Genomic DNA, 115,343 nt, shown 5'->3' with positions numbered 1-115,343 from the left:
GGGCATTTAGCGGTCAGTGCGGTCAGTTGGGCGCGGCGATCACCTACCGCCCCGCTCGACCGCCCCGTTCGCACCCCGTTCACTACGGCAGATCGCGGCTGTGCACCCGCATCTCGTCACCCTACCGCCCACCGACGGGGGCCGGCGCAAGTAGGATCCCTCACCGCGGGTGGAAGCCGTCGCCACGGGGGCGCCGAAAGGAACTTATCCGCCCGGCGAGGGAATTGGTGAGCTTGTGAGTCAGATCGTCGTCAAGCGCCCACCACGGGCCCTGCCTTCGGAGGTGCCCAGCGAGCACCTGCAGTTGCAACCCCCTCCGGAACTGCCCCGCGGGCAGCAGGAGGGCGCGCTCATGCAGCTGCTGCCGATGCTGGGCATGGGCGGATCGGTCGTGTTCTTCTTCATGACCCCGAATCCGATCATGCGGATCATGGGCATGGTGATGATCGCGTCGACGATCGCCATGGCGATAGCGATGCTGGTCCGTTACCGGCGCGGCACCCAGGGCGAACTCGCCGACCTGCGGCGCGACTATCTGAAGTACCTCAACCAGACCCGGCGTCAGGTGCAGCGCACGGCCCGGCTCCAGCGGGACGCCCAGTACTACCTCCACCCGTCCCCCGAGCAGCTGTGGGCGCTGGTCGCCGAGGGCAGCCGGGTGTGGGAGCGGCGCATCGGCGACGCCGACTTCGGCCAGGTGCGCATCGGGCTGGGCGTACAGCAGCTCGCCACCCCGATCGTGGCGCCGGAGACCGCGCCGGTGGACGAGTTGGAGCCGCTGACGGCGAGCGCGATGCGGCAGTTCCTGACCGCGCACAGCACCCTGGACGGGCTGCCGATGGCGGTGTCCCTACGGGCCTTCTATCACGTGACGGTCAGCGGGCGGCCGGACTCCGTGCGCTCCACGGCGCGCTCCCTGGTGGCGTCGCTGACCTCGCTGCACTCCCCCGACGACCTGGTCGTCGTGATCGCCACCGGGCGGGACTGCGCCGAGCACTGGGAGTGGGCGAAGTGGCTGCCGCACGTCCAGGCGCCGGGCGCGGGCGACGGCGCGGGCTCCCGCCGGCTGATCACCGCCGATGCACGCGAACTCGACGACCTGCTGCTCGGCCGGCTCGACGGCCGGCCCCGTTTCCAAAGCGGCGGCCAGCCGCTGCTCGACCAGCCGCACGTGGTCGTCGTCCTCGACGGCCAGTCGGTGTCGCCGACCTCGCCGCTGGCGTCCCCCGAGGGCCTTCAGGGCGTCACGGTCATCGAGGTCGTCCCCGGCGAGGTAACCGGCCAGCGCGGCGGCCTCTCGGTGGTCGTGCAGCCGGACGCGCTGCGGCTGGAGTCCGGACACGGCCTGGTGTACGACGGGGTGCCGGACCGGTTGAGCGAGGAGGCCGCGGAGGCGCTGGCGCGCCAACTCGCGCCGCTGCGCGTGGGCACCGGCGGTGACGACGACGAACCGCTGCTCGCCAACCTCGACTTCACCGATCTGCTGAACCTGGGCGACGCGGCCTCCGTCGACGTCGCCCGGACGTGGCGGCCCCGCTCCCAGTCGGAGCGGCTGCGGGTCCCCATCGGCGTCGGCGAGGACGGCGTGCCCGTGATGCTGGACCTGAAGGAGGCGGCGCAGGAGGGCATGGGCCCGCACGGCCTGTGCGTCGGAGCGACCGGTTCCGGAAAGTCTGAGCTGCTGCGCACGCTGGTGCTGGGCCTGGCGGTCACGCACTCGTCGGAGACGTTGAACTTCGTCCTCGCGGACTTCAAGGGCGGCGCGACGTTCGCCGGCATGTCGCAGATGCCGCACGTCGCCGCCGTGATCACCAACCTCGCGGACGACCTGACGCTGGTGGACCGGATGGGCGACTCCATCCGCGGCGAGCTGAACCGCCGGCAGGAGATGCTGCGCGACGCCGGCAACTACGCCAACATCCACGACTACGAGAAGGCGCGCGCCGCGGGCGCCGCGCTCCAGCCGATCCCCTCGCTGGTCCTGGTCATCGACGAGTTCAGCGAGCTGCTGACCGCGATGCCGGACTTCATCGAGATGTTCGTGCAGATCGGCCGGATCGGCCGGTCCCTCGGCGTCCACCTGCTGCTGGCGTCGCAGCGCCTGGAGGAGGGGCGGCTGCGCGGACTTGAGACGTACCTCTCGTACCGCATCGGTCTGCGGACCTTCTCCGCGGCGGAGTCGCGGGCCGCGCTCGGCGTGCCCGACGCGTACACGCTGCCGAACGTCCCCGGCTCCGGCTATCTGAAGTTCGGCACGGACGAGATGGTGCGGTTCAAGGCGGCGTACGTCTCCGGGGTGTACCGGGAGGCGGGCAGCCAGACCGTCACCGCGGGCGGGCCGCTGCCGGTGGACCGGCGCCCGGTGGCGTTCACGGCCGCGCCGGTGCCGGTGCGCTACGTCCAGCCGACCGCGCGTCCCGTCGTACCGGACGCCCGGACGCCGGAGGACGACGCGCTCGCGGACTCGGTGCTCGACGTGATCGTGCGCCGGCTTGAGGGGCGCGGCGTGGAGGCGCACCAGGTGTGGCTGCCGCCGCTGGACAACCCGCCGCCGCTGGACGAGGTCGTCCCCGGCCTCGCGAACGTCGAGGGACGCGGACTCACCCAGCCCGGGTACGAGGGGGCGGGGCGGCTCGTCGTCCCGCTGGGCGTCGTCGACAAGCCGTTCGAGCAGCGCCGCGACACGCTGTACCGGGACTTCTCCGGCGCCGCGGGGCACATGCAGATCATCGGTGCCCCGCAGTCCGGCAAGTCGACCCTGCTGCGCACGCTGATCTCGGCGTTCGCCCTCACCCACACCCCGCACGAGGTCCAGATCTACGGGCTGGACTTCGGTGGCGGCGGCATGTCGGCGGTCGCCGGGCTGCCGCACGTCGGCGGCATCGCGTCCCGACTGGACCCGGAGCGGGTGCGCCGCACGGTCGCCGAGGTGTACGGCATCCTCGGCCGCCGCGAGGAGTACTTCCGCAGCGCCGGCATCGACTCGATCGCCTCGTTCCGCTCCATGCGTGCGCGCGGTGACATCTCGGTGGCGGACCAGCCGTGGGGCGACGTCTTCCTGGTGATCGACGGTTGGGGCAACTTCCGCAGCGACTACGAGAGCCTGGAGCCGGCGGTCCTCGACATCGCGGCGCGCGGGCTGGGCTACGGCATCCACCTCGTCATCGCCGCCGGCCGCTCGATGGAGGTCCGGGCCAATCTGAAGGACCTCCTGATGAACCGGCTGGAGCTGCGCCTGGGCGACACCATGGACTCCGAGCTGGACCGCAAGGTCGCGGCGAACGTGCCGACCGGGGTCCCCGGGCGCGGTCTGACCCCGGAGAAGCTGCACTTCATGGCGGCGGTGCCGCGCATCGACGGCATCAGCTCCGACACCGACCTGTCGGAGGCGACGGCGGCGATGGCCCAGGAGGTCACCCGCCACTGGACGGCGCCCGGCGCGCCCGCCGTACGGCTGCTGCCGCGCGAACTGCCGGCGGAGAACCTGCCGAACGGGTACGCGAACCCGCAGCGCGGAGTCGCCTTCGCCATCGACGAGAACAACCTGGAGCCGGTCTTCGTCAACTTCGAGCGCGACCCGTTCTTCCTGGTGTTCGGGGACAGCGAGTCGGGCAAGTCGAACCTGTTGCGGCTGCTGATCAAGCAGTTGACCGAGCGGTACGACGGGGACTCGGCGAAGTTCTTCGTCATCGACAACCGCCGTGCGCTGCTGGACGTCACCCCCGCCACGCACCTGGCGGAGTACGTCCCCATGTCCAACAACATGGAGCACCACGTCGACGCGCTGTCGGACCTGATGCAGCGGCGGACCCCGTCCGCGGACGTCACGGCGCAGCAGCTGCGGGACCGCAGCTGGTGGCGGGGCCCGTCGGTGTACGTCGTGGTCGACGACTACGACCTGGTGTCCACCTCCAGCGGCAACCCGCTCGGCAGGCTCGCGGAGCAGCTGCCGTTCGCGCGCGACGTCGGAGTGCGGTTCATCATCGCCCGCAGCGCCGCGGGCGCGAGCCGCGCCTCGTACGAGCCGTTCATGCAGCGGATGATGGAGCTGGGCGCGCAGGGCGTCCTGCTGTCCGGCGACCCGACTGAGGGCGACATCCTCGGCGGGGTGCGGATGCGGCCGATGCCGCCGGGGCGCGGCATCTTCGTCTCGCGTCAGCGGGGGAACCCGCTGGTCCAGACCGGTCTCATGCCGGAGCAACTGGGCTGAGCGTACGAAGACACACGTTGGGGCGGTGCTCAGGCACCGCCCCAACGTCATGAGGAGCACGGCTCCACGCTCTTCAAGGCCGGGCACGACGGTAGCTGCGCGAGGCGGTTCAGGAGCGGTCAGGAGCCCCGACGCCCGCACGGGCGCAACGCAACAGGGTGGGCACCTCCCGCGCATGCCCACCCTGTTGCTGTTCTGTTGTGCTGCGTGCGCAGTTCGCTGCGCGCGGTGGCGACTAGAAGTTGCCGGCGGCCTTCTTGTCGCCCGCCTGGTACGCCGGGCCCGCCTCGCGGACGGCGCGGGAGATGCTCTTCAGCGCGGTGTGGATCTGACGCGTCTCCGCGTCCCACTTCTTGTGCGCGGCGTCGGCGGCGGTCTTCGCCTCGCCCTCGAAGGTGCTGGAGACGCTGCGGATCTTGTTCTGCAGCGCTTCGAGGGTCTCGTCGAGGCGCGAGGCCTGCTTGTCGATGGTGGTCGCCGCCTCCTCAAGCGAGGCGTACGTGACGAGCATCATGCCGGGGTCGGACATGGGGTCCTCCAACTAGCTGTGGAAATGTGGGGTCTGCGGGGTGATCTGCCGTACGCGTACGCGTACGGCGCAGCACGGCTCAGCCTCAGTACGCGGCGAGCTTCGACGCGGGAGCTCCCCCGCCGCCGCCCGAGCCGCCCATGCCGGCCGAGGCGTCGACGCCCTGCATCGAGGCGCGCACGTCGTCGTCGGTGTTGGCCGCGGTGGTACGCGTGACCCCGATGGCTTCCTGGAAGTCCGCCAGCAGCTTGGCGATGCGCACCATGCCCTGGTTGATCTCCGCCTGCTTCACGTCGAAGGCACCGGCTCCGATGCCCTTCCAGCGGCCTTCCAGGCTGTCGATGACGCCCTGGAGCTGCTGCACCTGGCCCTTGATGTCATCGAATTGCCGGGAGATTTCGTCCTGGAAACTCTTGAGACTCTGGTCTCCGACCTTCTGGACTCCTGCCATGTCCCCGTATTCCTTTCCTTTTGTTGAACGAGGGTTGTGCGTGATGGTGCGTGTTGGTGCGTGGGCGGTGGAGCGCGGTCAGGCGGCGCGACGGCGCAGGAGGAAGAAGGCCCCTCCCGCGACGACGACCACGGCCGCGATTCCGCCGATGATGAGGCCGGTCGAACTGTCGCCGTCCTCACTCTTCTTCTTGCTGGAGCCTGCCACGACGGCCTCGTCCTGAGAATCGCCCTTCGGCGGTTGTGACGAGGCTGGTGCAGACGGTGCGGTGGACGCGGGAGCGCCGCCCGTCTTCTGGTTCGTCAAGGGGCTGACGTCCGGAGCACCGGGGTCGCCCTTCCCGTCGACGAGGATCTGCCGCGGGCGGATCAGCCCGTGCCCGAGGTAGGTGCTGCGGGTGCCCTTGTCCCAGTCGCGCCCGGCGGTGTCGATGAGGGCGCGCAGGACTTGGTTGGCGGTCCAGTCGGGGTGGGCCGACCAGACGAGAGCGGCGGATGCGGAGGCGATGGCCGTGGCGGAACTGGTTCCTCCGTCGCCGCCACAGTAGGACTTGAAGGACGTGTTGCACCAGCGCGGCATGTCGCGTCCGGGCGCGGTGATGTCCACGTTGTCACCGTGCTGGGAGTACTCGGCAACGGTGCCCTTGCTGTCGGCCGATGCGACCCCTACGACGTCCGGATAGGCAGCCGGGAACTGCGGTTTGTTGCCTTCCTTGGCATTGTTGCCGGCTGCTGCGAAGAACAACTTGCCCTTGCTCGCCGCATATTCCACTGCGGCACGCTCCTCCCGGGAGGAGTAGTCACTGCTGAACGACATGCTAATGATCTTCACGTCACTGTCCGCAGCCGCCCTGATCGCGTCGATGCTGTCCCGAGCGTTCGTTTTTTCCCTGTTCTGCAGCTCCGTGTTGGCAACCCGCATGGGGACGATCTGGACGCCCGGGGCAAGGCCGCGAATGCCGCCTCCCTTGCCTGTGCCGGCGATCAGTTCGGCCATCGTGGTGCCGTGGCCGTCGTAATCGTCGGTCTCCTCACCCTTCGCACCCGAGGCATCGAGTCCCTTAAGGACCTGGCCCTGCAGGGTAGGAGTCGACGAATTTACTCCGGTGTCAATGACGGCAACTTTGACGCCCTTTCCAGTGGAGACCTTCCAGATGTCGTCGGCCCCCATCGCGTCCAGGTGCCACTGCTTGGGCTGTCCAGGTGCGGCCGTGGCGGCCGTGGCCATCGTGGGAACCGTGCCGGCCCACATGCAGACTGCGGCCAACGAGCACAGCAAACCTCGCCGCAGGGCGCGGGGCACGCCCGCCTGTCGCGCCTGGAACATTCCTGCCGTCATCCCGACTTCCGAACCTTCCGTGTGCCTAGTCGATGACCGGCGGCGTGGTGTCCCGCCGCCCGGCCGTCCACGTCTCTTCGTCTTCCGTCAGGTAGTCAGGGCGCGTGGACTCGTTCTCTTCCTCGTCCTTGTCGGAACGCTTCCGACCCGGACGTCCACCGACGAGCCCGGACCCACCGGTCGTGAAGCCGCTCTTCCCGGGCCGGGCGTTGGAACTGCTCCCCTGGCGCGGGGCACCCACGACGCCGTTCACACTGGGCGTTCCACGTCCCGTGGGCCGGGCGGCGTTCCCCGAGTTGGCGCCGACCACACCGGACTGCCCCGTCCGTCCCTGCGTGGGCCGAGTCGTGCCGGGCCCTTCTGCACCGATGACCGTGCCCCTAGGCACACGGGACCCGGCAGGGCCGCCCGTGGGGCGTTGGGCTGTGCCACCGATGATTCCCTGCCCGTGGCGCGTCCCTGCGGGGCCACTGTTGGCCCGACCAGTCGTCGGCTGACCCGATACGGGTCCACCGGTCGTGTTCGGACGGCCCAACATCTGCTGCTGATTGTTGGTGTACGGGCCTGCCGCGCCGGGGCCGCCAGTGCGTCCAACGGGGCCCTGGTTCGAGGGTCCACCGGTCATCGGGCCGCTGGGGCGCCCGACCGGGCTGTTGGTCGACGGCGTTGCAGTGGGAGTCCCGGTGATGCTCGGACGTCCCGGCACTCCAGGCTGTCCCGTGGCCGTGAAGGGAGGGGTGCCACTTGTCTTCCCGGGACCTCCCATGGCCTTGGAGACCGGGGACGTGGGCACCGGTCCCACAGTCTTGCCAGTCACCGGTCCGGTCACGGGGCCTACGGGTGAAATCGGAGCGACGGGCGGCGTGCCCGTTGGCCCGGTGGGTGGTGCCACCGGGCCGACCGGTGCCACGGGCGGTGCACTGTTGGGGTTTGTCGGAGGGGATGCCACCGGGGGCGCAACGCCGTCGATCACTGTCGACGGGTCGCGCTCCACGTTGGCCGGCGGAGGCGTGCCGGGGATCTCCGTCGGGCGCTCCCCCTGCGAACGCCTCTCCTCGCCACGCCTGCCCACCGGCTGGATGCTGGCCGTGCGTGAATCGGAGACGGCTGACCTCCTCCTGCTGGGTGGCGGATCGAACCGCTCCCCCTTGGGCCGAGGAACATCAGACTTAAGAATCCCCTCGAACCTCGGCGGCTCCTGGTTTGCCAGCGCCTGCTCCGACACCGCGTAGTACGACGCCAGTCGGTTCATCTGGTTGATGGCCTCTTGACGGTCTTGTTCGACCTTCTTCGCGGCCACGTAGTCAGGGTTGGTGTCGACCTGCTCCGGCGTCGGCATCTTCCGCACGTCGTGCTTCACCACGCGCGTGTCCCTAGGCGGCATCGAGCCGCGCACCGAGGCCAGCCCCATGCCCGCAGCGGTGATCTGAGTCGCAGCGATCCCGGCGAAGGTGCTCACCACGACGGCGTGGGCGGCGAGTGCGTTGCCGAACTCTCGGAAAGCCTCGGCCCCCTGGCCCTCCCAGCGAACGCCCGCGACCTCGGTCTTGAGTTGCTCGCCGGCCGACTTGAGGCCGTCACGTGCCTTACGAAGGCTGTCGCCCGCGCTTTCGAGGTCGACCGGCTTGGAGTTCTCGACCAAGTCGATCATGACGTTGAGGTCGTGTCCCTCGAAGTCGGTGCGGGCGAGGACCCCGTTGCCACCGAAGATCGAGGTGACCACGCGCGTGATGTCGGCGACCTTGTTCTGTGTCTGCGCCCGCGCGAGGTCCTGCTTCTCCTGCTGCTCGGGCGTCAGTTCCTGCTCGCCCTTGTCCTGTTCGGTCATGTCAAGACCACCCGGATCCAGAGGACTTGTCCTGAACGGTCTTCTTCCCGTCGGGTACGCCGGAGTCCTTGTCGTACGACTTCGGCCTGTCGAGCAGGGCCTCGATCTCCGCGAACCGACGACGCCGTTCTTCGTCCACGTTGTTCGTCCCGACGTCCGACGCATGCACCGCGATGTTCAGCGCCTCGATCTGCAACCCGAGATCACGGGAGAGGTCGGTGAGCGCCTGTTGGACACGGCTGTACTGCGTGAAGAGACCGTCGGCCTCGGCGAACGGCGCGTTGCCCCCGCTGAGCGCTCCGCGCGGGATCCGCTGCTCGGAGATCGCCGTCTTGCCCCCCGCGCCCTTGTTCAGGTCCGCGAGGATGCCGTTCACCTTGCTCTGGAAGCTGCTGAGTGCCGCGATCCCCTTGGCGAAGTCACTCATGGCTCTGCCCTCGGACCGCGCCGTCGGTTGGATAACCCACGATGCCCACGATGCCCGTTCCTCCCCGTTGATCCAGCTACACCACGTTGCAAGCGTGGCGAATCGGCCATGTTCCAGGCCACATACCACTTTAGCTACTAGCTATGACAGCCCCAAGTGACATACACGTCATCTGACTTCCGGATGACCCTCGGATGACTCCGGATCCGGTGCAGGAAGGCCCGGGCCCGTCTGTCGGTCCGTCCACCTGCCGGTGGAGGGGGACATCGCCACGTCCGCACGCAGTTGCGTCCACCATCTCACCATGTCCGGTTCACCGGCGTCCCCATGAGGCGGCCGTCTCCTCGGTTTCTCCCCAAAGCGTTCCCCCGGGCCCGACCGAGGACAGGCCCGACCGAGGTCCGGGTCGGCCGAGGACCGGACCGGTCGTCAGCCGCCGGCGACGCGGCTCGCCCGGCGTCGGGCGTCGCGCACCGCGACCGCGCCGCCCGCGACCGCCGCGACGAGTACGCCGCCGCCGATCACCACGTACGTGGCGAGGCGGGCGTTGCGCTCCGCCGCGGTCTCGCCGAAGTCGTACTTGGCCGGGGTCGGGCCCTCGGCCTGGGTGAGGCCACCGCCCTCGGTGGGCTTGTCGATGGGCTCGTCGTCCTCGGTGAGGGCGCGCAGCGGGTCGACCACGCCCCAGCCGACGAGCCGGTCCTGGCCCGGTGTGGAGCGCTCAGCGGTCTGCTGCATCTGCGCGACGATCTGCGGCGCGGTCCACTTCGGGTGCTTCGCCTTGATGAGGGCGGCGACGCCGGCGACGTACGGCGCCGAGAAGCTGGTGCCGTTGTCCGCGCAGTGGCCCCCGCCGGGGACCGTGCTGACCATGTCGACCCCGGGCGCCGCGACGCCGACGAAGCCGCCGGACTGCGAGAAGGGGGCGCGCTCGTTGTTGCGGTCGGAGGCGCCGACCGCGAGGACGCCTTCGAACGATGCGGGGTACGTCTTCTTGACGTTGCCGCCGCCTCCGTCGTTGCCCGCGGAGGCGACCACCACGACGTCCGCGGCCAGGGCACGGTTGACGGCCTCCTGCAGCTTGGCGTCCGGCTTCGCCGCGTTGGCGGTGTCCTGGGAGATGTTGATGACGTGAGCGTCCTTGGCCACGGCGTGATCGACGGCGTCGGCGAGGGTGCTCGCGCTGCCGTTGCCGTCGGCGTCGTTCTGCTTGATGGGGATGATCTTCGCGTCGGGCGCGAGGCCGACGAAGCCGGATCCCTCCATCTTGCGGGCGGCGATGATGCCGGCGACCTTGGTGCCGTGTCCGATGGCGTCGTCCGTGCCGTTGGCCTTGCCGATGTTGAGCTCTTCGCCCTTCTTGTTCTTCTTCGGCAGCAGGTTGGTGCCGCTCTTGGCATCGACGGCGCCCTTGAGCTGCGGATGCGTGATGTCGACGCCGGTGTCGATGACGGCGACCCGCACTCCCTCCCCGGTGGACTGCTTCCACAGTTCGTCCAGCATGACGCGCTGGAGGGACCAGGGGACGCCCTTGTACGTCTGGGTGGGCTCGCACTGGGTGGTGTCGGCGGCGGCAGGGGCGATCGGCAGACCGATCACGGCGAGCGCCGTGGCCGCGGTCACCACGGCGACACGACGGCCACGGCCCGGGGCAAGCGCCGCATTGTGGGTGTTGTGGGTGTGGGTCATCTGGCCGCCCGCCTCAGGATCCTTGGGGCTGGTTCGCGTCGCCGATCGACAGCCGCGGTCCCCTCGGCAGGAACTCGGTCCACGCCGCGGGCACCGGTACCGGATCCACGGTCTTGTACCCGAGTTGCCGCTGGGAGAGTTGGTTCTGGGACTCCAACTCCTTCTTCTTCTCCTCGTCGGAGCCGGCGCCGGAGTCACCGCCGGCACCCGCGCTGTCGCTGTTGGACTGCATCGCGTAGCGCAGCCCGGTGTCGGTGACGAGGAAGAGGAGTCCGACGTCCGTGGCCTCGCCCTTGAACTGGCGGAACAGCAGCCCCGATCCGGGGGTGACGTACGCGCTGCTCGACCCGACCGGCAGGTCGGCCGGGAAGGCCGTGCCCGCCCAGGTGCTCAGGGTGGTGGTGCCCTTGTCCTTGTCGACGTCGCGCAGCACGCTGCACACGGCGTTGCGCTTGCCTTCGCCCGCACTTGCGTCGTTCACGGCGACGGGAGCGGCCAGGGGCCAGTTCCTGTCGTCGCCGAACGGTTCGCCGGCCCGGAACTCGGAGGCGCTGACCTTCAGGGCCCTCCCGTCCTTCACGACGTCCTTGAGCGGCTCGCTGTCGATGAGCAGCTTGGCCATGAAGTCGGAGATCGGGGCCACCCGGCCCTCCAGGACGACGTACTGCCGGTCCTTGGCGCCGTCCGTCGCCTGGAGGATCATCCCGACCTTGTCCAGTTCGTCCTTCAGACCTGGGACGCCTGCGTCAGCTCCGGGAGTGCCGGGGAGCTCGGGAATGCTGATCTCGTGGCCCAGGTGCAGGGTGTCCAGCCACTCCTTGGAGACCTTCTGGGCCTGGTGGCCCTGTCCGACGACGAGCTGGCGCACCAGGTCGTCCTTCGGCTTGAGGACGTACTTGGTGCCGCTCGCGTCCACGACGTACTCGACGCCCTCGGCCTCGACGTGCAGGAGTTCGCCTCCGGTGAGGCGTTCCTCGCCGTCCACCTTGTCCTTCTCCCGGTCGGCGAGCACGAAGGCCGCCTTCTGCGTCGTCGCCTGACGGCCCTCGCCGGGGCGTTCGCACACGGCCCACCGCTTGGCGGTGCCGGCGTCCTTCGCCTTCGGGAGCCGGTCGGGGGCGTAGGGAATTCCCACGGTGACGCCGTGCGGGATTTTCCCGCTGTCCAGGACGGACTCGGAGACGTTGATCACCTTCCCCCTGTCGAGATTCAGGAGAAGTTTTGCGGAGGCCATGTTGAGAACGGGATGGAGTTGCTTCTTTCCGTCCGTCTCCAGCACCACATAACGGGTGGTGGACTTGCTGGCGACGATCACGTTCTCACCCGGCTTGTCCCAGCCCTTGGGCGCCACCGGCTTGAACATTCCCCAGGCCCCGAACCCCGCGAGGATCACCACGCCGATGATGGCTCCGGGCACCACCGCGCGCAGCGGGCGCGGTGCGCCCTCCTCCGAGCCGGTGGCGTTGGGCTGGAGGAACTGCGCCACCAACCGCCGTTTGGCGAAGGTGTAGGCGTTGAGTTCGTCCCGACGTGATGCCATCTGTCCGCTGTCCCTCTCCCCGCGTCGCGGCCAGGCTCCCCTGTTCATCGAATCGGCCTGCCGCCGTATCGCCCCTACTATGCCTGCTGAAGCCGGTCACGCACCGCTCAGGTAGGGTGATCGGCCTGTCAACACCCAGTGGAAATTAGGAATTCTGGGAAATCTGGGAAATACGGACACGAGGGGGCATCGCGGCGATGGCAACGGGGACGCGCGCGCGAAATGGGCGAACGCCCGAACGACGCGCGCAGGGCGCGCGCGGCGATCGGAGGCCCGGCTCCTCCCGGAGGTCCCGCGGCGCCGGTGCGCCACGGGGCGGACGGGGCGACGGCGGACCGGTCGGGCCGACGCCCGCCCCCGCGAAGACGACACTGCGCCCGCTGTCCCGTACGAGCCGTGTCGGCCCGCTCCAGTTGCGTCAACTCGCGCTGGTCGAGATCGCCCTCGGGCTCGCCGCCGTCGGCGCGGTGCTCGGCGGACTGTGGCTGATCCCCGCGGTCGTCGTGGCCTGCGTGCTGGTGCTGTTGGCCTTCATCCGCCGCCGCGGCCAGGCCGCGCAGGACTGGATGACCACGGCGCTGGCGCTGCGTGCGCGCAAGCGGAACGCCGGCCCGGCGCCGACGGACACCGACCCGTCGCTGGCGCCGGTGGTGGAGGGCGTCCCGGAGCTGCGCCCGTATCCGTACGTCGACAAGAACCGGCGCACCGTCGGCATGCTGGGCGACGGCACGTTCCTCACCGCGGTGGTACGGGTCGAGGCGAGCGGTGCCGCGCTGCGGCCCGCGTTCGGCGCCCGATCGCTGCCGCTGACCCTCCTCGGCGGTGCGCTGGAGGTCGACGACATCGTGCTGGAGTCGGTGCAGTTGGTGCAGCAGGTGCGGTCCGCGCCGGCTCCGCACCTGCCGCAGCAGTCGGTCGCCCGGCTGTCGTACGCCCCGCTCCAGGAGCGCACCGGCGCTCCGGCGCTGCGGATGACGTGGGTCGCCGTGAAGCTGAATCCGGAGCTGTGCCGGGAGGCGGTGGAGGCTCGCGGCGGTGGCGTCACGGGCGCCCAGCGCTGTCTCGTGCGGGTCGCCGACCACATCGCGAGCCGGGTCACCGGCGCCGGCTTCCAGGCCGTGGTGCTGGACCAGCAGGAGCTGAACTCGACGCTGGCGACGGCGGCCTGTGCGAGTCCGCGGCTGGCCGTGCGGGCGAGCCGGCCGGACGCGACGCCGTTGCAGCGGACGGCGGAGACGGCGCGGGTGTGGCGCTGCGACGACCGCTGGCACACCACGTACGCGGTCGGCCGCTGGCCGGAGTTGGGGCGCGGTGCGGCGCCGCTGCCGAAGGTGGTGTCGCTGCTCACGGCCGCGCCCGCGTACGCGACGACGTTCAGCGTCACCGTGCGGCGGGGCGTGCGGCAGGGAGCGTTGTCCGTGGCCGGCCACGTACGGGTGACGGGCGGTTCGGACACGGAGTTGATCGGGGTGCGCAGGACGTTGGAGCAGCACGCGCGGACCGCGAAGGTCGGTCTCGTCCGGTTGGACCGGGAGCAGTTGCCGGGGGCCTTCGCCACGCTGCCGCTGGGAGGTGCCCAGTGAGCGGGGTGATGGGGGCGGTGCGACGGCTGGTCGGGCCGCGACACCCGGGGCACACGGTGGCCGCCGACCACCTCGGCGCGCTGTCGCTGCCCGTCGGCGACGACGGCGTGGTGATCGGCGAGGACACCGAGAGCCGTCCGCTGATGGTGGGCTTCCACCGCTCGACGCCGTACGACGTCGTGCTCATCGGCGGGCTGTGGACTGCGCAGGTGATGGCGCTGCGGGCGGCGGGCACAGGTGCCCGGGTGGCGGTGGAGACCGGGCGCGCCCAGGCGTGGACCGGGCTCGCGCAGGCCGCGGGCGCCGGCCTGGACTGCATCACGCTGTACGAGGTGGGCCGGGTGCCGCCGATGGGTGCGACCGTCGGCAGCCCGGTCGTGGTGATCCGGGACTGCGGCATGCGTCCGCCGCGCGGGCGGGTCGTTTCGGCGCCCTGGCAGTCGGTGTTGACGCTGCTGCCGTATCTGAGCCCGGTGGCACCGCGGCTGCTGCGGGCCGCCACGCTCGTCGGCGTCCAGCGGGTCTCGCCCCAGGAGGCCGAGCAGATCGGCCAGATCCTCGGTCTTTCGGAGGCGGAGAGCGGCGCGCTGCCGACGTTGGCGGACGGGGTGACGCTGTGGTGCGCCGGCCAGGAGCGGCACTGGGTGATGACCAGCGGAACGGACGCGGAAGCGGGTCTGCTGGGCGTCGCCCGGCGCATGGACTGAGGCGGACGCTCCCGAACGGAGCTGGACGGGACGGGCGCGGGAGCCGATGCCCGGTGCGTACGGGATTTCGACGGCGGGGTCCGTTCGGTCGCACATCTGTTCCGTCGGCGTGAAGCCGGCGCGGAGTACGGCGGGAGTTCACGGGGATCTTCCGTGGTCCCGCCCCTGCCGGTGGGGCCGGTCGCTCTAAAATCCCCTCAACGGTGCGGTCCGGGACGGCCCGTCGCCCCGGACCGCTGCCGTACCGCCGCATTCCGTGTGGCGTGCGCATGCGGCGTAGAACGTTTGGCACAACACGTATGACGTTGCCGTCCGACGTGCGACGTACGCGACTGCGACTGCGACAGCTGCGACGACAAGACAATGCAGACGACGAAGAGGAGCGTGGCCGGTGGGGAGCGAGAAGGAGAAGGACGAGCTGTACGCCCTCGACATCTCCGGCGTCGAGTGGGTGAGCGCACCCGGTACGAGTGAGGACGAGGAGCGCGTCGAGATCGCCCATCTGCCGGGCGGCGCGGTGGCGATGCGGTCCTCGCTGGACCCGGACACGGTGCTGCGGTACACGGAGGCCGAGTGGCGGGCGTTCGTCCTCGGGGCCCGGGACGGTGAGTTCGACCTGCGCTGACGCGCGGACGGACCGGCGACCCACGACGGACGGCCCGCGACGGACGACCGGCGACGGAGCGAACGCGCGGGCTGTGCGCGGCGGTCGTGCGCCCGGCGCGCGCCGCTGCCGGACGGCCGAGTGCTCACGACACCGAGACCGGATCGTTGGGCGGTGTTCGCCGGGCGTTCACAGCCCCGCATCGAGCCAGCGTTTGCCGGGGAGTTGTACCGGTTTGCCCGGTCGCCTTCCGTGTGCCCCGCCACCTGCCGCCCGTGTGGGGACCCCGAGTGGCCTGCGGTGTCGCGGCCGGAGGGCCCTCGGGCCTGCCGGCCCGTCGTCATTGGCGTTTAGGGTGGTAAGAAGCGGCGGATCGAACCCGCGAGCACCCCGCCGCGTCACGACGGGGCGGGTCGGCCGGGACACAGCGGTCGCCCCCCACCCCGCAACGGCACCCAGGGTGCTCGACCACACCAGGAGGCACAGTGAACAGCGATCGGGACGGGATCCGCGGGGGATGGGACCTTCCCGCCGACGAGTCCGACGCGGATCCCGCCGAGATGACGGGTGAGTTCACCATCGACTACACCCCGCCGGCCTGGTACACGCAGAACGCTTCGGGGGACGGTGGCCACACCCCGCCGCCGCCCCCGCCGAACGGCCCGCCGGTCGCCGTGCCGGGGCTCCCTTCGGACGGCGGCTTCCAGCCGCAGTGGACGCCGAACACCCCGGCGCCGCCCGCCCCGTCCCAGGAGCAGTCGCAGTCGCAGTCGCAGTCGCAGTCGGCGCACGCTGCCGAGCCGCCGGCCGTCGCCCCGTCCGCACCGACCGCCCCTCCGGTGACTCCGCCCGCGCCCCAGGCCCCCGAGCCGCCGGCCGCTGCCGCCGAGCCCGAGCCGGCCGCGGCGCCGTTCGGCGGCGGTGACGTGGAGAGCGGTGCCACCATGCGCTTCTCCCCCGCCGCGCTGAAGCGGGAGATCGCGGAGCGCGACGCCGCTGCGCGTCGGGCCGAGGAAGAGGCCGAAGCCGCCACGTCCGACGCCCCGTCAGATGACGACGCGGACGGTGCGCAGGACGACGCCCCCGCCGCGGCGAGCCTCACGGGCCTCGACACCTACACCGCCACCGACACCAGCGCCGACACCGACGCCGACGCCGAGTCCGGTCACGGCGCTGCCGTTGCGTCGGACCCGTCCGTCGCGCCTCCGCCCCCGGCCGCTCCGCCCGCCGTCCCTCCGGCACCCGCCCCGACGGATGCCGCGTCTGACGGCGCATCGGGCGCCGCGCCGCACTGGTCGCCGGCGCAGGGCTCGCCGCTGCCGCTGCCGCCCGCGTTCCAGCCCGCCGCCCCCGCGTCCGCGCCGCAGTGGCCGGTGTCGCCGCAGACGTCCGACCAGTCCTCGCCTCCCCCGCTGCCCGCCGCGCCGCACGCCGGCCCCCCGCAAGCGCCGACCGACCCGCAGCCGGGGTACGGATTCCCGCACCCCGCGCAGCCGCCGGCCGTGCACCAGCCCGACCAGCAGCAGGGCGGCTACGGCTTCCCGCACCAGGCGCCGCCGGTCGCGCCGCCCCCGGCTGCCCCCGTGGCACATCCGCACCAGCAGCAACAGCCGCAGCAGCCGCCCGCGGTGCCGGGCCCGCCGCCGCAGCAGCACGCCCAGCCCGTACCGGACGCCCAGACGCACCAGCCCGGTTACGCGTACCCCCCGGTGCAGCCGCCGCAGCCGCAGCCCGACGCGCAGCAGCCGTCGGCCCCGCTGCCGCCGGCGCTCCCCCAGCCGACCGCGCCCCCGGTGCCGCAGCCCGGTGGTTACGGATTCCCGCAGCCTGCGCAGCCGCCCCAGCAGCCGCCGGCCGCGCCGCAGGGGCAGCAGCCGCCCGTCGACCCGCGGTCCGGCACGGCCTGGCCCACGCCGGTCACCCACGACCAGCGCGAGCGTTCCGTCCCCGGCGCGCCCCTCGGCTACACCGCCGCCGTCGAGCTCTCCTCCGACCGTCTGCTGCGCAACACCCGGCAGAAGGCGAAGTCGAGCCGCAACCCCTCCCCCTCGTCCCGGTTCAAGCTGGGCGGCAAGAAGGAGGAGGCCGAGCGGCAGCGCAAGCTGGAGCTGATCCGTACGCCGGTGCTGTCCTGCTACCGGATCGCGGTCATCAGCCTCAAGGGCGGCGTGGGCAAGACGACCACGACGACCGCGCTGGGGTCCACGCTGGCGACCGAGCGGCAGGACAAGATCCTGGCGATCGACGCCAACCCGGACGCCGGCACGCTCGGCCGCCGGGTGCGGCGCGAGACCGGGGCGACCATCCGCGACCTGGTCCAGGCGATCCCGTATCTGCACTCGTACATGGACATCCGCCGCTTCACCTCGCAGGCGTCCTCCGGTCTGGAGATCATCGCCAACGACGTGGACCCGGCCGTCTCCACCACCTTCAACGACGAGGACTACCGCCGGGCCATCGAGGTGCTGGGCCGGCAGTACCCGATCATCCTCACCGACTCCGGGACCGGGCTCCTCTACAGCGCGATGCGCGGGGTGCTGGACCTGGCGGACCAGCTCATCATCATCTCGACCCCGTCCGTCGACGGTGCGAGCAGCGCGTCCACCACCTTGGACTGGCTCTCCGCGCACGGGTACGCAGAGCTGGTGCAGCGCTCCGTGACGGTGATCTCCGGGGTGCGCGAGACCGGGAAGATGATCAAGGTCGAGGACATCGTGGCGCACTTCCAGACGCGCTGCCGCGGCGTGGTCGTGGTGCCCTTCGACGAGCACCTCGCCGCCGGCGCCGAGGTCGACCTGGACATGATGCGGCCGAAGACGCGCGAGGCGTACTTCAACCTCTCCGCGCTGATCGCCGAGGACTTCGCCCGGGCCCAGCAGTTGCAGGGGCTGTGGACGGCGGACGGGAACCCGCCGCCGACGATGGCGCCGCCGATGCCGGGGTACCCCCAGGCGCCGCAGCAGCCCCAGCAGCCGGCCCCGGGCGGCTACCCCGGTCAGCCGTACGGCGGTCAGCAACCGTATCCGCAGGGCGGTCAGCCCCAGCCGTACGGTGGCCAGCAGCCCCAGCAGCCCTATCCGCCACAGGCACCGCAGGCGCAGCAGACACCACAAGCACCGCATCAGCCACACCAGGCTCCGCCGGCCCCACCGCAAGGCTGGCCCCAGCAGCCTCCGGCCGCACCCCAGGCCCAACCGGGACAGCCGGGCCAACCTCAACCGGGCCAGCAAGCCCAGCCGGGACAGCCGGGCCAGCCTCCGGTGCCCGGTCTGCCGATGCCGCCCGGTGATTCGGCACAGTCCGACGCACCGGGCCAGGCGCCGCCCCCCGGCTGGCCGCAACTGCCCCCGCAGGCACCGCCAGCCCCTCAGCAGTAAGGCGACACAGGACTGGACCAATGAGGGCCCGCACCGTCACGACGGTGCGGGCCCTCGGCGCGTTGTCGCAGCCCAGACGGGGTGTCAATCTGGCGTTGACGGGACTGGACCACCGCTGGTACAACCACGCTCCACCCGTTGGCCACCGCTCCCATCAGCCCGCCCGCTCCCCGTGAGCGCTGACGCGAGGTCATGCCCATGGTCATCAAGGTCCCGTCGCCCCCGGCGACACCACCCGCCCCACGGCTCTCGACCCGCACCGGCACCCGCTCCCTGCTGGCCTTGTGCGCCGTCGGCGCACTGCTGGCCGCGCTGCCCCCGGCCGCCCACGCCCGGTCCGCGGACCGCGCCCCGAAGGTGCTCACCATCGCGGTCTCGCAGAGCGTGGACTCCCTCAGCCCCTTCCTGGCCCAGCGCCTGGTCTCCACCAGCGTTCACCGACTGGCGTACGAGTACCTGACGAATTACGACGTGAAGGACGCAAGGGCCGTCCCCGGCTTCGCCACCTCCTGGCGCTCCTCCCCCTCCAAGCTCACCTGGACCTTCACCATCCGCGGTGACTCCCGCTGGTCCGACGGCCGGCCCGCGACCGCCGAGGACGCCGCCTGGACCTTCAACACGATGATGTCGGACAGCAAGGCGGCGACCGCGAACGGCGCCTTCACCGCCAACTTCCGCAAGGTGACCGCGCCCGACCCGGCCACCTTGGTCATCGAGCTGAAGAAGCCGCAGGCCACGATGACCGCCCTGGACGTCCCCATCCTGCCCAAGCACGTCTGGGAGGGCGTCGACGACTTCTCGGCCTTCAACAACGACGAGCGGTTCCCGGTCGTCGGCAACGGCCCCTTCGTCATCACGGACTACGAGGTCGACCGGTACATTCGGCTGAAGGCCAACAAGGACTTCTGGCGCGGTGCGCCGAAGGTCGACGAGCTGCTGCTCAAGTACTACAAGGACGGTGACGCTGCCGTCGCAGCCCTGCGCAAGGGCGAGGTGTCCTTCGTCCAGAACCTCACCCCCGCCCAGGCCGCCTCCCTCAAGAGCGCGAAGGACGTCGCGGTGAACGACGCCCCCGGCCGCCGGTTCTTCGCCCTCGCCACCAACCCCGGCGCCCGCTCCCGGGACGGCAGGACCTTCGGCGACGGCCACCCGGCGCTCCTCGACCCGGCCGTGCGCAAGGCCCTGTTCCACGCCACCGACCGAAAGACGATCGTCGAACGGGTCTTCCGCGGCCACGCCGTCGAAGGCCAGGGCTATCTGCCGCCGCGCTTCGGCCCGTACTTCTGGCAGCCGTCGAAGGAGCAGCGGATCGACTACGACCCCGCGAAGGCAGCCGCCCTGCTCGACGGCGCGGGCTACCGCAAGGGCAGCGGCGGCAAGCGGCTCGGCAAGGACGGCCGCCCGCTCTCCTTCCGGATCCTGTGCCACGCCACCGACCCCAAGGACAAGGCGGTGGGCAAGTACCTCCAGGAGTGGTGGGGCGAGCTCGGCATCGGACTGCGGATCGACTGCCTGGACAACGTCTCCGACCCCTGGCTCAAGGGCGACTACGACCTCGCCTTCGACGGCTGGTCCGTGAGCCCCGACCCCGACCTCGTGCTCTCCATCCACACCTGCGCAGCGCTGCCCGCCACCCCCGCGGACACCGGGTCGACGGACAACTTCATCTGCGACCGCCGGTTCGACGAGCTGTACGCCCGTCAGAGCGTGGAGTACGACCCGGCGAAGCGGGCCGATCTGGTGAAGCAGCTCCAGTCCCGGCTGTACGACACGGGCTACATGAACGTCCTCGCGTATCCGAACGCGGTCGAGGCGTACCGTACCGACCAGATCTCGTCCATCACGACGATGCCCGAGGCCGCGGGGAACATCTGGGGCCAGGACGGCTACTGGAGCTGGTGGTCGGCGGTGCCCGCCGACGGATCCGGCGACGGCGGCTCGGACGACGGCTCCCGGACGGCTCTGGCGATCGGGGCCGGTGCCCTCGCGGTGCTGGTCGCCGCGGTCGCCGGGCTGGTCGCGGTGCGACGCCGCGCCACCGTGGAAGACCGTGAATAGCCATGACCTCCACCTCGCCATCGACGTCGTCGCCCCCGCCGCCGGCCGAAGCCGCCGCGCGGGAGCCGGTCGCCGCACCCGAGCGGCGCGGCGCGGGCCCGGCGGTCCGCGCGTACCTGCCCTACTTGGCGCAGAAGGCGGGCGGGGCGCTGGTCTCCCTGCTCGCGGTCCTGGTGACCAGCTTCTTCCTCTTCCGGATCGTGCCGGGCGACCCGGTGAAGACCATGACGCACGGCACGCCGACGTCGGCCGAGCAGTTGGCGGAGCTGCGCCGGCAGTTCGGGCTCGACCGACCGCTGTGGCAGCAGTTCACGGACTACTGCACGGCGGCGCTCACCGGTGACTTCGGCACGTCGTACCAGTTCCGGGCGCCCGTCGGGGAGCTGATCGCCGAGAAGGTGCCGGCGACGCTGCTGCTGACCGGGGTGGCCGTGGTGCTCTACTCGGCGATCGGGCTCTGGCTGGGCACCCGCTCCGCGTGGCGGCACGGCGGGCTCGGCGACCGGTTGAACACGGGGCTGGCGCTCACCCTGTGGTCGGTGCCGTCGTTCTGGCTGGGCCTGCTGCTGATCATCACCTTCGCCGTGGGGATCGGACCGGTCCCCGGGCTGTTCCCGACCGGCGGCATGGAGTCCGGTGACGAGACGGGGCTGGCGTACGTGTTGGACGTGGCCCACCACATGGTGCTGCCGGTGCTGACGCTGGTCGCGGTCGGATACGCGCAGACGCTGCTGGTGATGCGGTCCTCGCTGCTCGACGAGATGGGCGGGGACTACCTCACGACGGCGCGGGCGAAGGGGCTGCGGGACGCCGCGGTGCGCCGTCGGCACGCGGTGCCGAACGCCCTGCTGCCCACCGTGACCATGGTCTTCATCAATCTGGGCCATGTGGCGGCCGGATCGATCCTGGTGGAGACCGTGTTCTCCTGGCCCGGGCTCGGCGGCCTGTTCTACCAGGCGCTCAGCGTTCCGGACCTACCGCTGGTGCAAGGGCTGTTCGTCGTCTTCGCGGGAGCGATGATCGTGATGAACCTACTGGCTGACCTGGTGTACCCGTTGCTCGACCCCCGGGTGACCCGATGAGCACGGCATCCCTGACCTGGGCCCGTCGGCGGGCGTCGGCGGGCCGCCTCTGGCGCTCGTACCGCACCCATCGGGCCGGGCTGTTGGGCCTCGGCGTGCTGGGGCTGATCGCCCTGCTCGCGCTCGCCGCCCCGCTGCTGGTCGACGGCGACGTACGGAGCGTGACCCGGGCGCCGGGCGCGCCGCTGGAGTCGCCGAGCGCGCAGTTCCCGCTGGGTACGGACCAGTTCGGCCGCTCCCTGCTGGGGCTGCTGGTGTGGGGGGCGCGGATCTCGCTGACCGTGGGGCTGCTGGCGGCTGCGCTGTCGGTGGCGATCGGCACCCTGGTCGGCATCGTCGCGGGCCACTACGGCGGCTGGTTCTCCACGGTGCTGATGAGGATCACGGACTGGTTCCTCGTCATGCCCGCGCTGGTGCTGGCGATCGTGCTGGCGACGGTGATGTCCCGCAGCGTGTGGACCGTGGTCCTCGCGATCGGGGTGACCAGTTGGCCCACCACGGCCCGGCTGGTGCGGGCGCAGACCATCGCGGTCGAGTCCCGCCCCTACATCGAGCGCGCGCAGGCGCTCGGCGGTGGACACGGCCACGTCATGGGCCGGCACGTGATGCCCAACGTGATGCCGCTGGTGCTGGCGCAGACCACCCTCGGGATCTCCACCGCCATCCTCACCGAGGCCACCCTCGCCTTCCTCGGGCTCGGCGACCCCTCGGTCGTCTCCTGGGGCGGCATGCTCCAGGACGCCCGGGAGGCGGGCGCGGTCTCCTCCGGCCACTGGTGGTACCTGGCTCCGCCCGGGCTGGCGATCGCCCTGGTGGCGCTGGCGTTCACGCTCTGCGGCCGGGCCGTCGAACGGGTCCTCAACCCGAAGCTGGGGGTGCGGTGATGGGCGGGCCGCTGCTCCAGGTGCGCGATCTGCACGTGACGTACGGCTCGGGGCCCGACGCGGTGCCGGCCGTCCGCGGCGTCGACCTCGACCTGGCCCGGGGGCAGAAGCTGGGCGTCGCCGGGGAGTCGGGGTGCGGCAAGTCGACCCTCGCGCTGGCGCTGCTGCGGCTGCTGCCGCCGTCGGCCCGGATCACCGGGCGCGTCCTCCTCGACGGCGAGGACGTGCTCACCATGCGCTGGGGCCGGCTGCGCGCGGTGCGCTGGGCGGGGGCGTCCCTGGTCTTCCAGGGCGCGATGCACTCCCTGAACGCCGTGCACCGCGTCGGCGACCAGATCGCGGAACCGATCCTGCTGCACCACAGGGTCACCCCGGCGAAGGCCCGGGCGCGCGTCGCGGAGCTGCTGCACCAGGTGGGGCTGCCCGCCGACCGCGCCCATTCGTATCCGCACGAGCTCTCCGGCGGCCAGCGCCAACGCGTGATGATCGCCATGGCGCTGGCCTGCGACCCGCGGCTGATCGTCGCCGACGAGCCGACCACCGCGCTGGACGTGATGATCCAGGCGCAGATCCTGCGCCTGGTCGAACAGCTCGTCGCCGACCAGGACATCGGCCTGCTGATGATCAGCCACGACCTGGCCGTGCTCGCCGAGACCTGTGACCGGCTCGCGGTGATGTACGCGGGCCGCGTCGTGGAGGAGGGCCCGGCGGGCGCGGTCCACGGCGCGGCCCGCCACCCCTACGGACAGGCGCTGGCCGCCGCGTTCCCCCGCGTCGGGGACCCCGCTTCGCGCCGGGCGCCGCGCGGTCTGCCCGGGGATCCCCCCGACCCGGCCGCCCTGCCACCCGGCTGTGCCTTCCACCCGCGCTGTCCCGTGTCGCTGCCCGTCTGCACGGCCGACGATCCGCTGCTCGCCGGCGCCGTCGACCACCGGGCGGCCTGTGTCCATGCGAAAGGCGGCCCCGAGTGACCACGTCCGCTCCCCTGCTGCACGCCGACGGGCTCCACGTCACCTTCCCGCCGCGGCGCGGCCGACCGGCCGCCCGCGCCGTGGACGGGGTCGACCTCGCCGTCGGAGCGGGCGAGATCGTCGCCCTCGTCGGCGAGTCCGGCTGCGGCAAGACGACCCTCGCCAGGTCGCTGCTGGGGCTGGTGCCGCCGACGTCCGGCCGGGTCAGCTTCGCCGGCCGGCCCCTGGAGTACTCCGCCGGCGCCCTGCGCGCGTACCGCCGCCGCGTGCAACTCGTCCTCCAGGACCCCAGCGGCTCCCTCAATCCGCGGCACACCGTGTACGACGCGGTCGCCGAGGGCCTGCGCATCCACGGCCACCGGGGCGACGAGCGCGCGGCGGTCGAGCGTGCGCTGGCCCGCGCCGGACTGCGTCCACCGGAACGGTTCTTCCTGCGCTATCCCCATGAGCTCTCCGGCGGTCAGCGCCAACGCGTCGTCATCGCCGGTGCGCTGGTGCTCGACCCGGAGCTGATCGTCGCGGACGAGCCCGTCGCCTCCCTCGACGCGTCCGTGCGCGGGGAGATCCTGGCGCTGCTGCTGCGGCTGCGGGACGAACTCGGGCTCTCCGCGCTCGTGGTCACCCACGACCTCGGGCTGGCCTGGAACATCGCGGACCGGGTCGCGGTGATGTACCTGGGCCGCATCGTGGAGGAGGGCCCGGTCGACACGGTCCTCACCGCGCCCCGGCACCCGTACACCCGGGCCCTGATGTCGGTTCTCCCGGACTCCTCGACGCCGCCGACGGTCCTGACGGGAGAGCCGCCGGACCCCACCCGCATCCCGCCGGGCTGCCGCTTCCATCTACGCTGCCCGGCGCTGGCGTCGGGCGAGGCGGAACGGGCGGGCGTCGCGTCCGCCTGCCGCACCCGGGACCCCCTGCTGCGCCCCGACACCGCGGTGGCCTGCCACCTATAGCCTCGGCAGACGCGGCCCCGCCGTGCGGCGAGCCGTGTTGCGGCGTCTGCGACCCGTATGTGGCTGCTCGCGCAGTTCCGCGCCCCTACGCCCCGAGGGCGTGGGGGGCGGAACTGCGCGACAAGCCCACCACCGGGCCGCGGAGACCAACGCACTCGCAGGGAGACGGCGGACCCGTCCACCCGCACACAACCTACGGCGCCGCCGTCAGCTCGCGGCACTTCTTGACGTCCTGCGCCATCGCGTCCAGCAGGTCCTCCACCGAGGCGAACTTCAACATGGGGCGGACGTACGCCAGGAACTCCACGGCCACGTGCAGCCCGTACAGGTCCAGGTCGACCCGGTCGATCGCGTACGCCTCCACGCTGCGCGCGGTCCCGTCGAACTGCGGGTTCGTCCCCACCGAGATCGCCGCCGGCATGCGCTCGCCGGCCGCGGTCAGCCAGCCCGCGTACACCCCGTCCGCGGGGACCGCGGTGTGCGGCAACGTCTCCACGTTCGCCGTCGGATAGCCCAGCTCGCGCCCGCGCTGCGCACCGCGCACCACGACGCCCTCCACCCTGTGGGGGCGGCCCAGGATCTCCCCGGCGCCCTCGACGTCGCCCGCCGCGACCAGCCGGCGCGCCAGCGTGGAGGAGAAGGGCTCCCCGCCGCCGGCCGCACCGCTGACGTGGAGGTCGATCACCTCCACGTCGTAGTCGTACGTGGCCCCCAGCTCCGCCAGGTACGCCACGTCGCCCGCGGCCTTGTGGCCGAAGCGGAAGTTCGGGCCCTCCACGACCGTACGGGCGTGCAACTTGTCGACGAGGACCTTCACGATGAAGTCCGCCGGCGAGAGCTTCGAGAACTCGGCGGTGAAGGGCAGGATGAGCACCGCGTCGACGCCCAGTTCGGCCATCAGCTCCGCGCGCCGGTGGTGCGGCGCGAGCAGCGGCGGATGGCTGCCGGGGCGCACCACTTCGCTGGGGTGGGGGTCGAAGGTGACCACGACGGACGGCACGGACAGCTCGCGCGCCCGCTCCACCGCCCGCCCGATGATCAGCTGGTGACCCCGGTGCACCCCGTCGTAGGAGCCGATGGTGACGACGCTGCGCCCCCAGTCCTGGGGGATGTCCTCCAAGCCGCGCCAGCGCTGCACTGTGACCGCTCCTCGCCGAACTTCATGTGTTCCCGACCAGTATTCGCAGCTCTAAGACTGCCATGCCCACGCCCGCCGATCCGCATCGGCCCGGGACCGGCGGGCGTGGGCGGCGTGCGTCAGCCGAAGACGGCGAGGCTCTTGGCCTTGCCCTTCTGGTCCTCGACGAGCGCCAGCAGCCGGTCGCCGGGGCCGAAGACGGCGACGGGCGACCGGTCGAAGGACGGCATGTCGAGGCGTACGCCGTTGGTCAGCAGCCGGGCCCGGCGCTCGTCCACGTCCCAGCGCTCGAACGCCGCCGCCGCTGCCTGCGCCACGGGCATCACGGTCAGCTCCTGCTGGAGCTGGTCCAGGGTGCGCGCCGCGTCGAGGCCGTAGGGTCCCACGCGGGTGCGTCGCAGCGCCGTGAGGTGGCCGCCGACGCCGAGCCCGGCGCCGAGGTCCCGGGCCAGGGCGCGGATGTAGGTGCCAGAGGAGCAGACGACGGAGACGACGAGGTCGAGGACCGGGGTGCCGTCATCGGCGACCGCCTCCCGCACGTCGTAGACGCGGAAGGAGGAGACCGTGACCGGGCGGGCCGGGATCTCGAAGTCCTCGCCCCCGCGCACCCGGGCGTAGGAGCGCTTGCCGTCGATCTTGATGGCGCTGACCTTGGACGGCACCTGCATGATGTCGCCGGTCAGGGCCGCCACGCCGGCGTCGATCGCCTCGCGGGCGATCGAGGAGGCGTCCGCGGAGGACGTGATCTCGCCCTCGGCGTCGTCCGTCACGGTCGACTGACCGAGGCGTACGGTCCCGAGGTACTCCTTCTCCGTGAGCGCGAGGTGGCCCAGCATCTTGGTCGCCCGCTCGACGCCGAGCACGAGCACTCCCGTGGCCATGGGGTCGAGGGTGCCGGCGTGACCCACCCGGCGGGTCCGGGCGATGCCGCGCATCTTGGCGACGACGTCGTGCGAAGTGAAGCCCGACGGCTTGTCGACAATGACGAGGCCGTCGGGCACGGGGGTGTGCTGGGTCATGCGGAGGTGTTGTCCTCACCGTCGGTAGAGGCCGCGGAGTCGGCGTCCCCGCCGTCGGCGTCCTCGGGCTTGCGGTACGGGTCGGCCCCGGCCGCGTAGTCGGCACCGGAGGACGCCTCGCGCACCCGGGCGTCGGAGGCCCGGGCCCGGTCCAGCAGGTCCTCGATGGTCCTGGCGTTCTCCGGGAGCGCGTCCGCCACGAAGGTCAGGGTCGGGGTGAACTTGGTGCCGGCCGCGGCCCCGACCGCGCTGCGCAGCACGCCCTTGGCGCTCTGCAGCCCGGCGGCGGCGTTGGCCCGGTCCTCGTCGTCCCCGTAGACCGTGTAGAAGACCGTGGCCTCCCGCAGGTCCCCGGTGACCCGGGTGTCGGTGATCGTCACGTGGGAGCCGAGCCGCGGGTCCTTGATGCCGCGCTGCAGCTTCTCGGCGACGACTTCCCTGATGAGGTCGGCCAGTTTCCTCGCCCGCGCGTTGTCGGCCACTGGTTCTTCTCCTTCTTACCTGCTTGCCTTGCCATCGCTTCAGTCTTCGTCACTGTGGAACCTGCGTCGAACGGACAGCAGCTCCACCTCCGGTCGGCCGGCGACGAAGCGTTCGCACCGGTCGAGCACGTCCCTGAGGTGTCCCGCGTCGCCGGACACCACGGCCAGGCCGATCTCGGCCCTGCGGTAGAGGTCCTGCTCACCGGTCTCCGCCGCGCTCACCGCGAATTTCCGTTGGAGCTCGGCGACGATCGGGCGGACCACGGAACGCTTCTCCTTCAACGACCGTACGTCGCCGAGGAGCAGGTCGAAGCAGAGGGTCCCCACATACATGGATGCATCCGGATGTCCCGCCGGTTCGGGTTCAGGTGTGTCTGCCGGTGTTCGACAGAACAGCAGAACCGTACACGCGGCGGCCGGGGCGGATCGACGGAAATTACCTCCGCAGACCCGCCCCGGCCGACCGCGTGCGGTCGCGTACCGGCCGGCGTACGGCCGGCCGGTACGCTCTCGCCGCGTCAGACGCGCGGCTTCTCGCGCATCTCGTAGGTCGCGATGACGTCGTCGACCTTGATGTCGTTGAAGTTTCCGAGGTTGATACCGCCCTCGAAGCCCTCGCGGATCTCGGTCACGTCGTCCTTGAAGCGGCGCAGGCCCTCGATGTTGAGGTTCTCCGCGATGACCTTGCCGTCCCGCAGGAGGCGGGCCTTGGTGTTCCGCTTGACCTCGCCGGAGCGGATGAGGACACCCGCGATGTTGCCCAGCTTGGACGAGCGGAAGACCTCGCGGATCTCCGCCGTGCCCAGCTCGACCTCTTCGTACTCCGGCTTGAGCATGCCCTTGAGGGCCGCCTCGATCTCCTCGATGGCCTGGTAGATCACCGAGTAGTACCGGACGTCGACGCCCTCGCGCTCCGCCATCTGCGCGGCACGGCCGGCCGCGCGGACGTTGAAGCCGATCACGATGGCGTCCGAGCCCATGGCCAGGTCGATGTCCGACTCGGTGACCGCACCGACGCCGCGGTGCAGCACCCGGATGTCGACCTCTTCGCCGACGTCCAGCTGGAGCAGCGAGGACTCCAGGGCCTCGACGGAACCGGACGCATCACCCTTGATGATGATGTTCAGGTCCTGCACGAGGCCGGCCTTGAGCACCTTGTCCAGGTCCTCCAGCGACACCCGACGGGTGCGCTTGGCGAACGCGGCGTTCCGCTCGCGGGCGGCGCGCCGCTCGGCGATCTGGCGGGCCGTGCGGTCCTCGTCGACGACGAGGAAGTTGTCGCCGGCGCCCGGGACGTTGGTGAGGCCGAGGACGAGGACCGGGGTCGAGGGACCGGCCTCCGCCACGTTCTCGCCCTTGTCGTCGAGCATGGCCCGCACGCGGCCGTAGGCGTCGCCCACGACCATCGTGTCGCCGATGCGCAGGGTGCCGCGCTGGACCAGGACGGTCGAGACGGCGCCGCGACCGCGGTCGAGGTGGGACTCGATCGCGATGCCCTGGGCGTCCTGCTCCGGGTTGGCCCGCAGGTCGAGCGAGGCGTCGGCGGTGAGGACCACGGCCTCCAGCAGCTGCTCGATGTGCAGACCCTGCTTGGCGGAGATGTCGACGAACATGGTGTCGCCGCCGTACTCCTCGGCCACCAGGCCGAACTCGGTCAGCTGACCGCGGACCTTGGTCGGGTCGGCGCCCTCCACGTCGATCTTGTTGACCGCGACCACGATCGGCACGTCGGCCGCCTTGGCGTGGTTCAGCGCCTCGATCGTCTGGGGCATCACACCGTCGTTGGCCGCCACCACGAGGATCGCGATGTCGGTCGACTTGGCACCGCGGGCACGCATGGCGGTGAACGCCTCGTGACCGGGGGTGTCGATGAAGGTGATCCTGCGGTCCTCGCCGTTGACCTCGGTCGCGACCTGGTAGGCACCGATGTGCTGGGTGATGCCACCGGCCTCGCCCGCGACCACGTTCGTCTTGCGGATCGCGTCGAGCAGACGGGTCTTTCCGTGGTCGACGTGGCCCATGACGGTGACCACCGGCGGGCGGGAGACCAGGGCCTCTTCGCCGCCCTCGTCCTCGCCGAACTCGATGTCGAAGGACTCCAGGAGCTCCCGGTCCTCCTCCTCCGGGCTGACGATCTGAACGGTGTAGTTCATCTCGCCGCCGAGCAGCTGGAGCGTCTCGTCGGAGACGGACTGCGTCGCCGTGACCATCTCGCCGAGGTTCATCATGACCGCGACCAGGGACGCCGGGTTGGCGTTGATCTTCTCGGCGAAGTCGGTGAGGGAGGCACCGCGCGACAGGCGAATGGTCTCGCCGCCGCCGCGGGGCAGCATCACGCCGCCGACCGACGGGGCCTGCATGGCCTCGTACTCCTGGCGCCGCTGCCGCTTCGACTTGCGACCGCGACGGGCCGGGCCGCCGGGACGGCCGAAGGCGCCCTGCGTGCCACCGCGACCACCGGGGCCGCCGGGACGACCGCCGAAGCCGGGACGACCGCCGAAGCCGCCGCCACCGCCACCGGGACCGCCGCCACCGGGACGACCGCCGAAGCCGCCGCCGCCACCGGGACGACCGCCGCCGCCACCGGGACCGCCGGGACGACCGGCGAAGCCGGGACGACCGCCGCCGCCACCGGGACCGCCGCCGGGACGACCGCCGGCACCGGGGCCGCGACCGCCGGGACCCGGACGGGGGCCGGCAGCGGGACGCTGCGGCATCATGCCGGGGTTCGGACGGTTGCCGCCGGGGCCGCCGCCGGGACGGGGCGCCTGCGGACGCGGCATCGCGCCGGGCGTGGGACGGGGACCGCCCTGGCCCTGCGGACGCGGAGCGCCGCCGGGGCCGCCCTGCGGGCGGGGGGCACCGGCACCGGGGCCACCCGGACGGGGGCCGCCGGGACGGGGCGCCTGCGGGCGCGCCATGCCGGTGGAGCCACCGGAGGTGAAGGGGTTGTTGCCCGGACGGGGACCGGCCGGACGGTTGCCGCCGGGGCGGGGACCGCCCTGGCCGGGCGCGGGACGCCCGGGGCGCTCGCCGCGCTCGCCGCGGTCACCACGAGCGCCGTCGCGCTGACCGCCCGACGGGCCCGGACGGGCGCCGGGGCGCGGGCCGGGAGCGGCCGGGCGCGGCGCCTGCGGGGCGGCCGGCTGGGCCGGTGCCGGGGCGGAGAACTCCGCGGCCACGGGGGCCGCCGGGGCGGGCCGTGCCGGAGCAGGCCGCGGACCCGGACGCGGGCCCGGCGCCGGGGCGCTGGAGGGGGTGCCGCCCGGCGCCTCGGACGCGGCGGGCTTGGGAGCCTGCGCGCCGGGCTTGGGTGCGGCGGGACGGGGCGCGGCCGGAGTCGGCGCGCCGGGGGTGGGGCCACCCGGACGGGGGGCGGGGGACGGCGCTGCCTTGCGGGGCGCGCCGGGCTTGGCAGCGGTCTTGCCGGCGCTCTGGCCGGACCCCTGCAATGCGTCAGTCAACTTGCGCACGACCGGCGCCTCGATCGTCGAGGACGCCGAACGGACGAATTCACCGAGTTCTTGGAGCTTGGCCATGACGACCTTGCTCTCCACACCGAACTCCTTGGCGAGTTCGTATACCCGGACCTTAGCCACTTCGCTCCTTTTAGGTCCGGTTACCGCCGGACCGTCGCTACTTCATGGGCGTACTCATCGCGTACTCATCGAGTGCTCATCGCAATCTCGACCTACTTCCGACTCGCGAGGTACCTGACCGCACGGGAATCCGTGCCGTACTTCTTCTTACACATCCTGCTCCGCCGCCCGTTCCGTCTCCTGCACGTACTGCCGTACGGCAGTCGTGTCGAGCGGCCCCTCGGCCCGCAAGGCCCTCGGGAACGCCCGGCGGCGGACCGCCAGATCGAGACAGACCACGGCGGGGTGTACGTACGCACCCCGGCCGGGCAGCGTACCGCGATCATCGGGAACGCACTCGCCCCCGACCCTCACGATGCGCAGCAGATCGCTCTTGGCCGCCCGACTCCGACAGCCCACACAGGTGCGTTCAGGGCATACGCCGACGTGCGTCCGGCCAGACACGGTTAAGTCTACCTCCCCGTAGCGACCTCACCCCTTTGGGGCAAAAATCGAACAGCCATCTGTCTTGATCGACCACCCTCGTCGACCACGGTGCGTGGCGAACCGCCGCGCACCGTGACGCTCCGAGGTCAGAAGGTAGTCAGCCGGCGGTCGGACGCCGGTCGGTCTTCGGTCAAGCTGCGGTCAGTCGGTGGGACGCCCCGGCTCGCGCTCGCCGTCGGCCTGCTCGGTGTCCGGGCGGATGTCGATGCGCCAACCGGTCAGCCGGGCGGCCAGCCGGGCGTTCTGCCCCTCCTTGCCGATCGCCAGCGACAGCTGGTAGTCGGGGACGGTCACCCGGGCCGAGCGGGCGGCGAGGTCGACGACCTCCACCTTGCTGACCCGGGCCGGGGAGAGCGCGTTCGCCACCATCTCGGCCGGGTCGTCCGACCAGTCGACGATGTCGATCTTCTCGCCGTTCAGCTCGTTCATCACGCTGCGCACCCGGCCGCCCATCTGGCCGATGCAGGCGCCCTTGGCGTTCAGCCCGGCGCGGGTGGGACGAACCGCGATCTTCGTGCGGTGGCCGGCCTCGCGGGCGATCGCCGCGATCTCGACGCTGCCGTCCGCGATCTCCGGGACCTCCAGCTCGAAGAGCTTCTTGACCAGGTTCGGATGGGTGCGCGAGAGGGTCACGGACGGGCCGCGGACCCCCTTGGCCACCCGGACGACGTACGTGCGCAGCCGCAGCCCGTGGTCGTACGTCTCGCCCGGCACCTGCTCCTGGACGGGCAGGATCGCCTCCAGCTTGTCGTCCAGCTTGACCAGGACGTTCTTCGGGTCCTTGCCCTGCTGCACCTGGCCGGAGACGATGTCGCCCTCGCGCCGGGCGTACTCGCCGAGGGTGGCGTCGTTCTCCGCGTCCCGCAGCCGCTGCTGGATGACCTGGCGGGCGGTGGTCGCCGCGATCCGGCCGAAGTCGGTGGGGGTGTCGTCGAACTCCTTGGGCTCCTGGCCCTCCGGCACCTCCGAGGGGTCCTCCTTGGCCCACACGGTGACGTGCCCGGTGTCCCGGCTGATCACCACCCGGGCGTGCCGACGGCTGTCCGGGGTGCGGTGGTACGCGATGAGGAGGGCCGACTCGATCGCCTCGACCAGCAGGTCGAAGGGGATCTCCTTCTCCTGTGCCAAGCCCTTCAGGAGCTTTACGTCGATGTCCACGGCTACGCCTCCTCTTCCTTCTTGTCCTTGCGGTTGAACTCGATCTCCACGCGGGCCTTCGCGACCTCGTCGAAGGCGAGCCGACGCGCGGTGGGCTTGCGGCCCTTGACCCCGGGCACCTCGACGTCGACCCCGTCGCCGTCGACGACGAGCACCCGGGCGATCAGTTCCCCGCCCTCGTGGAGGTGGAACTTCACCAGGCGACCGGTGGCGCGCACGTAGTGGCGGTGCTCCGTCAGGGGGCGGTCGGCGCCGGGCGAGCTGACTTCGAGGGTGTACTCCTCCTCGCCCATGGCGTCGCTCTCGTCGAGCTTCTGGGAGATCTCGCGGCTCAGCTCGGCGCACGCGTCCAGAGTGGCGCCCTCGTCGGAGTCGACGGTGATCCGGAGCTGCCGGCGACGGCCCGCGCGGCCCACTTCGACCTCTTCGAGGTCGAGTCCCGCGGCGCGCACGAGCGGCTCCAGCAGCCCGCGCAGCCTCTCGCTCTGGGTGGTGCTCATCCGGGTGACTCCTCGGCCGCGTGTGCTGTTGTGGGAACGCTGTGCTCGTCGCGTGTCTGATGGACGTCTGGGCAACGCCAGCCCACAGCCTATCCGGTCCCGCAGGGTGTTGCCGTCCACCTCAGGGGGACCCGCGGGTACGCTCGCCTGCGGCGATGATCACCGAGAGGCCGAGGGAGACACCCGTGGGGCGCACCGGAACGACACGAAGACGGGCCCTCCTGGTGACGGGCGCGGTGGCCGGCTCCGCGGCTGCGGGAGTGTTGTCGGGCTGCTCGGGCGAGCGGTCCGAGCCGGGCGCGCGCTCCAGCGCGCGGGGCGTCCAGGGGGCGCCCGAAGGGGCGGGAGCCACCGAGGCTGCCTTGCGGAAACGGTTGGCCGCCGGCAGCGGGGCGCTACGGGACCACTACGACGCGGTGATCGCCGCGCATCCGGCGCTGGCCGCCAAGCTCACCGCGCTGCGCACCTCGGTCGCCGCGCACGTCGCGGCGCTGGGCGGGACGGCGAAGTCGGCCGGCTCGCACCCGGTGCCCACCGAGCCCGCCGCCGCGCTCAAGGAGCTGGCGGCGGCGGAGCGCCGGACCTCGGACGCGCTGGCCGCGGCCCTCGGCGGCGCCCGGCCCGAGTTGGCGCGTCTGTTGGCCTCCGTCGCCGCGGCCGGCGCCGCCCACGCGTACCTGCTGACGGCGAGCGGCGACGGAGGTGCCCGGTGAGCGCGCGGGAGCCGGCGGACGCACCGGACCCCAAGGAGCTGCTGGCGGCGGTGCAGGCGGCGCTCGCCGCCCGGCACGCGGCGGTGTACGGCTACGGGGTGGTCGGGGCGCGCGTCGACGCCGCCCGGGAGACGGAGGCCAGGGCCGCGTACGCCGCCCACCGGGCCCGTCGTGACACGCTGGCCGGCACCGTGCGCGACCTCGGCGGTGCGCCGGTGACCGCGGCGCCCGGGTACGCGCTGCCGTTCCCGGTGCCCGACGCCGCCGCTGCCCTGCTGCTGGCGGCGCACCTGGAGGACCGGGTGGCCGGGGCGTGTGCGGATCTCGTACGGGCGGCGGAGGGGCGGTTGCGCAAGGAGGCGGCGGTGGCGCTGCGCGAGGCCGCCGTGCGCGCGGTGCGCTGGCGCGGCAGCGGCGTAGCCTTTCCTGGGCTCGCCGAGCGGGCCGCCCGGAGCTGACCGTCCGGGACGCCGTCCGGAGCCGACCGCCCGGACGGCCGCGTCCGCGGGGGCGCGCCGTTGTCGAGTGGAGCGAGAGGAAGTCGCGTACGCATGGATCTGCAAGCGCCTGGGCGTCTGGTGCGGGCGCTCGGCGAGCGCGGCGAAGGTGACGGCGACGGCAACGGTGCGTGGCTGGGCCGGCTGACGGAGCTCGTGAAGGAGACCGCGGCCCGGGCGCACCTGGACGTCGAACGCGTCGTGGTCCCCGGTGGGCGCAGCGGCCTGGTCCTCCTGGTGCGGCTCGCCGACGGGACCCCGGCCGCGCTGAAGCTGGCGCCGCCGTCGGCCGCGCCCGAGCGGGAGCGGGCGGCGCTGGAACTGTGGGACGGCTTCGGCGCGGTGCGGGTGCTGGGCGAGGTGGCCGGAGGGCTGCTGCTGGAGCGGCTGCGTCCCGAGGTGTCCCTGCGGTCGCTGCCGGAGGCGAAGGCGCTGCTGGAGGCGGCGGGGACGGTGCGGCGCCTGTGGGTGCCGCCGCCGCCCGGGCACGGCTTCGAGTCCGTCGCCGACCGTACGGAGGTACGGGCCCGGCTGCTGCGGGACGTCGCCGGGGACGAGCCGTTGGCGATGGCGGCCCTGAGCGCGCGGGACGCGTTGGTGGGCTCCGCGCCGGGCGACGACCACTTCGTGCTGCACGGCCGCTTCCGGCAGGGCAAGGTGCTGGCCGGTGAGCGCGCGCCCTGGCTGACGGTGGGCCCCGAGCCGCTGGTCGGCGAGCGCGCCTACGACCTGTCGCGGCTGGCCCGCGACCGGGCCGAGGACCTGGTGGCCGCCGCGTCGGGGGCGTCCGCGACCCGCCGCCGGGTGAACAAGCTGGCGGACTCGTTGGACCTGGACGCGGAGCGGCTGCGGGGCTGGACGCTGTTCGGGGCGGTCGAGTCCGCGGTGCGGGCGGTGCGGGCGGGCCGCCGGCAGCAGGGGGAAGGGCTGTTGGAGTTCGCGTCCTGGCTGTAACGCTCCTGAACGCCGAAAGGCCGCGTCCCGATGCGGGGACGCGGCCTTTCGGCCGTCAGGGCAGGTGGGGCGTCAGGACACGCTGAGCTTGGCGACGGCCTCGGCCAGCGGCAGTTCCTCGCGCTCCCCGGTGCGGCGGTCCTTCAGCTCGACGATCCCGTCCCCGGACCGACGGCCCGCGACCAGGATCTTCGGCACGCCGATCAGCTCGGCGTCGGTGAACTTCACGCCGGGCGAGACGCCGGGGCGCTCGTCGACCAGCACGCGCAGCCCGGCCGCGGCCAACTGCTCGGCGGCGGTGAGGGCGAACTCGGTCTGCAGGGCCTTGCCGGCGGCGACGACGTGCACGTCCGCGGGGGCGATCTCGGCGGGCCAGCACAGGCCCTGCTCGTCGGCGGTCTGCTCGGCGAGGGCGGCCACCGCGCGGGAGACGCCGACGCCGTACGACCCCATCGTGACGCGCTCGGGCTTGCCGGTCTGGCCGAGGACGTCGAGCTGGAAGGTGTCGGCGTACTTGCGGCCGAGCTGGAAGATGTGGCCGATCTCGATGGCGCGGTCCAGCTTCAGGCCGGTGCCGCACTTGGGGCAGGGGTCACCCTCCTGGACGACGACCACGTCGACGTAGGCGTCGACCTCGAAGTCCCGGCCGACGACCACGTTCTTCGCGTGCACGCCTTCCTTGTTGGCGCCGGTGATCCAGGCGGTGCCGGCGGCCACCCGCGGGTCGGCGAGGTAGCGCACCTTGTCCAGGCCCTGCGGTCCGACGTAGCCGCGGACCAGGTCGGGGCGGCCGGTGAAGTCCTCCGCGGTGACCAGCTCCACCTCGGCGGGGGCGAAGTGGTCGCCGAGCTTGCCGAGGTCGACCTCGCGGTCACCGGGGACGCCGACGGCGACGATCTCGCCGTCGACCTTCACGAGGAGGTTCTTCAAGGTGGCGGACGCGGGCACGCCGAGGTGTGCGGCCAGGGTCTCGATGGTGGGGGTGTCGGGGGTGTCCAGCTCCTCGACGGGTCCGGCGGCACCGTCCTCGACGGACAGGGCGACCTCGGCGGTGAAGGTGACGGCCTCCGTGTTCGCCGCGTAGTCGCAGGCGGGACAGTCCACGAAGGTGTCCTCGCCGGCCGCGGCGGGCGCCAGGAACTCCTCGGACGCCGAGCCGCCCATCGCGCCGGAGACCGCGGAGACGATCCGGTGCTCCAGCCCCAGGCGCTCGAAGATCCGGATGTACGCCTCGCGGTGCAGCGCGTACGACTGCGCCAGGCCCTCGTCCGTGGTGTCGAAGGAGTACGAGTCCTTCATCAGGAACTCGCGGCTGCGCAGGATGCCCGACCGGGGGCGGGCCTCGTCGCGGTACTTCGTCTGGACCTGGTAGAGGATCACCGGCAGGTCCTTGTAGGACGTGCACTGGTCCTTGACGAGGAGGGTGAAGATCTCCTCGTGGGTGGGGCCGAGGAGGTAGTCCCCGCCCTTGCGGTCCTTGAGCCGGAACAGCTCCGCGCCGTACTCCTCCCAGCGGCCGGACGCCTCGTACGGCTCCTTGGGCAGCAGCGCGGGCAGCGTCACCTCCTGGGCGCCGATGGCGTCCATCTCCTCCCGCACCACGCGGGTGATGTTCTCCAGGACCTGCTTGCCGAGCGGCAGCCAGGACCAGATGCCGGCCGCGTTGCGACGCACGTAGCCGGCGCGGACCAGGAGTTTGTGGCTCAGGGTCTCGGCGTCCGCCGGGTCGTCGCGCAGTGTCTTGACCATCAGACGGGACATGCGCTGGACCTGGGCTGCCATGGGGAATCTCCTGCGTGAAGAACCTGAAGGTGATGTGCAGGAGGTTAGCCCCCTGGCGGCGGGGGGCGGTAATCAGTTGTCGCGCAGCAGCGGCAGCGGGGCGCCCATCACGGCGTAGGGACGGGGGGCGCTCGGGAAGTGGACCTGGCGCGCGAGGTCGGTGTAGCCCAGGCGCCGGTACAGGCCGCGGGCGGGGGACTCGACGTCGATGGCGGAGAGGATGGACCGGGGTTCGACGGCGGCGTCGGTGATCGTGGTGATCAGCGCGCGGCCGATGCCGCGCCCCTGGAAGCGGGGGTGGACGTGCAGCTCGGTGATGACGAACGCGTCGTCGAGCCAGCCCTCGCTGCCGGTGCGGCGCAGATGGGGCTCGACGACGGTGGACCACCAGTGCCGGCGGTCGTTGGGCATTCCGTAGACGAAGCCGACGAGGCGGTCGGTGTCGGTGAGCGCGCCGAGGGCGCGGGCGCCCGGCTGCTGGAGGTGGCGGTGCACGATGTGGCGCCGTACGTCGATCTCGCCCTGGGTGAGTCCGAAGGCGAGGGCCTGCACCATCAGCGCCTCGTCGAGCCGGGAGGCGAGGTCGACGGTGGCGACCGTGACGTGGGGGAACGGGGGCGGGCCACCGGGGACTGATGCCATGCGCGCACCCTACTGGCCGGGGCGTCGGCGCTGAACGGCCGGCCCGCCCGTCCCAGAAGGGCCGATCCGCCCGCAGCGGACAGGCCGGCCTGCTCGTCCAAAGAAACGGCCGGCCCGCTCTTTTCAGAACAGCACGCTCATGAACGCGCCGACCTCGCGGAAGCCGACGCGGCGGTAGGACGCCCGGGCGGGGGCGTTGTAGTCGTTGACGTACAGGCTCACCACGGGCGCGACGTCGGCGAGGGCGTAGCGCAGCACGGCGGCCATCCCGGTCTCGGACAGGCGTCTGCCGCGGAACTCGGGGTCGACCCAGACGCCCTGGATCTGGCACGCCTGGGTGGTGGCGGCGCCGATCTCGGCTTTGAAGACCACCCGTCCGTCCTCGATCCGGGCGAAGGAGCGGCCGGAGCCGACGAGTTCGGCGACGCGGGCCTGGTAGAGCAGCCCGCCGTCGCCCGCCATCGGCGAGACGCCGACCTCCTCGGTGAACATGGCCACGCACGCGGGCATGATCACTTCCATCTCGTCCTTGCGGATGCGCCGGACGTACGGGTCGGGCTCGACGTCGGCGGAGGGGCCGTCGGCCACCATCAGCGGCTGGTGGGGCCGGACGTCCCGGGCGGGGCCCCAGCTCGGCTCCAGCAGCCGCCACAGCTGGGCGGTGGGCTCGGCCGGGCCCACGATCGAGGAGCAGCGGCGGCCGGTCCTGCGGGCCCGGTCGGCGAAGGCGCGCACGGCCTCGGGGGTGGCACAGACGGGCACCAGGTTGGCGCCGGAGTAGCAGAGCGAGCGGAGCCGTCCGCCGGCGTACCAGCCCCACATCTCGCCGCCGAGGCGCCAGGGGTCGAGCCCGGCGACCTGCACCCGGGAGGTGACGAAAGCATTCGCCACGGGCTCGCTCTCCAGGACCGCGAGCGCGGCGCCGAGGTCCCCGGGTTCGAGGACCCGGGTGGTGGTCTGCGTCAACACGTGGGGGGCCTCACCGTACGGTCTGCTGATCTCCGCACTGTACCCGGCGGGTGCGTCGAGTGCCGAGCGCGAAGACGGGCCCTCGGACCCCCCGTTTCCAGGGGTTCGAGGGCCCGTACGACGGGTGGGGCGTCAGGCGCCGATCGAGACGGTGGGCTCGCCGGAGGCGATGCCGTCCTTCTCCATCTGCTCGGCGATCTTCATCGCCTCGTCGATCAGGGTCTCGACGATCTTCGACTCGGGGACGGTCTTGATCACCTCGCCCTTGACGAAGATCTGGCCCTTGCCGTTGCCGGAGGCCACGCCGAGGTCGGCCTCGCGCGCCTCGCCGGGGCCGTTCACCACGCAGCCCATCACGGCGACGCGCAGCGGCACCTCCATGCCCTCCAGACCGGCCGTGACCTCGTCCGCGAGCTTGTACACGTCCACCTGAGCCCGACCGCAGGACGGGCAGGAGACGATCTCCAGCCGGCGCTGGCGGAGGTTGAGCGACTCCAGGATCTGGATGCCGACCTTGACCTCTTCGGCGGGCGGCGCGGACAGGGAGACCCGGATGGTGTCGCCGATGCCCTCGCTCAGCAGTGCGCCGAAGGCCACCGCGGACTTGATCGTGCCCTGGAAGGCGGGGCCCGCTTCGGTGACGCCGAGGTGCAGCGGGTAGTCGCACTGGGCGGCGAGTTGGCGGTAGGCGTTCACCATCACGACGGGGTCGTTGTGCTTCACGGAGATCTTGATGTCGGTGAAGCCGTGCTCCTCGAAGAGGGACGCCTCCCACAGCGCCGACTCGACGAGGGCTTCGGGGGTGGCCTTGCCGTACTTCTGGAGCAGGCGACGGTCCAGGGAGCCGGCGTTCACGCCGATCCGGATCGGGGTGCCCGAGGCGGACGCCGCCGCCGCGATCTCCTTGACCTTGTCGTCGAACTGCTTGATGTTCCCGGGGTTGACGCGGACCGCCGCACAGCCGGCGTCGATCGCCGCGAAGACGTACTTGGGCTGGAAGTGGATGTCGGCGATCACCGGGATCTGGGACTTGCGCGCGATGGTGGCCAGGGCGTCGGCGTCGTCCTGCGTCGGACAGGCGACCCGCACGATCTGGCAGCCGGAGGCGGTGAGCTCCGCGATCTGCTGGAGCGTGGCCCCGATGTCGGAGGTCCGCGTGGTGGTCATGGACTGGACCGACACGGGGGCGTCGCCGCCCACCGCCACGGTGCCGACCTGGATCTTGCGGCTGACCCGGCGGTCGGCGAGCTTGGTCGGAACGGACGGCATGCCGAGAGAAATCGCGGTCATCTGCTGTGCAACCCCAAGGTGTGGATCGTGGCCCCGGAAATCGGGGGGCTCAGGTTTTCGAGGTTACGTCACGGGGGTTACGAGGGGCACCTCGCGCGCCCGAACCGTGCGCAATTGTCACGGCGACCGAGCACATGTGCGCCCGGTCGCCGTAGCCCCGGAGGTGCCGACGGTGGCTAGGTGATCTTGACGGGGTTGACGATGTCGGCGACGAGGACGAGCAGGGTGAAGCAGATGAAGACGCCGGCGACGACGTACGCGACCGGCATCAGCTTCGCCACGTCGAAGGGGCCGGGGTCGGGTCGCCGGAAGAGCCGGGCCACCTTGCGCCGCACCGACTCCCACAGCGCGCCCGCCATGTGACCGCCGTCCAGCGGCAGCAGCGGGAGCATGTTGAAGAGGAAGAGCGAGAGGTTGAAGCCCGCGAGCAGCATCAGGAACATCGCGAACAGGTTCTGCGCCGGTGCGTCCAGCGTCATGACCTCGCCGCTGATGCGGGCCGCGCCGACGACGCCGACCGGGGAGTCGTCCTTGCGCTCCCCTTCGCCGAAGGCCGCGTTCCACAGGTCGGGGACCTTGGACGGCAGGGCGATCATCGACTCCACGCCGTTCTCGATCATGCCGCCCATGCGGTCGACGGAGTCGCCGAAGGAGAGCGGCAGGATCTCGGTCCTGGCGGCGAAGCCGAGGTAGCCGGCGGGGACGAACTCACCGGGGACGACCTCGCCGTCCGAGTCCTTCTTCGCCACCATGTTCTTTTCGAGCGTGGCGTTCAGGACGACTTCCTGGCCGTCGCGCTCGACGGTGAGGGTGGCGGGACCGATGGTGTCGCGGATGCGGTCGGAGAGGGTGGACCAGTCGTCGACGGGCTTGCCGTCGAAGGCGACGATCTTGTCGCCCTCCTTCAGCCCGGCCGCCTTGGCCGGGGAGACCGGGTCGCTCGCGACGCAGGCGTCCCGGTTGCTGCTCTGGGAGATCACGCACTGCTGGACGCCGGCGACCTCGGTGGTCTGGGTGGAGAAGCCGAAGCTCATCGCCACCCCGAGGAAGATCGCGACGGCCAGCACCAGGTTCATGAACGGCCCGGCGAACATCACGATCAGGCGCTTCCACGGCCGGCGCGTGTAGAAGAGGCGGGTCTCGTCGCCGGGCTCCAGCTCCTCGTACGCGGCCGAGCGGGCGTCCTCGATCATGCCGCGCCAGGGAGAGGTGGAGCGGGCCTCGATCCGGCCGTCCGCGCCGGGCGGGAACATCCCGATCATGCGGATGTAGCCGCCGAGGGGGATGGCCTTGACGCCGTACTCCGTCTCGCCCTTCTTCTTCGACCACAGGGTGGGGCCGAAGCCGACCATGAACTGCGGCACGCGGATGCCGAACATCCGGGCGGTGGTGAAGTGGCCCAGTTCGTGCCAGGCGATGGAGAACAGCAGCCCGACGGCGAACATCACGATGCCCAGCACCGTCAACAACATCGTCATGCGCGCGCCTCCGCGGTGGCCTTCGCCGCCAGTTCACGGGCCCGGGCCCGCGCCCAGGTCTCCGCCTCCAGAACGTCGTCGACCGTGAGGAGGGTTCCCCCGGCGGGGGTGCCGTGTTCGGCGACGACATCCGTGACCGTATCCATGATTCCGTTGAACGGCAGCCCGCCGGCCAAGAACGCGTCAACGCACTCCTCGTTCGCCGCGTTGAAGACCGCCGGGGCCGTGCCGCCCAGCTCGCCCACCTGTCGGGCGAGCGAGACGGAGGGGAAGGCCACGGTGTCGAGGGGGAAGAACTCCCAGGTGGAGGCGGTGGTCCAGTCGAAGGCGGGGGCCGCGTCCGGGATGCGCTCGGGCCAGCCCAGGCCGATGGCGATGGGGCCGCGCATGTCGGGCGGGGTGGCCTGGGCGATGGTCGATCCGTCCGTGAACTCCACCATCGAGTGGACGTAGGACTGCGGGTGGACGACGACCTCGATCCGGTCGAAGGGGATGTCGTACAGCAGATGGGCCTCGATCACCTCCAGGCCCTTGTTGACCAGGGTGGCGCTGTTGACCGTGATCACCGGGCCCATGGCCCAGGTGGGGTGGGCGAGGGCGTCGGTGGGGGTGACGTGGGCGAGGTCGGCGCGGGTACGGCCGCGGAAGGGCCCGCCGGACGCGGTCACGACCAGCTTGCGCACGTCGGCGCGGGTGCCGGCGGCCAGGGCCTGGAAGAGGGCGGCGTGCTCGGAGTCCACCGGGATGATCTGTCCGGGCGCCGCCAGCTCCCGCACCAGCGGCCCGCCGACGATGAGCGACTCCTTGTTGGCGAGGGCGAGGGTGCGGCCGGCCCGGAGCGCGGCGAGGGTCGGCGCGAGGCCGATGGAGCCGGTGATGCCGTTGAGGACGGTGTGGCAGTCGGAGGCCGCGAGGTCGGTGGCGGCGTCCGGGCCGGCCAGGATCTCGGGTTTGGGCTCGCTCCCGTACTGGGCGGCCAGCGCCTCGCGCAGCGCGGGCACGGTGTCCTCGCGGGCCACGGCGACCGTCGCCACGCGCAGCCGGCGCGCCTGCTCGGCCAGCAGTTCGGCCCGGGTGCCCGCGGCGGACAGCGCGGTGATGCGGAACCGGTCGGGGTTGCGCAGCACGAGGTCGATGGCCTGGGTGCCGATGGAGCCGGTGGAGCCGAGGACGACGACGTCCCGGGGGCCCGTGCCCGTGTCCGGGGCGAAGACGACGTGCGGATCGGCAAGAGGGGATGGGCGGTCGCTCATCCCCCCATTGTGTCCGCCCGCGACGCCCGGGGCGTGGGGGGACCCCCGGACGCGGCCGGGCGGTGCAGCGCGGCCCCCGGCCGCGGCGCGCGAGCGCGGTGCGGGTGCCGCGCCCGGGGGCCGCGGCCGTTCGGCGCTCAGCGGATCTGCCGGTGGACGTTCTCCCGCTCCGAGGGGCCGGGAGCGGCGTCCGCGATCCAGGGCGCGTCGCCGCTGGGGTCGACGACGCCCTCCTCCAGCCAGGCGTACGCGCCGGAGAGCACCTTGGCGACCACCTTGCGGTCGAGGTCGTCGGTGTTGCGCCAGAGCCGGTCGAAGAGCTCTTCCACCCGGATCCTGGACTGCCGGCAGAAGGCGTCCGCGAGTTGGTAAGCCTCCCGGCCGTGGCCGTCACCGGCGCGCAGCAGCTCCGCCCGGACGCAGGCGGCGCTCATCGCGAACAGCTCGGCGCCGATGTCCACGATCCGGCCCAGGAAGCCCTGCTTCGTCTCCATCCGGCCCTGCCAGCGCGCCATGCCGAGGAAGGTGGCGCGGGCGAGCCGGCGGGAGGCGCGCTCCACGTACCGCAGGTGGGTGGCGAGGTCGGCGTGGCCGGTGGGGTGGAACTCCTGGTACGAGGTGGGGAGCCGGCCGGGCCCGGCGACCAGCTTCGGCAGCCAGCGCGCGTAGAACGCGCCGGCCTGGGCGCCCGCCTTCGCCTTGTCGCCCAGGGACTTGTCCGGGTCGATCAGATCGCCGGCGACCTTGAGGTGGGCGTCGACGGCCTCCCGGGCGATCAGCAGGTGCATGATCTCGGTGGAGCCCTCGAAGATCCGGTTGATGCGCAGGTCGCGGAGCAGCTGTTCGGCGGCGACGGCCCGTTCGCCGCGGTCGGCGAGGGAAGCGGCCGTCTCGTAGCCGCGTCCGCCGCGGATCTGGACGAGTTCGTCGGCCATCAGCCAGGCCATTTCGGAGCCGTACAACTTGGCGAGCGCCGCTTCGATGCGGATGTCGTTGCGGTCCTCGTCGGCCATCTGGGAGGCGAGGTCGACCACGGCCTCCAGGGCGAAGGTGGTGGCGGCGATGAAGGAGATCTTCGCGCCGACGGCCTCGTGGCGGGCGACCGGCCGGCCCCACTGCTCGCGCACGGCGGACCACTCGCGGGCGATCTTCAGGCTCCACTTGCCGGCGCCGACGCACATCGCGGGCAGCGAGAGCCGGCCCGTGTTCAGCGTGGTGAGCGCGATCTTGAGGCCGGCGCCTTCGGGGCCGATGCGGTGCGCGGCGGGGACCCGGACGCGGTGGAAGCGGGTGACGCCGTTCTCCAGCCCGCGCAGGCCCATGAAGGCGTTGCGGTGCTCGACGGTGACGCCCTCGCTGTCGGCCTCGACGACGAAGGCGGTGATGCCGCCCTTGTGCCCTTCGGACGCGGGCACGCGGGCCATCACGACGAGCAGGTCGGCGACGACGCCGTTGGTCGTCCACAGCTTGACGCCGTCGATGACGTAGTCGTCCCCGTCGGGCACGGCGGTGGTGGCCAGCCGCGCCGGGTCCGAGCCGACGTCCGGTTCGGTCAGCAAGAACGCGGAGACGTCGGTGCGGGCGAGCCGCGGCAGGAAGGCGTCCTTCTGCTCCTGGGTGCCGAAGAGCTTCAGCGGCTGCGGCACGCCGATGGACTGGTGCGCCGAGAGCAGCGCCCCGATCGCCGGGCTGACGGAGCCGATCAGCATCAGGGCCTTGTTGTAGTAGACCTGGGTGAGGCCGAGCCCGCCGTACTTGGGGTCGATCTTCATGCCGAGCGCGCCGAGTTCCTTGAGGCCGCGGATGACCTCGTCGGGGATGCGGGCCTCGCGCTCGATCAGGGCGCCGTCGACGTCGTTCTCGCAGAACGTGCGGAGCCGGGAGAGGAACTCCTCGCCGCGCCGGACGTCCTCGCCCGACGGCAGGGGGTGGGGGTGGATCAGGTCGAGCCGGAAGCGGCCGAGGAAGAGTTCCTTGGCGAAGCTCGGCTTGCGCCAGTCCTGTTCCCGAGCGGCCTCGGCGACCTGCCGGGCCTCGCGCTCGGTGACCTTGGGGGGTCGGTCCTTCTCCAGTGGTGCGGTCATGAGGTCCACCTCGCCGCGGTTCGGTTGAGCGGGCGTTTGGGGCGGCCGGGGGGGGTGTGGCTACCGACCGGTTCTCCTCATTGGTACTACCCGATGGTAGGCGGCTGCACCAGCTCTCCGGCGCCGGTGGAGGGACGCGTCGGGGCCGTCGGGATGCGGGAACGGCGACGGCCGGAGCCCCCGCACAGTAGGGCTCCGGCCGTCTGGTCCGGTGAGGACCGGGGGCAAAAGGTCAGAGGGCGAGACCGGTGAGGACCAGCACGCGCTCGTAGGTGTAGTCGTCCATCGCGTAGGCGACGCCCTCGCGTCCGACGCCGGACTGCTTGGCCCCGCCGTACGGCATCTGGTCGGCGCGGTACGAGGGTACGTCGCCGATGATCACGCCGCCCACCTCCAGGGCGCGGTGGGCGCGGAAGGCGGTCTGGACGTCGTGGGTGAAGACGCCGGCCTGGAGGCCGTACTTGGAGTCGTTGACCGCGGCGAAGGCGGCGGCCTCGCCGTCCACCTTGGTGACGGTCAGGACGGGTCCGAAGACCTCCTCGCTGGCGATGGTGACGTCCGCGGGGACGTCGGCGAGGACGGTCGGCGCGTAGCTGGCGCCGTCCCGCTTGCCGCCGGTGAGCAGCGTGGCGCCGGCGGTGACGGCCTCGTCCACCCAGGACTCGACGCGCCGGGCGGCGTCCTCGCTGACCAGCGGGCCGACGTCGGTGGTCTCGTCGGAGGGGTCGCCGGTGACCTGCGCCTCGACCGCCGCGACGAGCTTGGGCAGGAGCCGGTCGTACACGGCGGCGTCCGCGATCACCCGCTGGACGGAGATGCAGGACTGGCCGCCCTGGTAGTTGGAGAAGGTGGCCATCCGGCTCGCCGCCCAGTCCAGGTCGGCCTCGCTGGACCAGTCGCCGAGGACGACGGCGGCGCCGTTGCCGCCGAGCTCCAGGGTGGTGTGCTTGCGCGGCACCGAATCCATGATCGCGTAGCCGACCGGGCCGGAGCCGGTGAAGGAGATCACGGGCAGCCGCTCGTCCTGGACGAGGGCGGGCATGCGCTCGTTGGGCACCGTCAGCACGGACCAGGAGCCGGCCGGCAGGTCCGTCTCGGCCAGCAGCTCGCCGAGGACCAGGGAGGACAGCGGGGTGGCCGGGGCGGGCTTGAGGATGATCGGCGCGCCGACGGCGATGGCCGGGGCGACCTTGTGCGCGCTGAGGTTCAGCGGGAAGTTGAAGGGCGCGATGCCGAGGACGACGCCGCGCGGGACGCGGCGGGTCAGCGCGAGGCGGCCGACGCCGCCGGCGTCGGTGTCCAGGCGCTGGGCGTCGCCGCCGTTGTAGCGCCGGGCCTCCTCGGCCGCGAAGCGGAACACGGAGACGGCCCGGCCGACTTCGCCGCGGGCCCACTTGATCGGCTTGCCGTTCTCCGCGGAGATCAGCGCCGCGATCTCCTCGGTGCGCTCGGCGAGCCGGCGCGAGACGTGGTCGAGCGCGGCGGCGCGGACGTGCGCCGGGGTGGCGGCGAACTCGTCCCGTACCGCGTGCGCGGCGGCCACGGCCTCCTCGACCTGCGCCTCGGTGGGCACCGAGACGGTGCCGACGAGGCGTCCGTCCCACGAGTTGGTGACGTCGAACGTGGTCTCGCCGGTGGCCTGGCGGCCGGCGAGCCAGAAGGCGTGGGTGGAAGTCATGTCCCGACCCTTCCGAGGTAGAGGTGGCGCGTGCGTGCTCCCACGTTAGGTGTGCGGGGAGCGTAGGGGGTTTGTCCGAGGTGGAGTGATCGGTGCGCGGTACGCGACGCTTTGGCGGGTGAGGCGCCCGACGCGGGCCGGTGGCGGCGCCGGCCGGGGGCTCAGCCGCGGCGTTCGGTGCTCACGATCAGACAGACCGCGGCGACCACGATCCCGCCGCCCAGCACGATCGGCCAGGTCACCGGCTCGCTCAGGACGACGGCGCCGAGGAGGACGGCGACGACCGGGTTGACGTACGCGTAGGTCGCGACGAGCGACAGGGGCGCGGAGTGCAGCAGCCAGGCGTACGCGGTGAAGGCGACGAGGGAGCCGAAGACGATCAGGTACGCGAGGGCGATCCAGGAGCGGGGGGAGACGTCGGAGACGGCGAAGTCGAGGTGTTCGCCGCGACCGAGGCCGACCAGGGCGCAGCCGATGCCGCCGGCGACCATCTCGTATGCGCTGGCGGCGAACGGGTTCGCCGGCATGGGTATGCGGGAGGAGATGAAGGAGCCCACCGACCAGCTGACGGTGGCGGCGATGACGATGAGGACGCCCCAGAGGCGGACGTCGCCGCTGAGGCCGGGGAGGGTGAGGACCGCGAGGCCGGCGAGGCCGATGGCGACGCCGGTGTACGCGCTGAGGCCCGGGCGCTCGCCGGTGGCCCGGCGCAGCACGACGACCCAGGCGGGCACGATGGCGACGAGGAGGGCGGCGAGGCCGGAGGGGATGGCGGTCTCGGCAAGGACGACGAGGCTGTTGCCGCCGAGCAGGAGCAGCAGTCCGACGGCGGCGGCGGAGGCGAGTTGCGCCCGGTTCACCCTGAGGGCGGCCGGGCCCTGGCGCCAGGCGACGATGGCCGCGAGCAGCAGGCCGGCGAAGGCGAAGCGGGCGCCGGCGGAGAGGAAGGGCGGCATCGTCTCGACGGTGATCGCGATGCCGAGGTAGGTGGAGCCCCAGACGACGTACACGATGGCGAGCGCGGCCCAGACGGTGCCGGTGATCTTGCGGGTGGGGGTGGCGCCGGGAACGGCGGCGGGGGCCTGCGGTGCGCCCGTGACAGAGGGAGCGGGACGGGTCATCGGGTCCTTCTCGATTCACCCGGACGAAGCCGGACGTCAGCAACGACGAGACTTTAGGTACTGACACGCTCGGCTGCCAAGATATTTGCCCGACTCCGGGCACGGCTGGCGGTTTCCGGTCGTCGTGTTCGTGGAACGTCGGTATGCCGATACGCCGATACGCCGGCATGCCTGGTACGTCGGCCGTCGGCCGCCAGTCGTCAGTCGTCAGTCGTCAGTCGTCGGGAGCAGGAGAAGGCAGGGCTGGGCGGGGCGGGTCAGCCGGCGGCGGGGCCCGCCGTCGTCTTCAGCGCCAACCACAGCTCCATGCGGACGTCCGGGTCGTCCAGCGAGCGCCCCAGGATCTCCTCCACGCGCCGCATCCGGTAGCGCAGCGTGTGCCGGTGCACCCCGAGGTCGGCGGCGGCGGCGTCCCACTGGCCGTGCCGTGACAGCCAGGCGCGCAGGGAGGCCACGAGGTCGCCGCGGCCCGTTGCGTCGTGCTCGTACAGCGGACGCAGCAGCCCGTCCGCGAAGGCGCGCACCGCGTCGTCCGCGAGCAGCGGAAGGACGGAGTCCGCGGCCAGTTCCCCATGCTCGACGAGCGCTCGGCCGCGGCGCCTGGCCACCGACAGCGCCTGCTCGGCCTGTTGCTGGGCGCCGGCCGCCTGCGCCGGGCCCGCGACGGCGGACACCCCCATGTAGAGCGCGGCGTCTTCGGCGTCCCGACCGGTGTACGCGGCGAGGGCGGCGGCCAGCACCGCTCCCCCGTCGACGGCGAGGACCACGAGTCGACCGTCGCCCTCGGCGCCGTCCACCCCGTCGGCGTCCTCCGGTGCGTCCACCACGACCAGCACGGGCTCACCGGCCCGGGACGCCGCCGCCTCCAGCGTCTCGACGAGTTCGCCGACGGCCTCGCCCCGCCCGCCGACCGGCTCGACGACCAGCAGCCGGAAGGGGGCGTCGAGCAGCGTCCCGTACAGCTCGCCGGCGACCGCGCGCGCATGCTCGGGCGCGCCTGCGAGCAGCATCCGCAACACCGCGGCGCCGAGCCGCCGTTCGGCCCGCTGGAGCGAGCGGGTGCGCTCGGTCGCCAGGGTCAGCAGGGCGACGGCGGAGTGCACCGCGTACCGCTCGGCGGTGCCCAGCGGCGCTCCGGTGCCCACCGCGAGCGCTCCCCCGACCCTGCGCCCGGTGCCGAGCGACTGGATCTCGACCCGGTCGTCCCCGGTGCCGGTGTCCGCGACGACGGCGCCGGCGGGCGCGGCGCGCTCGCGCATCCGCTCCACCTCGGCGGCGAGCTTGGCCGCCCGGCGCGCGGCCCACTCGGGAGAGGCGGTGACGACCGCGCCGGACGCGTCGTACAGCGCGGCCCAGCCGTCGACGTAGCCGGCGAGCCTGGCCACCACCGCGCCAGGACCTTCGGCGAGCGCGGCGCGCGTCAGCTCGCGCTGGGCCTCGAAGCCGGCGGTCACGGCCCGGTACTGATCGGCCGCGATCGCCGCCGACACCGCCTTGCTGATGGCGAGGAAGGGGGTGCGGCGGGGCACGGCCAGCAGCGGGAAGTCCGCCTCGCGGGCCGCCTGGAGCAGCGCTTCGGGCACGTCCTCGTGGTGCACGCCGACGCCGAAGCCGAGCCCGACGACGCCCGCGCCGCTCAGGCGGCGCACGTAGCGGCGCATGGCCTCCGGGTCGTCGACGGGGAGGGTGATGGCGGTGACGAGGAGCAGTTCGCCGCCCTCCAGGTACGGGACGGGGTCGGCCAGTTCGCTGACGTGCGCCCAGCGCACCGGTCGCTCCAGCCGGTCCTCGCCGGTGCGCACCGTGAGCTTGAGCGCGGAGTGCTGGGCGAGGCTGGCGAGGGTGGGGGGCATGGACCGTAGGCCCTTCGGACGGTGCACCGGAGACCGGACGGCGCGGCTGGGAATGCGCCGTCCCGTATGAACGGCCTGGCTCGATTCTGCCAGCCCGTAGCAGTCCCGGCCGGCTGGAGCCGCGCCGTGCGGCCCAGCCCCGCCCCCGTCAGGTTCGCAGGTCGACCAGGACCGGCGGCGCGTGCTCCCCGCGCACGGTCGTCAGGGACAGCACCGCGTGCCCCGCCGGCACCTGGTGCGCCAGGTCGGACGCCGACCAGCGGGCCCGCTCGACCTCCCGCACGGTGACCGCCTCGGCGGTGGTCGCCCGCCCGGTGACCAGCCGGCGCATCATGTGCAGCGCCTTGGTCAGCGGCTCGTCCGAGATGATCTGGCGGTTGGTGACGTCACGGGTCTGCACCCACTCGGTGCCCCAGGTCTCCGCGAAGCGGTTGCCGTCCCACGGCGCGAGCCCGGAGAACGCCATCCGGCAGCCCACCGCGCCCAGCAGCGGCCCGCGCAGCGGCTCCGGCACGTCCTCCAGGGTGCGCAGCGCGAGCACGACGCCCGCGTTGGCGGAGCGCAGCCGCTGGACGGCGCGGACCGAGTCGCCGGTCACGGTGTACGCGGCGTCGTCGAGGACGAGCGCGGCGAACAGGGAGCGGTCGGTACGGGCCAGGGCCGCCTCCGTGAACTGGGCGAGCACCAGCCGGGCCACGATCCGCGACGCCTCGGCGTGCCCGCGCTCCGGCAGGTCGATGCGGACCCGCAGCGGGTGCTCGATGGCGCGCAGCGAGAACTGCCGGCCGCCGCCGTCGGTGCGGAAGAAGTCCGTGAAGGCGGGGCGGTCCAAGAAGGCCACCCGCTCCGCCAGCAGCACGCCGACGTCGTCCGCGCGCGTCGACTGCCGCTCCCGGGCGTCCAGCTCCCGCAGCTGTGCGGCTGCCGCGGGCCCGCCCTGCGCCTGGAGCGCCGTGCGCAGCCCGTCGAGCGCGGCCGGGGTGCCGCCGAGCAGCTCGCGCAGCTCTGGGACGGCCGGGAAGCGGCCGTGTACGCACCGGAACGGGCCGATGAGCTGGGCGAGGGCGGTCGCGGCGCGTCGGCTGTCGCCGCCGGGGAGGGTCACCGCGAGATCGCCGACCAGCGCCTCGGCGAGGCTTCGGGCGGCTTCGTCGGGGTCCTCGGCCCCGCCGTACAGGTCCAGGTCGTGGCTGGCCTCGGGCCGTCCCACTCCGATGACCAGGTCGAAGGCGTCGTCGGGCGCGATTCCGGAGCCGTGCGCGGTGACCGCGACGACGGCGCTGCGGCCCGCCAGCGCGAGCAGGCACAGCGACTCCACGACGGGCCGCACCAGGCGCACGCTCTTGCCCGAGCCGGAGGGGCCGACGGCGAGCAGGGACGTGCCGAGCAGGGCCGGGTCGAGCGCGACGCCGGTGGTGCGGCGGGGGTACGGGTTGCGCGCGCTGTCGACGGCCGTCCCGATCCGCACCTGCCCCGTGGCCAGGTCGTGGATGGCGCTGCGCACCGGGAGGTCCCGCACGCCTGAGGGGTGCGCACAGGCGGCGGCGCCGTGCGCGCGTACGGTCTCGGTGAACGCGGCCAGCCGGTCCGGGCGGGCGCCGACGCCCTGCCAGGCCCGTCGGATGCGGGCGTAGTCCACGTCCCCGAGCGCCCCGCTGCGGGCCGCCTCGGTCAGCCGGTCGGCGGCATCGCCGAGTCCGGCGCCGCGCAGTTCGGGCCAGGTGGCGGGGTCGGTGGTACCGGCCTCGGGGGCGACGGGTTCGGCGGAGTTGCCCGGGAGCCGGCGCCGGACCGCGGGCCACTTCCCGGCGCAGCCGACCGCGGCGACGACGGAGGCCACCAGCAGGACGTAGTAGAGGTTCGACGCCCAGGTCAGCCAGGTGGTGGCGCGCGGCATGTCGCGCCAGACGCTCGGTACGACGACGAACAGCGGCCACAGCGGGACGCCGAAGCGCTGCCACACCTCGGACCAGTTGCCCACCCGTCCCATGCCGACGGAGATGAGGCCGATGACCACGCCGTAGTACAGGTACGTCACGGCCACGAAGAGTTCGAACCTGGGGTGCGCCGGGGTCTTCCAGGAGTCGGGGACGAGCCACTCCATCGGCAGCAGCCACCAGTTGTCGATGAAGATCCACCACCCCTCCAGGTACCCGTTCCAGAGCAGGGACCACAGCAGCCAGCCCGCGAGGAACGCGATCAGCGCGCCGCTGAACAGTTGGCGGCCGGGGACCAGGTCCGGCTCCTCGTCGGGGCGGGGCACGTGGCCGAGGCGCCACACGCCCGGGTCGGCGGGCGGGCGCGGGGTGCGCAGCCAGTCGACGACAGCGGGGCGGGTCACCGGCGCGTGTCCGGGCACGGCCGGTACGGCGGGGTGCGCCGCAGCCGCGTCGGTCCACTCGCCCGCGGGCCGGGGCACGGCCGCCGCCGGGACCCCGGGCGGCGTCTGCGGAGGGGGCGGCGCTGCGGCCGGCGGGCGCTGCGGCGGGGGCGGCGGCGACGGCACCGGTGGTGCGGGGTGCGCACCGCCCGCGCCGAAAGCGTCGAACGTACCCGCGGAATCCTTCTCCATCTGAACCGCTGCCCCCTGACCAGCCAGGCCCGCCTCTTGTGCACCGTCAATCTAGTGCGTCCGTACGGCCTATGTCCGGCGCGGACAAGGAGCCGGCCCCCAACACTCCCGATCGGCGCATGCCCGCGCCCCGGTGCCGCGCCTAACCTGCCGATGAGGAACCGTCCGAACCCGTCCCCCAGGAGTCCCCATGACCGCGATCCCGCAGGAGCGCCGCATCGTCACCGCCATCCCCGGACCGAAGTCGGTGGAGCTCCAGGCCCGCCGCTCGGCCGCGGTCGCCGCGGGCGTGGGCTCCGTGCTGCCCGTCTTCACCGCGCGCGCCGGCGGCGGCATCATCGAGGACGTCGACGGGAACCGTCTGATCGACTTCGGCTCCGGCATCGCCGTGACCAGCGTCGGCGCCAGCGCCGAGGCCGTGGTGCGCCGGGCGTCGGCGCAGCTCGCCGACTTCACCCACACCTGCTTCATGGTCACGCCCTACGAGGGGTACGTGGCGGTCGCCGAGGCGCTCTCCGAGCTCACCCCGGGTGACCACGCCAAGAAGTCGGCGCTGTTCAACTCGGGCGCCGAGGCCGTCGAGAACGCCGTGAAGATCGCCCGCGCCTACACCAAGCGGCAGGCGGTCGTGGTCTTCGACCACGGCTACCACGGCCGCACCAACCTCACGATGGCGCTGACGGCGAAGAACATGCCGTACAAGCAGGGCTTCGGACCGTTCGCGCCCGAGGTCTACCGGGTGCCGGTGGCGTACGGCTACCGCTGGCCGACCGGGGCCGAGAACGCCGGCGCCGAGGCGTCCGCGCAGGCCATCGACCAGATCACCAAGCAGATCGGGGCCGAGAACGTCGCCGCGATCATCATCGAGCCGGTGCTCGGCGAGGGCGGCTTCATCGAGCCCGCGAAGGGCTTCCTGCCGGCCATCGCGCAGTTCGCCAAGGACAACGGCATCGTCTTCGTCGCGGACGAGATCCAGTCCGGCTTCTGCCGCACCGGCCAGTGGTTCGCCTGTGAGGACGAGGGCATCGTCCCGGACCTGATCACCACCGCCAAGGGCATCGCGGGCGGGCTGCCGCTGGCCGCCGTGACGGGCCGCGCCGAGATCATGGACGCCGCGCACGCGGGCGGCCTCGGCGGCACCTACGGCGGCAACCCGGTCGCCTGCGCCGGTGCGCTGGGCTCGATCGAGACGATGAAGGAGCTGGACCTCAACGGCAAGGCCCGGCGCATCGAGGAGGTCATGAAGGCCCGTCTCGCGGCGATGGCGGAGAAGTTCGACTCCATCGGTGACATCCGCGGCCGGGGCGCCATGATCGCCATCGAGCTGGTGAAGGACCGCGGCACCAAGGAGCCGGACGCCGCCGCCGCTGCGGCGCTCGCCAAGGCGTGCCACGCCGAGGGGCTGCTGGTGCTGACCTGCGGCACGTACGGCAACGTGCTGCGCTTCCTGCCGCCGCTGGTGATCGGCGAGGACCTGCTGAACGAGGGCCTGGACATCATCGAGCAGGCGTTCGCCGCCATCTGAGCCGAACCGCGCCCGAACGGGCCGCAAGGGCCCGGTTCGGGCGCTCGCCCGGGGCCCTTCCACCGGCTGAAAACGGCCTCCGCGCATCCGTTCGCGGGGGCCGTTTGTCCAACCGGCGGGGCCTGTGAAGAAGTCGTGGCGGGATGGCGGTCCGACTGTCCGCCGCCCCGGCCCCTGCCGTACGGTTTTCGCAGATGAGAGAAACACCCCGCCCGCAGGACTCTGCGGGCGACCCCAAGTCAGAGCCTCCCCAGCCCTGCCTTGGTCGTGCCCTTGCGCACAGCACCGGAGCTTCGGGCTCCGGAACTCCTCACAGATCGGATGGCCGCTCGCCCCAAACCCCCCGGGGCGCGCGGTGGTCCGATCCGGCCGGCTGTTTCGGAACTGTCCCCCCTGTTCCGAGGCAGCCGGCACTCGCCGTTTTCGGCCTCCGCGCCCGATTGTTCGCGGCCCTGGGCCTTCTCCTCCTCTTCGCGGTGCTGACCTGGCAGGTCGTCGTCGACGGACCACTTCGGTCGCTGGACGAGCGCGTGGAGTCGGCGATCGTGGGCCGCGGGCCGCGTCCGCTCACCGAGTTCCTGGCCGACCTGGGCAATCTGGCCGTGGCCCTGCCGGTGCTGGCCGCGGCGGTGGCGTACGTGCTGTGGCGGGGCGGCCGGGCGCGCCGCGCGGACGCCCTGTGCGCGGTGCTCGCGATGGCGGCCGTACCGGCGCTGGTGGTGCCCCTCAAAGCGCTCACCGACCGGCCGGGGCCGCTCACGGAGGCGACCGGCTACTTCCCGTCGGGCCACGCGGCGACCGCGCTCGTCGCCTACGGCGGCGCCGCCCTGCTGCTGGGGCGGGTCCGCTGGGCGATGCCCGCCGCCCTGGTCCTGACCCTGGCGACGGGCATCGGTCTGGTGCTGCGCGGCTACCACTGGCCGCTGGACGTGCTCGGCAGCTGGCTGCTGTGCGGTGCGCTGCTCCTGGTCCTTTCGGTGGCCGGTCCCGCCGTCAGCTCCAGCGGTAGGCGTCGAAGTTCCGGGAGAACTCGAACTGGTTGAAGCGGTCCCAGTTGATCGACCAGGACATCAGCCCGCGCAACGCGGGCCAGGTGCCGTGGGTCTGGTACGAACCGCAGTTGACCTTCTTCGTCAGGCAGTCGAGCGTCTTGGTGACCTCGGCCGGCGACGTGTGGCCGTTGCCGGCCTGCGTGGAGGCCGGCATGCCGATGGCGACCTGCTCGGGCCGCAGCGGCGGGAACATCCGCGCGGTGTTGCCGGCCACCGGGAAGCCGGTGAGCATCATGTCCGCCATGGAGATGTGGAAGTCCGCGTTCCCCATGGTGTGGTACTGGTTGTCCAGGCCCATGATCGGGCCGGAGTTGTAGTGCTGGACGTGGAGCAGGGTCAGGTCGTCCCGCAGGGCGTGGATGACCGGCAGGTACGAGCCGGCGCGCGGGTCCTGGCCGCCCCAGGGCCCCGATCCGTAGAACTGGTAGCCGAGCTGGACGAAGAACGTCTCCGGCGCCATCGTGAGCACGAACTTCGCGCCGTACTTCGCCTTGAGGGTCTTGACCGCCGAGATCAGGTTGACGATCACCGGGGTGGTCGGGGACCGGAAGTCGGTGTCACCGGTGTTCAGGGAGAGCGAGTGCCCCTCGAAGTCGATGTCGAGGCCGTCGAGCCCGTACTCGTCGATGATCCGCGACACGGAGGCGACGAAGGCGTCCCGCGCGCCCGTGGAGGCGAGTTGGACCTGCCCGTTCTGGCCGCCGATGGAGATCAGCACCTTCTTGCCGGCGGCCTGCTTCGCCTTGATCGCCGTCTTGAAGTCGGTGACGGACTCCACGTTCGGGCACTCGGTCACCGGGCAGAGGCTGAAGCGGATGTCGCCGGAGGTGACGGAGGTCGGTTCGCCGAAGGCCAGGTTGATCACGTCCCAGGAGTCGGGGACGTCGGCGAGGCGGGTGTAGCCGGAGCCGTTGGCGAAGCTGGTGTGCAGATAGCCGACGAGGGCGTGCGGCGGCAGTCCGCCGTCACCGCCTCCGCCGCTGGTCGTGGTGGCCGAGACCGCAGCCGACTTGGGTGACTCGCCGGCGCTGTTGCTGGCGGTGACCTGGAAGGAGTACGGGGTCGAGGGCGCGAGGCCGGTCACGGTCGCGGAGGTGCCGGTGGTCGACAGGACCCGGTCGGCGCCCCGGTAGACGTGGTAGTCGGTCGCGCCGGGCACGGCGCTCCAGTTCAACGGTACGGACGTGGAGCCGGGCGAGCCCGCGGCGAGGCCGGTGGGGGCGGCCGGGATCGTGACGGGGCCGCCGCCCGGCCCGAACAGGGAGATGTCGTCGGCGTGGTAGGCCGGAGTGCCGTACCAGCCGTGGGTGTAGAGGGTGACCGACGTGGTGCTCGCGCCGGTGCGGAAGGTGGTGCTCAGCTTCTGGTAGCTGGGCGCCGAGGGGGTCCAGGTGGCGACGTCGGTGGTGCCGGTGCCGGTGACGCCGAGGTAGGCGTAACCGCCCTGGACCCAACCGCTGAGCGTGTACGCGGAGTTGGGCTGGACGGTGACGGTCTGGCTGCACCGGGCGTTGTCGCCGCCGCTGGGGGTGGCCTTGAGCGCGGAGGCGCCGGTGCGGACCGGGGAGCTGACGGCGGCGCCGCTCCCGCCCGAACAGGTCCAGCCGGTGAGGCCGGCCTCGAAGCCGCCGTTGACGGCCAGTTCGGCGTCGGCCGCCCGGGCGGTGGTGGCGGTGGCGACGAGGCCGGCCAGGGTGAGTGCGCTCGCCGCGGTGACGGCGAGCAGGGTGGTGAGGCGTTCTCTGGTGCGGCGCGTTCTGGTGCGTACCACAACTGCCTCCAAGAGGTGGGGGGATGGAAGCGGAGCGGGGGAGGCACAATTTGGTCCAGACCAATAGGGTTGTCAAGACCTGTGGCACGTGCCGACCGCGACGCCCGCCCCCTCCCCCCCGCCGGGTCTCGCCGTCACCCCGCCCCGTTCCCTCCTGCCGCAGGCCCCTGACGGCGCGCCAGCCCCGCGGCTGCCTCGTGCATCGCCAGTTCGAGGAGCGCCGGGTCGGACAGGGTCCCCGAGCCGTCGGGGGCGACGAGCCAGCGGATCCCGCCGCCACCGGCCCGACCGGGGTACGGGACGACGATCCAGGTCCCCCGGCCGGCGCTGCGGACCCCGGTGCCGACCCAGCGCGCAGCCGTGCCCGGGGGCACGAAGAAGCCCATCCGGGCGTCGCCGAAGTCGGTGAGGACGGGGCCGGGCCGGTCGACGAGCCGGTGCAGTACGTCGAGCGTGGGGTAACCGAGGTCGCCGGGGACGATCAGTACGTCCCAGCGCCGGCCCGCCGGCAGCAGGGCGACCCCCAGGGGGTTGCGCTCCCACTCCCAGCGGGTGGCGTCGGGGTCCGGCGCCACCGACACCAGCCACTCCACCGCGGTCTTCGCTGTCGAGCCTGTCATTTCGCTGTCTCCCTCTCGTGCACGCGACGTGCCGTCACAAGGGAGAGGGCGCAGGTGGCCAACTATGACGCGGGTTTGGCTACCAATCGGTAGTGAACTGCGTCACGCAAGATCGCCGGCGGCTGCCGGCCGCTGGCGGTGTCGTTTCGAGGGGGCGCTGGCGGTGTCGTTTCGAGGGGGCCGCTGATCCGTCAGAAGCCCCCTCGGAGTCTCAGCTGTCGAATCCGAGGCCGAGCCGGTCCATCGTGCGCAGCCAGAGGTTGCGCCGACCGCCGTCGGCGTCGGCCCGCGCGAGCGACCACTTGGTGAGCCCGATGCCGGCCCAGGCGATCGGCTCGGGCGGGAACGGCAGCGGCTTGCTGCGCACCATCTCCAACTCCGTGCGCTCGGTGCGCCGCCCGGCCAGCAGGTCGAGCATCACCTCGGCGCCGAACCGGGTGGCGCCCACCCCGAGGCCGGTGTAGCCCGCCGCGTACGCCACCCGGTCCTCGTGCGCGGTGCCGAAGAAGGCGGAGAAGCGGGAGCAGGTGTCGATGGCCCCGCCCCAGGCGTGGCTGAAGCGCACCCCTTCCAGCTGCGGGAAGTACCGGAAGAAGTGGCCGGCCAGTTTGAGGTACGTCTCGGGCCGGTGGTCCATCTCGGCGCTCACCCGGCCGCCGAAGGGGTAGATCGCGTCGTAGCCGCCCCACAGGATGCGCCGGTCGGCGGTGATCCGGAAGTAGTGGAACTGGTTGGCGACGTCGCCGAGCCCCTGCCGGCCGCGCCAGCCGACGGAGGCGAGCTGTTCGTCGGTCAGCGGCTCGGTCGTCAGGGCGTAGTCGTACACCGGGACGGTGTACGGGCGCACCCGCTTGACCAGGGACGGGAAGACGTTGGTGCCGAGCGCCACGCGGCGGGCGAAGATCCGGCCGTAGGAGGTGCGGACGGCCATGCGGGGGCCGGGGCGGGCGGGGGCGAGTTCGAGGCCGGCGGTGTTCTCGTAGATCCGTACGCCGGCGTCGACGCAGGCCCGCTTGAGGCCCCACGCCAGCTTGGCGGGGTGCAGCATGGCGGTGCCGCGCCGGTCCCACAGGCCGCCGAGGAAGAGCGGCGAGTCCACCTCGGCGCGCATGGCGTCCCGGTCGAGGAGTTCGAGCCCGTCCAGCCCCAGCTCGCGGGCCTGCTCGTACTCCTCCGCGAGCCCGGCGACCTGGTACGGCTCGGTGGCGACGTCGATGGCTCCGGTGCGCTCGAAGTCGCAGTCGACGGCGTACTTCTCGACCGTCTCCTCGATGGCGTCGAGGTTGCGTGCGCCGAGCTCCTCCAGGGTGGTGATCTCCTCGGGCCAGCGGGCGACGCCGTTGCCGAGGCCGTGGGTGAGGGAGGCGGCGCAGAACCCGCCGTTGCGCCCCGAGGCCGCCCAGCCCACCTCCTGGCCCTCGATCAGCACCACGTCCCACTCGGGGTCGCGCTCCTTGGCCAGCAGCGCGGTCCACAGCCCGCTGTAGCCGCCGCCCACCACCAGCAGGTCGCAGTGTTCGTCCCCGGTCAGCGCCGGGAGGGCGACGGGCCGGGCCGGGTCGTCCAGCCAGAAGGAGACGGGCCGGGCGTCGGCGAGGGACGGGGCGACGTTCATGGCTGCTGGGGCCATGGTTTCCACTTCCTTAGCGGTGCCCGCCGGGCGGGCCGCGGTCGTACGGGTCCTGGGCTGGTCACGCGGTCTTCCTGCGCCGGTTGCTGACGAGCTGTCCGGCCACGACGATCAGCACGGCGAGGGCGAACATGGCCGTGCCGATCACGTTGATCTGGACGGGCGTACCGCGCTGTGCCGAGCCCCAGACGAACATGGGGAAGGTGACGGTGTTGCCCGAGTTGAAGTTGGTGATGATGAAGTCGTCGAAGGAGAGGGCGAAGGCGAGCAGCGCGCCGGCCGCGATCCCGGGCGCGGCGATCGGCAGCGTCACCCGCAGGAAGGTCTGCACCGGTCCGGCGTACAGGTCGCGCGCCGCCTCCTCCAGCCGCGGGTCCATCGACAGCACCCGCGCCTTGACCGCGACGACGACGAAGCTGAGGCAGAACATGGTGTGGGCGATCAGGACGGTCGTCGGTCCCAGTTCGGCGCCGAGGTTGAGGAAGAGCGTGAGCAGGGACGCGGCCATGACGACCTCGGGCATCGCCATCGGCAGGAAGATCAGCGCGTTGACCGCGCCGCGGGCCCGGAAGCGGTAGCGCACCAGCGCGAAGGCGATCATCGTGCCGAGCACGGTGGCGCCGACGGTGGCGAAGAACGCGATCCGCAGCGAGAGGCCGAGCGAGCCGCACAGGTCGGCGACTCCGCACGGGTCCTGCCAGGCGTCGGTGGAGAACTCCCGCCAGGTGTAGTTGAACTTGCCCGCGGGCTTGTTGAACGAGAACACCATCACGACGACGTTGGGCAGGATCAGATACGCGAGGGTCAGCAGGCCGGCGATGACGACGACGTTGCGCCGGAGCCAGCCGCCGAGCGACTTGGTAGCGGTCATCACAGCAGATCCTCCGTTCCGGCGCGCCGGATGTAGACCGAGACCATGATCAGCACAACGGCCATCAGAAGGAACGACAACGCGGCGGCGGTGGGGTAGTCGAGCACCCGAAGGAACTGCGACTGGATGACGTTGCCGACCATCTTGGTGTCGGTGGAGCCCAGGAGCTCGGCGTTGACGTAGTCGCCGCTGGCCGGGATGAAGGTCAGCAGCGTGCCGGAGACGACCCCCGGCAGGGAGAGCGGGAAGGTCACCTTCCGGAAGGTGGTCGACGGGGAGGCGTACAGGTCGCCGGCGGCCTCGTGCAGCCGTGGGTCGATCCGCTCCAGCGAGGTGTACAGCGGCAGGATCATGAACGGCAGGAAGTTGTACGTCAGACCGGTGACGACGGCGAGCGGGGTGGCGAGCACCCGGTTCCCGTCGGTCATCCCGAGCCAGTTGGTGACGTCGAGGAAGCCGACCGTGCCGAGCACCTCCACCACCGGGCCGCCGTCGGCGAGGATCGTCTTCCAGGCCAGCGTGCGGATCAGGAAGCTGGTGAAGAAGGGCGCGATGACGAGGACGAGCAGCAGGTTGCGCCAGCGGCCGGCCTTGAAGGCGATGAGGTACGCCAGCGGGTAGCCGAGCAGCAGGCACAGCAGGGTGGCGGTGCCGGCGTACAGCACCGAGCGCACGAAGTGGGGCCAGTACTCGGTCAGCGCGTCCCAGTAGGTGGCGAAGTGCCAGGTGACCGTGAAGCCCTCTTCGAGGGAGCCGGTCTGCACGGAGGTCGACGCCTGATAGATGAGCGGCAGGGCGAAGAAGACGAGGAGCCACAGGATGCCGGGGAGCAGCAGCCAGTACGGCACCAGCTTGCGGCGCACCGGCGGCTTGCGCAGGACGCCGGGTTCGGCCGCCTCGGGCACCCGGTCCCGCGGGGGCGCGGTGGCGGTGCTCATGCCGCCTCCGCCGTGCCGTCCGTGACGCCGGCGGCGATGTCCTGGGCGGCGTCCAGGCCGAAGGTGTGGGCGGGGTTCCAGTCCAGGGCGACCTCGGCGCCGGGGACGAGGCGGGGGTCGCGCTCGATGTTCTGCACGTACACCTGGAGCTCGCCCGAGCCGGGGCTGTCGATGACGTACTGGGTGGAGACGCCGATGAAGCTGGCGGCGACGATCGTGCCGGTGAGGCGGTTCCTCGCGGTGGTGCCGCCGGAGGCGGGGGACCCGTCGGCGGCGTCTTCGGCGTGGGTGAGGGAGATCTTCTCGGGTCGTACGCCGACCAGCAGCCGGCCGCCGACGGCGGGCGCGGTGGCGCAGCGGTCCGCCGGCAGCCGCAGCGTCGCGCCTCCGGCGGCGACCTCCACCTCTCCCCCGCCGGTGGCCGTGACCTTCGCCTCGATCAGGTTCGAGGTGCCGAGGAAGTTGGCGACGAAGGTGGTCCGCGGCGCCTCGTAGAGCTCGGCGGGGGCGCCCAGCTGCTCGACCCGGCCGCCGTTCATCACCGCGACGGTGTCGGCCATCGTCATGGCCTCCTCCTGGTCGTGGGTGACGTGCACGAAGGTGATGCCGACCTCGGTCTGGATGCGCTTGAGCTCCAGTTGCATCTGGCGGCGCAGCTTGAGGTCGAGGGCGCCCAGCGGCTCGTCCAGGAGCAGCACCTGGGGGTGGTTGATCAGCGCCCGGGCGACGGCGACGCGCTGCTGCTGGCCGCCGGAGAGCTGGTGCGGCTTGCGCTGGGCGAGGTCACCGAGCTGGACGAGGTCGAGCATCTCGCCGACCTGCTTCCGCACCGAGCGGATGCCGCGGCGGCGCAGCCCGAAGGCGACGTTCTCGTGGATGGTCAGGTGCGGGAAGAGGGCGTAGCTCTGGAAGACGGTGTTCACCGGGCGCTTGTGCGGCGGCAGGTCGGTGACGTCCCGGTCCCCGAGGAGGACGGTCCCGGTGGTGGGGTCCTCCAGGCCGGCGATCATGCGCAGGGTGGTGGTCTTGCCGCAGCCGGAGGCGCCGAGCAGGGCGAAGAAGGAGCCTTGGGGGACGGTGAGGTCCAGCGGGTGGACGGCGGTGAAGGAGCCGTAGGTCTTGCTGATCCCGGTGAGGCGGACGTCGCCGCTCGCTGAGGTGTCTGTCATGGGTCGCGGTCCCAGGGGTCGGGAGCAGAGCTCGAAGGAGGAACGGGCGAAGGCCGGGGTCCCGGCGCACCGGGGCGGGGTGGGCGGGGTCCTGGCGCGCCGGGGCGGAGTGCGCGGGGTTCTGGCGTACCGGGGCGGAGTGCGCGGGGTTCCGTGGAAGGAGTCAGGCGCCGATGAGCTTGGCGAACTTCTCCTCGTACGCCCTCTCCTCCTCGCTGGTGAGGGAGCGGAAGGCGTGCGACTTCGCTGCCATCGCCTTGTCCGGGACGATCAGGGTGTTGCCGGCCAGCGCGGGGTCGATCTTGGCGAGCTCCTCGGCGACGCCCTCCACCGGACAGACGTAGTTGATGTACGCGGCGAGCCGGGCGGCCACCGGGCGTTCGTAGTAGTAGTCGATCAGCCGGGTCGCGTTGCGCTGGTGCCTGGCCTGCGCCGGCACCAGCAGGTTGTCCGAGGAGGTGATGTAGCCGGGGGCGGGGATGGCGTACCGGATGTCGGGGTTGTCGGCCTGGAGCTGGATGACGTCGCCGGCCCAGGCGAGACAGGCCGCGAGGTCCCCCTTGGACAGGTCCGAGGTGTAGTCGTTGCCGTGGAAGCGTCGGATCTGCTTCTTGTCGACGCCCTTTTGGAGCCGGCCGATCGCCGCGTCGAAGTCGGCGTCCGTGAACCGTCCGGGCGTCTTCCCCAGGTCGAGCAGGGTCATCCCGACGGTGTCGCGCATCTCGGTGAGGAAGCCGACGCGCCCTTTGAGGGAGGGGTCGTCCAGCAGTTGGCTGACCGAGTCGACCTTCTTCCCGCCGGTCGCCTTCGCGTTGTAGGCGATGACGGTGGAGATGCCGGTCCAGGGGTAGGAGTGGGCGCGGCCGGGGTCCCAGTCGGGGCGGCGGAACTGCGGGGCGAGGTTGGCGTAGGCGTTCGGCAGCAGGGACGGGTCCAGCCGCTGCACCCAGCCCAGCCTGATCATCCGGGCGGCCAGCCAGTCGGTGACGTTGATCAGGTCCCGTCCGGCGTCCTGACCGGCGGCCAGCTGGGGTTGGATCTTCCCGAAGAACTCGACGTTGTCGTTGATGTCCTCGGTGTACTTGACCTTGATCCCGGTGCGCTTGGTGAACTCGGCGAGGGTCGGCCGGCTCTTGTTGTCCTCGCTGATGTCCATGTACTCGGTCCAGTTGGAGAAGACGATCTGCTTCTCCTTCTCCGAGTGGTCGTCGGAGGCCGCGGCCCCGCCCTCCCGCTTGGCCGGCGGTATGCCGCAGCCGGTCAGCGCCGCCGCGCCGCCGACGGCGAGCGCACCGACGCCGAAGGCGCGCAGCGCGGTCCGTCGGGACAGGGCGCCCCGCCCGTTCGTCAGGCTGCGGCGTATCGCGGCCAGCTGTACGGCGGACAGGCCGTCGGGCTCGTGGTGGTCCATGCGCTGTGCCCTTTCTCAGTGCGTGCGCCGCCGGTGGCGGCAGCCCGGTTATCTGTCCCCGAAGACCGTGCGGTGCCAGTCCTTGCGGACCACCGCGGTGTTGTCGTACATGACATGTTTGACCTGCGTGTATTCCTCGAAGGAGTACGTCGACATGTCCTTTCCGAAGCCCGAGGCCCGATAGCCGCCGTGCGGCATCTCGCTGATGATCGGAATGTGGTCGTTGATCCACACGCACCCGGACCGGATCTCCCGGGTGGCGCGCCCCGCCCGGTACACGTCCCGGGTCCAGGCGGAGGCGGCGAGGCCGTAGGGGGTGTCGTTGGCCAGCGCGATGCCCTCGTCGTCGGAGTCGAACGGCAGGATCGCCAGCACCGGCCCGAAGATCTCGGCCTGGACGACCTCGCTCTCCTGCGGCGCGTCGGCGATCAGCGTCGGCAGGTAGTACGCGCCGTCGCTCTGCGGCGCCGCGCCCCCGGTGACCACGGTGGCGTACGCCCTGGCCCGCTCGACGAAGCCCGCGACGCGGTCGCGCTGGGCGTGCGAGACGAGCGGGCCGAGGTCGGTGCAGGGGTCGAAGGGGTCGCCGACGCGCACGGTCGCCATCGCGTCCGCGATGCCGTCGCGCAGCTGCTCGTACAGGGGGCGCTGGACGTACACCCGGGTCGCGGCGGTGCAGTCCTGCCCCGAGTTGATCAGGGAGCCGGCGACGGCGCCCTGGATCGCGGCCTCGGCGTCGGCGTCGTCGAAGACGACGAAGGGGGCCTTGCCGCCGAGTTCGAGGTGGAGCCGCTTGACCGTGGCGGTGGCGAGTTCGGCGACCCGCCGGCCGACGGCGGTGGAGCCGGTGAAGGAGGTCATGGCCACGTCGGGGTGGCCCACCAGGTGTTCGCCGGCGTCCCGGCCGGCGCCGGAGACCACGTTGACCACACCGGCCGGAATGCCCGCGTCCGTGGCCGCCTGCGCGAACATCAGCGAGGTCAGCGGGGTGATCTCGGCCGGCTTCAGCACGATCGTGTTCCCCGCCGCGATCGCCGGGAGCACCTTCCAGGCGGCCATCTGGAGCGGGTAGTTCCAGGGGGCGATGGAGCCGACGACCCCGATCGGCTCCCGCCGTACGTACGAGGTGTGGTCGGCGCTGTACTCGCCGGCCGACTGGCCCTGCAGGTGGCGGGCGGCGCCGGCGAAGAAGGCGGTGTTGTCGACGGTGCCGGGCACGTCGAACTCGGTCGACAGCTTGATCGGCTTGCCGCACTGGAGGGACTCGACCCGGGCGAAGTCGCCGGCCCGCTCGGCGAGGACGGCGGCGAAGCGGTGCAGTGCGTCCGAGCGTTCGCCGGGCGTCGCCCCCGCCCACTCGGGCAGCGCCGCGCGCGCGGCGGCGACGGCCGCGTCCACGTCGTCGGTCCCGGCCAGTTCGTAGCGGTGGACGGTGTCACCGCTCGCCGGGTCGACGATGTCCTGCGTACGTCCCGAGCTGCCGGGCCGCAGCTGCCCACCGATGTACTGCGCGCCGTCCGCGAAGCGGTCCAGCACGGGGAATCGGTTACCCATGACGCTCTCCGTAGTCCCGGCCCGAAAGCCGTCGCATGAAATGCCGTCGTGGGCGTGCAATTGCACGCCGCGTCCGCCGCCGTTCCCACTTTCACCGATTGAATGTGGAACGAGCGGTGAGTGATTGCCGATCCTGGCAGAGCGGCAGTTCGCCAACAAGTGATTCCGTAGTTGCCTTTTGGTTACGCAACGGAATCGGTCGACCATGTGTCGCGTCGGCGGGCAAATACCGATACGGAATGTCCGTGGTGGATGGGACACTCGCATGCATGTCCAGGGAAGAGTTGATCCAGCAGGTCAGACGTGGTGAGCAGCTGAAGTACGTGTTCTTCTGGGGCGCCGCCCCCCGCCCCGACGGCCGGGTGGCGGCGAGCTGTCTGAGTCAGTGGTGGCCGTCACCCTTCGCGGTCGACGGAGTGCACTACGCCACCGCCGAGCACTGGATGATGGCGTCGAAGGCGCGACTGTTCGAGGACACGGAGGCCGAGCGGATGGCGCTGGAGGCGTCGCACCCGGCCGAGGCCAAGCGCGCGGGCGGGCTGGTGCGCGGCTTCGACGAGGCGATCTGGCGGCGGGAGCGCTCCGGGATCGTCCGCGCGGGCAATGTGCACAAGTTCGAGCACCATCCGGACCTGCGGGACTTCCTGCTGGGGACGGGCGAGCGGGTCCTGGTGGAGGCGAGCCCGCTGGACCGCATATGGGGCATCGGGCTGGCGGCGGACGACGAGCGTGCCGCGGATCCGCGAGCCTGGCGCGGGCTGAATCTGCTCGGGTTCGCGCTGATGGAGGCCCGGGAAGAGCTGCGCGCCCGCGGTCGGGGGACCACGGGCGCGCGAGGTTAGGGCGCTCTGCTAGGGCCTGTCTTACGGATCAGGCTGGGTGAGGGGGGTCCCTCCCACGCCCTCCGGGCGTAGGAGGCGGGTTCTGGTGCCGTGCATCTCAAGGCGGAGGAGGGAGTCAATGCGGAGTATTGGCGACCGACGACACCGCGGAGTGGGGGCACCTCCCGGGCCGAAGGCCCAGGGGGAGCGGCACCAGGGCACGCGAGCCCAGCAAGATCCGTAAGACAGGCCCTGGGACGGGGGCTGCGGCTCAGCGGCTCCCGGCGGTCGCCGCCGCGTCAGGGGCGGCGAGCGACAGCGAGTAGGTGGTGCCGTCGTAGGGGCTCTCGTACTCAGACTCGTCGTCGGTGATGTCGGAGGTCACCAGCCAGATGAGGAAGGCGAGGAAGGCCGCGCCGAGCACGATGCCGATGGCGCCGGTGATGATGCCCGCGAGCGCTTGGCCGGCGTTGTTCGCCTCGCCCCGGGCCGCCCGTCGCCGGCCGAGGATGCCGAGGATCACCGCGATCACGCCGAGGATGAAGCCGAAGATCCCGTACACGTAGAACGTCGCCAACGAGCAGATGCCGAGCACCATCGCGGCGATGCCCATGCCGTTCTGCGGCTCCCGGGGCGGCTGCCAGCCGCCCTGCGGGTAGCCCTGGTAACCCGGGTATCCGGGGTGGCCCGGGTAGCCGGGGTGGCCGGACTGGCCCGGGTACGAGGCGCCCGGGGTGAAGGCGCCGTACGCCTGCGCACCGGGGCCGGGACCGCCGGGCCCCTGGTTCGGCTGCGCGGGGCCGGCGGGGCCGCCCGCCGCCCCGGGGTATCCGTACGGCGGCGGTTGCGTGGGACCGCCGGGGGCGGTCGGCGGCGGCGGTACGGCCCCGTCCCCGGGCATGGAGGTCATCGTCGGCATGTCGTGCACCGGCGGGGCCGCCGCCCCGGCGGACGCCTCGGCTGCGGCCCCGGCCGGTTCCTTCGACAGACCGACGCGCTGCGCCTCGTCCCGGGCCGCCGCGTCCCGCGCGATGCCGTCCTGGGCCGCGCTGCTCTCCGGCGGCGCCCAGGGATCGCGGTCGCGCGGCTCGGCCCCTTCGTTCGGTTGTGCCATGGAAGTTCTCCCCCCGATCGTGGTCCGGCCATGCTACGGCGTCACCCGGTAACGCCCCCTAGGGCCTGTCCGTGGAGTCCGGCGTGGCCCGTCCGGCGGTACCGGTGTCTTGGCAGGCGCGGTGGCTCCGTGGTGCGTGTGCGGTCATGGCGCCTGCGGCCCGTCTGTGGCTTGTTCGCGCAGTTCCGCCCCCTACGTCTTAGGCATGGGGGGACCTCTAGCGCCCCAAACACCTCCACCTCCAGCCCGCAGACAAATGACGGGGGAAGCGAATCAGGTGGCGCTGGGGGTACCACCACGCCCTTCGGGTGTGCCGGGGGTACCACCACGCCCTTCGGGTGTGCCGGGGGTACCACCACGCCCTTCGGGCGTAGGGGGCGGAACTGCGCGACAAGCCCACCACCGGCCAGCGGAGACCAACGCTCCCCCAGGGAAGCGGCGGCTACGTCCAAAGGCGCAGGAGCACGCGCGGGACTTCGCGGACGCGACCTAGCCCTACGATGATCGAGCCCCTCGGGGCCGATCAGCCGATCACACGAGAAGGAATCCCGATGGCCGACCTCAACCCGTTCATCGCGGGGCTCCCCAAGGCCGAGCTCCACGTGCACCACGTGGGATCCGCGTCACCGCGCATCGTCGCCGAACTGGCCACGCGGCACCCGGACTCCAGGGTCCCCAGCGACCCGCAGGCCCTCGCCGAGTACTTCACCTTCACCGACTTCGCCCACTTCATCGACATATACCTCTCGGTCGTGGACCTGATCCGCACCCCCGAGGACGTACGGCTGCTGACCTTCGAGGTCGCCCGGGACATGGCGCGGCAGAACGTCCGCTACGCCGAGCTGACGATCACCCCCTTCAGCTCGACCCGCCGCGGCATCGACGAGAAGGCGTTCATGGACGCCATCGAGGACGCCCGCAGGGCCGCCGAGGCCGAGTTGGACGTCGTGCTGCGCTGGTGCTTCGACATCCCCGGCGAGGCCGGTCTTGAGGCCGCCGAGGAGACCACCCGGCTCGCGCTGGACCTGCGCCCCGAGGGCCTGGTCTCGTTCGGGCTCGGCGGCCCCGAGATCGGGGTGGCCAGGGAGCAGTTCAAGCCGTTCTTCGACCGGGCGATCGCCGCGGGGCTGCGGTCGGTGCCGCACGCCGGCGAGACCACCGGCCCGCAGACGATCTGGGACGCGCTCACGCACCTGCGCGCCGAGCGCATCGGCCACGGCACCAGCGCCGTGCAGGACCCTGCGCTCGTGGCGCACCTGGCCGAGCACCGGATCCCGCTGGAGGTCTGCCCCACCTCGAACATCGCCACCCAGGCCGTCGCCGACCTCGACGCCCACCCCATCAAGGAGATGGTGGCGGGCGGCGTCCTGGTCACCGTGAACAGCGACGACCCGCCGATGTTCGGCACGGACCTGAACAACGAGTACGCGGTGGCCGCGCGGCTGCTGGAACTCGACGAGCGCGGAGTCGCGGAACTCGCCAAGAACGCGGTGGAGGCGAGCTTCCTGGACGCGCCCGGCAAGACGCGGCTGACGCAGGAGATCGACGCGTACACGACGGAGTGGCTCGCCCGGGCGTAAGGCGCGCGGATACGAGCCGGCGCACGCTGCGACGCACGGCGTGCAGCATGCAGCGTGCGCCGGCTCGTACGCCGACGGCCGGTGGGGGCGTCCCCGCCGGCGCGGGGCGGTGTCCCCGCTGGCGTACGGGGTGCCCCGCCGCCGTACGGGGCCGTCCCCACCGGCGACAATGCCCCCATGCGACACGTCACCGCCGTCGCGCACCGGGGCGACCCCTACCTCGTGCGCGAGAACACGCTGCCCTCGCTCCGCTCGGCCGTCGCCCGCGGCGCGGACGCCGTGGAGATCGACGTACGGCTGACCGCGGACGGCGTGCCCGTACTGCTGCACGACGCCGCCTTAAAGCGGATGTGGCGGCACGACCGGCCGCTCAAGGACCTCACGCACGCCGAACTGACAGAGGCCACCGGGGGCGGAGTGCCCACCTTGCAGCGGGCGTTGGAGGTGCTCGCCGAACACCGGGTGATGGTCGACCTGCCGGGGGCGACGCCGGAGGCGGTGCGCACCGTGGTGGGCACCGTCCACGAGTGCGGCGCGGCGGAGCGGGCGTACTACTGCGCCGGCCCTTCGACCATGCTCGCGGTGCGCGCCGTCGACCCGGCCGCGGAGATCGCCCTCACCTGGACCACCCTGGCCCCGCCGCGGCCCGTGCTGCTCGACGCGGTGCGCCCCAGGGCCCTCAACTACCGTTTCGGGCTGGTCAGCAAGGCGCTCGCGGAGCGGGTGCACCGGGACGGCCTGCTCGTCTCCGCGTGGACCGTGGACACCCGGCGCACGATGCGACGGCTGGTCGACGCGGGCGTCGACTCCATCACCACCAACCGGATCGGCACGCTCCGTTCCGTTCTCGGCCCGGTCGCGTGAACGTGTCGCCCCGCCTGACCGCGTCGTCGCCGCGTGATCACCTCGTACCTGCGTGACCGCGTCGTGACCGCGTCGTGGCCGCGTGATCGTGTTGCGCGATCACGTCCGGCATGATGTTCGAAACACCGGTCGCGACGTCGAGGAGCCCCGATGAGCAACGACAGGATCCGCACCGACGTGGCGCACAACGCCCGCGTGTGGAACCACTGGTTGGGCGGCAAGGACAACTACCCCGTGGACCGGGCCGTCGGCGACCACGTCACGAACCTGTACCCGAGCATCGGCGAAGTCGCCCGGGCCGACCGCGCGTTCCTGGGCCGCGCGGTGACGCACCTGACCGCAGAGGCCGGCGTACGGCAGTTCCTCGACATCGGAACGGGCCTGCCCACCGCCGAGAACACCCACGAGGTGGCCCAGCGCATCGCCCCGGACTCGAAGGTCGTCTACGTCGACAACGACCCCATCGTGCTGGCGCACGCCCGCGCCCTGCTCACCTCCTCGCCCGAGGGCCGCACGGAGTACCTGGACGCGGACGCCCACGACGCCGCAGCGATCGTCGCTGCCGTGGAACCCCCGCTCGACCTGCGGGAACCCATCGCCGTGATCATGCTCGGGATCCTGAACTTCATCATGGACACCGACCACGCCCGGGGCATCGTCCGCACCCTCATGGACGCCGTGCCGTCCGGGAGCTACCTGGTGCTGACGCACCCCACGCTGGAGCTGGGCGGCGAGGGGAACGCGGAGGCCATGGCGTTCTGGAACGAGAACGCGACCCCGCCGATCACCGCGCGCACCGGAGCGGAGGTGGCCTCGTTCTTCGACGGCCTGGAGGTCCTGGAGCCGGGTGTCGTCTCGTGCTCCCGCTGGCGCCCCGACCCGGCGGCCGGCGAGCCGCCGCTGGTGGCCCAGTTCGGCGCGGTGGGCCGCAAGCCGTAGCCGACGGACAGACAGGCGGACGGACAGACGGACAGACGGACGGTGTGGGCACGTGGTCACTCGCTGAGCGGTCACCGAGGCGCGGACGTCGGCCTGACGCTGCTGGTGCAGGCGGCGATGACGATCCCCTTCGTGGTCCCGCGCGCGCCGGAGCTGCCGGCCGCGACCTGGACCGCGTACCTGCTCACCCTGGCGGGCGCGGTCCCACTGGTGTGGCGGCGCCGCGCCCCGGTGGCGGTCCTGGTGGGCGTGCTGCTGGCCACGGGTCTGTACGGCGCCCTGGCCGACGGCCCGGGGCAACCGCTGCCGTACGCCGGGCTCGTCGCCCTCTACACCGTCGCCGTGCTGTCCCCGCCCCGCAGACGGCTGACGACCGCGGCGGCGACGGCCGCGGTCGTCGTCGGCTCGGTGCTCTGGCGCACGGGTGACGCGCGGGAACTCCTCTTCTCGCTCTTCGTGTTCGGCGCCGCGTACGCGCTCGGACGGCTCACGGACACCCGACAGGCTTACCTCGCGGCCGTGGAGGACCGGGCGGCGCAGTTGGAGCGGGCCAACCGCATCGAGGCGGAGCAGGCCGCCGCCCGGGAGCGGGCGCGGATCGCCCGGGAGATGCACGACGTCCTCTCGCACGCTGTGAGCTTGATGGTGGTGCAGGCGGAGGCGGGCCCGGTCGCGGTGCGCACCGCGCCGGAGCGCGCCGAGGCGGCGTTCGACGCGATATCGGACGCGGGGCGCGACGCGATGGTGCAGTTGCGGAGCATGCTGGGCGTCCTGCGCGAGGAGCCCGAAGGGGGCGCCGACGCACTGCCCGCCCTGGTGGCCCGGGTGCGGGAGAGCGGACTCGCCGTCTCCTACACGGCGGAGGGGCCCGTGGCCGCGCTCGCGCCGGCGGTGGCGGCCACGGTCCACCGCGTGGTGCAGGAAGCGCTGACGAACGTGGTCAAGCACGCCGGGGCCGGCGCGGTCGAGATCCGGCTGACCGTGGCCGAGACGGTGACGGTGCGGATCGTGGACGACGGGCGCGGACGACGTGGTGAGGGCGAAGGCGTGCGCGGGCGCGCGGGCAGCGGGCTCGGACTGGTCGGCGTGCGCGAGCGCGCGGCGGCGCACGGCGGCACCGTGTACGCGGGGCCCGGCCCAGGAGGGCGGGGCTTCGAGGTGCGGATGGAGCTTCCGGGCTCGACGAGGAGTAGCTCCACGAGGATTGGCTCCACGAGGAATAGGGAGGCGGACGGGTGACGATCCGGGTGGTGGTCGCCGATGACCAGGAGCTGGTGCGCAGCGGGTTCGCGATGATCCTCGACGCCCAGCCGGACGTCGAGGTCGTGGCGGAGGCGGGCGACGGCGCGGCGGCGGTGGCGGCCGTCTCGGACCTGCGGCCCGACGTGGTGCTGCTCGACATCAGGATGCCGGTCGTGGACGGCATCGAGGCGTGCCGTCGGATCGCGGCGGGGAGCGACTGCCGTGCGGTGATGCTCACGACGTTCGACTCGGACGAGTACGTGTACGAGGCACTGCACGCGGGCGCCAGCGGGTTCCTGCTGAAGGACGTGCGCCGGGACGACCTGGTGCACGCGGTGCGGGTGGTGCGGCGGGGCGAGGCGCTGCTGGCGCCGTCGGTGGCGCGTCGGTTGGTTGAGGAGTACACGCGCAGGCCGCGGTCGCCCCGCCCCGATCCGCGGCTGGACGCATTGACGGCGCGCGAGCGCGAGACGCTGCTGGTGGTGGCGCGCGGGCTGTCGAACGCGGAGATCGCGAGGGCGATGGGCGTCAGCGACCACACGGTGAAGACGCACGTGGGGAACGTGCTCGCCAAGCTGGGGCTGCGGGACCGGATCCAGGCGGTGATCTGCGCGTATGAATCGGGGCTGGTCGCGGCGGGTGGCGACTGGGCCGTGACGTCTCCCCCTGCCGGGTGAGGCGGCGGCGGTGCACCTCCCTCGGGTGAGGGAGCCGAAGGGGTCGAAAAGATCGCTCATGACGGGGATCCGCGGGCGGGCGCTGGTCAACAGGATGGAGGGGTGACGGAGTTCGTCCGTCTTCGCCTCCTTCTCTCGTCTCCTTCTCTCGTCTCCAGGGAGTCCATCATGATCAGCAGTGGGTGCAGTGGGTACGGGTTCAGCAGCAGCGCGCGGCGCGCGGTCATCGCGACGGCGATGGTGCTCGCGGTCGTGGGGGGTTCGTTGGCCGCAGCGCCCGTCGCGTCCGCCGTCGCGGCGCCGGCGCCAGCGCCGCGCGCGGTGCCGGAAGCCACGCCTGCGCCGCCCTCGTGCCGTCCCCCGTCCGATGCGGACGCTCGGACGGGGGGCCGTACGGGCCGGGTCGCGCCACCGGACGGCGCCGCGCTCTCCGCGGCGATCGCCGGGCTACCCGCGCCGCACACGACCGCGGCGCTGGCGCGGGTCGGGGGCGGCGGCAGTTGGCAGGGCAGTGCGGGCGTGCGCGACCTGCGCAGCGGTCGACCGGCCCTGCCCGAGGGCCGCTTCCGGGCCGGTTCGACGACGAAGGTGTTCGTGGCCGCGGTGGTCCTTCAACTGGCCGCGGAGGGCAAGATCTCCTTGGACGCCACCGCCCGCTCGTACCTGCCCGAGCTGATCCCGCCGGCGTACGGCGCGGTCACCGTCCGGCAGTTGCTCAACCACACCCACGGCATCCCCGCCGCGGGCCTGCCGGGCGCCACCCCGGAGGAGGCGTACGCCCATCGTTTCGACCGGCACGACCCGCGCGAGCTGGTCCGCAGGGCGACCGCACGACCCCCCGAGTTCCGCCCCGGCACCTGCCAGCGCTATCACAACACCGGGTACACGATCGCCGGCCTGCTGATCGAGCGCGTCACCGGCGAGTCGTACGAAGCGCAGGTCACCCGACGGATCCTGAAGCCGCTCGGCCTGCGCGACAGCTACCTGCCGGACGGGGAGGTCCACATACGCGGCCCGCACAACCGCGGCTATCAGTCGCTGAGGACGGGCGACGGCACGAGCATCGAGCTGAGGGACGTGACGCGATGGGATCCGACGGACGGTTGGGCAGCGGGCGATCTGATCTCCACGACCGCGGACCTGGAGCGGTTCATCACCGCGCTGTTCCAGGGGCGGGTGGTGCGCGGCCCCCTGCTGGAGGAGATGTTCACGCTCCCGAAGGTCACCGACCACCAGACCGGCGCCCCGGCCTCCTTCAGCGTCGGGCTGTCCGTGCAGCGGCTGGGCGGGCGCGACGTCTGGGGCAAGACGGGCGGGCGCTACGGCTACAACACCGTGGTGGCGGCGACCCGCGATCTGTCCCGGACCTTGGTCTACAGCGTCCATGCGACGGACGCGAAGGCGAAGGACCTGAATCCGGTCGCGGGCGCCCTCGCGGTGGCCGCGTTCGGCCGGCCGTAACGCGCCGGGGCTCCGCGTCCCCGAGGGGTGTGGAGGCCGCACCGGGTGTGGGTACGGACGGCGCGAGGGGCGCGGACAAGGCGTCCGCGCCCCTCGGGCGATCATTGCGTGACGGTCGCGGCTCAGCCGTCGAGCGACGTCATCACGTGCTTGATGCGCGTGTAGTCGTCGAAGCCGTAGGCCGACAGGTCCTTGCCGTAGCCCGACTTCTTGAAGCCGCCGTGCGGCATCTCCGCGACCAGCGGGATGTGGGTGTTGATCCAGACGCAGCCGAAGTCCAGCGCCTTGGACATCCGCATCGCCCGCGCGTGGTCCTTGGTCCACACGGAGGAGGCCAGCGCGTACTCGACGCCGTTGGCGTACGTCAGCGCCTGGGCCTCGTCCGTGAAGGACTGCACGGTGATGACCGGCCCGAAGACCTCGTTCTGGATGATCTCGTCGTCCTGCTTCAGACCGGAGACCACGGTCGGGGCGTAGAAGTAGCCCTTGTCGCCGACGCGCTGACCGCCCGCCTCGACCTTCGCGTGCGCGGGCAGCCGGTCGATGAAGCCGGTGACCTGCGCGAGTTGGTTGGCGTTGTTCAGCGGGCCGAAGGCCACGTCCTCCTCGTCCGGCGCGCCGGTCTTCGTCTCGGAGGCGACCTTGGCGAGCGCGGCGACGAACTCGTCGTGGATGGACTCGTGGACGAGCACGCGCGTGGCGGCCGTACAGTCCTGACCGGCGTTGAAGTAGCCGGCCTCGGCGATGCCCTCGACGGCCTTCGCGATGTCCGTGTCCTCGAAGACGACGACCGGAGCCTTTCCGCCGAGCTCCAGGTGGACGCGCTTGACGTCCTTGGCCGCGGACGCCGCGACCTGCATGCCGGCGCGCACGGAGCCGGTGATGGAGGCCATCGCGGGCGTCGGGTGCTCCACCATCGCGCGCCCGGACTCACGGTCGCCGCAGATGACGTTGAAGACGCCCTTGGGCACGATCGCGCCGATGATCTCGGCGATCAGCAAGGTGGAGGCGGGCGTGGTGTCCGACGGCTTGAGGACGACCGTGTTGCCCGCGGCGAGCGCCGGGGCGAACTTCCACACGGCCATCATCATCGGGTAGTTCCACGGGGCGACCTGCGCGCAGACGCCCACCGGCTCCCGGCGGATGATGGAGGTGAAGCCGTCCATGTACTCACCGGCGGAGCGGCCCTCCAGCATGCGCGCCGCACCCGCGAAGAAGCGGATCTGGTCCACCATCGGCGGAACCTCTTCGGTCCGCACCAGGTCCAGCGGCTTGCCGGTGTTCTCCGACTCGGCAGCGATCAGGTCCTCGGCCCGCTCCTCGAACGCGTCCGCGATCTTGAGCAGTACCTTCTGACGCTCGGCCGGGGTGGTGTCCCGCCAGGCCGGGAAGGCGGCCTCGGCGGCGTCCATGGCCGCGTCGACGTCAGCCTGGCCGGAGAGCGGCGACGTGGCGTACGCCTCGCCGGTTGCCGGGTTGATGACGTCGATCGTCCGCCCGTCGGCGGCGTCCCGGAACTCCCCGTTGATGTAGTTGCGCAGACGACGCAGCTCGGTGGTCACTGTTGCCACCCCTCCTGTCTGACGGCTGTTCTCCGTGGTGTGGGTGAAGGTCCGCCCTGACGTCGAGCCGGTTGTCGTGGATCTGGGTCACGACGCTCGAACTCACGGGTAAGCCTTCGCCCCCACCCTAACCGTGCAGTGACGCTTTCGTCAGCCCTGACCCACCCCACCTTCGGATTCAGTGAGATTTGAGCTCCTCAACAACGAATTTCATCGCTTAGGGCTTGCGGGACGGAGGAGTCCCGGTGCACAGTGAATTTGTGGCCAGTCGAAGCGCAGACTCCAGGAACGGGACCGCCGGGAACACTCAGTCCCCGACGATCGACGCCGTGTCCCTAGCGATCATCGAACAGCTCCAGGAGGACGGACGCCGTCCTTACGCCGCCATCGGCAAGGCCGTGGGCCTGTCGGAGGCGGCGGTGCGCCAGCGCGTGCAGAAGCTGCTCGACCAGGGCGTCATGCAGATCGTCGCCGTGACGGACCCGCTCACCGTGGGTTTCCGCCGCCAGGCCATGGTCGGCATCCGCGTCGAGGGCGACCTCGACCCCGTCGCGGACGCCCTGACCGCGATGGCCGAATGCGAGTACGTGGTGATGACCGCGGGCTCCTTCGACCTGATGGTGGAGGTCGTCTGCGAGGACGACGACCACCTGCTCGAAGTGATCAACAAGCGGATTCGTGCACTCCCCGGTGTGCGGTCCACCGAGAGCTTCGTCTACCTCAAGCTCAAGAAGCAGACCTACATGTGGGGAACCCGATAGCCGTGAGCAAGGACCGCAGCGACCTGTCCAGGACCGCCTACGACCACCTGTGGATGCACTTCACCCGCATGTCGTCGTACGAGAACGCCCCCGTCCCCACCATCGTCCGCGGTGAGGGCACCTACATCTACGACGACAAGGGCAAGCGCTACATCGACGGCCTCGCCGGCCTCTTCGTGGTGAACGCCGGACACGGCCGCGTGGAGCTCGCCGAGACCGCCTACAAGCAGGCTCAGGAGCTGGCCTTCTTCCCGGTGTGGTCCTACGCCCACCCCAAGGCCGTCGAGCTGGCCGAGCGCCTGGCGAACGAGGCCCCCGGCGACCTGAACAAGGTCTTCTTCACCACCGGCGGCGGCGAGGCCGTCGAGACCGCCTGGAAGCTGGCCAAGCAGTACTGGAAGCTGCGCGGCCAGCACACGAAGTACAAGGTCATCTCCCGCGCGGTCGCCTACCACGGCACCCCGCAGGGAGCCCTGTCCATCACCGGTCTGCCCGCGCTCAAGGCCCCCTTCGAGCCGCTGGTCCCCGGTGCCCACAAGGTGCCGAACACCAACATCTACCGCGCTCCGATCCACGGCGACGACCCCGAGGCGTTCGGCCGCTGGGCCGCCGACCAGATCGAGCAGGAGATCCTCTTCGAGGGCCCGGAGACCGTCGCCGCGGTCTTCCTGGAGCCGGTGCAGAACGCCGGCGGCTGCTTCCCGCCCCCGCCCGGATACTTCCAGCGGGTCCGCGAGATCTGCGACCAGTACGACGTCCTGCTCGTCTCCGACGAGGTCATCTGCGCCTTCGGCCGCCTCGGCACGACCTTCGCCTGCGACAAGTTCGGCTACGTCCCGGACATGATCACCTGTGCCAAGGGCATGACGTCCGGCTACTCCCCCATCGGCGCCTGCATCGTCTCGGACCGCATCGCCGAGCCGTTCTACCAGGGCGACAACACCTTCCTGCACGGCTACACCTTCGGCGGCCACCCGGTCTCCGCCGCCGTCGGCATCGCCAACCTCGACATCTTCGAGCGCGAGGGCCTCAACCAGCACGTCCTCGACAACGAGGCCGCCTTCAAGGCCACGCTGGAGAAGCTGTACGACCTGCCGATCGTCGGCGACGTCCGAGGAAACGGCTACTTCTACGGCATCGAGCTGGTGAAGGACAAGGTCACCAAGGAGACCTTCACGGACGAGGAGACGGAGCGCGTGCTCTACGGCTTCCTCTCCAAGGCCCTCTTCGACAACGGCCTGTACTGCCGTGCCGACGACCGCGGCGACCCGGTCATCCAGCTCGCGCCGCCGCTGATCGCCGACCAGTCGACGTTCGACGAGATCGAAGGCGTGCTGCGCACGGTCCTCACCGAGGCGTGGACCAAGCTCTGAGCCCGAGCGAGGGAGCGGTGAGCGGCTGACCGCTCCTTCGGCCGAGTCGTACGGCGGCCCGGGTGCGCCCATCCGAGTGGATGGCGCGCACCCGGGCCGTCGTGTTTCCCGGCACCCCGCATCCGGCTGCCTAGCCTTCCCCCTGCCCGCCCGCGGGCCTGGGAGGACCCCCAGTGACCGATCAGCCCCGAACCTCGTTCCCCCATACGGGGGATGACCGGGGGACGACGCATCTAAGACGACGCATCTGATCAGAACCGAGGTGTACGCCATGGCGGCTCCGCCGGACAACGACGTGCTCTGGGCACGTTCGCTCCACCACGCCCACCGGGGCTCCCCCGCACTCGTCGGCGTCTCGCTCGGGGTGCGGGAGGGCGAGATCCTGTCAGTCCAGGGCCCCCGCGGCTGCGGCAAGACCACCCTGCTGCGCTGTCTGTCCGGACAGCTCGTCGCCGACGAGGGCGAGGTGTGGTTCAACAGCGTCCCCGTGCACACCCTGCCCGCCCTGCACCGCGAGCGGCTGCGCCAGGAGCACTTCGCCTGGATCGGCGCCGAACCCTCCCTCGTACCGGAGCTCACGGCCTGGGAGAACGCGGCCCTGCCGCTGCTGCTGCGCGGCGTGCCCCACCGGGCCGCCAAGACCACCGCCCTGGAGTGGCTGGAACGCCTCGACGTCGGCCCCGTCGCCCGCAGCCGACCGCACGCCCTCACCCAGGCACAGCGCCAGCGGACCGCCACGGCCCGGGCCCTGGTCGCCGAGCCCGCCGTGCTCTTCGCTGACGAGCCGACGGCGACGCTGCACAGCGCCGAGGCCGCCCAACTCCTGCGCACGGTGCTGGCCGCGGCCCGCTCCCACCGCATCACGGTGCTGCTGGCCAGCTACGACCCCGACGTTGCGGCGCTCGCCGACCGCACCGTCACCCTGGTGGACGGCCGCCGCACCGGCTCCGCCAGCGTCGATGCGGAAGGCCGGGCCGAGTGCTCGCTCTCCGTCTAGCCCGAGGCGCCCACCCTCTGGTCGTGCTGCGCCGACTCCTGGTCGCAGCCGCATCCGCGGGGGTCGGCTTCCTGCTGCTGAGCGCCCTCACCCATGCGCTCGCCCACCCCGACGACCCCTCGGCGTCCGTGCTGCGGCTGTCCTGGTGCCTGGTTCCGCTCGCCGCCGCCGTGCACTTCGCCGTCGCCGTCGCCCGTACGGATCCGAGCACCCGCCCCCGCAGCGGGCTGTCCGCCGCCGGCCTCGGCCCCGGCAGGCTCGCCGCACTCGCCGCAGCCGGCACGGCCGTGTCCGCCGCACTCGGCAGCACGCTCGCCCTCCTGGTCTTCCTGCACCTACGGGGCGATCTGACGGGCCTCCCGTTCGACGGGGCCGCCGCCGACATGCTGGCCGCGGACGCGTCGCTGCCGCTCGCAGCGGCGCTCACCCTGCTGACGATCGTGCCGCTGACGGCGACGGTCACCGTCGCGCTCACGCTGCGGTCCCGCATCGGCACCGCGACGGCCGACGACGCCCCGCCCGAAGAGCCCCCCGTACCCACCGTCCCGCCCGGCGGGCTGCCGTGGGGGTGCGCCCTGACGGCGGCGGGCCTGGCGATCGGCACGTACGCGGCGCGCGCACAGTCCGAAGAGGGGCCCCGGCTGCCGGGCGATTTCGGCTCCAACCCGGCCGGCGTCCTCACGGGCTGGGCCCTCACCGCGGTGGGCCTCGCCGTCGCAGGACCCGCCCTGACCCACTTCTGCGGCCGGCTGCTGCAGATGGTGCGCCCCAGCGCGCTGCGGCTGCTCGCCGGCCGGGTCCTGATGGAGGAGGCCCGTCGGATCGGTCGCCCGGTCGGCGTGCTGTGCGCGGTCGCGTCGGCCGTGATCGCCGGCTGGACGCTGTCCGACAGCGGAGCCCGCCCCTTCGGCCCGCTCACCGGACTGGGCGCGACCCTGGTGATCGCCTGCACGACGGCCACGCTCCTGGTCTCCACGGCCGAGGCACGCGCCCTGCGCACCACCACCCGCGAGGAGCTGCGACGCCTGGGCACCCCCGCGAGCACCCTGCGCACCGCCACCGCACTGCGGGTACTGTCCCTGCTCGCCGTGTTCGCCCCCCTGACCTGGGCCGTCGCCACCCTGGCGGTGGCCCCGCTCAGGGGCTGACGACACCGTCCGGAGGACGCGGCCGGGCGCTCAGCCCAGTACGACCACGTCCTCCGGCGCGAAGACGACCCCCACCTCCGCGTGCTCCTCGGGCGCCTCGCGCAACGGCACCTCCGCCTCCAGCACGGGGCCCGTCGCCGGCCGCAGCCGTACGGCGACCCGATCGCCCCGGAAGGTCCGCGCCGCCACCGTGCAGCGCAGGCCCTCCGCCGCGTCCGTCAGCCGCACCCCCGCCGGCCGCACCAGCACCTCGCGTTCGCCGTCCGGCACCGGGTCCGCCAGCGGCAACTTGCCCCACGCCGTGTCCGCCACCGCCCCGCTGACGGTGGCGGCGACCACGTTGTCGAAGCCGAGGAACCGCGCCACGAAGGCGTCGGCGGGCCGCTGCCAGACCTCCAGCGGCGCACCCGTCTGAGCGATCCGTCCCTCCCGCATGATCACCACGCGGTCGGCGAGCGCGAACGCCTCACCCTGGTCGTGCGTGACCGCCAGCACGGTCGTCCCGAGGCGCCCGAAGAGCGCTCGCAACTCCACCACCAGCCGCTCCCGCAGCCCGCGGTCGAGCTGGCCCAGCGGCTCGTCGAGCATCAACAGCCGCGGCTCGGGGGCCAGCGCCCGCGCCAGCGCGACCCGCTGCTGCTCGCCCCCGGAGAGCGAGCTGACCGCGCGTCGCTCGGCACCGGGCAGCCCGACGAGTTCCAACAGCTCGGCGACGCGCAGCCCGCGCGCCTCCCGGCCGTCGCCCCGCATCCGCAGCCCGAAGGAGACGTTCCCGCCCACGTCGTGCTGGGGGAAGAGCTGGTGGTCCTGGAACATCAGCCCCACGCCGCGCCGGTGCACCGGTACGCCCGCCTGGTCCGCGTCGGCGAGCAACACCCGGCCGCCGTCCGCCCGCTGCAACCCAGCGACCACCCGCAGCAGGGTGGACTTCCCGCTGCCGCTGGGCCCCAGCACGCAGACCACCTCGTGGTCGGCGACGCTCAGGTCCACGCCGTCGAGCGCCGCCCGCGCCCCGAAGCGTACGGTCACGTCGTCGAGTACCAGCATCAGAACTCCCCGGTCGAGCCGTTGGTCGTGCGCAGGCGGATCCGCTCAAGCAACAGCAGCGCGCCCGCGCACACCACCATCAGGATCGTGCTCAGGGCCATCGCCTGCCCGTAGTTGAGCTCGCCGGGCCGCCCCAGGAGTCTGGCGACGGCGACCGGCAGGGTCGGGTTGTCGGGCCTGGCGATGAACACGGTCGCGCCGAACTCCCCGAGCGACACCGCGAACGCGAAGCCCGCGGCGATCAGCAGCGCCCGCCGCACCAACGGCAGGTCCACCTCCCGCCACACCCGCAGCGGCGAGGCCCCGAGGACAGCCGCCGCCTCCCGCAGCCGCCCGTCGACCGCCCGCAGCACCGGCAGCATCGTGCGCACCACGAAGGGCACGCCGACCAGCGCCTGCGCCAGCGGCACCAGGATCCACGAGGCCCGCAGGTCCAGCGGCGGCTCGTCGAGGGTGATCAGGAAGCCGAAGCCCACCGTCACCGCCGAGACCCCGAGCGGCAGCATCAGCAGCGCGTCGAAGCCGCGGATCAGCCGCCCCGCCCCGCGCTCCCGCCCCTCGGGCCCGGGCCGCCGCGCCAGCGCCGCCGCCGCGAGTCCGCCCACGACGACCGCGATCGCGGTCGCGGCCAGCGCGTACTTCAGCGAGTTCGCCACGGCGTGCACCGGTGGTACGAGGAAGGCGCCCCCGCTCGCGTCGAGCGACCCGAGCGCCCGGTAGTAGTCGAAGCCGTAGCCGTCGGGGGTGGACAGGGACCGCTCCACCAGCACGCCCAGCGGCACCAGCACCAGCAGGGCGACCGTGGTCAGCACCCCGCCGAGCAGCGCCCACTGGCGCACCCCGCGCGGCCGGCGCGCGGTGGAGGCAGGGTCCACCAGCGTCAGTGCGCTCTCCCGGCGCCGCACCGTCCACGCGTGGACGCCCAGCACAGCGCCGACCGCGGCGAACTGCACCAGGGTCAGGACGGCGGCCGTCCGCAGGTCCAGCAGCTGCGCGGTCTGCCGGTAGATCTCCACTTCCAGGGTGGCGAAGCCGGGGCCGCCCAGGATCTGGACGACGCCGAAGGAGGTGAAGGTGAAGAGGAAGACCATCAGCGCCGCGGCGGCCAGGGACGGCGCGAGCGCCGGAAGCGTGATCGTGCGCCAGGCGGCGAAGCGGCCCGCGCCCAGGACCCGCGCCGCTTCCTCCTGGCGCGGGTCGAGCTGCGCCCACAGCCCGCCCACGGTCCGCACCACCACGGCGTAGTTGAAGAAGACGTGGGCGAGCAGGATCGCCCACACGGTGGTGTCGAGCCGGATCCCCCACGCCTCGTCGAGCAGTCCGCCGCGGCCCAGCAGCGCCAGGAAGGCGGTGCCGACGACGACGGTCGGCAACACGAACGGCACGGTCACCGCGGCCCGCAGCAGCCCCTTGCCCGGGAAGTCGTAGCGGGCCGTGACGTACGCCCCCGGCAACGCGACGAGCAGGGTGAGCGCGGTCGAGGCGAGCGCCTGCCAGGTGGTGAACCACAGGACGTCGAGGACGTCCGGGCGGCCCAGCACCTCGCCGATGCGCCCGAACTGCCAACTCCCGCCGTCCCGCAGCCCGCGGCCGACGATCGCGGCCACGGGGTACGCGAAGAAGACGCCGAAGAACGCGACGGGCAGCGCCATCAGGGCGAGCCGTGTCGCGTTCCCCGTGCGGGGTGCCCGGCCGCGGCGCCCCGCCGCGGGCCCGGCTACTTCACCACGAGCGAGGACCACGTCTGAACCCACTGCTCACGGTTCTTGGAGATGGTGTCGGGCGCCAGCGTCGCCGGCTTCTCGACCACCGCGCCGTGCCGGGTGAACAGCTCGGGCAGCTTCGCCCCGCTGACCACCGGATTGACGAACATGTTCAGCGGCATGTCCTCCTGGAACGTCTTGGAGACCATGAAGTCCAGCAGCGCCTTTCCGCCGGCCTCGTTCTTCGCGCCCTTGAGCAGCCCGGCGAACTCGACCTGCCGGAAGCAGGTTCCGGTGGCGACGCCGGTGGGCGCCTCCGCCGGCTGCGGCTCGGCGAACAGCACCTCGACGGGCGGGCTGGAGGCGTACGAGACCACCAACGGCCGGTCGGCCTTGGCCTTCTTGCCACCGGCGGACCCGGAGAACTCCTCGTTGTACGCCTGCTCCCAGCCGTCGACGACCTTGACGCCGTTGCCCTTGAGCTGCTTCCAGTAGTCCTGCCAGCCGTCCTCGCCGAAGTGCGCGACGGTGCCGAGGACGAAGCCGAGGCCCGGGGACGACGTGGCCGCGTTCTCCACGACGAGCAGGTTCTTGTACTCGGGCTTGGCCAGGTCCTCGAAGGTCTGCGGCGGCGCGAGCTTCTTGTCGGCGAAGTACTTCTTGTCGTAGTTGACACAGATGTCGCCGGTGTCGATCGGGGTGACCCGGTGCTCGCCCTTGTCGAGCTGCACCGCCGCCGGTACCTGGTCGAGGCCCTTGGCCTGGTGGGGGGTGAAGATGCCGTTGTCGAGTGCGCGGGACAGCAGGGTGTTGTCGACGCCGAAGAACACGTCGCCCTGCGGGGAACCCTTCGTCAGGATCTCCTTGTTGAGCGCGACGGCGGTGTCCCCGCTCTTGAGCACCTTGACGGTGTAGCCGGTCTGCCGGGTGAACTCCTTGAGCACGGCTTCGGAGGCGGCGAACGAGTCGTGGCTCACCAGCGTGACCGTCTTCGAGCCCTTGCCGTCGCCGTCCTTGGCGCCGGAGTCACCGGAGGACTCCCCGCCGCAGGCGGCGAGCACGCTCACGCCGAGCGCCGCGGCCAGCGCGGCGGCCGTCTTCTTCCTGATACTGCTCACGGATCGATTCCTCCTGGGGGTGGCCAGGAAGAGACGCGGCCCGGCCCGGTGTCGTCGAGGACCCGGGCAGGGCGCAACAGCTTGAGTGGTGACCGAACTTCCTACCCAGAATGACCTGGGCGAGGTTCAGAGGGTCTGCGGTCTGATGGGTACCGCACTCTCAGCGCTGTGGCGCTCCCCTGTCGGATTTATGTAGATGTACGGGTCAGACTACAAGGTCAGCAGCGGTGGGCGGCAGGGGTGGGTGCCCATCCCCCATCCCCCGTCCACCCGGCCCCACCGCGACCCGCGGCCCGCCCGCGTACTGCTCCGCCGTCAGCGCTCGGACGCGGCGAGCTGTCCGCACGCGCCGTCGATCTCCTGCCCCCGGGTGTCCCGCACCGTGACCGGGACCCCGTGCGCCGCGATCGCCGCCACGAACGCCCGCTCGTCCTCCGGCCGCGACGCGGTCCACTTCGACCCCGGCGTCGGGTTCAGCGGAATCAGGTTCACATGGACGCGCCGGCCCTTGAGTAGCCGACCCAGCAGGTCACCGCGCCAGGCGTGGTCATTGATGTCGCGGATCAGCGCGTACTCGATGGAGACGCGCCGGCCCGACTTCTCCGCGTACTCCCAGGCGGCGTCCAGGACCTCGCGGACCTTCCAGCGGGTGTTCACCGGGACGAGGGTGTCGCGCAGCTCGTCGTCCGGGGCGTGCAGCGACACCGCGAGCCGGCACTTGAAGCCCTCGTCCGCAAAGCGCAGCATGGCCGGCACCAGACCGACGGTGGAGACCGTGATCCCGCGCTGGGACAGTCCGAGGCCGTCGGGCTCGGGGTCGGTGAGCCGACGGATCGCGCCCACCACCCGCTTGTAGTTCGCCAGCGGCTCGCCCATGCCCATGAAGACGATGTTCGACAGCCGGGCGGGGCCGCCGGGCACCTCGCCGTCGCGCAGCGCCCGCATCCCGTCCACGATCTGGTGCACGATCTCCGCGGTCGACAGGTTGCGGTCGAGCCCGGCCTGGCCGGTGGCGCAGAACGGGCAGTTCATCCCGCAGCCGGCCTGGGACGAGATGCACATCGTCACCCGGTCGGGATAGCGCATCAGCACGGACTCCACGAGCGTGCCGTCGTGCAGCCGCCACAGGGTCTTGCGGGTGGTGTCCTCGTCGCAGGAGATGTGCCGCACCACCGACATCAGATCGGGCAGCAGCTCCGAGGCCAGCTTCTCCCGCGCGGCGGCGGGGATGTCCGTCCACTGCGCCGGGTCGTGCGCGTACCGGGCGAAGTAGTGCTGCGAGAGCTGCTTGGCGCGGAAGGGCTTCTCGCCGATCGCGGCGACGGCGTCCTTCCGCTCGGCGGGCGAGAGGTCGGCGAGGTGCCTCGGGGGCTTCTTGGCTCCGCGGGGCGCGATGAATGTGAGTTCTCCGGGCTTGGGCATGGTCCATCCAGTGTCGCAGAGATACGACGAAGGGCTCGCCATCCTGTGGATAGCAAGCCCTTCACCGTGAAGCCGCAGGTCAGCCGCTTCCTACGAACACCACGAACAACAACCACACCACCGGCGCGGTCGGCAACAGCGAGTCCAGCCGGTCCATGATGCCGCCGTGTCCCGGCAGCAGCGTGCCCATGTCCTTGATGCCGAGGTCACGCTTGATCATCGACTCGCCGAGGTCTCCCAGCGTCGCGCTGACCGCCACCGCGAGACCCAGCAGCAGGCCCTGCCACCAGGTGCCGTCGTCGATCATGAACTGCATGCACAGCGCGCCCGCCACCATGGCGAAGCCCACCGCCCCGAACAGCCCCTCGCGGGTCTTCCCCGGGCTGATCCGCGGAGCGAGCTTGCGCTTGCCGAAGCGCCAGCCGACCGCGTACGCGCCGGTGTCGCTGACCACCGTGAGCAGCAGGAACGTGAGCACGCGCCAGGCGCCGTCGTCGGCCGTGAGCATCATGGTGACGAAGGTCGCCAGGAAGGGCACGTAGAACACGGCGAAGACCCCCGCCGTGACGTCCTTCAGATACCCCTCGGGCGGTTCCGTCATCCGCCACACCAGCACGGCGAGGGCCGTGAGCGCCGTGGCGACCCAGGCGCCCTCCGCGCCGCGCACGTACCCGGCCACCACCATCGCCGCACCGCCGACGGCGAGCGGCACCAGCGGGGCCTTGATCTCCTTGCGCTCCGCCAGCCGTGAGGTGAGCTCCCACAGGCCGACCACGACCGCGATCACGACCACGCCGACGAAGACGGCCTTGACGAAGAAGAGCGAAGCGATGATCACCGCACCGAGGCCGACGCCGACCCCTATGGCCGCCCGCAGGTCGCGGCCGGCGCGCTTCTTCCCACCGCTCTCCGCCGTTTGCCGGGCAGCTTGACGCGCCGCCGACCGGCCGGAGGGCTGCTGGTGCTCGGCGGAGTGCGCGGCCGGCTCCGTCGAGCCCGCAGCCGAAGACCCCCCGTGCCCCGCGCGTCCGTCCCGCCCCTTCGGGTCCTTCGGACCGGAAGGGCCGCCCGAACGGCGTCTGTGCGACGACTCCGGTGCCGGAGGCGGTCCACCGGCGCCGGGCGCCGGCTCCCGCGGAACCTCGTCACGGAACAGCGGACCGCTCAGTCGGGGGGGCTCCCGATCGCTGTCGTCCCTGTGGTCGCGGTCGCCGGGACCGCCTGCGTCTCTACCTGCGTCGGGGAAGTCCGGCACGATGGGCATGGGCCGAGTCTGCTGTGCCTCATGCCCATCGTAGGCGGGACCCGCCGAGGCAGGGCCCTGGTCGTGCGGACGCCACCCTCCGACGTAGTTGGCCCTCTGCGGGGCCCCCCAGGAAGCGTCGTTCATCAGACTTCGAGCAGCTCGGCTTCCTTGTGCTTGAGCAGCTCGTCGACCTGCGCCACGTACTTGGCGGTGGTGTCGTCGAGCTCCTTCTCGGCGCGGCGTCCCTCGTCCTCGCCGACCTCGCCGTCCTTGACGAACTTGTCGATGGTCTCCTTGGCCTTGCGGCGCACGGCGCGGATCGAGATCTTGGCGTCCTCAGTCTTGCCCTTGGCGACCTTGATGTACTCCCGGCGGCGCTCCTCGGTCAGCTCCGGGAAGACCACACGGATGATGTTGCCGTCGTTGCTCGGGTTGACCCCGAGGTCGGAGTCGCGGATCGCCTGCTCGATGTTGCGCAGCGCGGACTTGTCGAACGGCGTGACCACGGCCATGCGCGGCTCGGGCACCGAGAACGAGGCCAGCTGGTTGATCGGGGTCAGCGCACCGTAGTAGTCGGCCACGATCTTGTTGAACATCGCCGGGTGCGCACGCCCGGTGCGGATCGCGGCGAAGTCATCCTTGGCGACCAGGACAGCCTTCTCCATTTTCTCCTCTGCTTCGAGGAGGGTCTCTTCGATCACCACTTGCTCCTGCGTGTCTTGAGTAGGCCCGGCTGACAACTGCCCGGTCGGGCGGAACCTGTGTCGCGTCTTCCCTGCACGGTGTCCGACCGGCAGGGCTTTGTCTATCCCCGGACATCCTCGGGCATCCGTTTCACCGGACGCCCGGGACACCCCCCGGTTCAGGACCGGGTGCCCTTGTCGCTCACGAGCGTGCCGATCTTCTCACCCCGTACGGCCCGCGCGATATTGCCCTCGGCCAACAGCTCGAAGACGAGGATCGGCAGGGCGTTGTCACGGCAGAGGGTGATGGCCGTGGCGTCGGCGACCTTGAGGTCCTTGGCGATGACCTCGCCGTACTCGAGCGCGTCGTACTTCACTGCGGCCGGGTTGGTCCTGGGGTCGGAGTCGTACACCCCGTCCACGCCGTTCTTGCCCATCAACAGGGCCTCGGCGTCGATCTCCAGTGCGCGCTGGGCCGCGGTGGTGTCGGTGGAGAAGTACGGCATGCCCATGCCGGCGCCGAAGATGACGACGCGGCCCTTCTCCAGATGGCGCACGGCCCGCAGCGGAATGTAGGGCTCCGCGACCTGGCTCATGGTGATGGCGGTCTGGACGCGCGAGTCGATGCCCTCCTTCTCCAGGAAGTCCTGGAGGGCGAGGCAGTTCATCACCGTTCCGAGCATGCCCATGTAGTCGGAGCGGGCCCGGTCCATGCCGCGCACCTGGAGCTCCGCCCCGCGGAAGAAGTTGCCGCCGCCGATGACGATCGCGATCTGCGCGCCGTTGCGGACGACCGCGGCGATCTCACGGGCGATGGCGTGCACGACGTCGGGGTCCACGCCGAGGCCCCCGCCGCCGGAGAACGCCTCTCCCGAGAGCTTCAGCATGAAGCGTCCGGCACCGGCCTTGGCGTTGGGCTTGGTCACGTCGTGCTTCCCGTCGTGGTCTGTGTTGTCGCCGGCTGCCAGATTGGCGTCCACGCCCTTGTTCATGGAGTTCTCCTCGTGCACATACGAGGAAGGCCATCGCCGTGGGTACTGGTGTCCCTGTCGGCAATGGCCTCCTCGTCACATCTGCGGTCGTTCCGGCCCTCCGGGCGCGGTGGTGGCGCCCGGGGCCCACGCGGCCGATGACTGCGTGGGAAACCCTAGCGGGCTCCCGGATCGATCGCGTACTCGGCGTACCCGCGCAGCCGTCCTCTCGGCCCGCGTACGCGAGTACTCGCGTTCCCTGGGTGGCTGATCAGGCGCCGACGCGGATGCGCGCAAAGCGCTTCAGCTCGACACCGGCCTCGTCGAGAACCTTCTTCACGGACTTCTTGTTGTCCTTCGCGAACGGCTGGTCGAGGAGGGTGACCTCCTTGAAGAAGCCGTTGACGCGACCCTCGACGATCTTCGGGAGGGCGGCCTCGGGCTTGCCCTCCTCGCGCGAGGTGGCCTCGGCGACGCGGCGCTCGTTCTCGACGACGTCGGCCGGAACGTCGTCACGGGTGAGGTACTTCGGCGCGAAGGCGGCGATGTGCTGCGCGACGTCCTTGGCGACCTCGGCGTTCTCGGCGCTCAGCTCGACCAGGACGCCGACCTGCGGCGGCAGGTCGGGCATGGTGCGGTGCATGTAGACGCCGACGTACGCACCGGAGAACTGCGCGAAGCGGTCGAGGACGATCTTCTCGCCGAGGTTGGCGTTGGCCTCGTCGACGTACGCCTGGACGGTCTTGCCGGCCTCGATCTCGGAGGCGAGCAGGGCCTCCAGGTCGGCCGGGGAGGTCGCGGCGACGTGCGCGGCCAGGGCGTTGGCGACGGCCATGAACTTCTCGCCCTTGGCGACGAAGTCCGTCTCGCACTTCAGCTCCAGCAGGACGCCGGAGGTCTTGTCGTCCGAGATGAGGGAGACGACGGCGCCGTTCTCCGCGCTGCGGCCCTCGCGCTTGGCGACGCCCTTCTGGCCCTTGACGCGCAGCAGCTCGACGGCCTTGTCGACGTTGCCGTCGGCCTCGTCCAGCGCCTTCTTGCAGTCCATCATGCCGGCGCCGGTGAGCTCGCGGAGCTTCTTGACGTCAGCGGCGGTGTAGTTCGCCATGTCCTTGAGTCTTTTCTCGAAAGTCGGAAGTCGATCGAAGTCGAGACCGGATCCGGAGATCGTCCGTGGACCCGGTGACGATCCGGTGACGGAATCTACGGGCGGGCGGCGGGGGGCGGTGTCGGTGACACCGTCCCCCGCCGTCCTCACCCGCTCGGCTCAGCCGGGCGGTGTCAGCCCTGCTCGGCGTCCGCGGCCGGCTTCTCGGCCTCAGCCTCGGCCTCGGCGGCGGCGGGGGCCTCCGCGGGCTTCTCGCCCTCGGCGGGCTTGTCGGCCTCGGCGTCGTCGGCCTTCTTCTCGCCCTCAAGGAGGTCGCGCTCCCACTCGGCGAGCGGCTCGCCGGCGGCCTTCTCGCCCGGCTTGGAGTCACCGGTGGCGACGCCGGAGCGGGCGATGAGGCCCTCGGCGACGGCGTCGGCGATCACGCGGGTGAGCAGCGTGACGGAACGGATCGCGTCGTCGTTGCCGGGGATCTTGTAGTCGACCTCGTCCGGGTCGCAGTTGGTGTCGAGGATCGCGACGACCGGGATGTTGAGCTTGCGGGCCTCGCCGACCGCGATGTGCTCCTTCTTGGTGTCCACGATCCAGACGGCGCTGGGCACCTTCTGCATCTCGCGGATACCGCCCAGGGTCTTCTCCAGCTTGGCCTTCTCGCGGGAGAGGACCAGGAGCTCCTTCTTGGTCAGGCCGGAGGCGGCCACGTCCTCGAAGTCGATCTGCTCCAGCTCCTTGAGGCGCTGCAGCCGCTTGTAGACGGTGGAGAAGTTGGTCAGCATGCCGCCGAGCCAACGCTGGTTGACGTACGGCATGCCCACGCGCGTCGCCTGCTCGGCGATGGCCTCCTGGGCCTGCTTCTTCGTGCCGACGAACATGATGGAGCCGCCGTGCGCGACGGTCTCCTTGACGAACTCGTAGGCGCGGTCGATGTACGACAGCGACTGGAGCAGGTCGATGATGTAGATGCCGTTGCGCTCGGTGAAGATGAAGCGCTTCATCTTCGGGTTCCAGCGACGGGTCTGGTGACCGAAGTGGACGCCGCTTTCCAGCAGCTCCCGCATCGTGACGACGGCCATGGCCGTATCTCCTTGGTTTCTCGGTTGTGTCCTGACGCCCCGGCGCGCCTGCCGCGAGGGACCGAGGGGCGCGGCCACCGACCCTGACGGGTGACTGGTGGCGGGGCGTGCGAAGTCGACCCGGTGGCCCGGATCGCCAGAAGAAGTGTACGGGACCCGGACACCGACGGGTGACGGCGTTGTCCACAACGAGCCGGTCATCCACAGATCCGGGGCATGATCCACTGTGGTGCGGGGGTGTGCGGCACGGTCGTGGCATGGACCGCAGAGTGCTGGAGCCGTACGGACTGCCGGGCAAGGAGCCGTACGGGAAAGTGATCGTCGCGCTGCTGCTCGCGCTGGCGTCGGTGCTCGCCCCCGGGCCCGGGCGCTCGGGGGCGGCGGCGTGGGCGGGGGTGGCCGGATCGGTGCTGCCGCGCGGGCAGGAGGTGCAGGAGGCGTCGGAGGGGGCGCGCCGGGTGCAGCGGAGCTGGCCCGTGGGGTCGGAGGGGCCGCCCGGTGCGGCTCGGCCCCGGATCGTCCGCGGCTGGGAGCCGCCCTCGTCGCCGTACGGAGCCGGGCACCGGGGCGTGGACCTGGCTGCCGCGCCCGGCGCTCAGGTGCGGGCGGTGGGCGCAGGGCGGGTCTCGTTCGCGGGGCGGGTCGGCGGGCGGGGCGTGCTGTCACTGGTCCTCGCCGATGCGGGCGAGCCACCGCTGCGGGTGACGTACCAGCCGGTCGAGGCCCTGCTGCCGGTGGGGACGGAGGTGGTCGCGGGCGAGGTCGTCGCGCGCCTGGCGGCGGGGCCGTGGCACTGTGCGACCGGTTGTCTGCACTGGGGTTTGTTGCGGGGCTCCACGTATCTGGATCCGCTCTCGCTGCTGCCGCCCGAGATGGTGCGCCGCGGCCCCTCCCGGCTGCTCCCGCTGACCGGGGCGCCCGCGTCTGCTCCCGCGCCCGTGGCAGCTGCGGTGGCACACGCGGGCCCCGGGAGGGGCGGAGCGCTGCACGGGCTGCTGCTGGGCGCAGCAGCGGCGCTGGCGCACGGGGCGTTGCGCTACCGCGCGGGCGGCGGCCCCCGGTGGCCGGAGCGTGCGCCGGCCCGTCGCTGGCTCCGGGCGGCCCGGGGCGTCAGGCCCGTACGCCGCGCAGCGCCATCGAGACCGCCGCGTCGGCGATCACCTGGGGCTCCTCCGCCGCGCCGAGCTCGATGCGCCGCACGGCGGCGTCGACCACGCCCTGGAGCAGCATGGCTGCGAGCCTGGGCTGCTCGTGGCCCAGCTCTCCCAGCGCTTCGACGATCATGGCGATCAGCCCGCCGTGCGCCGCACGGATCTTCTCCCGGGCCCCGTCGTCCAGCTCTCCCGCGGAGATCGCGACCACGGCCCGGTGCCTGCGGTCGCCCACGAGGTCGAGCTGTCGACGGACGTACGCCTCGATCTTGTCCTCCGCCGTCTCGGCCCGCTCCATGGCGGCCTCGACCTCCGCCGCCCAGACGGGGAAGTCGACGGCGCACAGTTCCTCGACGACTGCGGCGCGGGAGCGGAAGTACTCGTACACGGACGACCTGGCCAAGCCGGTGCGTTCCGCGAGGGCGGGGAAGGTCAATGCCTCCGTGCCGCCCTCGGACAGCAGGGAGCGCGCGGCGTCGAGCAGGGCGTCGCGCTGCATGGTCCGGTGCTCGGCCACGGAGGCCGCTCGAATCCTGGGCACCCCTCCACTTTACGGATGCCGCGCAAGAGGCAGGGTCGTTTCCGACTCAACGACCCACGTCAGCGAGCTTCGCCCGCAGCTGGAGCACGGACTTGGTGTGGATCTGACTGACCCTGCTCTCGGTGACCCCGAGCACGTTGCCGATCTCCGCGAGCGTCAGCCCTTCGTAGTAGTAGAGGGTGACGACGGTCTTCTCACGTTCGGGAAGCGTGTTGATGGCGCGGGCGAGCAGTCGACGCAGCTCGCGGTCCTCGGCCACCTCGACCGGGTCGTCCGCCGCGGTGTCCTCCAGGGTGTCCATCAGACTGAGTCGGTCGCCGCCCTCGCCGCCGACGTGCAGCAGCTCTTCCAGCGCGACCACGTTCGCCAGGGACAACTGGCTGAAAACGGAGTGCAGTTCCTCGATGCTGACGTCCATCTCGGAGGCGACCTCCCCCTCGGTGGGCGTGCGTCGCAACTGCGCTTCGAGCGTGGCGTACGCCCGCTCGACGGCGCGCGCCTTCTGACGCACCGAGCGCGGGATCCAGTCCAGGGCGCGCAGTTCGTCGATCATCGCGCCCCGGATCCGGGTGATGGCGTACGTCTCGAACTTGATGGACCGCTCGATGTCGAACTTCTCGATGGCGTCGATGAGTCCGAAGATGCCGGACGAGACGAAGTCCGCCTGCTCCACGTTCGACGGCAACCCGACGCTGACCCGGCCCGCGACGTACTTCACCAACGGCGAGTAGTGCAAGATCAACTGCTCACGCAGCCGCTCGTCCCCGGTGGCCTTGTACGACTGCCACAACTCCTCAAGCGACGAGGGAGCGGGGGGCCGCGCGGTGCCACGGGCAGGGGATGGCACTGCCGCGCGATCAGACCCGGAGGTGTGCTGGGGCATGCGTTGCCTTGAGCCGTTCTGCTGAAGAGGGGGACTCGGTGCGGGTGAACTCGACGAGGGGCGGGTGTCTTGGGGCGGGAATGTGAGCGTAGCGTGACTGCGTGGTCGCGGTGGGCGAAGGTTGCGGCGGCCTCGTGCGCGGTGCGGGCCGTGATCTGCGCCGTGGAACCGTCGTCGGCTGTACACGTGCCAGTCCTTCCGGCGCGGCGGAGGACACCGCAAAGGTCGCCCCCATCACTTTTTCACCCGAATGCTCCAAATCAAGAATCGCCTCGCCGCGCTTTCGGCCCGCCCTGCACTCGATGCGCCAATCGCCAACGCCCGCCCGCCCGTTCGACGAAGCCCAGGGCGTGTAGTTCATACAGCCTGCCGAGCGTTTCATCAGTCGTGGCGCCGGCGTCGCGGGCGAGCCCCGCCGCGTCGACCTCCCCGCGCGCAGGGAAGGCTTCGAGGACCCGAGCGCTGACGGGGTCGAGGAGGTCCCGTGGGCGAACGTCACCCTGACGCTCCGGCGCCAACTCACCTATGTCTCCCACCAGTTCGACCACCTCGTCGGCGTCGGTGACCAGCGTCCCCTCACCACGAAGCAGTTCGTGCACACCGGCCGAGGGCCCGCTGGTCACGGGGCCGGGCACACCCATCACATGCCGCCCCAACTCCGCTGCGCGCCGGGCGGTGGCGAGGGCCCCACTTCGATACTCGGCCTCGACGACGACCGTGCCGCGGGTGAGTGCGGCAATGACTCTGTTCCGCAGGATGAACCGGCGCGGGGTCGGATGGCCGCCTGGAGGCAACTCACCGACGACCAAGCCCTGTTCACCGATGCGTCGGATCAGCTCGGCGTGGCCCGGCGGGTAGGCGACGTCCACCCCGCAGGCCAGTACGGCGACGGTGGCGCCGCCCGCGGACAGTGCGCCCCGATGGGCGGCGCCGTCGATCCCGAACGCCGCGCCCGACACCACGACCCAGCCGCGCTCCGCGAGCCCGCTGCCGAGGATCCCCGCCATGTGCGCCCCGTAGGGCGTGCACGCCCGGGCGCCGACGACGGCGACCGAGCGCACCGCCCAGGTCCGCAGCTGGGCACCGCCCTTGACCCAGAGCCCGATCGGGCGGGCGCCCCCGAGGTCGTCGAGCTGGGTCGGCCACTCGCCGTCGCCCGGGCACACGAACCGGCCGCCCACCTTCGCGATGGCCTCCAGGTCCCGCTGCGGGTCGGCGGCAGACGCCCGCGTCCGATAGCTGGTCAGCCGCCGCTGTGACGCACCGGGCAGCGTCGTTTCATCGACCTCCATCGCGGTCAGCCGGTCCATCAGCCCCACCGCCCCGAAGCGGCCGAGCCATCTGCCGCCGCTCTCGTCCCCGGGCTCGATCACCCGGGTCAGCGCGGCCCGGGCGATGCGCTCCCGGTCCTCGATCGCCGTCATCGCGCATCCACCCCCGGCCCCCGGCTCGAACCGGGCCGCCACCACTGACGGTGACCGACAGGAGCCGGTGGCCCGGCCGCCCGCTGGGGGCGCGGCACTTGCAGGGCGCCGCGCCTCATCGGGTGCCTCCCGCGCCAACCGGGAGGGGAGCACCGCGCGACACTCCCGTACGCAGCTCCAGGGCCAACTCGACGTCCTGCGCCCCGGGGCGGTCGCGGCCGGCCAGGTCGGCGATGGTCCAGGCGACCCGCAGGACCCGGTCCAGGCCCCGGGCGGTGAGCAGGCCGCGCTCCAAGTCCCGCTCCGGCGCGGCGAGTGCACCCGGTGCGACGGGCCAGCGGGTGCGCAACTCATGGCCGGGGACTTCGCCGTTGACCGTCCAGGGCGTGCCGTCGAGCCGGGCGCAGGTGCGCTCCCTGGCCACTCGGATCCGCTCGGCCACCTCCGCGCTCGTCTCGCCCCGACCGCCCTGTGCCAGCAGATCCCGCCGGTGCACCGGCTCGACCTCGACCCGTAGGTCGACCCGGTCGAGCAGGGGACCGGAAAGCCTGGCCGCGTACCGCCGGATCACCGAGGGCGGGCACTCGCAGCCCGCTCCCTGCGCGGTGTGCTGGCCGCAGGGACACGGATTCGCGGCGAGGACCATCAGGAACCTGGCCGGGAGCCGGACCACTCCCCCACTACGGGCCACCACCACGTGCCCCGCCTCCAACGGCTGACGCAGGGCATCCAGCACCTTGCTGGCGAACTCGGGCGCCTCGTCAAGGAAGAGCACTCCGCGATGAGCCAGGGACACCGCGCCCGGCCTCGGCAGCCCGTTGCCACCGCCGACGAGCGAGGGCATCGTCGCCGAGTGGTGCGGCGCGCAGTACGGCGGCCGGCTCACCAAGGGCTGGCCGGGCGGCAGGATCCCGGCGACCGAATGCACCGCGGTGACCTCCAACGACTCCTGGCGCGTCAGCGCCGGCAGCACGCCGACCAGCCGCTCCGCGAGCATCGTCTTGCCCGCACCGGGCGGGCCGGTCAGCAGCAGGTGATGGCCGCCCGCAGCCGCCACCTCCAGCGCCAGCCGGGCCATGCGCTGCCCGGCCACGTCCGCGAGGTCGGGTCCCTCGCCGGGCGCCGCCGCAAGCCCGGTCCCGACCCCCGCCCCGGGCACCATCAGCCCGGCCAGCATCGGGTCCGGACCTTCCGGAGCGGGCTCTTCCACCGGCACCGGTTCATCGTTCAGCACTGCGATCAACTGGCGCAGGCTCCGCACCCCGAGCACCGAGACACCCGGCACCAACGACGCCTCCCCGACGGTCTGCTCGGGGACCACCACCTGGCTGTACCCGGCCTCGGCGGCGGCCAGCACCGCCGGGAGCACCCCGCGCACCGGCCGCACCCGGCCGTCCAGCCCGAGCTCTCCGATGAGCACCAGATCCGCGATGGAGCGTGGATCGACCCGCTCGGACGCCCCGAGGACGGCACAGGCCACCGCCAGGTCGAACCCGCTGCCGCTCTTGGGCACGGACGCCGGACTGAGCCCCACGGTGAGCTTGCGCTGCGGCCATTCGGCACCGGAGTTCACCACCGCGGCCCGCACCCGGTCACGGCTCTCCACCAGGCTCTTGTCCGGCAGCCCGACCAGCGTGAACGCGGCCACGCCCGGCTCCAGGTCCGCCTGGACCTCCACCACCACGCCCTCGACGCCCACCAGCGCCACGGAACACGCACGCGCGAACGCCATCACGCCACCCCCCGAGCGTGCTCCAGCACGGGGGCGCCGCGCTGGGGGACCACCACTCCCACGAGGTCGATCCGGACCCCGCCCGGTGGCGCTTCCCCGTGCCGCTCAAGCCAGCCCTCGGCCAATCGCCTCAGCCGGTCCAGCCGGGCCGGGGTCATCGCCTCCATCGGATGCTCGAAGGGGCCCGCCCTGCGCGTCTTCACCTCGCAGACCACCACGGTGTCGCCGTCACGGGCGACGATGTCGATCTCCCCCGCGCGTCCGTACCGCCAGTTCCTCGCGAGGACCTGCATGCCGGACTCCGCCAGCAGCCGCGCAGCCAGTCCCTCGCCGTACTTCCCCAGTGCCCCGGTCGCGTTCATCTCGGCACCACCTCCTGGTACCGACGATGACGCGACCGCCACTCACAAGTGGATCTTGGTGGATGAGCCGATGTTTGTGGACAACCTCGTCACCCGAACGGGCGGTTCCACCCGCCCCTCCCCCCACCGAACCCCACCGGCCCCCGTGTCGCCCGCCCGCCGACTCAGCCGCTCGGCAGTTCGAGGTCGCTCTTGTTCAGCTCCTCGATGTTCACGTCCTTGAACGTGAGGACACGTACCTGCTTCACGAACCTGGCCGGGCGATACATGTCCCAGACCCACGCATCTGCCATCGAGACCTCGAAGAAGACCTCCCCCTGCACCGAGTGGACCTGCATCTCGTAGTCATTGGTGAGATAGAAGCGACGCTCGGTTTCGATCACGTACTTGAACAGTCCGACGACGTCCCGGTACTCCCGGTAGAGCTTCAGCTCCATCTCGGTCTCGTACTTTTCGAGGTCCTCGGCGCTCATGGCATGTTCCCCTTCAGCCGTGCGTCCCCCTATTGTGCTCCAGTCACTCCCGCCCCTAGGCGATTTCGGGGGCCAAGACCACCGGCACCGGCGGAGGACCCTCGTCGAGCAGCGTGCGCAGCAGCTCGGCGAGCCTGGTCGGGTACACCGTCTCACGCGTCGACGCCAGTTCGGCGGAGGTCCACCACCTCGACCCCGTGACGCTGCGCCGCTCCAGCTCCGTCAGGCCGAGCGGCCCGGTGCCCGTCTGGTCGGTGCGGGCCAGGAAGTACCACTCGTCCTGCTCCCAGCGGCGCCCGTCGAAGGGAAAGGAACACCTACGCAGCCACAGGACCGGACCCAGTTCGACCTCGGTGACGCCGGTCTCCTCGGCCAGTTCCCGCAGGGCGGCCTCGGCCCACGTCTCGCCCTCCTCCAGCCCGCCGCCCGGTGTGAACCACCAGTGGTCGGCCGGGTCGCCCGGCTCGTTGCCGTGCATCAGCAAGATGCGGTCCTGGGAGTCGAGCAGGACCACCCGGGCAGCCTTTCGCAGCTCTCCGCCGAAGCCCACGAAGCCCTCGAAGTCCACCAAGCCATCGCGCCCCTCAACGCCCTCGCGCCCCTCAGAGCCGTCGGCGCTCCCGGGGCGTCCCGCGCTCCCCGCGCCTCCCGTGTCACCCGACATCCGCCGCCACCTCTCCCCGCCTGCTCCCCCGCCGTCGACGTGCGCGCATCCGCGCCACCGGCCCGTAGGCCGCCCCGGCGAAGATCAGTGCGGCACCGGTGGCCACCGACACCAGGAGCAGCTTCACCGGCCCCATCTCTGAGGTCCCGCCCGACAGCGCTTCGAACCCTTCGGGGCGCTCCAGGATGTCCCCCGGCAGCGGCCACGCCACCGCGTCCAACCGCGCCTCCACCGCCGAGCGCGGCACGGATCCCTGCGCCGCGTCCTGCAGGCGGGTGCGGGAGTCCAGCGACGACGTCCGGTCGTCACCGAGCATGAAGAGCTGCCCCTCGGGAACGGTCGCGGTGAAGCGGGTGGGCGACGCCGGCCCGTCCGCCCGAAGATACGATTCCTCGATCTGCCGGCCGTTCACCGTGAGCTTGCCGTCCGCTCCGCAGCAGGAGACCGTGTCGCCGCCGACCCCGACGACGCGCTTCACCATCGGCATGTCGCCCCACTCGGACTGCCGGAAGACCACGACGTCACCGCGCCGCACCTCGGCGCCGTCGATCCGCTCCGCCAGCACCCGGTCCCCCACGTCCACGGACGGAGCCATCGAGTCCGTCGGCACGGTGTACGGCTGGTAGACCACGGCCCCCCAGACGAAACCTCCGAGGAAGAGCACACAGCCGACGGCCACGGCCAGCCCCGACAGCACGCTGCCGAGCCGACCGTGGCCGTCTTCCGAAGCTCCCTTTCCCATCCCAGGCCCCCACGTCGAAGGTCCCCGCCGATGCACGGCCCGCCCGCGCACCCGTGACCTGGGACGGCACCCTACCGGGCGGTATCCCCTGCGGTCAGCCTCCGTCGCCGCCACAGCACGATCGGCACGGCGCCCAGGGCGCCCATGACCAGCGGTGCGGACGAGGCGGCGATGGACGCCGCCTTGTCGTTGATGCCCGGCTGGTCGTACGTGTCGGGGATCGGGAGGGTCGACCAGCGGTTCACCGGCCAGGCCACCACGAAGGCACGGCCGACGACCTTGTCCACCGGCACGAACCCGCCGTTCGCGTCCTCGGTGTGGTACCGGGAGTCACGGGAGTTGGAGCGGTGGTCGCCCATCACCCAGATCTTGTCCTCGGGCACCTTGAACGGCCCGAAGGGCTGGTCGTCGCAGGGCGTGTCACCGGGGAAGACGTACGGCTCGTCGAGCGGCTTCCCGTTGACCTTGACGGGGCCGCCCTTCTTGCACTCCACGGTGTCGCCACCGATCGCGATCGTCCGCTTGATCAGGTCCTTCTCCTCGGACGACGGCATCAGACCGATGAAGCTGAGGAACTTCTGCACCGCATTCGGCTCGGGCGTCGGCTCGCCCTCCAGCCAGCCGCCCGGGTCGTGGAAGACGACGACCTCGCCGCGCTCGGGCTCGGAGCCGAACCAGGGCGTGAGCTTGTCCACCAGCACCCGGTCGCCCCGCTGCAGGGTGTTCTGCATGGAGTCCGAAGGGATGGAGAACGCCTGGACCAGGAAGGTCTTGATGATCAGCGCCAGGACCAGGGCGATGCCGATCAGGATCGGCAGCTCCTTCCAGAACGACCGCTGCGCCTTGCGTCGGGTATTGCCCGAGCCGTCGCCGTCGTCGTCCCCGAAGCCGTCACCGGACGAGGCGTCCCCGCCGGAAGCGCCCGAAGCGCCGGCGGCACCCGCGGTGCCGCCCGTACCGTCCGCCCCCGAAGCCCCCGGGGGCTTGGAGAAGGCGACGCCTCCTGACGACGGACCCGGCACCCCGGTGCCGCCGGAAGCACCCCCGTCGCCTCCGGCGGCGCCCGTGGCGCTCCCCACCGTGGCGTCCGTCACGGACGCGGAGTTCCTCGACGAGGCCGCCGACGTCGCAGACTCCGACGAAGCGGAAGACTCCGTCGGGCCCTGGGGCCTGTCTTCCGGCTGTCCTTGTCCGGACCGTGCGCCGACCGCAACGTCCCCCACATCCACTCCTCACTCTGTGCGAACCGTCTGTCTCGGAAACCCGGGAACCTCCGGAGGAGAAACAGACCCACCACTCCGATAACGAGCGAGAGTTCCGCAAGGTTTGGGACGAGGACCGTTCCTTTCCGGTCCTGGTACGACAGGGTATGCGACGCACCCAGTGCCGCGCCCTCTCCCGGACGCGCGTTCGGCACGGAGGCGTACGTCTCGGGCTCGTCGAGCCTGGTCCAGTGCTTGACCGGCCAGGCGACGACGACCGCCCGTCCCACCACCTCGTCCACGGAGACCGTCCCCTGGTCCTCCTCGTCGAGGTGGGCGCGGGAGTCCGCGGAGTTCGCCCGGTGGTCCCCCATCACGAAGATCCGCCCCGGCGGGACCTTCACCTCGAAGCTCTGCGCCGAGGGCGCGTTCCCCGCGTTCACGTAGGACTCGATCAGCGGGACGCCGTTGACCGTGACGCGACCGTCGCGGTCGCAACACTTCACCGTGTCGCCGCCGACCGCGACGACCCGTTTGATCAGGTCCTGCTCGTCGTCCGACGGCAGCAGCCCGATGAAGGTCAGCCCCTGCTTGATCTGCTTGATCCCGACCGGGTCGTCCTTCTTCTGCGCGACCTGTTCGCTCGGGAGCCAGCCGCCGGGGTCCTTGAAGACGACCACCTCTCCGCGCTCGGGCTCCGCGCCGAACCAGGGGGTGAGCTTGTCGACCAGCACGCGGTCGTCGATCCGGATCGTCTGCTCCATGGAGCCCGACGGGATCACGAACGCCTGCACCAGGAAGGTCTTGAGCACCAGGGCGATCGCCAGCGCCACACCGATCAGGAGGGGGATCTCCTTCAGGGCCGACCTGCGCCGTCTGCGCTTGACCTTGCGGGCCAGTTTGCGCCGCTCCGCCCGGCCCGGCAGCGGCTGGGCGCCGTCCGTCGACCTGGTCCCGGTGGGCAGCGGCTCGTCGGCGCGGTGGCCGGCCGGCCGCCCGCGCCTACCCATGGGGCCGCCCGCCCGGGGACGCCCCCGTGGCCGGCTGCGCCCCTACGTCCGGCACCCGTGCGAAGACGTCCGTACGCTCCAGGGACTGCCAGCGGCCGACGGGCCAGGCGATCCAGTCGGCGCGCCCGATGACCTTCTCCACGGGCACCATGCCGCCGCCGGGGTCGCCGAGGTGGTCGCGGGAGTCCCGGGAGTTCGAGCGGTGGTCCCCCATCACCCACAGGGTGCCCTCGGGGACGACGATGTCGAAGGCGACCTCGGAAGGAGCGTCGCCGGGCTTCAGGTACCCCTCGTCGAGCGCGGCGCCGTTCACCGTGATCCTGCCCCCCTTGTCACAGCAGATCACCCGGTCGCCGCCCACGCCCACGACCCGTTTGACGAAGTCCGTCTCCGCGGGCTCCGCGAGGCCCAGGGCGGCCAGCGCCTCCCGGGTCGCCGCCTGGACCGGGTTCTCCTGCGCCCCCTCTCGTACGAAGGAGCCGGTGCCGTCGAACACGATCAGGTCACCGCGTTCGGGTGCCGAATCGAAACGGTACGCCAGTTTGTTGACCAAGACCCGGTCCCCGGTCCGCAGCGTGGGTTCCATGGAGTCGCTGGGGATGTGGAAGGGCTGTACGACAAACCGACTGATCAGCAGTGTGGCGCCGAGGCAGACGACGCCCAGCAGGGCCGCGGTGCGCCAGGACGTCCACCCGGAACGCACGGAGCGCGACCCCTCTTCCTCGGCCCCGGTCTCGGGGTCCGCCCCGCCAGCGGGGGTGACCCCGGTGTCGGGGGCCTCCGCGGTGGGTTCCCCACCGTCGGGGCCGGAAGAGCGGTCGCGCTCCGTACGTGTCGATTCGGTGTCCATCAAGGGCGAAGCCTAGCCGCCCGGGCTGTGGACCCCCGTCGTCCCGGGCCGCCCGGTTGAACCGACCGGGGACCGGGGGGCGCCAGTGGCGCCGCGGGATCAGTTGTCCCGCTTCTCCTTGATCTTCGCGGCCTTGCCGCGCAGCTCACGGAGGTAGTACAGCTTGGCGCGGCGGACGTCACCACGGGTGACGAGCTCGATCTTCTCGAAGATCGGGCTGTGCACCGGGAAGGTGCGCTCGACGCCGACGGAGAAGGAGACCTTCCGGACGGTGAAGGTCTCGCTGACGCCCGCGCCCTGGCGGCGGATGACGACACCCTTGAACTGCTGGATACGGGAGCGGTTGCCCTCGATGACGCGAACGTGGACGTTCACGGTGTCACCGGGACGGAAGGCCGGGACATCGGTCCGCAGCGAGGCGGCGTTGACGGCGTCGAGCACGTGCGACATGTCGTGTCTGCTTTCTTCGCCAATGCCACAGGTCATCGGCGGGAGAGAAGGATGAGCTTCAGGTGGCCGTCCCGTCGGGGCGGGCGTCGTGTCCCCCTGTGGCAGGGGCGCGCGCCGGACGGACGGCAGCGGCCTATTCTTCCACGGCCCCGGGCCTGCGCCAAAATCGGCCCTCGGGTTCGGGGGCCCAGCCCAGGATGGACAGGACCTCGCGGTCCTTGCGGTCGAAGGCGGCCGGATCGCAGCGCTCGATGAGATCGGGGCGGTTGCGGGCGGTGCGCCGCAGCGCCTCGTCCCTGCGCCAACGGGCGATCTTGCCGTGGTGGCCGCTGGTGAGCACGTCGGGCACCGGGCGCCCGCGCCAGCTCGGCGGCTTGGTGTAGACGGGCCCTTCGAGGAGGTTCTCCATCGCCCCGGGGGCGAAGGAGTCGTCCTGGTGCGACTCGGCGTTGCCGAGGACGCCGGGGAGCAGTCGGGCGACCGCCTCGGTGATGACGAGGACGGCCGCTTCGCCGCCCGCGAGAACGTAGTCGCCGATGGACACCTCGTGGACGGGCATCCGGGTGGCGTACTCGTCCATGACGCGGCGGTCGATGCCCTCGTAACGGGCGGGGGTGAAGATCAACCAGGGTTGACGCGCGAGGGCGACGGCGACCTCTTGGGTGAAGGGGCGGCCACTGGGGGTGGGGACGACCAGGACGGGCTCGTGGGCCCCGGCCTCGTAACCGTCGGCGATCGCCGAGTCCAGCGCGTCCCCCCAGGGCTCGGTCTTCATGACCATGCCGGGGCCGCCGCCGTAGGGGGTGTCGTCGACCGTGCTGTGCCGGTCGTACGTCCAGTGGCGCAGGTCGTGCACGCGGACGTCGAGCTGGCCGCGGGCGCGGGCCTTGCCGACCAGGGAGACGTTCAGCGGCTCCAGGTACTCGGGGAAGATCGTGACGACGTCGAGCCGCATTACTTCGCATCCCCTGAAGCGCCCGCGTTCCCTGAAGCGCCATCGTTCCCCGAGGCGTCCGCGCTCCCCGAAGCACTCGCATCGCTCGCGTCGCGGGAGGCGTCCGCGTCGACGGAAGCGTCTGCGTCACGGGTCGAGGCGATCTCCGCGCGGTCGTCGATGAGCCCCGGCGGCGGCTCGACGACGGCGCGCTGCGCGTCCAGGTCGACGGAGGTGACGATCTCCGCGACGAAGGGGATCAGCACCTCGGAGCCGTCGGGCCGCTCGACGATGAAGAGGTCCTGCGACGGCAGATGGCTGACCTCGGCGATCCGACCGATCTCGGTGCCGTCGGCGAGGACGACGTCGAGGTCGACGAGCTGGTGGTCGTAGTACTCGTCGGGGTCGTCGGGGGTCTCGTCCGGGTCCACGTCGGCGATCAGCAGGACGTTGCGCAGGGCCTCCGCGCCGTTGCGGTCGCGCACGCCGGCGAACCGCAGCAGCAGCCGGCCGCTGTGCACCCGCCCCTCCTCGATCGTCAGCGGGCCCGCGCTCGCCGGATCGGTGGCCAGGACGGCGCCGGGGCCGAGTCGAAGCTCCGGCTCGTCCGTGCGCACCTCGACGGTGACCTCGCCCCTGATCCCGTGGGCGCGGCCGACCCGGGCGACTACCAACTGCACTTCGCTCTCTCCTGTCACCGTTTGTCACCGAATGTGCCACCGGATGCCGGTGGATGCCACCGAGGGCCAGGGCTCCGGGGTCCGGGCCGCCTTCGGGCCCATACGACGTCGGGCCGGGGGAGGCGGACGGCCTCCCCCGGCCCGAGCCGGTGTTCAACTGCTCAGCGGACCTGGTCCACGTCGACGAGGTCGACACGGATGCCACGGCCGCCGATGGCGCCCACGACGGTGCGCAGGGCGCGCGCGGTGCGGCCGTTGCGGCCGATCACCTTACCGAGGTCGTCGGGGTGCACCCGAACCTCCAGCACCCGCCCGCGGCGCAGGTTGCGCGAGGCGACCTGCACGTCGTCCGGGTTGTCGACGATGCCCTTGACGAGGTGTTCGAGGGCCTCTTCGAGCATGATCAGCCCTCGGTGGACTCGGCGGCACCAGCGGCGTCAGCCGCCTCGTCCGCCTTCTTGTCGGACTTCTTGGCCTTCTGGGTGATCGCCTCGCCCTTGGGCTCGCCGCCCTCCAGGGACTTGGCGAACTCGTCGAACGCGGCGCGCTTGTCGGCCTTCGGCTCAGCCACCAGCAGCGGCTTCTCCGGGGCCGGCAGACCCTTGTGCTTCTGCCAGTCGCCAGTGAGCTTCAGGATCGCGAGGACCGGCTCGGTCGGCTGGGCGCCGACGGACAGCCAGTACTGCGCACGCTCCGAGTTGACCTCGATGCGCGAGGGGTTCTGCACCGGGTGGTACAGACCGATCTCCTCGATGGCCCGGCCGTCACGGCGGGTGCGGGAGTCGGCGACGACGATGCGGTAGTGAGGCGAACGGATCTTGCCCAGACGCTTCAGCTTGATCTTGACTGCCACGGAAGTGGTGTCTCCTGGTCTTGACGTGGTTGGGCACAACGAGATGCCACGTGGGGTTGCGGTACTCGGGTGCCCGATGGACGCGTCAGCCGGAGGAGAGAGGGGTCCTGTACGGCCGTCGAGTACAGCTAGCCATTGTGCCACACGCCGATGACGCGCTTCCCCCCGGACCTGCGCCGCCCCCGTCAGGCGGCCGGCCGAGGGGTCAGCTCGCCGCGGCGACGGGTTCGGGAATGCGGAACGGCTTGCCGCAGCCGCCGCAGACGATGGGCGCCTGGGCGAGGACCGACGGCACGACGCGGACGTTGCGACCGCAGTCGCAGACGGCCTTCACCCGGACGCCCCCGCCCGAGGAGCCGTGCCGGGCGGCCGGTCCGCGGAAGGAACGCTTGGTGTCGGACGCCGTGGCGACCGTGTGCGCCTTCAGGGCGCGCTGCAGTCTCTCGATCGTGGGGCGGTAGCGGCGCTTCGCCTCAGGACTGAGCGCGACCAGCGAGAAACCGCTGCTGGGATGCGGCTCCTCGGCGTGGTCGAGGCCCATTTCCTCGGCGATGGCCAGGAATCGACGGTTGTGGTAGCGGCCGGCGCGGGAGGTGTCGCGGACACCTCGCGCGGCGGCGATGCCGTGGACTGCCTCATGGAGCAGTCGTTCGAAGGAGAGCTCACCGCCGCACGCGGACGACGACTCTCCGATCAGGGACTCTGGCGCGGCGAGATCTGGCAGTTCAGGGTGGTGCCGCTGAATGTCGGCCCACGCCTGTGCCAGCTCTGCGGCGAGAACAGGTGGTGTCGTGCTCACGTCGTGATAACGAGCCGGAAGCGCCCACGGTTCCATTCCGGGGCATCTCAAATATTTTGCACGTACCCGTCAGTTGACGTTGATGGGTTCCGACGAGGGCGGGTACGCCGATGTGCGGAGAAGCCTCACAGCTCCCACCAAGGTGGTACGTAGCACCCGGTGGGGCGAACGGTGTGGGCGCCCGCGACGGGGCACCTTCACCGTATCGAAGCGGACCGCCGAGCGAGGGCGGACGCGGGAACAAGATCGGCCAACTGCGGACGGGACCGGGCAGGCCCGGGACGCACGGGACAGCCGGGGCAGCCGGGGCACAGGATCAGGCGTCGCCGACCAGACGGCCGCGATCAGGCGTCACCCTTCGCCAGCCGCGGGATGCCCGCCGCCCGGTACGCCGCCTCCTCGTCCAGCGTCTCGTTCGCCAGCAGCGCCGCGGCCAGGGCGTCCAACCGGTCGCGGTGCTCCCTCAGCTGGTTGCAGGCGCTCTCGTAGCACTCGTCGACGATCCGCCGCATCTCGTGGTCCACCGAGTCCAGCGTCTCGGGGGCGGCGGACAGCCCGTACGGCACCTGGGCGTCGTGGGGGATCGCGGAGAGCCGCCCCACCCGCTCGCTCATCCCCCAGCGCCCGACCATGCCCCGGGCCAGCGCAGTGACCTGCTCCAGGTCGCTCTCCGCGCCGGTGGTGACCACTCCGAAGACGACGTGCTCGGCCGCCATCCCGCCGAGCGCGCCGATGATCCGGCCGCGCAGGTACGGCTCCGTGTACGCGTACTTGTCCGCCTCCGGCGTGGACAGCGTGACGCCGAGCGCCCGGCCGCGCGGCACGATCGTCACCTTGCGGACCGGGTCGGCGCCGGGCTGGAGCATGCCGAGCAAGGCGTGGCCGCTCTCGTGGTACGCGGTGCGCCGGCGCTCGTCCGGCGCCAGCACCAACGGACGCTCCGCCCCGAGCTGCACCTTCTCCAGCGCGCTGGACAGGTCCGCCTGCGACACCGCGGTCTGCTTGCGCTTCACGGCGATCAGCGCCGCCTCGTTCGCCAGGTTGGCGAGGTCGGCGCCGGTCATGCCGGGGGTGGACGCGGCGATCTGGGCGAGGTCGACGTCGGTGCCGAGCGGGATCTCGCGGGTGTGGATCCGCAAGATCGCCTCCCGTCCTGGTCGGTCCGGGGGCGAGACCTGGACGACCCGGTCGAAGCGACCGGGCCTGGTCAGCGCCGGGTCGAGGACGTCCGCGCGGTTGGTGGCGGCGAGCACGACCACGCCTTCGGAGCCGGTGAAGCCGTCCATCTCGGTGAGGATCTGATTGAGCGTCTGCTCCCGCTCGTCGTGCCCGCCCAGCCCCGCGCCGCCGCCGCGCACCCGGCCGATGGTGTCGATCTCGTCGATGAAGACGATCGCGGGGGCGACCTTGCGGGCTTCCGAGAACAGCTCCCGCACCCGCCCGGCGCCCACGCCCACGATCATCTCGATGAACTCGGACGCGGACGCGGAGAAGAACGGCACCCCCGCCTCGCCGGCCACCGCGCGGGCGAGCAGCGTCTTGCCGGTGCCGGGCGGGCCGGCCAGCAGCACGCCGCCGGGCATCCGGGCACCCATCCGGCGGTAGGCGTCGGGGTTCTTCAGGAAGTCGACGACGTCGTTGAGCTCCCCCTCGACCTCGTCGATCCCGGCGACGTCCGCGAAGGTGGTCCGCTTGCCCGGCAGCAGCGCGACGGGCTTCGGCGGCTCCTTGCGGCCGAGGACCCCGCCGCTGCCGAGTGCGGCACCCATCCGTCGGGCGGCGTACACCCAGACCGCGATCAGCAGCAGTATCGGCAGGAAGGCGATCAGCAGGCTGGGCCAGAAGCTGGTCTTCTGCACCACCGGTTCGGCGGTGACGGTGACGTTCTGCCGGCTGAGCTCGCCCCACAGGTCGTCCGTGGCGAAGGCCGGCCGCTGCGTCATGAACTTGGTGTAGTCGCCGTCGCCGTCGGGCAGCGGCGCCTTCGTCTTGAGCTCCCCCTCGATCGACTCGTCCTTGGAGTAGATCTTCGCGATGTTCCCCGCCGCTACCTGCTTGCTGAACTCCGTGTAGGAGATCGTGGGCTCCTTGGTGCCCGAGCGGATCAACGAGATGACCAGGCTGGTGATCAGATAGACCACGACGGCCATGAGGATGAGCCCCCACCAGCCGCCGGGCATCTTCTTCCGGGGCGGCGGGGGCGGGGGCGCCCCCTCGGAGCGCCACGGGTCGTCGGGGGCCCGACGCGGTGGCACAGGGTTGCTCATACGGGGACGTTAAGCGAGAAGAACGGTGTCGGCATCCGCGCGGAACGCGGCTGCCGACACCGTTCGAAACCCTGCCCGTCACCGACCGGCCCGGGGCCGGCCCGCCTCAGCGCATGAACTTCTTGAACTCGTCCGGGAGCTCGAAGTCCTGGGCCTGCGCATCGGCGGGGAGCCCGAAGGCACCGCCCTGCGCGGCCTGCTCGCGGCGGTCGGCGGCGGCCTGCTCCTCGGCCTTCCGCTTCATCGGGTTGCCGCTGCGGCGCTTGCCCTTGGCCTGCTTCTGCTGCTTCTTCTGCCGGCCCGGACCGCCACCCATGCCCGGCATCCCCGGCATACCGGGCATTCCCCCGCCCTGTGCCATCCGCGACATCATCTTCCGCGCCTCGAAGAACCGCTCCACCAGGCTCTTCACCGCACTGACCTCGACGCCCGAACCCCGGGCGATGCGGGCCCGGCGCGAGCCGTTGATGATCGTCGGCTCGGCGCGCTCGGCCGGCGTCATCGACTTGATGATCGCGGCGGTACGGTCCACGTCGCGCTCGTCGATGCTGTTGATCTGGTCCTTCATCTGGGCCATGCCCGGCAGCATCCCCAGCAGCTTGGAGATCGAGCCCATCTTCCTGACCTGCTCCATCTGGGCCAGGAAGTCGTCCAGGGTGAAGTCCTTGCCCTTGCTGCTCGCCAGCTTGGAGGCCATCTTGGCGGCCTCTTCCTGGCTGAAGGTCTGCTCGGCCTTCTCGATCAGCGAGAGCACGTCGCCCATGCCGAGGATGCGGGACGCCATGCGGTCCGGGTGGAACGCGTCGAACTCGTCCAGCTTCTCGCCGTTGGAGGCGAACATGATCTGACGGCCGGTGACGTGGGCGATGGAGAGGGCGGCGCCACCGCGGGCGTCGCCGTCCAGCTTGGACAGCACCACGCCGTCGAAGCCGACGCCGTCACGGAACGCCTCGGCGGTGTTGACCGCGTCCTGGCCGATCATGGCGTCGACGACGAAGAGGATCTCGTCCGGGGTGACCGCGTCACGGATGTCCGCGGCCTGCTGCATCAGTTCCTGGTCGATGCCCAGGCGACCGGCGGTGTCGACGACGACCACGTCGTACTGCTTGGCCCGGGCGTGCTCGATGGAGTCCTTGGCCACCTGGACGGGGTCGCCCACGCCATTGCCCGGCTGGGGGGCGTACACGGCCACGCCGGCGCGCTCGGCGACGACGGACAGCTGGTTGACCGCGTTCGGACGCTGGAGGTCACAGGCGACCAGCAGCGGGGAGTGGCCCTGGGCCTTGAGCCAGCGGCCCAGCTTGCCCGCGAGGGTGGTCTTACCGGCGCCCTGGAGACCCGCGAGCATGATCACGGTCGGGGGCTGCTTGGCGAACCGCAGACGGCGGGTCTCGCCGCCGAGGATCTGGACCAGCTCCTCGTTGACGATCTTGATGACCTGCTGCGAGGGGTTCAGCGCCTTGGAGACCTCGGCGCCGCGCGCCCGCTCCTTGACGCTGGCGATGAACGCCCGCACCACCGGGAGGGCGACGTCCGCCTCCAGCAGCGCGATGCGGATCTCGCGGGCCGCGCCGTCGATGTCCGCCTCGCTGAGACGACCCTTGCCCCGCAAGGTCTTGAAGGTGTTCGCCAAGCGGTCGGAGAGAGTATCGAACACGGCGCTCTTCGGTCCTCAGAGTCGGGGGCAAGGGGAAATCGCCCTCCAGGGTATCCGGCCGCGCGGACATGCGTGCCGCGCCGGGCTCCCGAAGGCCCGCGCGAGCACCGCGCGGGCCTTGCTCCGGCCGCCCGGATCAGGGCCCGGAGCTCCCCGGGGAGGCGTCCAGAGCGGCTTCCAGGGCGGTCTGGAGGCCGATGGCCAGCTCCGCCGCCGTGGGCTCCGGCAGCGGCTCTCCCTCGGCCGAGGTGACGTAGAAGGCGTCCACGGCGTTCGCGCCCAGCGTGCTCACCCGCGCGCTGGTGACCCGTACGCCCGCGTCCTCCAGGGCGTGGCCGATGCGGTGCAGCAGCCCGGGGGCGTCCGGGGCGCGCACTTCGATCACGGTGGCGCGACGGGAGGCGGCGGGGGCCACGGCGACTTCCGGCGGCGGGGGCCGGACCCCGCGCCGCCGCGGGTGGGCCGCGTCCCGCTCGGCGAGCTTCGCCCGGACGTTAAGGGAGCCGTCCAGGGCCCGTACGAGGTCGGCCCGCAGCCGGGCGGCCTGCGGCAGGGACCCGTACGCCGCGGCCACGCGCCAGTTCAGTACGAGGACCGGGTCCGGCCCCACCGCACCGGGCAGGTCGACCGCCCGCAGGTCGGCCGCGCGGACGGTGAGCCGGTGGAGAGCGAGCACCCCGGCGACGGCCGGCAGCACCCCGGGCTGGTCCGGCACGGCGACGACCAGCTCCACCCCCACGGGCTCGACCGCATCCGCTTCGTCGGCCCCGCGCGGCTGTTGCGGTGCGTGCAGGGCGAGGACCGGGCCGCCGGTGCGCAGGGCCTCGATCGCCAGGCGTTCCTGTTCCGCCCCGGGGACCGGGGGACGCGGCGGCTCCGCGGGCACGCCCTCCAGGGCGGCGGCCACCCGTGCGGTCAGGTCGGTCACGAGGGATGCACGCCACGTGGACCAGGCGGCGGGTCCGGTGGCGAGGGCGTCCGCCTCGCTCAACGCGTGCAGCAACTCCAGGGTTCCCGTGTTCCGTACGGCCGTTGCGACCGCGCGCACGGTCGCCGGGTCGTCCAGGTCCCGTCGGGTGGCGGTGCGCACCAGCAGCAGGTGGTGGCGTACGAGCGAGGCGACCACGGCAGCGTCCGCCCGGTCGAAGCCCATGCGGGCGACCACGTCCCGGGCGATCGTCTCTCCGGCGACGGAGTGGTCCCCGGGCCAGCCCTTGCCGATGTCGTGCAGCAGCGCGGCGACGAGCAGCAGGTCGGGGCGGCCCACGCGCCGGGTGAGGGCGGCGGCCCGCACCGCGGTCTGCACCAGGTGTCGATCGACGGTCCAGACGTGCACGGCGTTGCGCTGGGGGCGGCAGCGTACCCGCTCCCAGTCCGGCAGCAGCCGGCTGATCAGCCCTTCGGCCTCCAGCGCCTCCCAGACGGCGATGGTCGGCTCCCCGGCCCCCAGGAGGGTCACGAACTCCTCGCGGGCCTCGGCGGGCCACGGCACCGGCAGTGGTGGCGCGGCGGCGAGCCTGCGCACCGCGTGCGGGGAGAGCGGCAGCCCGTACTGAGCGGCGGCGGAGGCGGCGCGCAACGGCAGGACGGGGTCCTTCTCGGGCCGGGCGCTGCGGGCGAGCACGACCTCGCCGTCCTGTTCGACGACGCCGTCGGCGAGCGGGGTGCGTTCGGGTTCGGACCGGCGGGCGCCCCCGGTGAGCAGGGTGCGCAGCCGGGGCCGTACGGCCCGGGCCCGGAGCACCCGGTGCACCTCGCGCCACGTCACGTCCGCGGCGTACGCGATCGTGCCGGCCGCCTCGTACACCCGGCGCAGCAGGGCGTCGGCGTCGAGGAGGTCGAGCTCGGTGGCGACCTGGCCCTGCTCCTGGAGGGCGAGGCGGTCCGTGGCTCGGCCGGTGGTCAGGTGGAGGGCGTCGCGGGTGTCGAGGAGGACGCGACGGGCCTCGGCGAGGCCGGCGCGGGGGGCGTCGGCGAGCCAGGAGGCGGCGACCGCTCGTAGGGCCGTGGCGTCCCGCAGCCCGCCGCGGGCCTCTTTGAGGTCGGGTTCGAGCAGGAAGCGGAGGTCGCCCTGGCGCGCGGCCCGTTCGCGACACAGCTCGTCGAGTTCGGGGAGGCGTTTGGGCGCCCGGTTGCGCCAGTCGGCGAGCACGGCGGTGCGCAGGGCGGCGACCAGCGCGAGGTCGCCGGCGACGGGGCGGGCGTCGAGCAGTCCGAGGTGGGCCTTGAGGTCGTCGGTGGCGGTGGTGCGGGCTTCGCCGGGGGTGCGCACGGAGTGGTCGAGCGCGATGCCCAGGTCCCACACCGGGTACCAGATGCGGTCCGCGAGGGTGGCGACGGCACCGGTGCCCGCGCTGCCGTCGTGCAGGAGCAGCAGGTCGAGGTCGCTGCGCGGGGAGAGTTCGCCGCGGCCGTAGCCGCCGACGGCGACCAGGGCCGCGCGGCCGACGCCGGTGTCCCGGCACGCGGCGCCGAACAGTTCGGCCAGCCATTGGTCGGTCAGCCCGGCGAGCGCGGTGCGGCGCGGCGGGCCCAGCGGGTCCGTTCCGGTGAGCAACTGCAGCCGGGCCGCGGCGTAGCCGTCGGGGCGGGGCGGGGCGCCGTCGTCCGCGCCGCCCGTCTCCCCGTGGCCGTCGGTGCCCGTCGTCGGTGTTCTTGGACTCTGCACGACCTCGTACCTCCTCGTTCGCCCGGTCCCGGCGCCCGCCGGCCGCCGAAGCGGTCCGCGGGCGCCGGGACCGGTCTGCCGGCCCGACGGTGCCCTGGGGCCTACAGGGCGTCCGGGCCGCGTTCGCCGGTGCGCACCCGCACCGCCGTGTCGACCGGGACGCTCCAGACCTTCCCGTCACCGATCTTGCCGGTGCGGGCCGCCTTGACGACGACTTCGATGAGCTGTTCGGCGTCGTCGTCCTCGACCAGGACTTCGATGCGGACCTTGGGCACCAGGTCGACGGTGTACTCGGCGCCCCGGTAGACCTCGGTGTGCCCGCGCTGGCGGCCGTAGCCACTGGCTTCGGTGACGGTCAGGCCGTGCACTCCGAACGACTGCAGCGCCTCTTTGATCTCGTCGAGCCGGTGCGGCTTCACGACCGCGGTGATGAGTTTCATGCGTCCACCTTCTTGTTGCGAACGACCTCGGTGCGGTCCGTTTCGGTGCGGCCCGCTTCCGTACGGTCCGCATCCAAGCGGTCCGCGGCCACCGATGCGTCGGTCGACGCGGGCGCCGGCTTGCGGGTGTGCGCGCCGCCGCCCGCGCCGCTGAAGTCGTACGCGGTCTCCGCGTGCTCCTGCTGGTCGATGCCGGAGACCTCGACGTCCTCGTCCACCCGCATGCCGACGGTCTTGTCCAGGACGAAGGCGAGGAGCGCCGAGACGATCAGCGAGTAGGCGAGGACCGCGACGACGCCCACGGCCTGCTTGCCGAGTTGTTCGAAGCCGCCGCCGTAGAACAGCCCCTTGGCGTCGGACTGGACGCCTCCGGTGGCGAAGAGGCCGACGAGGAGGGAGCCTGCGACGCCGCCGACGAGGTGGACGCCGATGACGTCGAGGGAGTCGTCGTAGCCGAGCTTGAACTTCAGTCCGACGGCCATGGCGCACAGGACACCGGCGATCGCTCCGATGGCGATGGCGCCGAGCGGGGAGCAGGAGCCGCCGGCGGGGGTGATGGCGACGAGTCCGGCGACCGCGCCCGACGCCGCGCCGAGGGTGGTGAAGGCGCCGTGCCGGATCTTCTCGTAGGCCAGCCAGGCGAGCATCGCGGCGGCCGTGGCGACCTGCGTGTTCAGGAACATGACGGCGCCGACGCCGTCGTCGTTGCCGAGCCAGGACCCGGCGTTGAAGCCGAACCAGCCGAACCAGAGCAGCCCGGCGCCGAGCATCACGAGCGGCAGGCTGTGGGGCCGCATCGCGTCCTTCTTGAAGCCGATGCGCTTGCCGATGACGAGGATGACGCCGAGGGCCGCGGCGCCGGCGTTGATGTGGACGGCGGTGCCGCCGGCGAAGTCGATGACGCCCATCTCGAAGAGCCAGCCGCCGGAGCCCCAGACCCAGTGGGCGACGGGGAAGTAGACGACGGTGGCCCACAGGGCGACGAAGAGGGCCCAGGCGGTGAACTTGACGCGGTCGGCGAGCGCACCGCTGATCAGGGCCGGGGTCAGGACCGCGAACATGAGTTGGAAGACGGCGAAGACGTAGACCGGGATGGTGTAGCCGTCCCAGAGTTCGGTCAGGCCCAGTCCGCTGAGTCCGACGTACTCGGACGACCAGCCGATGAGGGAGCCGGAGTCCGTGCCGAAGGCGAGGCTGAAGCCGTAGAGCACCCACAGCACCGTGACGATGCCGAGGCTGATGAAGCTCATCATCAGCATGTTGAGGGTGGACTTGACCCGGACCATGCCTCCGTAGAAGAAGGCGAGGCCGGGCGTCATCAGCATCACCAGGGCGGAGCAGATGAGCATGAAGCCGGTGTTGGCGGCGGAAAGCGTCGGGGTCTGCGCGGCTAGCGTCGAGATGCCTGGGGGCATCGGCGTCTCCTCGTCGTCGGTACGGCCGCGTGCGGGCGGCCTGCGGAGCGGGGCTCCGCGGGCTCCGGTGGGGCCGGTGGGTACCGGGCCCAGCGGGCCGGTCGTGGGGCACGAGGTTGACGCAGCGCGGTTTCGGACGATGCCGCACGGTGTTTCGGGCCAGTGACGAAGAGGTCGGGTGTGTTACGCGGCCATGAACGAGCCGTGTCGCCGACGTGCCGCGGCACGCCCACGAGCTAAGGGTCACGCGCTACGGGGCACGGGCTGCGGGCTGCGGGCTGCGGCGAATGGGGCCGGCCGCGGCGTTCACCCGGGTTGACTTGGCACGGGGGAGCCGAGTCGGGCGGTTCGGGGTGAGCGTCGCGGCCGGGGTCGGGCGCCGTCAGACGGCTTGCGCGGTCTCGGGCAGTTGGGCGGTGAGCTTGTCGGTGAGGTCGACCACCTCGGCGACGTCGCCGTAGTCGCGGGCGGCGGTGTCGACCGTCTTGCGCAGCCGGTTGTTCACCCGCTCGGAGCGGACCTTGCGGGCCACGTCGAGGGCGCGGGAGGCCAGGACCGTGGCCTGCTCGGGCTCCTGCTTCAACAGATGGACGGTGGCCATGCCGATGAGGTTCAGGGCGTACGACCGCTGGTGGACCGCGTCGTGCTCGAAGAGCTCGACGGCGCGCTTCATCGCGGGCTCGGCGAGCGAGGCGTACGTGGGGCTGCGGCCGGCCACGTAGGCGAGGTCGCGGTACGAGTGCGCGTTCTCCGCGTTCAGCTCGGCCTCGGAGAAGAAGCGGATCCAGTCCGGCTCGGGACCGCCGTCCAGATCGGCGTCGTCGAAGGTGTCCTCCGCCATCCGCACGGCCCGCTTGCACTTGCTGGGCTGGCCCATGTTGGCGTAGGCGCGGGCCTCCATCGCGTACAGCATGGACTGGGTGCGCGCGGTGGCGCAGTCCCGGCTGCCGTACTGGGCGAGGTGGATCAGTTCGAGGGCGTCGTCGGGCCGTCCCAGGTGGATCATCTGACGGCTCATGGAGGAGAGGACGAACGAGCCCAGGGGCTTGTCACCGGCCTCCTTTGCCGCGTGCAGGGCGAGGACGAAGTACTTCTGGGCGGTGGGCTGGAGGCCCACGTCGTAACTCATCCAGCCGGCCAGCTCGGCGAGCTCGGCAGCGCAGTTGAACAGCCGCTTCGCGGTGGCCTCGGGGTGGGACTCCTGGAGGAGGTCGGTGACTTCGTGGAGTTGGCCGACGACGGCCTTTCGCCGCAGCCCTCCGCCGCACTGCGCGTCCCACTGGCGGAACATCACGGTGGTGGACTCCAGCAGTTCCAACTCGGGCGTGGAGAGCCCGCCCCGGCGCTGTCCCGCGCCGCTCGCGGCGGTGGACGCGACCCCCGGGGGCGGCTGGTCGGCGCCCGGGGTGGGGACGAGCCAGCGCTGCATGGGCTCGATGAGGGCGGGGCCGGCGGCCAGCCCGAGCGACGTCCCGAGGAAGCCGCGCCGCGCCAGCATCAGGTCGCTGCGGGAGAACTCGCTGAGCAGGGAGACCGTCTGGGGTCCGGCCCAGGGCAGGTCGACGCCGGAGGTGGACGGCGACTGGTGGGCGGTGCGCAGCCCCAGGTCCTCGATGGCGACGACGGAACCGAAGCGCTCGGAGAACAGCTCGGACAGGATGCGCGGGATCGGCTCGCGCGGCTGCTCGCCGTCGAGCCAGCGGCGCACCCGCGAGGTGTCGGTGCTGATGTGGTGGGCGCCGAGCTGCCGGGCCCTGCGGTTGACCTGGCGGGCCAACTCGCCCTTGGACCAACCGCTGCGTACGAACCAGGAACTCAGCCGTTCGTTCGGGCGCTTGCCGGTACCGGCCTTCGCACCGGCTCCGCTGCCGTCCACTGGTAGGCCCCCATCCGTGAAACCGAAGCACGATCCCTGACACGGGATGCCGTGAGCCCGGGCCGTCCCCACGGCGGCGGGAACACCGCCAACACTGCCGACGCCGCCGAAACTGCCGACACCGCCGACACTGCCGCAAAGGGGACCGCACGGGAGAGCGACCTGCCTCCGGCATGCCCAACGGTGCACACGACTCCAAGGTCCGCACACCGAAAGTAATCCTACGATCACCGCCGCGCGAGCCAGAATCCAGAAACGCCACCATTCGCCACCCCTTTGAATGAACTCCCCCGCCGCCAGGCGCGATTCACTTGACACACGACGATCAGGAGACGGCGGAACGGTGTGCGCACAGGCGTGCGCCGCCGCCCTCACTCCCCCTCGCGCCTCGGTAAGCCCCCGGACCAACACCGGCTGCGACGCTGCGTCACGAGGAGACTTCGGGTCGTAACCACCGGCGAGCACGACCCGTTGGAGGGGGCATGGGCTTCACGATCGGCGGCAGCCGGGGGATCCGGGACATCCGGTCCGCCCGATCCGGCTCTCGACGCCGCAGCAGGACGGCAGAGTGCACGGTGACGGCGGCGGCCGAGTACACGGGCCTGTGGGGCTGGGCGGTGGTGCCCGGGGCGCGGGCGGCGTCCGGCTCGTGCTCCTGCGGCGGCGCGACGTGCACGACGCCCGGGGCGCATCCGCTGCCCTTCGCCCCCGAGATCCTCGCGGGCGCGACGCTGGACGAGGTCACCGAGGTGTGGTCGCAGCTACCTGGCGCCGCGCTGCTGTTACCGGTGGGACGCGCTTTCGACGTCCTCGACGTGGCCGCCCCGGCCGGCCGTCGCGCACTGGTGCGAATGGAGCGAATGGGACTGCCGCTCGGCCCGGTGTCGGCGACTCCGGACGGGCGCTGTCAGTTCTTCGTCGCCCCGGGCGCCGCGGCGGCCCTGCCGGAGCTCCTGTACCGGATGGGCTGGGACGACGCGGACCTCGACCTGCACTGCCTGGGGCCCGGCGACCACGTCACCGCCCCGCCGTCGGACCACGCGGGGCTCGGGCCCGCCAGGTGGCTGCGGCCCCCTTCGCTCGACACCGCGGCGGCACCGCCCGAAGCCCGGCTCCTGCTCGGAACTTTGGCGTACATCTGCCATCGGTCGGTGGCGTAGCGATCCGCAGGGCATGCTCGATGGTGACGCAGGATCCGGCTTCCGGGTTCGAGCGGCCGAAAGGGGCCCGGCGCGTCACCCCCCGCGCGCCGGGCCCCTCTTTCACAACTCCACAGTGTGTTGTCAGTCGCCGATGAGCGCGTCGACGAACGCCTCC

The 115,343-nt window shown here is 71.9% G+C and carries 95 protein-coding genes, 2 pseudogenes and 1 riboswitch (1 of these 98 cut by a window edge); of the genes and pseudogenes, 28 read left to right on the top strand and 69 right to left on the bottom strand.

What is annotated here, in order from left to right; translation table 11 throughout:
• Positions 1-235 precede the first annotated feature (235 nt).
• Positions 236-4,210: a type VII secretion protein EccCa gene (gene eccCa / locus ABZ842_RS21945; protein WP_361538954.1), complete on the top strand. Its 3,975-nt coding sequence runs from the start codon at positions 236-238 to the stop codon at positions 4,208-4,210.
• A 235-nt stretch (positions 4,211-4,445) separates the two neighbouring features.
• Here the strand turns inward: eccCa and ABZ842_RS21940 are convergent, their stop codons facing one another.
• From ABZ842_RS21940 to eccB, 7 genes are all read right to left on the bottom strand, one after another.
• Entirely contained in the window at positions 4,446-4,739 is a 294-nt protein-coding gene (locus ABZ842_RS21940; protein WP_361538951.1) for a WXG100 family type VII secretion target, read from the bottom strand.
• Between the two features lie 85 nt (positions 4,740-4,824).
• On the bottom strand, positions 4,825-5,190 hold the full coding sequence (locus tag ABZ842_RS21935; RefSeq protein WP_361538948.1) for a WXG100 family type VII secretion target: 366 nt from the start codon (positions 5,188-5,190) through the stop codon (positions 4,825-4,827).
• 78 nt (positions 5,191-5,268) lie between these two features.
• The gene (locus ABZ842_RS21930) at positions 5,269-6,417 is read right to left on the bottom strand and encodes a S8 family serine peptidase (RefSeq protein ID WP_361538945.1); all 1,149 of its coding nucleotides are present in this window, start codon (positions 6,415-6,417) and stop codon (positions 5,269-5,271) included.
• A gap of 136 nt (positions 6,418-6,553) precedes the next feature.
• Positions 6,554-8,356 (bottom strand): hypothetical protein, encoded by a 1,803-nt coding sequence (locus tag ABZ842_RS21925; RefSeq protein ID WP_361538942.1) that lies wholly within the window; start codon positions 8,354-8,356, stop codon positions 6,554-6,556.
• 1 nt (position 8,357) lies between these two features.
• The gene (locus ABZ842_RS21920; protein WP_361538939.1) at positions 8,358-8,783 is read right to left on the bottom strand and encodes a hypothetical protein; all 426 of its coding nucleotides are present in this window, start codon (positions 8,781-8,783) and stop codon (positions 8,358-8,360) included.
• 429 nt (positions 8,784-9,212) lie between these two features.
• Entirely contained in the window at positions 9,213-10,472 is a 1,260-nt protein-coding gene (mycP, locus tag ABZ842_RS21915; protein WP_361538936.1) for a type VII secretion-associated serine protease mycosin, read from the bottom strand.
• A 13-nt stretch (positions 10,473-10,485) separates the two neighbouring features.
• The gene (gene eccB, locus ABZ842_RS21910) at positions 10,486-12,012 is read right to left on the bottom strand and encodes a type VII secretion protein EccB (protein WP_361538933.1); all 1,527 of its coding nucleotides are present in this window, start codon (positions 12,010-12,012) and stop codon (positions 10,486-10,488) included.
• 413 nt (positions 12,013-12,425) lie between these two features.
• Here eccB and eccE point away from each other — a divergent pair, with 413 nt between their 5' ends.
• The 9 genes from eccE (at position 12,426) to ABZ842_RS21865 (ending at position 24,234) form a co-directional block, all read left to right on the top strand.
• On the top strand, positions 12,426-13,595 hold the full coding sequence (gene eccE / locus ABZ842_RS21905) for a type VII secretion protein EccE (RefSeq protein WP_361538930.1): 1,170 nt from the start codon (positions 12,426-12,428) through the stop codon (positions 13,593-13,595).
• 8 nt (positions 13,596-13,603) lie between these two features.
• A complete protein-coding gene (locus ABZ842_RS21900; RefSeq protein WP_361539006.1) occupies positions 13,604-14,302 on the top strand; it encodes a hypothetical protein in 699 nt (232 codons plus the stop codon).
• A 391-nt stretch (positions 14,303-14,693) separates the two neighbouring features.
• Entirely contained in the window at positions 14,694-14,927 is a 234-nt protein-coding gene (locus ABZ842_RS21895; RefSeq protein ID WP_361538927.1) for a DUF397 domain-containing protein, read from the top strand.
• Between the two features lie 464 nt (positions 14,928-15,391).
• Positions 15,392-18,283 carry an SCO5717 family growth-regulating ATPase gene (locus ABZ842_RS21890; RefSeq protein ID WP_361538924.1) on the top strand — a complete coding sequence of 964 codons (2,892 nt, stop codon included), beginning with the start codon at positions 15,392-15,394 and terminating at the stop codon, positions 18,281-18,283.
• A 198-nt stretch (positions 18,284-18,481) separates the two neighbouring features.
• Positions 18,482-20,341 carry an ABC transporter substrate-binding protein gene (locus tag ABZ842_RS21885; protein ID WP_361538921.1) on the top strand — a complete coding sequence of 620 codons (1,860 nt, stop codon included), beginning with the start codon at positions 18,482-18,484 and terminating at the stop codon, positions 20,339-20,341.
• A gap of 2 nt (positions 20,342-20,343) precedes the next feature.
• Positions 20,344-21,423 carry an ABC transporter permease gene (locus ABZ842_RS21880; RefSeq protein WP_361538918.1) on the top strand — a complete coding sequence of 360 codons (1,080 nt, stop codon included), beginning with the start codon at positions 20,344-20,346 and terminating at the stop codon, positions 21,421-21,423.
• Entirely contained in the window at positions 21,420-22,307 is an 888-nt protein-coding gene (locus tag ABZ842_RS21875) for an ABC transporter permease (protein WP_361538915.1), read from the top strand. The genes ABZ842_RS21880 and ABZ842_RS21875 overlap by 4 nt, the downstream gene beginning before the upstream one ends.
• Positions 22,307-23,278, top strand: coding sequence for an ABC transporter ATP-binding protein (locus ABZ842_RS21870; protein ID WP_361538912.1), 972 nt, complete (start codon positions 22,307-22,309; stop codon positions 23,276-23,278). Before ABZ842_RS21875 ends, ABZ842_RS21870 begins: the two co-directional genes overlap by 1 nt.
• Positions 23,275-24,234 (top strand): ABC transporter ATP-binding protein, encoded by a 960-nt coding sequence (locus ABZ842_RS21865; protein WP_361538909.1) that lies wholly within the window; start codon positions 23,275-23,277, stop codon positions 24,232-24,234. Before ABZ842_RS21870 ends, ABZ842_RS21865 begins: the two co-directional genes overlap by 4 nt.
• A 193-nt stretch (positions 24,235-24,427) precedes the next feature.
• On the opposite strand, the gene ABZ842_RS21860 is transcribed toward ABZ842_RS21865, so the two are convergent.
• The 8 genes from ABZ842_RS21860 to rimP form a co-directional block, all read right to left on the bottom strand.
• A complete protein-coding gene (locus tag ABZ842_RS21860; protein WP_361538906.1) occupies positions 24,428-25,372 on the bottom strand; it encodes a bifunctional riboflavin kinase/FAD synthetase in 945 nt (314 codons plus the stop codon).
• 119 nt (positions 25,373-25,491) lie between these two features.
• Positions 25,492-26,391 carry a tRNA pseudouridine(55) synthase TruB gene (gene truB / locus ABZ842_RS21855; RefSeq protein ID WP_361538903.1) on the bottom strand — a complete coding sequence of 300 codons (900 nt, stop codon included), beginning with the start codon at positions 26,389-26,391 and terminating at the stop codon, positions 25,492-25,494.
• Positions 26,388-26,873, bottom strand: a complete 486-nt coding sequence (gene rbfA / locus ABZ842_RS21850) for a 30S ribosome-binding factor RbfA (protein ID WP_361538900.1) — start codon at positions 26,871-26,873, stop codon at positions 26,388-26,390. The genes truB and rbfA overlap by 4 nt, the downstream gene beginning before the upstream one ends.
• A gap of 39 nt (positions 26,874-26,912) precedes the next feature.
• Positions 26,913-27,206 carry a DUF503 domain-containing protein gene (locus tag ABZ842_RS21845; protein ID WP_361538897.1) on the bottom strand — a complete coding sequence of 98 codons (294 nt, stop codon included), beginning with the start codon at positions 27,204-27,206 and terminating at the stop codon, positions 26,913-26,915.
• A 185-nt stretch (positions 27,207-27,391) separates the two neighbouring features.
• Positions 27,392-30,472 carry a translation initiation factor IF-2 gene (gene infB, locus ABZ842_RS21840; protein ID WP_361538894.1) on the bottom strand — a complete coding sequence of 1,027 codons (3,081 nt, stop codon included), beginning with the start codon at positions 30,470-30,472 and terminating at the stop codon, positions 27,392-27,394.
• A 147-nt stretch (positions 30,473-30,619) separates the two neighbouring features.
• Positions 30,620-30,916 carry a YlxR family protein gene (locus tag ABZ842_RS21835; protein WP_361538891.1) on the bottom strand — a complete coding sequence of 99 codons (297 nt, stop codon included), beginning with the start codon at positions 30,914-30,916 and terminating at the stop codon, positions 30,620-30,622.
• Positions 30,917-31,099: 183 nt separating this feature from the next.
• Complete coding sequence (nusA, locus tag ABZ842_RS21830) at positions 31,100-32,116, bottom strand: transcription termination factor NusA (protein WP_361538888.1); 1,017 nt, start codon at positions 32,114-32,116, stop codon at positions 31,100-31,102.
• A gap of 2 nt (positions 32,117-32,118) precedes the next feature.
• Positions 32,119-32,616: a ribosome maturation factor RimP gene (gene rimP, locus ABZ842_RS21825; RefSeq protein ID WP_361538885.1), complete on the bottom strand. Its 498-nt coding sequence runs from the start codon at positions 32,614-32,616 to the stop codon at positions 32,119-32,121.
• Between the two features lie 185 nt (positions 32,617-32,801).
• Between rimP and ABZ842_RS21820 the strand changes: the two genes are divergently transcribed.
• The 3 genes from ABZ842_RS21820 (at position 32,802) to ABZ842_RS21810 (ending at position 34,780) form a co-directional block, all read left to right on the top strand.
• Positions 32,802-33,329, top strand: coding sequence for a hypothetical protein (locus tag ABZ842_RS21820; protein WP_361538882.1), 528 nt, complete (start codon positions 32,802-32,804; stop codon positions 33,327-33,329).
• The gene (locus ABZ842_RS21815; RefSeq protein ID WP_361538879.1) at positions 33,326-33,787 is read left to right on the top strand and encodes a ferritin-like domain-containing protein; all 462 of its coding nucleotides are present in this window, start codon (positions 33,326-33,328) and stop codon (positions 33,785-33,787) included. The genes ABZ842_RS21820 and ABZ842_RS21815 overlap by 4 nt, the downstream gene beginning before the upstream one ends.
• 93 nt (positions 33,788-33,880) lie before the next feature.
• The gene (locus tag ABZ842_RS21810) at positions 33,881-34,780 is read left to right on the top strand and encodes an aminoglycoside phosphotransferase family protein (RefSeq protein ID WP_361538876.1); all 900 of its coding nucleotides are present in this window, start codon (positions 33,881-33,883) and stop codon (positions 34,778-34,780) included.
• Between the two features lie 72 nt (positions 34,781-34,852).
• Here ABZ842_RS21810 and ABZ842_RS21805 read toward each other — a convergent pair whose 3' ends face one another.
• The 11 genes from ABZ842_RS21805 to ABZ842_RS21755 form a co-directional block, all read right to left on the bottom strand.
• Positions 34,853-36,562, bottom strand: coding sequence for a proline--tRNA ligase (locus ABZ842_RS21805; protein ID WP_361538873.1), 1,710 nt, complete (start codon positions 36,560-36,562; stop codon positions 34,853-34,855).
• A 72-nt stretch (positions 36,563-36,634) separates the two neighbouring features.
• Positions 36,635-37,204 carry a GNAT family N-acetyltransferase gene (locus ABZ842_RS21800; protein WP_361538870.1) on the bottom strand — a complete coding sequence of 190 codons (570 nt, stop codon included), beginning with the start codon at positions 37,202-37,204 and terminating at the stop codon, positions 36,635-36,637.
• A 123-nt stretch (positions 37,205-37,327) separates the two neighbouring features.
• A complete protein-coding gene (locus ABZ842_RS21795; RefSeq protein WP_361538867.1) occupies positions 37,328-38,173 on the bottom strand; it encodes a GNAT family N-acetyltransferase in 846 nt (281 codons plus the stop codon).
• A gap of 132 nt (positions 38,174-38,305) precedes the next feature.
• Positions 38,306-39,463: a flavodoxin-dependent (E)-4-hydroxy-3-methylbut-2-enyl-diphosphate synthase gene (gene ispG, locus ABZ842_RS21790; RefSeq protein ID WP_361538864.1), complete on the bottom strand. Its 1,158-nt coding sequence runs from the start codon at positions 39,461-39,463 to the stop codon at positions 38,306-38,308.
• Between the two features lie 176 nt (positions 39,464-39,639).
• Positions 39,640-40,941 (bottom strand): site-2 protease family protein, encoded by a 1,302-nt coding sequence (locus ABZ842_RS21785; protein ID WP_361538861.1) that lies wholly within the window; start codon positions 40,939-40,941, stop codon positions 39,640-39,642.
• Positions 40,938-42,194: a 1-deoxy-D-xylulose-5-phosphate reductoisomerase gene (gene dxr / locus ABZ842_RS21780; RefSeq protein WP_361538859.1), complete on the bottom strand. Its 1,257-nt coding sequence runs from the start codon at positions 42,192-42,194 to the stop codon at positions 40,938-40,940. The genes ABZ842_RS21785 and dxr overlap by 4 nt, the downstream gene beginning before the upstream one ends.
• Positions 42,195-42,331: 137 nt before the next feature.
• Positions 42,332-44,278, bottom strand: coding sequence for an acyl-CoA dehydrogenase family protein (locus tag ABZ842_RS21775; protein WP_361538856.1), 1,947 nt, complete (start codon positions 44,276-44,278; stop codon positions 42,332-42,334).
• A gap of 232 nt (positions 44,279-44,510) precedes the next feature.
• Positions 44,511-45,956, bottom strand: coding sequence for an aldehyde dehydrogenase family protein (locus tag ABZ842_RS21770; protein WP_361538853.1), 1,446 nt, complete (start codon positions 45,954-45,956; stop codon positions 44,511-44,513).
• A gap of 161 nt (positions 45,957-46,117) precedes the next feature.
• Positions 46,118-47,077: an EamA family transporter gene (locus tag ABZ842_RS21765; RefSeq protein WP_361538850.1), complete on the bottom strand. Its 960-nt coding sequence runs from the start codon at positions 47,075-47,077 to the stop codon at positions 46,118-46,120.
• 257 nt (positions 47,078-47,334) lie between these two features.
• The gene (locus tag ABZ842_RS21760) at positions 47,335-48,930 is read right to left on the bottom strand and encodes a PucR family transcriptional regulator (RefSeq protein WP_361538848.1); all 1,596 of its coding nucleotides are present in this window, start codon (positions 48,928-48,930) and stop codon (positions 47,335-47,337) included.
• Positions 48,931-49,078: 148 nt separating this feature from the next.
• Positions 49,079-51,502 (bottom strand): ATP/GTP-binding protein, encoded by a 2,424-nt coding sequence (locus ABZ842_RS21755; RefSeq protein ID WP_361538846.1) that lies wholly within the window; start codon positions 51,500-51,502, stop codon positions 49,079-49,081.
• A 190-nt stretch (positions 51,503-51,692) separates the two neighbouring features.
• Between ABZ842_RS21755 and gabT the strand changes: the two genes are divergently transcribed.
• Entirely contained in the window at positions 51,693-53,027 is a 1,335-nt protein-coding gene (gene gabT / locus ABZ842_RS21750) for a 4-aminobutyrate--2-oxoglutarate transaminase (RefSeq protein ID WP_361538844.1), read from the top strand.
• Positions 53,028-53,221: 194 nt separating this feature from the next.
• Positions 53,222-54,070 carry a phosphatase PAP2 family protein gene (locus ABZ842_RS21745; protein ID WP_361538841.1) on the top strand — a complete coding sequence of 283 codons (849 nt, stop codon included), beginning with the start codon at positions 53,222-53,224 and terminating at the stop codon, positions 54,068-54,070.
• On the opposite strand, the gene ABZ842_RS21740 is transcribed toward ABZ842_RS21745, so the two are convergent.
• The 8 genes from ABZ842_RS21740 to ABZ842_RS21705 all read right to left on the bottom strand — a co-directional run bounded on the left by ABZ842_RS21740 (position 54,021) and on the right by ABZ842_RS21705 (position 64,043).
• Positions 54,021-55,850 (bottom strand): glycoside hydrolase family 18 protein, encoded by a 1,830-nt coding sequence (locus ABZ842_RS21740; RefSeq protein ID WP_361538838.1) that lies wholly within the window; start codon positions 55,848-55,850, stop codon positions 54,021-54,023. The two genes, ABZ842_RS21745 and ABZ842_RS21740, sit on opposite strands and share 50 nt — an antisense overlap.
• 134 nt (positions 55,851-55,984) lie before the next feature.
• Positions 55,985-56,470 carry a hypothetical protein gene (locus ABZ842_RS21735; RefSeq protein WP_361538835.1) on the bottom strand — a complete coding sequence of 162 codons (486 nt, stop codon included), beginning with the start codon at positions 56,468-56,470 and terminating at the stop codon, positions 55,985-55,987.
• A 211-nt stretch (positions 56,471-56,681) separates the two neighbouring features.
• Positions 56,682-58,100, bottom strand: coding sequence for an FAD-binding oxidoreductase (locus tag ABZ842_RS21730; protein ID WP_361538832.1), 1,419 nt, complete (start codon positions 58,098-58,100; stop codon positions 56,682-56,684).
• 61 nt (positions 58,101-58,161) lie between these two features.
• Complete coding sequence (locus tag ABZ842_RS21725; protein WP_361538829.1) at positions 58,162-58,971, bottom strand: ABC transporter permease; 810 nt, start codon at positions 58,969-58,971, stop codon at positions 58,162-58,164.
• Positions 58,971-59,909, bottom strand: a complete 939-nt coding sequence (locus ABZ842_RS21720; RefSeq protein ID WP_361538826.1) for an ABC transporter permease — start codon at positions 59,907-59,909, stop codon at positions 58,971-58,973. The genes ABZ842_RS21725 and ABZ842_RS21720 overlap by 1 nt, the downstream gene beginning before the upstream one ends.
• On the bottom strand, positions 59,906-61,078 hold the full coding sequence (locus tag ABZ842_RS21715; protein ID WP_361538823.1) for an ABC transporter ATP-binding protein: 1,173 nt from the start codon (positions 61,076-61,078) through the stop codon (positions 59,906-59,908). Before ABZ842_RS21715 ends, ABZ842_RS21720 begins: the two co-directional genes overlap by 4 nt.
• Before the next feature lie 163 nt (positions 61,079-61,241).
• Positions 61,242-62,489, bottom strand: coding sequence for a spermidine/putrescine ABC transporter substrate-binding protein (locus tag ABZ842_RS21710; protein ID WP_361538820.1), 1,248 nt, complete (start codon positions 62,487-62,489; stop codon positions 61,242-61,244).
• 48 nt (positions 62,490-62,537) lie between these two features.
• Positions 62,538-64,043 carry a gamma-aminobutyraldehyde dehydrogenase gene (locus ABZ842_RS21705; protein WP_361538817.1) on the bottom strand — a complete coding sequence of 502 codons (1,506 nt, stop codon included), beginning with the start codon at positions 64,041-64,043 and terminating at the stop codon, positions 62,538-62,540.
• Between the two features lie 269 nt (positions 64,044-64,312).
• Between ABZ842_RS21705 and ABZ842_RS21700 the strand changes: the two genes are divergently transcribed.
• Positions 64,313-64,885, top strand: coding sequence for an NADAR family protein (locus ABZ842_RS21700; RefSeq protein ID WP_361538815.1), 573 nt, complete (start codon positions 64,313-64,315; stop codon positions 64,883-64,885).
• Between the two features lie 250 nt (positions 64,886-65,135).
• Here the strand turns inward: ABZ842_RS21700 and ABZ842_RS21695 are convergent, their stop codons facing one another.
• Entirely contained in the window at positions 65,136-65,978 is an 843-nt protein-coding gene (locus ABZ842_RS21695; protein ID WP_361538812.1) for a DUF4190 domain-containing protein, read from the bottom strand.
• Between the two features lie 551 nt (positions 65,979-66,529).
• Here ABZ842_RS21695 and ABZ842_RS21690 point away from each other — a divergent pair.
• The 6 genes from ABZ842_RS21690 (at position 66,530) to ABZ842_RS21665 (ending at position 72,741) form a co-directional block, all read left to right on the top strand.
• Positions 66,530-67,558: an adenosine deaminase gene (locus ABZ842_RS21690; RefSeq protein ID WP_361538809.1), complete on the top strand. Its 1,029-nt coding sequence runs from the start codon at positions 66,530-66,532 to the stop codon at positions 67,556-67,558.
• Positions 67,559-67,735: 177 nt separating this feature from the next.
• Positions 67,736-68,422 carry a glycerophosphodiester phosphodiesterase gene (locus tag ABZ842_RS21685; RefSeq protein ID WP_361538806.1) on the top strand — a complete coding sequence of 229 codons (687 nt, stop codon included), beginning with the start codon at positions 67,736-67,738 and terminating at the stop codon, positions 68,420-68,422.
• A 150-nt stretch (positions 68,423-68,572) separates the two neighbouring features.
• Complete coding sequence (locus tag ABZ842_RS21680; protein WP_361538803.1) at positions 68,573-69,361, top strand: SAM-dependent methyltransferase; 789 nt, start codon at positions 68,573-68,575, stop codon at positions 69,359-69,361.
• A 117-nt stretch (positions 69,362-69,478) separates the two neighbouring features.
• The gene (locus ABZ842_RS21675) at positions 69,479-70,600 is read left to right on the top strand and encodes a histidine kinase (RefSeq protein WP_361539003.1); all 1,122 of its coding nucleotides are present in this window, start codon (positions 69,479-69,481) and stop codon (positions 70,598-70,600) included.
• Positions 70,597-71,280, top strand: a complete 684-nt coding sequence (locus tag ABZ842_RS21670; protein ID WP_361538800.1) for a response regulator transcription factor — start codon at positions 70,597-70,599, stop codon at positions 71,278-71,280. The genes ABZ842_RS21675 and ABZ842_RS21670 overlap by 4 nt, the downstream gene beginning before the upstream one ends.
• 168 nt (positions 71,281-71,448) lie before the next feature.
• Positions 71,449-72,741 carry a serine hydrolase domain-containing protein gene (locus ABZ842_RS21665; protein WP_361538797.1) on the top strand — a complete coding sequence of 431 codons (1,293 nt, stop codon included), beginning with the start codon at positions 71,449-71,451 and terminating at the stop codon, positions 72,739-72,741.
• Positions 72,742-72,863: 122 nt separating this feature from the next.
• On the opposite strand, the gene ABZ842_RS21660 is transcribed toward ABZ842_RS21665, so the two are convergent.
• Positions 72,864-74,303 carry a gamma-aminobutyraldehyde dehydrogenase gene (locus ABZ842_RS21660; protein WP_361539000.1) on the bottom strand — a complete coding sequence of 480 codons (1,440 nt, stop codon included), beginning with the start codon at positions 74,301-74,303 and terminating at the stop codon, positions 72,864-72,866.
• A 245-nt stretch (positions 74,304-74,548) separates the two neighbouring features.
• On the opposite strand from ABZ842_RS21660, the gene ABZ842_RS21655 reads away from it, so the two are divergent.
• From ABZ842_RS21655 to ABZ842_RS21640, 4 genes are all read left to right on the top strand, one after another.
• Positions 74,549-75,064: an Lrp/AsnC family transcriptional regulator gene (locus ABZ842_RS21655; protein ID WP_361538794.1), complete on the top strand. Its 516-nt coding sequence runs from the start codon at positions 74,549-74,551 to the stop codon at positions 75,062-75,064.
• The gene (locus ABZ842_RS21650; protein WP_361538793.1) at positions 75,049-76,437 is read left to right on the top strand and encodes an aspartate aminotransferase family protein; all 1,389 of its coding nucleotides are present in this window, start codon (positions 75,049-75,051) and stop codon (positions 76,435-76,437) included. The genes ABZ842_RS21655 and ABZ842_RS21650 overlap by 16 nt, the downstream gene beginning before the upstream one ends.
• A 271-nt stretch (positions 76,438-76,708) precedes the next feature.
• Positions 76,709-77,434, top strand: coding sequence for an ATP-binding cassette domain-containing protein (locus ABZ842_RS21645; RefSeq protein WP_361538791.1), 726 nt, complete (start codon positions 76,709-76,711; stop codon positions 77,432-77,434).
• The gene (locus ABZ842_RS21640) at positions 77,416-78,582 is read left to right on the top strand and encodes a hypothetical protein (protein WP_361538789.1); all 1,167 of its coding nucleotides are present in this window, start codon (positions 77,416-77,418) and stop codon (positions 78,580-78,582) included. Before ABZ842_RS21645 ends, ABZ842_RS21640 begins: the two co-directional genes overlap by 19 nt.
• A 30-nt stretch (positions 78,583-78,612) precedes the next feature.
• On the opposite strand, the gene ABZ842_RS21635 is transcribed toward ABZ842_RS21640, so the two are convergent.
• The 9 genes from ABZ842_RS21635 to rpsB form a co-directional block, all read right to left on the bottom strand.
• Positions 78,613-79,629: an ABC transporter ATP-binding protein gene (locus tag ABZ842_RS21635; protein WP_361538787.1), complete on the bottom strand. Its 1,017-nt coding sequence runs from the start codon at positions 79,627-79,629 to the stop codon at positions 78,613-78,615.
• A complete protein-coding gene (locus ABZ842_RS21630) occupies positions 79,629-81,281 on the bottom strand; it encodes an iron ABC transporter permease (RefSeq protein ID WP_361538785.1) in 1,653 nt (550 codons plus the stop codon). The genes ABZ842_RS21635 and ABZ842_RS21630 overlap by 1 nt, the downstream gene beginning before the upstream one ends.
• Before the next feature lie 65 nt (positions 81,282-81,346).
• Complete coding sequence (locus ABZ842_RS21625; RefSeq protein WP_361538783.1) at positions 81,347-82,450, bottom strand: thiamine ABC transporter substrate-binding protein; 1,104 nt, start codon at positions 82,448-82,450, stop codon at positions 81,347-81,349.
• An 80-nt stretch (positions 82,451-82,530) separates the two neighbouring features.
• A riboswitch (TPP riboswitch) is annotated at positions 82,531-82,641 on the bottom strand.
• Positions 82,642-82,765: 124 nt separating this feature from the next.
• On the bottom strand, positions 82,766-83,872 hold the full coding sequence (gene rlmN / locus ABZ842_RS21620; protein ID WP_361538781.1) for a 23S rRNA (adenine(2503)-C(2))-methyltransferase RlmN: 1,107 nt from the start codon (positions 83,870-83,872) through the stop codon (positions 82,766-82,768).
• Between the two features lie 79 nt (positions 83,873-83,951).
• Entirely contained in the window at positions 83,952-85,262 is a 1,311-nt protein-coding gene (locus ABZ842_RS21615; protein ID WP_361538779.1) for a phosphatidate cytidylyltransferase, read from the bottom strand.
• Entirely contained in the window at positions 85,262-85,819 is a 558-nt protein-coding gene (frr, locus tag ABZ842_RS21610) for a ribosome recycling factor (RefSeq protein WP_361538777.1), read from the bottom strand. Before frr ends, ABZ842_RS21615 begins: the two co-directional genes overlap by 1 nt.
• 161 nt (positions 85,820-85,980) lie before the next feature.
• Positions 85,981-86,793: a UMP kinase gene (gene pyrH / locus ABZ842_RS21605; RefSeq protein ID WP_361538775.1), complete on the bottom strand. Its 813-nt coding sequence runs from the start codon at positions 86,791-86,793 to the stop codon at positions 85,981-85,983.
• A gap of 250 nt (positions 86,794-87,043) precedes the next feature.
• Positions 87,044-87,880, bottom strand: coding sequence for a translation elongation factor Ts (tsf, locus tag ABZ842_RS21600; RefSeq protein ID WP_361538773.1), 837 nt, complete (start codon positions 87,878-87,880; stop codon positions 87,044-87,046).
• Between the two features lie 173 nt (positions 87,881-88,053).
• Positions 88,054-88,953, bottom strand: coding sequence for a 30S ribosomal protein S2 (gene rpsB, locus ABZ842_RS21595; RefSeq protein ID WP_361538771.1), 900 nt, complete (start codon positions 88,951-88,953; stop codon positions 88,054-88,056).
• A 257-nt stretch (positions 88,954-89,210) separates the two neighbouring features.
• On the opposite strand from rpsB, the pseudogene ABZ842_RS21590 reads away from it, so the two are divergent.
• Positions 89,211-89,744: pseudogene (locus tag ABZ842_RS21590) on the top strand (M23 family metallopeptidase); the annotation flags it as partial.
• 319 nt (positions 89,745-90,063) lie between these two features.
• Here the strand turns inward: ABZ842_RS21590 and ABZ842_RS21585 are convergent.
• The 23 genes and pseudogenes from ABZ842_RS21585 to ABZ842_RS21475 form a co-directional block, all read right to left on the bottom strand.
• Positions 90,064-90,621: a helix-turn-helix domain-containing protein gene (locus ABZ842_RS21585; protein WP_361538997.1), complete on the bottom strand. Its 558-nt coding sequence runs from the start codon at positions 90,619-90,621 to the stop codon at positions 90,064-90,066.
• 70 nt (positions 90,622-90,691) lie between these two features.
• A complete protein-coding gene (gene whiG, locus ABZ842_RS21580) occupies positions 90,692-91,528 on the bottom strand; it encodes an RNA polymerase sigma factor WhiG (RefSeq protein WP_361538769.1) in 837 nt (278 codons plus the stop codon).
• Positions 91,529-91,788: 260 nt separating this feature from the next.
• Positions 91,789-92,952, bottom strand: a complete 1,164-nt coding sequence (dprA, locus tag ABZ842_RS21575) for a DNA-processing protein DprA (RefSeq protein ID WP_361538767.1) — start codon at positions 92,950-92,952, stop codon at positions 91,789-91,791.
• Between the two features lie 115 nt (positions 92,953-93,067).
• Positions 93,068-94,684: a YifB family Mg chelatase-like AAA ATPase gene (locus ABZ842_RS21570; protein ID WP_361538765.1), complete on the bottom strand. Its 1,617-nt coding sequence runs from the start codon at positions 94,682-94,684 to the stop codon at positions 93,068-93,070.
• Positions 94,684-95,046, bottom strand: coding sequence for a YraN family protein (locus ABZ842_RS21565; protein ID WP_361538763.1), 363 nt, complete (start codon positions 95,044-95,046; stop codon positions 94,684-94,686). The genes ABZ842_RS21570 and ABZ842_RS21565 overlap by 1 nt, the downstream gene beginning before the upstream one ends.
• 164 nt (positions 95,047-95,210) lie before the next feature.
• Positions 95,211-95,519 carry a DUF2469 domain-containing protein gene (locus ABZ842_RS21560; protein ID WP_003993268.1) on the bottom strand — a complete coding sequence of 103 codons (309 nt, stop codon included), beginning with the start codon at positions 95,517-95,519 and terminating at the stop codon, positions 95,211-95,213.
• Positions 95,520-95,574: 55 nt separating this feature from the next.
• A complete protein-coding gene (locus tag ABZ842_RS21555; RefSeq protein WP_361538761.1) occupies positions 95,575-96,090 on the bottom strand; it encodes an NUDIX hydrolase in 516 nt (171 codons plus the stop codon).
• Between the two features lie 82 nt (positions 96,091-96,172).
• On the bottom strand, positions 96,173-96,925 hold the full coding sequence (gene lepB, locus ABZ842_RS21550) for a signal peptidase I (RefSeq protein WP_361538759.1): 753 nt from the start codon (positions 96,923-96,925) through the stop codon (positions 96,173-96,175).
• Positions 96,926-96,996: 71 nt separating this feature from the next.
• Positions 96,997-98,019, bottom strand: a complete 1,023-nt coding sequence (lepB, locus tag ABZ842_RS21545) for a signal peptidase I (protein WP_361538757.1) — start codon at positions 98,017-98,019, stop codon at positions 96,997-96,999.
• 91 nt (positions 98,020-98,110) lie between these two features.
• Positions 98,111-99,137 (bottom strand): annotated as a pseudogene (gene lepB / locus ABZ842_RS21540) (signal peptidase I); the annotation flags it as partial.
• Positions 99,130-99,987 carry a signal peptidase I gene (gene lepB, locus ABZ842_RS21535; protein WP_361538755.1) on the bottom strand — a complete coding sequence of 286 codons (858 nt, stop codon included), beginning with the start codon at positions 99,985-99,987 and terminating at the stop codon, positions 99,130-99,132. The pseudogene lepB (ABZ842_RS21540) and the gene lepB (ABZ842_RS21535), both read right to left, overlap by 8 nt.
• A gap of 99 nt (positions 99,988-100,086) precedes the next feature.
• Complete coding sequence (gene rplS, locus ABZ842_RS21530; RefSeq protein ID WP_361538753.1) at positions 100,087-100,437, bottom strand: 50S ribosomal protein L19; 351 nt, start codon at positions 100,435-100,437, stop codon at positions 100,087-100,089.
• Between the two features lie 133 nt (positions 100,438-100,570).
• Positions 100,571-101,392, bottom strand: a complete 822-nt coding sequence (trmD, locus tag ABZ842_RS21525; protein ID WP_361538751.1) for a tRNA (guanosine(37)-N1)-methyltransferase TrmD — start codon at positions 101,390-101,392, stop codon at positions 100,571-100,573.
• On the bottom strand, positions 101,392-102,051 hold the full coding sequence (gene rimM, locus ABZ842_RS21520; protein ID WP_361538749.1) for a ribosome maturation factor RimM: 660 nt from the start codon (positions 102,049-102,051) through the stop codon (positions 101,392-101,394). Before rimM ends, trmD begins: the two co-directional genes overlap by 1 nt.
• 161 nt (positions 102,052-102,212) lie before the next feature.
• Complete coding sequence (locus ABZ842_RS21515) at positions 102,213-102,452, bottom strand: RNA-binding protein (RefSeq protein WP_005311361.1); 240 nt, start codon at positions 102,450-102,452, stop codon at positions 102,213-102,215.
• Positions 102,453-102,454: 2 nt separating this feature from the next.
• The gene (gene rpsP, locus ABZ842_RS21510; protein ID WP_361538747.1) at positions 102,455-102,904 is read right to left on the bottom strand and encodes a 30S ribosomal protein S16; all 450 of its coding nucleotides are present in this window, start codon (positions 102,902-102,904) and stop codon (positions 102,455-102,457) included.
• 205 nt (positions 102,905-103,109) lie between these two features.
• Positions 103,110-103,739: a hypothetical protein gene (locus ABZ842_RS21505; protein ID WP_361538745.1), complete on the bottom strand. Its 630-nt coding sequence runs from the start codon at positions 103,737-103,739 to the stop codon at positions 103,110-103,112.
• Positions 103,740-104,047: 308 nt separating this feature from the next.
• A complete protein-coding gene (gene ftsH, locus ABZ842_RS21500) occupies positions 104,048-105,970 on the bottom strand; it encodes an ATP-dependent zinc metalloprotease FtsH (RefSeq protein ID WP_361538743.1) in 1,923 nt (640 codons plus the stop codon).
• 106 nt (positions 105,971-106,076) lie between these two features.
• The gene (gene ffh / locus ABZ842_RS21495; RefSeq protein ID WP_361538741.1) at positions 106,077-107,627 is read right to left on the bottom strand and encodes a signal recognition particle protein; all 1,551 of its coding nucleotides are present in this window, start codon (positions 107,625-107,627) and stop codon (positions 106,077-106,079) included.
• Positions 107,628-107,763: 136 nt separating this feature from the next.
• Positions 107,764-110,295: a [protein-PII] uridylyltransferase gene (locus ABZ842_RS21490; RefSeq protein ID WP_361538739.1), complete on the bottom strand. Its 2,532-nt coding sequence runs from the start codon at positions 110,293-110,295 to the stop codon at positions 107,764-107,766.
• Between the two features lie 101 nt (positions 110,296-110,396).
• Entirely contained in the window at positions 110,397-110,735 is a 339-nt protein-coding gene (locus ABZ842_RS21485) for a P-II family nitrogen regulator (RefSeq protein ID WP_361538737.1), read from the bottom strand.
• Positions 110,732-112,150, bottom strand: a complete 1,419-nt coding sequence (locus tag ABZ842_RS21480; RefSeq protein WP_361538735.1) for an ammonium transporter — start codon at positions 112,148-112,150, stop codon at positions 110,732-110,734. Before ABZ842_RS21480 ends, ABZ842_RS21485 begins: the two co-directional genes overlap by 4 nt.
• A 382-nt stretch (positions 112,151-112,532) precedes the next feature.
• Positions 112,533-114,026, bottom strand: a complete 1,494-nt coding sequence (locus tag ABZ842_RS21475; protein ID WP_361538733.1) for a hypothetical protein — start codon at positions 114,024-114,026, stop codon at positions 112,533-112,535.
• 482 nt (positions 114,027-114,508) lie between these two features.
• Between ABZ842_RS21475 and ABZ842_RS21470 the strand changes: the two genes are divergently transcribed.
• Complete coding sequence (locus ABZ842_RS21470) at positions 114,509-115,186, top strand: bifunctional DNA primase/polymerase (protein WP_361538731.1); 678 nt, start codon at positions 114,509-114,511, stop codon at positions 115,184-115,186.
• A 123-nt stretch (positions 115,187-115,309) separates the two neighbouring features.
• Here ABZ842_RS21470 and ftsY read toward each other — a convergent pair whose 3' ends face one another.
• Positions 115,310-115,343 carry the 3' end of a signal recognition particle-docking protein FtsY gene (ftsY, locus tag ABZ842_RS21465; RefSeq protein ID WP_361538729.1) on the bottom strand. It continues 1,181 nt past the right edge of the window, so 34 of the gene's 1,215 nt are visible here — the last part of the coding sequence; the start codon falls outside the window, past its right edge; it ends in the stop codon at positions 115,310-115,312.

Origin of the sequence: Streptomyces sp. NPDC047315 (assembly GCF_040643215.1) — a bacterium.
Lineage (GTDB): Bacteria > Actinomycetota > Actinomycetes > Streptomycetales > Streptomycetaceae > Streptomyces.
The sequence above is the reverse complement of the archived record's forward strand: the minus strand, read 5'-3'. Positions and strand labels throughout refer to the sequence as shown.

What these genes read in the sequence shown, in the direction of transcription:
- ABZ842_RS21480 (WP_361538735.1), bottom strand. Translation starts at nt 112,150, where the DNA reads ATGCCCCCAGGCATCTCGACGCTAGCCGCGCAGACCCCGACGCTTTCC.
- truB (WP_361538903.1), bottom strand. Translation starts at nt 26,391, where the DNA reads ATGACCCAGCACACCCCCGTGCCCGACGGCCTCGTCATTGTCGACAAG.
- ABZ842_RS21710 (WP_361538820.1), bottom strand. Translation starts at nt 62,489, where the DNA reads ATGGACCACCACGAGCCCGACGGCCTGTCCGCCGTACAGCTGGCCGCG.
- trmD (WP_361538751.1), bottom strand. Translation starts at nt 101,392, where the DNA reads ATGCGGCTCGACGTCGTCACGATCTTCCCCGAGTACCTGGAGCCGCTG.
- ABZ842_RS21645 (WP_361538791.1), top strand. Translation starts at nt 76,709, where the DNA reads ATGGCGGCTCCGCCGGACAACGACGTGCTCTGGGCACGTTCGCTCCAC.
- ABZ842_RS21885 (WP_361538921.1), top strand. Translation starts at nt 18,482, where the DNA reads ATGGTCATCAAGGTCCCGTCGCCCCCGGCGACACCACCCGCCCCACGG.
- ABZ842_RS21560 (WP_003993268.1), bottom strand. Translation starts at nt 95,519, where the DNA reads ATGAGCGCCGAGGACCTCGAAAAGTACGAGACCGAGATGGAGCTGAAG.
- ABZ842_RS21570 (WP_361538765.1), bottom strand. Translation starts at nt 94,684, where the DNA reads ATGGCGTTCGCGCGTGCGTGTTCCGTGGCGCTGGTGGGCGTCGAGGGC.
- ABZ842_RS21725 (WP_361538829.1), bottom strand. Translation starts at nt 58,971, where the DNA reads ATGACCGCTACCAAGTCGCTCGGCGGCTGGCTCCGGCGCAACGTCGTC.
- ABZ842_RS21880 (WP_361538918.1), top strand. Translation starts at nt 20,344, where the DNA reads ATGACCTCCACCTCGCCATCGACGTCGTCGCCCCCGCCGCCGGCCGAA.
- ABZ842_RS21770 (WP_361538853.1), bottom strand. Translation starts at nt 45,956, where the DNA reads ATGACTTCCACCCACGCCTTCTGGCTCGCCGGCCGCCAGGCCACCGGC.
- ABZ842_RS21635 (WP_361538787.1), bottom strand. Translation starts at nt 79,629, where the DNA reads ATGCTGGTACTCGACGACGTGACCGTACGCTTCGGGGCGCGGGCGGCG.
- ABZ842_RS21565 (WP_361538763.1), bottom strand. Translation starts at nt 95,046, where the DNA reads ATGAACGCGACCGGGGCACTGGGGAAGTACGGCGAGGGACTGGCTGCG.
- lepB (WP_361538759.1), bottom strand. Translation starts at nt 96,925, where the DNA reads ATGGGAAAGGGAGCTTCGGAAGACGGCCACGGTCGGCTCGGCAGCGTG.
- ABZ842_RS21900 (WP_361539006.1), top strand. Translation starts at nt 13,604, where the DNA reads ATGGGGGCGGTGCGACGGCTGGTCGGGCCGCGACACCCGGGGCACACG.
- ABZ842_RS21805 (WP_361538873.1), bottom strand. Translation starts at nt 36,562, where the DNA reads ATGGCAGCCCAGGTCCAGCGCATGTCCCGTCTGATGGTCAAGACACTG.
- whiG (WP_361538769.1), bottom strand. Translation starts at nt 91,528, where the DNA reads ATGCCCCAGCACACCTCCGGGTCTGATCGCGCGGCAGTGCCATCCCCT.
- ABZ842_RS21735 (WP_361538835.1), bottom strand. Translation starts at nt 56,470, where the DNA reads ATGACAGGCTCGACAGCGAAGACCGCGGTGGAGTGGCTGGTGTCGGTG.
- ABZ842_RS21690 (WP_361538809.1), top strand. Translation starts at nt 66,530, where the DNA reads ATGGCCGACCTCAACCCGTTCATCGCGGGGCTCCCCAAGGCCGAGCTC.
- ABZ842_RS21930 (WP_361538945.1), bottom strand. Translation starts at nt 6,417, where the DNA reads ATGGCCACGGCCGCCACGGCCGCACCTGGACAGCCCAAGCAGTGGCAC.
- ABZ842_RS21920 (WP_361538939.1), bottom strand. Translation starts at nt 8,783, where the DNA reads ATGAGTGACTTCGCCAAGGGGATCGCGGCACTCAGCAGCTTCCAGAGC.
- tsf (WP_361538773.1), bottom strand. Translation starts at nt 87,880, where the DNA reads ATGGCGAACTACACCGCCGCTGACGTCAAGAAGCTCCGCGAGCTCACC.
- ABZ842_RS21940 (WP_361538951.1), bottom strand. Translation starts at nt 4,739, where the DNA reads ATGTCCGACCCCGGCATGATGCTCGTCACGTACGCCTCGCTTGAGGAG.
- ABZ842_RS21685 (WP_361538806.1), top strand. Translation starts at nt 67,736, where the DNA reads ATGCGACACGTCACCGCCGTCGCGCACCGGGGCGACCCCTACCTCGTG.
- ABZ842_RS21485 (WP_361538737.1), bottom strand. Translation starts at nt 110,735, where the DNA reads ATGAAACTCATCACCGCGGTCGTGAAGCCGCACCGGCTCGACGAGATC.
- ABZ842_RS21845 (WP_361538897.1), bottom strand. Translation starts at nt 27,206, where the DNA reads ATGTATGTGGGGACCCTCTGCTTCGACCTGCTCCTCGGCGACGTACGG.
- mycP (WP_361538936.1), bottom strand. Translation starts at nt 10,472, where the DNA reads ATGACCCACACCCACAACACCCACAATGCGGCGCTTGCCCCGGGCCGT.
- rplS (WP_361538753.1), bottom strand. Translation starts at nt 100,437, where the DNA reads ATGTCGCACGTGCTCGACGCCGTCAACGCCGCCTCGCTGCGGACCGAT.
- ABZ842_RS21675 (WP_361539003.1), top strand. Translation starts at nt 69,479, where the DNA reads ATGACGATCCCCTTCGTGGTCCCGCGCGCGCCGGAGCTGCCGGCCGCG.
- lepB (WP_361538755.1), bottom strand. Translation starts at nt 99,987, where the DNA reads ATGGACACCGAATCGACACGTACGGAGCGCGACCGCTCTTCCGGCCCC.
- ABZ842_RS21700 (WP_361538815.1), top strand. Translation starts at nt 64,313, where the DNA reads ATGTCCAGGGAAGAGTTGATCCAGCAGGTCAGACGTGGTGAGCAGCTG.
- rimP (WP_361538885.1), bottom strand. Translation starts at nt 32,616, where the DNA reads ATGAGCACCACCCAGAGCGAGAGGCTGCGCGGGCTGCTGGAGCCGCTC.
- ABZ842_RS21765 (WP_361538850.1), bottom strand. Translation starts at nt 47,077, where the DNA reads ATGACCCGTCCCGCTCCCTCTGTCACGGGCGCACCGCAGGCCCCCGCC.
- dxr (WP_361538859.1), bottom strand. Translation starts at nt 42,194, where the DNA reads ATGAGCGACCGCCCATCCCCTCTTGCCGATCCGCACGTCGTCTTCGCC.
- ABZ842_RS21760 (WP_361538848.1), bottom strand. Translation starts at nt 48,930, where the DNA reads ATGCCCCCCACCCTCGCCAGCCTCGCCCAGCACTCCGCGCTCAAGCTC.
- ABZ842_RS21695 (WP_361538812.1), bottom strand. Translation starts at nt 65,978, where the DNA reads ATGGCACAACCGAACGAAGGGGCCGAGCCGCGCGACCGCGATCCCTGG.
- gabT (WP_361538844.1), top strand. Translation starts at nt 51,693, where the DNA reads ATGACCGCGATCCCGCAGGAGCGCCGCATCGTCACCGCCATCCCCGGA.
- ABZ842_RS21745 (WP_361538841.1), top strand. Translation starts at nt 53,222, where the DNA reads ATGAGAGAAACACCCCGCCCGCAGGACTCTGCGGGCGACCCCAAGTCA.
- ABZ842_RS21775 (WP_361538856.1), bottom strand. Translation starts at nt 44,278, where the DNA reads ATGACCGCACCACTGGAGAAGGACCGACCCCCCAAGGTCACCGAGCGC.
- ABZ842_RS21680 (WP_361538803.1), top strand. Translation starts at nt 68,573, where the DNA reads ATGAGCAACGACAGGATCCGCACCGACGTGGCGCACAACGCCCGCGTG.
- ABZ842_RS21715 (WP_361538823.1), bottom strand. Translation starts at nt 61,078, where the DNA reads ATGACAGACACCTCAGCGAGCGGCGACGTCCGCCTCACCGGGATCAGC.
- ABZ842_RS21720 (WP_361538826.1), bottom strand. Translation starts at nt 59,909, where the DNA reads ATGAGCACCGCCACCGCGCCCCCGCGGGACCGGGTGCCCGAGGCGGCC.
- ABZ842_RS21875 (WP_361538915.1), top strand. Translation starts at nt 21,420, where the DNA reads ATGAGCACGGCATCCCTGACCTGGGCCCGTCGGCGGGCGTCGGCGGGC.
- ABZ842_RS21810 (WP_361538876.1), top strand. Translation starts at nt 33,881, where the DNA reads ATGGATCTGCAAGCGCCTGGGCGTCTGGTGCGGGCGCTCGGCGAGCGC.
- ispG (WP_361538864.1), bottom strand. Translation starts at nt 39,463, where the DNA reads ATGACCGCGATTTCTCTCGGCATGCCGTCCGTTCCGACCAAGCTCGCC.
- ABZ842_RS21505 (WP_361538745.1), bottom strand. Translation starts at nt 103,739, where the DNA reads ATGGAACCGTGGGCGCTTCCGGCTCGTTATCACGACGTGAGCACGACA.
- ABZ842_RS21925 (WP_361538942.1), bottom strand. Translation starts at nt 8,356, where the DNA reads ATGACCGAACAGGACAAGGGCGAGCAGGAACTGACGCCCGAGCAGCAG.
- rlmN (WP_361538781.1), bottom strand. Translation starts at nt 83,872, where the DNA reads ATGCCCAAGCCCGGAGAACTCACATTCATCGCGCCCCGCGGAGCCAAG.
- ABZ842_RS21730 (WP_361538832.1), bottom strand. Translation starts at nt 58,100, where the DNA reads ATGGCCCCAGCAGCCATGAACGTCGCCCCGTCCCTCGCCGACGCCCGG.
- ABZ842_RS21705 (WP_361538817.1), bottom strand. Translation starts at nt 64,043, where the DNA reads ATGGGTAACCGATTCCCCGTGCTGGACCGCTTCGCGGACGGCGCGCAG.
- ABZ842_RS21800 (WP_361538870.1), bottom strand. Translation starts at nt 37,204, where the DNA reads ATGGCATCAGTCCCCGGTGGCCCGCCCCCGTTCCCCCACGTCACGGTC.
- ABZ842_RS21515 (WP_005311361.1), bottom strand. Translation starts at nt 102,452, where the DNA reads ATGCTCGAAGAGGCCCTCGAACACCTCGTCAAGGGCATCGTCGACAAC.
- ABZ842_RS21665 (WP_361538797.1), top strand. Translation starts at nt 71,449, where the DNA reads ATGATCAGCAGTGGGTGCAGTGGGTACGGGTTCAGCAGCAGCGCGCGG.
- eccB (WP_361538933.1), bottom strand. Translation starts at nt 12,012, where the DNA reads ATGGCATCACGTCGGGACGAACTCAACGCCTACACCTTCGCCAAACGG.
- ABZ842_RS21870 (WP_361538912.1), top strand. Translation starts at nt 22,307, where the DNA reads ATGGGCGGGCCGCTGCTCCAGGTGCGCGATCTGCACGTGACGTACGGC.
- ABZ842_RS21470 (WP_361538731.1), top strand. Translation starts at nt 114,509, where the DNA reads ATGGGCTTCACGATCGGCGGCAGCCGGGGGATCCGGGACATCCGGTCC.
- ABZ842_RS21615 (WP_361538779.1), bottom strand. Translation starts at nt 85,262, where the DNA reads ATGAACGACGCTTCCTGGGGGGCCCCGCAGAGGGCCAACTACGTCGGA.
- rpsB (WP_361538771.1), bottom strand. Translation starts at nt 88,953, where the DNA reads ATGGCCGTCGTCACGATGCGGGAGCTGCTGGAAAGCGGCGTCCACTTC.
- ABZ842_RS21935 (WP_361538948.1), bottom strand. Translation starts at nt 5,190, where the DNA reads ATGGCAGGAGTCCAGAAGGTCGGAGACCAGAGTCTCAAGAGTTTCCAG.
- pyrH (WP_361538775.1), bottom strand. Translation starts at nt 86,793, where the DNA reads ATGAACAAGGGCGTGGACGCCAATCTGGCAGCCGGCGACAACACAGAC.
- ABZ842_RS21755 (WP_361538846.1), bottom strand. Translation starts at nt 51,502, where the DNA reads ATGGAGAAGGATTCCGCGGGTACGTTCGACGCTTTCGGCGCGGGCGGT.
- ABZ842_RS21785 (WP_361538861.1), bottom strand. Translation starts at nt 40,941, where the DNA reads ATGACGATGTTGTTGACGGTGCTGGGCATCGTGATGTTCGCCGTCGGG.
- ftsH (WP_361538743.1), bottom strand. Translation starts at nt 105,970, where the DNA reads ATGAGCAACCCTGTGCCACCGCGTCGGGCCCCCGACGACCCGTGGCGC.
- ABZ842_RS21630 (WP_361538785.1), bottom strand. Translation starts at nt 81,281, where the DNA reads ATGGCGCTGCCCGTCGCGTTCTTCGGCGTCTTCTTCGCGTACCCCGTG.
- dprA (WP_361538767.1), bottom strand. Translation starts at nt 92,952, where the DNA reads ATGACGGCGATCGAGGACCGGGAGCGCATCGCCCGGGCCGCGCTGACC.